The organism is Amycolatopsis sp. NPDC043885, assembly GCF_056435685.1.
Genome location: NZ_JBWKEA010000014.1, coordinates 56,537 through 167,901 on the forward strand (window position 1 = coordinate 56,537; position 111,365 = coordinate 167,901).

Annotated in this window: 110 protein-coding genes and 2 pseudogenes (2 of these 112 running past the window's edge); 43 read left to right on the forward strand and 69 right to left on the reverse strand. The window is 69.5% G+C overall.

The annotated features are described in order from the left end of the window. Window positions 1-727: the 5' end (the start) of an isoleucine--tRNA ligase gene (gene ileS / locus AC069I_RS31445; RefSeq protein WP_478267053.1), read on the reverse strand. 2,435 nt of this gene lie to the left of the window's left edge; the window shows 727 of its 3,162 coding nt (coding positions 1-727); its start codon is at window positions 725-727; its stop codon lies off the left edge, out of view. A 402-nt stretch (window positions 728-1,129) separates the two neighbouring features. Between ileS and AC069I_RS31450 the strand changes: the two genes are divergently transcribed. Beyond that, entirely contained in the window at window positions 1,130-1,342 is a 213-nt protein-coding gene (locus AC069I_RS31450) for a hypothetical protein (RefSeq protein WP_478227158.1), read from the forward strand. 249 nt (window positions 1,343-1,591) lie between these two features. Beyond that, complete coding sequence (locus AC069I_RS31455) at window positions 1,592-3,400, forward strand: FUSC family protein (protein WP_478267054.1); 1,809 nt, start codon at window positions 1,592-1,594, stop codon at window positions 3,398-3,400. Here the strand turns inward: AC069I_RS31455 and AC069I_RS31460 are convergent. The 11 genes from AC069I_RS31460 to AC069I_RS31510 all read right to left on the reverse strand — a co-directional run bounded on the left by AC069I_RS31460 (window position 3,397) and on the right by AC069I_RS31510 (window position 12,690). Further along, window positions 3,397-3,954 carry a hypothetical protein gene (locus AC069I_RS31460; RefSeq protein ID WP_478267055.1) on the reverse strand — a complete coding sequence of 186 codons (558 nt, stop codon included), beginning with the start codon at window positions 3,952-3,954 and terminating at the stop codon, window positions 3,397-3,399. The genes AC069I_RS31455 and AC069I_RS31460 overlap by 4 nt on opposite strands. Window positions 3,955-4,051: 97 nt before the next feature. After that, window positions 4,052-4,909 carry a DivIVA-like cell division protein Wag31 gene (gene wag31, locus AC069I_RS31465; protein ID WP_478227161.1) on the reverse strand — a complete coding sequence of 286 codons (858 nt, stop codon included), beginning with the start codon at window positions 4,907-4,909 and terminating at the stop codon, window positions 4,052-4,054. 54 nt (window positions 4,910-4,963) lie between these two features. Next, window positions 4,964-5,239 carry a YggT family protein gene (locus AC069I_RS31470; RefSeq protein WP_005155180.1) on the reverse strand — a complete coding sequence of 92 codons (276 nt, stop codon included), beginning with the start codon at window positions 5,237-5,239 and terminating at the stop codon, window positions 4,964-4,966. A 114-nt stretch (window positions 5,240-5,353) separates the two neighbouring features. Then, window positions 5,354-5,968, reverse strand: a complete 615-nt coding sequence (locus tag AC069I_RS31475; protein ID WP_478227162.1) for a cell division protein SepF — start codon at window positions 5,966-5,968, stop codon at window positions 5,354-5,356. 82 nt (window positions 5,969-6,050) lie between these two features. Then, on the reverse strand, window positions 6,051-6,782 hold the full coding sequence (locus AC069I_RS31480; protein WP_478227163.1) for a YggS family pyridoxal phosphate-dependent enzyme: 732 nt from the start codon (window positions 6,780-6,782) through the stop codon (window positions 6,051-6,053). After that, on the reverse strand, window positions 6,779-7,486 hold the full coding sequence (gene pgeF, locus AC069I_RS31485) for a peptidoglycan editing factor PgeF (RefSeq protein WP_478234644.1): 708 nt from the start codon (window positions 7,484-7,486) through the stop codon (window positions 6,779-6,781). The genes AC069I_RS31480 and pgeF overlap by 4 nt, the downstream gene beginning before the upstream one ends. A gap of 76 nt (window positions 7,487-7,562) precedes the next feature. Beyond that, the gene (ftsZ, locus tag AC069I_RS31490) at window positions 7,563-8,885 is read right to left on the reverse strand and encodes a cell division protein FtsZ (RefSeq protein ID WP_126733686.1); all 1,323 of its coding nucleotides are present in this window, start codon (window positions 8,883-8,885) and stop codon (window positions 7,563-7,565) included. 425 nt (window positions 8,886-9,310) lie between these two features. Then, on the reverse strand, window positions 9,311-10,081 hold the full coding sequence (locus AC069I_RS31495; protein ID WP_478227165.1) for an anti-sigma factor: 771 nt from the start codon (window positions 10,079-10,081) through the stop codon (window positions 9,311-9,313). Continuing rightward, window positions 10,078-10,659, reverse strand: coding sequence for an ECF RNA polymerase sigma factor SigK (gene sigK / locus AC069I_RS31500; RefSeq protein WP_478227283.1), 582 nt, complete (start codon window positions 10,657-10,659; stop codon window positions 10,078-10,080). The genes AC069I_RS31495 and sigK overlap by 4 nt, the downstream gene beginning before the upstream one ends. A 19-nt stretch (window positions 10,660-10,678) precedes the next feature. Then, on the reverse strand, window positions 10,679-11,407 hold the full coding sequence (locus AC069I_RS31505; RefSeq protein WP_478227284.1) for a DUF1365 domain-containing protein: 729 nt from the start codon (window positions 11,405-11,407) through the stop codon (window positions 10,679-10,681). Between the two features lie 5 nt (window positions 11,408-11,412). After that, the gene (locus AC069I_RS31510; RefSeq protein WP_478267056.1) at window positions 11,413-12,690 is read right to left on the reverse strand and encodes an NAD(P)/FAD-dependent oxidoreductase; all 1,278 of its coding nucleotides are present in this window, start codon (window positions 12,688-12,690) and stop codon (window positions 11,413-11,415) included. A gap of 87 nt (window positions 12,691-12,777) precedes the next feature. Here AC069I_RS31510 and AC069I_RS31515 point away from each other — a divergent pair, with 87 nt between their 5' ends. Together AC069I_RS31515 and AC069I_RS31520 are read left to right on the forward strand one after the other, a co-directional pair. After that, entirely contained in the window at window positions 12,778-14,049 is a 1,272-nt protein-coding gene (locus tag AC069I_RS31515; protein ID WP_478234734.1) for a class I SAM-dependent methyltransferase, read from the forward strand. Continuing rightward, a complete protein-coding gene (locus tag AC069I_RS31520; RefSeq protein WP_478227168.1) occupies window positions 14,049-14,834 on the forward strand; it encodes a DUF1295 domain-containing protein in 786 nt (261 codons plus the stop codon). The genes AC069I_RS31515 and AC069I_RS31520 overlap by 1 nt, the downstream gene beginning before the upstream one ends. A gap of 158 nt (window positions 14,835-14,992) precedes the next feature. Here the strand turns inward: AC069I_RS31520 and AC069I_RS31525 are convergent, their stop codons facing one another. Next, entirely contained in the window at window positions 14,993-15,502 is a 510-nt protein-coding gene (locus tag AC069I_RS31525; protein ID WP_340687703.1) for a DinB family protein, read from the reverse strand. Window positions 15,503-15,724: 222 nt separating this feature from the next. Here AC069I_RS31525 and AC069I_RS31530 point away from each other — a divergent pair, with 222 nt between their 5' ends. Continuing rightward, window positions 15,725-17,029 carry a wax ester/triacylglycerol synthase family O-acyltransferase gene (locus AC069I_RS31530; RefSeq protein ID WP_478234646.1) on the forward strand — a complete coding sequence of 435 codons (1,305 nt, stop codon included), beginning with the start codon at window positions 15,725-15,727 and terminating at the stop codon, window positions 17,027-17,029. A gap of 75 nt (window positions 17,030-17,104) precedes the next feature. Here the strand turns inward: AC069I_RS31530 and AC069I_RS31535 are convergent, their stop codons facing one another. Beyond that, window positions 17,105-18,496, reverse strand: coding sequence for a class II 3-deoxy-7-phosphoheptulonate synthase (locus AC069I_RS31535; RefSeq protein ID WP_478227170.1), 1,392 nt, complete (start codon window positions 18,494-18,496; stop codon window positions 17,105-17,107). A 78-nt stretch (window positions 18,497-18,574) separates the two neighbouring features. Then, window positions 18,575-19,507: a trypsin-like serine peptidase gene (locus AC069I_RS31540; protein WP_478227171.1), complete on the reverse strand. Its 933-nt coding sequence runs from the start codon at window positions 19,505-19,507 to the stop codon at window positions 18,575-18,577. Between the two features lie 176 nt (window positions 19,508-19,683). On the opposite strand from AC069I_RS31540, the gene AC069I_RS31545 reads away from it, so the two are divergent. Then, the gene (locus tag AC069I_RS31545; RefSeq protein ID WP_478267057.1) at window positions 19,684-20,088 is read left to right on the forward strand and encodes a hypothetical protein; all 405 of its coding nucleotides are present in this window, start codon (window positions 19,684-19,686) and stop codon (window positions 20,086-20,088) included. On the opposite strand, the pseudogene AC069I_RS31550 reads toward AC069I_RS31545, so the two are convergent. The 3 genes and pseudogenes from AC069I_RS31550 to gltB all read right to left on the reverse strand — a co-directional run. Next, a pseudogene (locus AC069I_RS31550) lies at window positions 20,089-20,682 on the reverse strand (alpha/beta hydrolase); the annotation flags it as partial. A gap of 73 nt (window positions 20,683-20,755) precedes the next feature. Continuing rightward, on the reverse strand, window positions 20,756-22,264 hold the full coding sequence (locus AC069I_RS31555; protein ID WP_478267058.1) for a glutamate synthase subunit beta: 1,509 nt from the start codon (window positions 22,262-22,264) through the stop codon (window positions 20,756-20,758). Further along, window positions 22,257-26,825: a glutamate synthase large subunit gene (gene gltB, locus AC069I_RS31560; RefSeq protein ID WP_478234649.1), complete on the reverse strand. Its 4,569-nt coding sequence runs from the start codon at window positions 26,823-26,825 to the stop codon at window positions 22,257-22,259. Before gltB ends, AC069I_RS31555 begins: the two co-directional genes overlap by 8 nt. 392 nt (window positions 26,826-27,217) lie before the next feature. Between gltB and AC069I_RS31565 the strand changes: the two genes are divergently transcribed. The 3 genes from AC069I_RS31565 (at window position 27,218) to AC069I_RS31575 (ending at window position 31,071) form a co-directional block, all read left to right on the forward strand. Next, the gene (locus AC069I_RS31565; protein WP_478227176.1) at window positions 27,218-28,966 is read left to right on the forward strand and encodes a hypothetical protein; all 1,749 of its coding nucleotides are present in this window, start codon (window positions 27,218-27,220) and stop codon (window positions 28,964-28,966) included. A gap of 65 nt (window positions 28,967-29,031) precedes the next feature. Then, the gene (locus AC069I_RS31570; RefSeq protein WP_478227177.1) at window positions 29,032-29,817 is read left to right on the forward strand and encodes an SDR family oxidoreductase; all 786 of its coding nucleotides are present in this window, start codon (window positions 29,032-29,034) and stop codon (window positions 29,815-29,817) included. Window positions 29,818-30,006: 189 nt separating this feature from the next. Beyond that, a complete protein-coding gene (locus AC069I_RS31575; protein ID WP_478227178.1) occupies window positions 30,007-31,071 on the forward strand; it encodes an NAD(P)H-dependent amine dehydrogenase family protein in 1,065 nt (354 codons plus the stop codon). 72 nt (window positions 31,072-31,143) lie between these two features. Here the strand turns inward: AC069I_RS31575 and lgt are convergent, their stop codons facing one another. From lgt to AC069I_RS31590, 3 genes are read right to left on the reverse strand one after another with little or no spacing between them, the layout of a single operon-like run. After that, the gene (gene lgt / locus AC069I_RS31580; RefSeq protein ID WP_478267059.1) at window positions 31,144-32,184 is read right to left on the reverse strand and encodes a prolipoprotein diacylglyceryl transferase; all 1,041 of its coding nucleotides are present in this window, start codon (window positions 32,182-32,184) and stop codon (window positions 31,144-31,146) included. Between the two features lie 29 nt (window positions 32,185-32,213). Beyond that, on the reverse strand, window positions 32,214-33,383 hold the full coding sequence (locus AC069I_RS31585; RefSeq protein WP_478267060.1) for a M20 metallopeptidase family protein: 1,170 nt from the start codon (window positions 33,381-33,383) through the stop codon (window positions 32,214-32,216). Next, window positions 33,380-34,522 carry an amidohydrolase family protein gene (locus tag AC069I_RS31590; RefSeq protein ID WP_478267061.1) on the reverse strand — a complete coding sequence of 381 codons (1,143 nt, stop codon included), beginning with the start codon at window positions 34,520-34,522 and terminating at the stop codon, window positions 33,380-33,382. Before AC069I_RS31590 ends, AC069I_RS31585 begins: the two co-directional genes overlap by 4 nt. 96 nt (window positions 34,523-34,618) lie before the next feature. On the opposite strand from AC069I_RS31590, the gene AC069I_RS31595 reads away from it, so the two are divergent. After that, a complete protein-coding gene (locus AC069I_RS31595) occupies window positions 34,619-35,992 on the forward strand; it encodes a type I glutamate--ammonia ligase (RefSeq protein ID WP_478267062.1) in 1,374 nt (457 codons plus the stop codon). 73 nt (window positions 35,993-36,065) lie between these two features. On the opposite strand, the gene trpA is transcribed toward AC069I_RS31595, so the two are convergent. The 5 genes from trpA to AC069I_RS31620 form a co-directional block, all read right to left on the reverse strand. Continuing rightward, a complete protein-coding gene (gene trpA, locus AC069I_RS31600) occupies window positions 36,066-36,857 on the reverse strand; it encodes a tryptophan synthase subunit alpha (RefSeq protein ID WP_478267063.1) in 792 nt (263 codons plus the stop codon). Beyond that, the gene (trpB, locus tag AC069I_RS31605; RefSeq protein WP_478267100.1) at window positions 36,854-38,101 is read right to left on the reverse strand and encodes a tryptophan synthase subunit beta; all 1,248 of its coding nucleotides are present in this window, start codon (window positions 38,099-38,101) and stop codon (window positions 36,854-36,856) included. The genes trpA and trpB overlap by 4 nt, the downstream gene beginning before the upstream one ends. Next, window positions 38,080-38,889, reverse strand: a complete 810-nt coding sequence (gene trpC, locus AC069I_RS31610; protein ID WP_340687687.1) for an indole-3-glycerol phosphate synthase TrpC — start codon at window positions 38,887-38,889, stop codon at window positions 38,080-38,082. Before trpC ends, trpB begins: the two co-directional genes overlap by 22 nt. A gap of 192 nt (window positions 38,890-39,081) precedes the next feature. Then, a complete protein-coding gene (locus AC069I_RS31615) occupies window positions 39,082-39,639 on the reverse strand; it encodes a Trp biosynthesis-associated membrane protein (RefSeq protein WP_478267064.1) in 558 nt (185 codons plus the stop codon). Further along, complete coding sequence (locus AC069I_RS31620; protein WP_478227185.1) at window positions 39,632-41,194, reverse strand: anthranilate synthase component I; 1,563 nt, start codon at window positions 41,192-41,194, stop codon at window positions 39,632-39,634. The genes AC069I_RS31615 and AC069I_RS31620 overlap by 8 nt, the downstream gene beginning before the upstream one ends. A gap of 95 nt (window positions 41,195-41,289) precedes the next feature. On the opposite strand from AC069I_RS31620, the gene AC069I_RS31625 reads away from it, so the two are divergent. Next, entirely contained in the window at window positions 41,290-41,895 is a 606-nt protein-coding gene (locus AC069I_RS31625; RefSeq protein ID WP_478227186.1) for a TetR/AcrR family transcriptional regulator, read from the forward strand. A gap of 202 nt (window positions 41,896-42,097) precedes the next feature. On the opposite strand, the gene AC069I_RS31630 is transcribed toward AC069I_RS31625, so the two are convergent. From AC069I_RS31630 to hisF, 5 genes are all read right to left on the reverse strand, one after another. Continuing rightward, a complete protein-coding gene (locus AC069I_RS31630) occupies window positions 42,098-42,409 on the reverse strand; it encodes a hypothetical protein (protein WP_478227187.1) in 312 nt (103 codons plus the stop codon). A gap of 296 nt (window positions 42,410-42,705) precedes the next feature. Then, complete coding sequence (locus tag AC069I_RS31635) at window positions 42,706-43,068, reverse strand: DUF1304 domain-containing protein (protein ID WP_478227188.1); 363 nt, start codon at window positions 43,066-43,068, stop codon at window positions 42,706-42,708. Further along, entirely contained in the window at window positions 43,065-43,427 is a 363-nt protein-coding gene (gene hisI, locus AC069I_RS31640) for a phosphoribosyl-AMP cyclohydrolase (protein ID WP_340687681.1), read from the reverse strand. Before hisI ends, AC069I_RS31635 begins: the two co-directional genes overlap by 4 nt. Next, window positions 43,417-43,806 carry a hypothetical protein gene (locus AC069I_RS31645; RefSeq protein WP_478227189.1) on the reverse strand — a complete coding sequence of 130 codons (390 nt, stop codon included), beginning with the start codon at window positions 43,804-43,806 and terminating at the stop codon, window positions 43,417-43,419. Before AC069I_RS31645 ends, hisI begins: the two co-directional genes overlap by 11 nt. Then, the gene (gene hisF, locus AC069I_RS31650) at window positions 43,803-44,576 is read right to left on the reverse strand and encodes an imidazole glycerol phosphate synthase subunit HisF (protein ID WP_340687679.1); all 774 of its coding nucleotides are present in this window, start codon (window positions 44,574-44,576) and stop codon (window positions 43,803-43,805) included. The genes AC069I_RS31645 and hisF overlap by 4 nt, the downstream gene beginning before the upstream one ends. 39 nt (window positions 44,577-44,615) lie before the next feature. Between hisF and AC069I_RS31655 the strand changes: the two genes are divergently transcribed. The 8 genes from AC069I_RS31655 to AC069I_RS31690 are packed head-to-tail and all read left to right on the forward strand — an operon-like array spanning window position 44,616 to window position 50,183. Further along, entirely contained in the window at window positions 44,616-45,242 is a 627-nt protein-coding gene (locus AC069I_RS31655; protein ID WP_478227190.1) for a TetR/AcrR family transcriptional regulator, read from the forward strand. Window positions 45,243-45,270: 28 nt separating this feature from the next. Beyond that, complete coding sequence (locus AC069I_RS31660; RefSeq protein ID WP_340687677.1) at window positions 45,271-45,780, forward strand: RNA polymerase sigma factor; 510 nt, start codon at window positions 45,271-45,273, stop codon at window positions 45,778-45,780. After that, window positions 45,777-46,775 carry a hypothetical protein gene (locus tag AC069I_RS31665; protein ID WP_478227191.1) on the forward strand — a complete coding sequence of 333 codons (999 nt, stop codon included), beginning with the start codon at window positions 45,777-45,779 and terminating at the stop codon, window positions 46,773-46,775. The genes AC069I_RS31660 and AC069I_RS31665 overlap by 4 nt, the downstream gene beginning before the upstream one ends. Window positions 46,776-46,803: 28 nt before the next feature. Then, window positions 46,804-47,727: an NADP-dependent oxidoreductase gene (locus AC069I_RS31670; protein ID WP_478267065.1), complete on the forward strand. Its 924-nt coding sequence runs from the start codon at window positions 46,804-46,806 to the stop codon at window positions 47,725-47,727. Next, entirely contained in the window at window positions 47,724-48,284 is a 561-nt protein-coding gene (locus AC069I_RS31675; protein WP_478227193.1) for a putative glycolipid-binding domain-containing protein, read from the forward strand. Before AC069I_RS31670 ends, AC069I_RS31675 begins: the two co-directional genes overlap by 4 nt. 49 nt (window positions 48,285-48,333) lie before the next feature. Then, the gene (locus AC069I_RS31680) at window positions 48,334-49,056 is read left to right on the forward strand and encodes an ABC transporter ATP-binding protein (RefSeq protein WP_478227194.1); all 723 of its coding nucleotides are present in this window, start codon (window positions 48,334-48,336) and stop codon (window positions 49,054-49,056) included. After that, on the forward strand, window positions 49,053-49,787 hold the full coding sequence (locus AC069I_RS31685) for an ABC transporter permease (RefSeq protein ID WP_478227195.1): 735 nt from the start codon (window positions 49,053-49,055) through the stop codon (window positions 49,785-49,787). The genes AC069I_RS31680 and AC069I_RS31685 overlap by 4 nt, the downstream gene beginning before the upstream one ends. Before the next feature lie 9 nt (window positions 49,788-49,796). Further along, on the forward strand, window positions 49,797-50,183 hold the full coding sequence (locus tag AC069I_RS31690; protein WP_340687671.1) for a PPOX class F420-dependent oxidoreductase: 387 nt from the start codon (window positions 49,797-49,799) through the stop codon (window positions 50,181-50,183). Window positions 50,184-50,230: 47 nt separating this feature from the next. On the opposite strand, the gene AC069I_RS31695 is transcribed toward AC069I_RS31690, so the two are convergent. The 3 genes from AC069I_RS31695 to hisH all read right to left on the reverse strand — a co-directional run bounded on the left by AC069I_RS31695 (window position 50,231) and on the right by hisH (window position 52,029). Further along, window positions 50,231-50,578, reverse strand: a complete 348-nt coding sequence (locus AC069I_RS31695) for a DUF1330 domain-containing protein (protein ID WP_219150319.1) — start codon at window positions 50,576-50,578, stop codon at window positions 50,231-50,233. Between the two features lie 80 nt (window positions 50,579-50,658). Continuing rightward, window positions 50,659-51,396, reverse strand: coding sequence for a bifunctional 1-(5-phosphoribosyl)-5-((5-phosphoribosylamino)methylideneamino)imidazole-4-carboxamide isomerase/phosphoribosylanthranilate isomerase PriA (priA, locus tag AC069I_RS31700; RefSeq protein WP_007029948.1), 738 nt, complete (start codon window positions 51,394-51,396; stop codon window positions 50,659-50,661). 9 nt (window positions 51,397-51,405) lie between these two features. Continuing rightward, complete coding sequence (hisH, locus tag AC069I_RS31705) at window positions 51,406-52,029, reverse strand: imidazole glycerol phosphate synthase subunit HisH (RefSeq protein WP_478227286.1); 624 nt, start codon at window positions 52,027-52,029, stop codon at window positions 51,406-51,408. A 136-nt stretch (window positions 52,030-52,165) separates the two neighbouring features. On the opposite strand from hisH, the gene AC069I_RS31710 reads away from it, so the two are divergent. From AC069I_RS31710 to AC069I_RS31720, 3 genes are all read left to right on the forward strand, one after another. After that, window positions 52,166-52,345 carry a hypothetical protein gene (locus AC069I_RS31710; RefSeq protein ID WP_478227196.1) on the forward strand — a complete coding sequence of 60 codons (180 nt, stop codon included), beginning with the start codon at window positions 52,166-52,168 and terminating at the stop codon, window positions 52,343-52,345. Between the two features lie 72 nt (window positions 52,346-52,417). Continuing rightward, on the forward strand, window positions 52,418-53,590 hold the full coding sequence (locus AC069I_RS31715) for an acyl-CoA dehydrogenase family protein (RefSeq protein WP_478227197.1): 1,173 nt from the start codon (window positions 52,418-52,420) through the stop codon (window positions 53,588-53,590). Window positions 53,591-53,630: 40 nt separating this feature from the next. Beyond that, entirely contained in the window at window positions 53,631-54,299 is a 669-nt protein-coding gene (locus tag AC069I_RS31720) for an NIPSNAP family protein (RefSeq protein WP_478227198.1), read from the forward strand. Here the strand turns inward: AC069I_RS31720 and AC069I_RS31725 are convergent. The 3 genes from AC069I_RS31725 to AC069I_RS31735 are packed head-to-tail and all read right to left on the reverse strand — an operon-like array spanning window position 54,285 to window position 56,311. Then, entirely contained in the window at window positions 54,285-54,713 is a 429-nt protein-coding gene (locus AC069I_RS31725) for an NUDIX hydrolase (RefSeq protein WP_478227199.1), read from the reverse strand. The genes AC069I_RS31720 and AC069I_RS31725 overlap by 15 nt on opposite strands. A gap of 10 nt (window positions 54,714-54,723) precedes the next feature. Further along, the gene (locus tag AC069I_RS31730; protein ID WP_478267066.1) at window positions 54,724-55,614 is read right to left on the reverse strand and encodes a transketolase family protein; all 891 of its coding nucleotides are present in this window, start codon (window positions 55,612-55,614) and stop codon (window positions 54,724-54,726) included. Window positions 55,615-55,618: 4 nt separating this feature from the next. Next, complete coding sequence (locus AC069I_RS31735; protein WP_478227201.1) at window positions 55,619-56,311, reverse strand: transketolase; 693 nt, start codon at window positions 56,309-56,311, stop codon at window positions 55,619-55,621. Window positions 56,312-56,363: 52 nt separating this feature from the next. Between AC069I_RS31735 and soxR the strand changes: the two genes are divergently transcribed. Further along, entirely contained in the window at window positions 56,364-56,825 is a 462-nt protein-coding gene (soxR, locus tag AC069I_RS31740) for a redox-sensitive transcriptional activator SoxR (protein ID WP_016335982.1), read from the forward strand. Between the two features lie 46 nt (window positions 56,826-56,871). Beyond that, window positions 56,872-57,420, forward strand: a complete 549-nt coding sequence (locus AC069I_RS31745) for an RNA 2'-phosphotransferase (RefSeq protein WP_478227202.1) — start codon at window positions 56,872-56,874, stop codon at window positions 57,418-57,420. Here the strand turns inward: AC069I_RS31745 and AC069I_RS31750 are convergent. Both AC069I_RS31750 and AC069I_RS31755 read right to left on the reverse strand, forming a co-directional pair. Further along, a pseudogene (locus tag AC069I_RS31750) lies at window positions 57,417-58,281 on the reverse strand (hypothetical protein). The gene AC069I_RS31745 and the pseudogene AC069I_RS31750 overlap by 4 nt on opposite strands. Window positions 58,282-58,327: 46 nt before the next feature. Further along, entirely contained in the window at window positions 58,328-58,897 is a 570-nt protein-coding gene (locus tag AC069I_RS31755; RefSeq protein WP_478227204.1) for a TetR/AcrR family transcriptional regulator, read from the reverse strand. 160 nt (window positions 58,898-59,057) lie between these two features. Here AC069I_RS31755 and AC069I_RS31760 point away from each other — a divergent pair, with 160 nt between their 5' ends. Continuing rightward, window positions 59,058-61,238 carry an MMPL family transporter gene (locus tag AC069I_RS31760; RefSeq protein WP_478267067.1) on the forward strand — a complete coding sequence of 727 codons (2,181 nt, stop codon included), beginning with the start codon at window positions 59,058-59,060 and terminating at the stop codon, window positions 61,236-61,238. Window positions 61,239-61,880: 642 nt separating this feature from the next. Here AC069I_RS31760 and AC069I_RS31765 read toward each other — a convergent pair. Next, a complete protein-coding gene (locus tag AC069I_RS31765; RefSeq protein ID WP_016335988.1) occupies window positions 61,881-62,036 on the reverse strand; it encodes a hypothetical protein in 156 nt (51 codons plus the stop codon). 88 nt (window positions 62,037-62,124) lie between these two features. On the opposite strand from AC069I_RS31765, the gene AC069I_RS31770 reads away from it, so the two are divergent. From AC069I_RS31770 to AC069I_RS31780, 3 genes are read left to right on the forward strand one after another with little or no spacing between them, the layout of a single operon-like run. Further along, the gene (locus tag AC069I_RS31770; RefSeq protein WP_478227206.1) at window positions 62,125-62,463 is read left to right on the forward strand and encodes an ArsR/SmtB family transcription factor; all 339 of its coding nucleotides are present in this window, start codon (window positions 62,125-62,127) and stop codon (window positions 62,461-62,463) included. Window positions 62,464-62,465: 2 nt separating this feature from the next. After that, window positions 62,466-62,936 (forward strand): SRPBCC family protein, encoded by a 471-nt coding sequence (locus tag AC069I_RS31775; RefSeq protein ID WP_478267068.1) that lies wholly within the window; start codon window positions 62,466-62,468, stop codon window positions 62,934-62,936. Beyond that, complete coding sequence (locus AC069I_RS31780; RefSeq protein WP_478267069.1) at window positions 62,936-63,508, forward strand: dihydrofolate reductase family protein; 573 nt, start codon at window positions 62,936-62,938, stop codon at window positions 63,506-63,508. The genes AC069I_RS31775 and AC069I_RS31780 overlap by 1 nt, the downstream gene beginning before the upstream one ends. Before the next feature lie 58 nt (window positions 63,509-63,566). On the opposite strand, the gene hisB is transcribed toward AC069I_RS31780, so the two are convergent. Genes hisB through hisD form a run of 3 tightly spaced genes read right to left on the reverse strand, consistent with a single transcriptional unit; the run spans window position 63,567 to window position 66,585 of the window. Further along, a complete protein-coding gene (hisB, locus tag AC069I_RS31785; protein ID WP_007029930.1) occupies window positions 63,567-64,166 on the reverse strand; it encodes an imidazoleglycerol-phosphate dehydratase HisB in 600 nt (199 codons plus the stop codon). Then, window positions 64,163-65,263, reverse strand: coding sequence for a histidinol-phosphate transaminase (locus AC069I_RS31790; RefSeq protein ID WP_478227209.1), 1,101 nt, complete (start codon window positions 65,261-65,263; stop codon window positions 64,163-64,165). The genes hisB and AC069I_RS31790 overlap by 4 nt, the downstream gene beginning before the upstream one ends. After that, complete coding sequence (hisD, locus tag AC069I_RS31795; RefSeq protein ID WP_478267070.1) at window positions 65,260-66,585, reverse strand: histidinol dehydrogenase; 1,326 nt, start codon at window positions 66,583-66,585, stop codon at window positions 65,260-65,262. Before hisD ends, AC069I_RS31790 begins: the two co-directional genes overlap by 4 nt. An 84-nt stretch (window positions 66,586-66,669) precedes the next feature. Here hisD and AC069I_RS31800 point away from each other — a divergent pair, with 84 nt between their 5' ends. Next, the gene (locus AC069I_RS31800) at window positions 66,670-67,464 is read left to right on the forward strand and encodes a carbon-nitrogen hydrolase family protein (protein ID WP_478227211.1); all 795 of its coding nucleotides are present in this window, start codon (window positions 66,670-66,672) and stop codon (window positions 67,462-67,464) included. Here AC069I_RS31800 and AC069I_RS31805 read toward each other — a convergent pair. After that, the gene (locus tag AC069I_RS31805) at window positions 67,412-67,900 is read right to left on the reverse strand and encodes an Lrp/AsnC family transcriptional regulator (RefSeq protein WP_478227212.1); all 489 of its coding nucleotides are present in this window, start codon (window positions 67,898-67,900) and stop codon (window positions 67,412-67,414) included. The two genes, AC069I_RS31800 and AC069I_RS31805, sit on opposite strands and share 53 nt — an antisense overlap. A 68-nt stretch (window positions 67,901-67,968) precedes the next feature. Here AC069I_RS31805 and AC069I_RS31810 point away from each other — a divergent pair, with 68 nt between their 5' ends. Next, on the forward strand, window positions 67,969-68,865 hold the full coding sequence (locus AC069I_RS31810) for an SMP-30/gluconolactonase/LRE family protein (protein ID WP_478227213.1): 897 nt from the start codon (window positions 67,969-67,971) through the stop codon (window positions 68,863-68,865). Between the two features lie 61 nt (window positions 68,866-68,926). Here the strand turns inward: AC069I_RS31810 and AC069I_RS31815 are convergent, their stop codons facing one another. From AC069I_RS31815 to eccB, 3 genes are read right to left on the reverse strand one after another with little or no spacing between them, the layout of a single operon-like run. Continuing rightward, window positions 68,927-69,583: a response regulator gene (locus AC069I_RS31815; protein ID WP_034319368.1), complete on the reverse strand. Its 657-nt coding sequence runs from the start codon at window positions 69,581-69,583 to the stop codon at window positions 68,927-68,929. Continuing rightward, on the reverse strand, window positions 69,580-70,320 hold the full coding sequence (locus AC069I_RS31820; protein ID WP_478227214.1) for a response regulator transcription factor: 741 nt from the start codon (window positions 70,318-70,320) through the stop codon (window positions 69,580-69,582). The genes AC069I_RS31815 and AC069I_RS31820 overlap by 4 nt, the downstream gene beginning before the upstream one ends. Continuing rightward, window positions 70,317-71,792, reverse strand: a complete 1,476-nt coding sequence (eccB, locus tag AC069I_RS31825; RefSeq protein WP_478227215.1) for a type VII secretion protein EccB — start codon at window positions 71,790-71,792, stop codon at window positions 70,317-70,319. Before eccB ends, AC069I_RS31820 begins: the two co-directional genes overlap by 4 nt. Window positions 71,793-71,892: 100 nt before the next feature. On the opposite strand from eccB, the gene AC069I_RS31830 reads away from it, so the two are divergent. Beyond that, entirely contained in the window at window positions 71,893-72,966 is a 1,074-nt protein-coding gene (locus AC069I_RS31830; protein ID WP_478267071.1) for a type VII secretion protein EccE, read from the forward strand. 142 nt (window positions 72,967-73,108) lie between these two features. Here the strand turns inward: AC069I_RS31830 and eccD are convergent, their stop codons facing one another. The 6 genes from eccD to AC069I_RS31860 are packed head-to-tail and all read right to left on the reverse strand — an operon-like array spanning window position 73,109 to window position 78,543. Further along, a complete protein-coding gene (eccD, locus tag AC069I_RS31835) occupies window positions 73,109-74,485 on the reverse strand; it encodes a type VII secretion integral membrane protein EccD (RefSeq protein ID WP_478227217.1) in 1,377 nt (458 codons plus the stop codon). Continuing rightward, window positions 74,482-74,811, reverse strand: coding sequence for a YbaB/EbfC family nucleoid-associated protein (locus AC069I_RS31840; protein ID WP_016336001.1), 330 nt, complete (start codon window positions 74,809-74,811; stop codon window positions 74,482-74,484). The genes eccD and AC069I_RS31840 overlap by 4 nt, the downstream gene beginning before the upstream one ends. Further along, on the reverse strand, window positions 74,808-75,326 hold the full coding sequence (locus AC069I_RS31845; RefSeq protein WP_340687529.1) for a hypothetical protein: 519 nt from the start codon (window positions 75,324-75,326) through the stop codon (window positions 74,808-74,810). The genes AC069I_RS31840 and AC069I_RS31845 overlap by 4 nt, the downstream gene beginning before the upstream one ends. A 5-nt stretch (window positions 75,327-75,331) precedes the next feature. Further along, a complete protein-coding gene (locus AC069I_RS31850; RefSeq protein ID WP_478234682.1) occupies window positions 75,332-76,681 on the reverse strand; it encodes a WXG100 family type VII secretion target in 1,350 nt (449 codons plus the stop codon). A gap of 17 nt (window positions 76,682-76,698) precedes the next feature. Then, the gene (locus tag AC069I_RS31855) at window positions 76,699-77,742 is read right to left on the reverse strand and encodes a hypothetical protein (RefSeq protein ID WP_478227220.1); all 1,044 of its coding nucleotides are present in this window, start codon (window positions 77,740-77,742) and stop codon (window positions 76,699-76,701) included. A gap of 21 nt (window positions 77,743-77,763) precedes the next feature. Then, window positions 77,764-78,543 carry a WXG100 family type VII secretion target gene (locus AC069I_RS31860; RefSeq protein ID WP_340687526.1) on the reverse strand — a complete coding sequence of 260 codons (780 nt, stop codon included), beginning with the start codon at window positions 78,541-78,543 and terminating at the stop codon, window positions 77,764-77,766. Window positions 78,544-78,696: 153 nt separating this feature from the next. Between AC069I_RS31860 and eccCa the strand changes: the two genes are divergently transcribed. The 3 genes from eccCa (at window position 78,697) to AC069I_RS31875 (ending at window position 85,028) form a co-directional block, all read left to right on the forward strand. Continuing rightward, entirely contained in the window at window positions 78,697-82,638 is a 3,942-nt protein-coding gene (eccCa, locus tag AC069I_RS31865) for a type VII secretion protein EccCa (RefSeq protein WP_478227221.1), read from the forward strand. A 179-nt stretch (window positions 82,639-82,817) separates the two neighbouring features. Further along, window positions 82,818-83,567 carry a serine hydrolase domain-containing protein gene (locus AC069I_RS31870; protein ID WP_478267072.1) on the forward strand — a complete coding sequence of 250 codons (750 nt, stop codon included), beginning with the start codon at window positions 82,818-82,820 and terminating at the stop codon, window positions 83,565-83,567. Between the two features lie 426 nt (window positions 83,568-83,993). Continuing rightward, window positions 83,994-85,028, forward strand: a complete 1,035-nt coding sequence (locus AC069I_RS31875; protein WP_478267101.1) for an HNH endonuclease signature motif containing protein — start codon at window positions 83,994-83,996, stop codon at window positions 85,026-85,028. A 638-nt stretch (window positions 85,029-85,666) separates the two neighbouring features. On the opposite strand, the gene AC069I_RS31880 is transcribed toward AC069I_RS31875, so the two are convergent. Together AC069I_RS31880 and cpt are read right to left on the reverse strand one after the other, a co-directional pair. Then, on the reverse strand, window positions 85,667-86,464 hold the full coding sequence (locus AC069I_RS31880; protein ID WP_478267073.1) for an inositol monophosphatase family protein: 798 nt from the start codon (window positions 86,462-86,464) through the stop codon (window positions 85,667-85,669). Between the two features lie 46 nt (window positions 86,465-86,510). Further along, window positions 86,511-87,032: a chloramphenicol phosphotransferase CPT gene (cpt, locus tag AC069I_RS31885; RefSeq protein ID WP_478267074.1), complete on the reverse strand. Its 522-nt coding sequence runs from the start codon at window positions 87,030-87,032 to the stop codon at window positions 86,511-86,513. 225 nt (window positions 87,033-87,257) lie between these two features. Here cpt and AC069I_RS31890 point away from each other — a divergent pair, with 225 nt between their 5' ends. Next, window positions 87,258-87,956 carry a S1 family peptidase gene (locus AC069I_RS31890; protein ID WP_478267102.1) on the forward strand — a complete coding sequence of 233 codons (699 nt, stop codon included), beginning with the start codon at window positions 87,258-87,260 and terminating at the stop codon, window positions 87,954-87,956. A 52-nt stretch (window positions 87,957-88,008) separates the two neighbouring features. Here the strand turns inward: AC069I_RS31890 and AC069I_RS31895 are convergent, their stop codons facing one another. Next, window positions 88,009-88,962: a hypothetical protein gene (locus tag AC069I_RS31895; RefSeq protein ID WP_478227289.1), complete on the reverse strand. Its 954-nt coding sequence runs from the start codon at window positions 88,960-88,962 to the stop codon at window positions 88,009-88,011. Window positions 88,963-89,192: 230 nt separating this feature from the next. On the opposite strand from AC069I_RS31895, the gene AC069I_RS31900 reads away from it, so the two are divergent. The 6 genes from AC069I_RS31900 to AC069I_RS31925 all read left to right on the forward strand — a co-directional run bounded on the left by AC069I_RS31900 (window position 89,193) and on the right by AC069I_RS31925 (window position 93,441). After that, window positions 89,193-89,534 (forward strand): WXG100 family type VII secretion target, encoded by a 342-nt coding sequence (locus AC069I_RS31900; protein WP_125684394.1) that lies wholly within the window; start codon window positions 89,193-89,195, stop codon window positions 89,532-89,534. 21 nt (window positions 89,535-89,555) lie between these two features. After that, window positions 89,556-89,858: a hypothetical protein gene (locus AC069I_RS31905; protein WP_005155348.1), complete on the forward strand. Its 303-nt coding sequence runs from the start codon at window positions 89,556-89,558 to the stop codon at window positions 89,856-89,858. A gap of 111 nt (window positions 89,859-89,969) precedes the next feature. Further along, window positions 89,970-90,374, forward strand: a complete 405-nt coding sequence (locus tag AC069I_RS31910) for a hypothetical protein (protein WP_125684396.1) — start codon at window positions 89,970-89,972, stop codon at window positions 90,372-90,374. Next, window positions 90,371-91,675, forward strand: a complete 1,305-nt coding sequence (locus tag AC069I_RS31915) for a WXG100 family type VII secretion target (protein ID WP_478267075.1) — start codon at window positions 90,371-90,373, stop codon at window positions 91,673-91,675. Before AC069I_RS31910 ends, AC069I_RS31915 begins: the two co-directional genes overlap by 4 nt. Window positions 91,676-91,706: 31 nt before the next feature. Further along, window positions 91,707-93,053 (forward strand): alpha/beta hydrolase, encoded by a 1,347-nt coding sequence (locus tag AC069I_RS31920; RefSeq protein ID WP_478227290.1) that lies wholly within the window; start codon window positions 91,707-91,709, stop codon window positions 93,051-93,053. A 10-nt stretch (window positions 93,054-93,063) separates the two neighbouring features. Then, window positions 93,064-93,441, forward strand: coding sequence for a hypothetical protein (locus AC069I_RS31925; RefSeq protein ID WP_478267076.1), 378 nt, complete (start codon window positions 93,064-93,066; stop codon window positions 93,439-93,441). Between the two features lie 63 nt (window positions 93,442-93,504). On the opposite strand, the gene AC069I_RS31930 is transcribed toward AC069I_RS31925, so the two are convergent. The 4 genes from AC069I_RS31930 to nadA are packed head-to-tail and all read right to left on the reverse strand — an operon-like array spanning window position 93,505 to window position 98,270. Further along, a complete protein-coding gene (locus AC069I_RS31930; RefSeq protein WP_478267077.1) occupies window positions 93,505-94,674 on the reverse strand; it encodes a S8 family serine peptidase in 1,170 nt (389 codons plus the stop codon). A 46-nt stretch (window positions 94,675-94,720) separates the two neighbouring features. Beyond that, a complete protein-coding gene (gene nadC / locus AC069I_RS31935) occupies window positions 94,721-95,611 on the reverse strand; it encodes a carboxylating nicotinate-nucleotide diphosphorylase (RefSeq protein ID WP_478267078.1) in 891 nt (296 codons plus the stop codon). Next, window positions 95,608-97,263 carry an L-aspartate oxidase gene (locus AC069I_RS31940; RefSeq protein ID WP_478267079.1) on the reverse strand — a complete coding sequence of 552 codons (1,656 nt, stop codon included), beginning with the start codon at window positions 97,261-97,263 and terminating at the stop codon, window positions 95,608-95,610. The genes nadC and AC069I_RS31940 overlap by 4 nt, the downstream gene beginning before the upstream one ends. Then, window positions 97,260-98,270, reverse strand: coding sequence for a quinolinate synthase NadA (gene nadA / locus AC069I_RS31945; RefSeq protein ID WP_037344779.1), 1,011 nt, complete (start codon window positions 98,268-98,270; stop codon window positions 97,260-97,262). The genes AC069I_RS31940 and nadA overlap by 4 nt, the downstream gene beginning before the upstream one ends. A 115-nt stretch (window positions 98,271-98,385) precedes the next feature. Here nadA and AC069I_RS31950 point away from each other — a divergent pair, with 115 nt between their 5' ends. Both AC069I_RS31950 and AC069I_RS31955 read left to right on the forward strand, forming a co-directional pair. Beyond that, window positions 98,386-99,021: an NUDIX hydrolase gene (locus AC069I_RS31950; RefSeq protein ID WP_478267080.1), complete on the forward strand. Its 636-nt coding sequence runs from the start codon at window positions 98,386-98,388 to the stop codon at window positions 99,019-99,021. 40 nt (window positions 99,022-99,061) lie between these two features. Continuing rightward, window positions 99,062-99,778, forward strand: coding sequence for an LON peptidase substrate-binding domain-containing protein (locus AC069I_RS31955; protein WP_478234694.1), 717 nt, complete (start codon window positions 99,062-99,064; stop codon window positions 99,776-99,778). 57 nt (window positions 99,779-99,835) lie between these two features. On the opposite strand, the gene AC069I_RS31960 is transcribed toward AC069I_RS31955, so the two are convergent. The 9 genes from AC069I_RS31960 to AC069I_RS32000 all read right to left on the reverse strand — a co-directional run. After that, window positions 99,836-100,876, reverse strand: a complete 1,041-nt coding sequence (locus tag AC069I_RS31960) for a M48 family metallopeptidase (RefSeq protein ID WP_219150237.1) — start codon at window positions 100,874-100,876, stop codon at window positions 99,836-99,838. 44 nt (window positions 100,877-100,920) lie between these two features. Beyond that, window positions 100,921-101,526: a DUF2567 domain-containing protein gene (locus AC069I_RS31965; RefSeq protein WP_478234695.1), complete on the reverse strand. Its 606-nt coding sequence runs from the start codon at window positions 101,524-101,526 to the stop codon at window positions 100,921-100,923. A gap of 139 nt (window positions 101,527-101,665) precedes the next feature. Continuing rightward, complete coding sequence (bsaP, locus tag AC069I_RS31970; protein ID WP_125684417.1) at window positions 101,666-101,869, reverse strand: biotin synthase auxiliary protein BsaP; 204 nt, start codon at window positions 101,867-101,869, stop codon at window positions 101,666-101,668. Further along, window positions 101,856-102,872, reverse strand: coding sequence for a biotin synthase BioB (bioB, locus tag AC069I_RS31975; protein WP_400562928.1), 1,017 nt, complete (start codon window positions 102,870-102,872; stop codon window positions 101,856-101,858). Before bioB ends, bsaP begins: the two co-directional genes overlap by 14 nt. A gap of 84 nt (window positions 102,873-102,956) precedes the next feature. Beyond that, entirely contained in the window at window positions 102,957-103,679 is a 723-nt protein-coding gene (gene bioD, locus AC069I_RS31980) for a dethiobiotin synthase (RefSeq protein ID WP_478234696.1), read from the reverse strand. A 48-nt stretch (window positions 103,680-103,727) separates the two neighbouring features. Then, the gene (locus tag AC069I_RS31985) at window positions 103,728-105,935 is read right to left on the reverse strand and encodes a SulP family inorganic anion transporter (RefSeq protein ID WP_478267103.1); all 2,208 of its coding nucleotides are present in this window, start codon (window positions 105,933-105,935) and stop codon (window positions 103,728-103,730) included. A 551-nt stretch (window positions 105,936-106,486) separates the two neighbouring features. Then, window positions 106,487-108,745 (reverse strand): bifunctional SulP family inorganic anion transporter/carbonic anhydrase, encoded by a 2,259-nt coding sequence (locus AC069I_RS31990; protein WP_478227234.1) that lies wholly within the window; start codon window positions 108,743-108,745, stop codon window positions 106,487-106,489. Window positions 108,746-108,983: 238 nt separating this feature from the next. Next, complete coding sequence (locus tag AC069I_RS31995) at window positions 108,984-110,264, reverse strand: adenosylmethionine--8-amino-7-oxononanoate transaminase (protein ID WP_478267081.1); 1,281 nt, start codon at window positions 110,262-110,264, stop codon at window positions 108,984-108,986. A gap of 25 nt (window positions 110,265-110,289) precedes the next feature. Further along, a protein-coding gene (locus tag AC069I_RS32000) for a cytochrome P450 family protein (RefSeq protein ID WP_478267082.1) crosses the window boundary here: on the reverse strand, window positions 110,290-111,365 show its 3' portion. Its footprint extends 133 nt past the window's final position; only the last 1,076 of its 1,209 coding nucleotides appear in the window; its start codon lies off the right edge, out of view — the gene reads right to left on this strand; its stop codon occupies window positions 110,290-110,292.

Genomic DNA, 111,365 nt, shown 5'->3' on the forward strand with positions numbered 1-111,365 from the left:
TCCAGATCAGGAGGTAGGTGCCGTCGAGCTCGTTGTCATTGCCCTCCAAGCGGAAACCGACCGTGACGGCCGGGTCCTGGCGGCTGGCGTAGACGTCGTCGTCCATGCGGAGCTCGTGGTTGGACAGCGGGGTCTCGTCGCGCCAGCAGTAGGGCAGGACGCGGTAGCCCTCGTAGACCAGGCCCTTGTCCCACAGCTGCTTGAACGCCCAGATGACCGACTCCATGTAGGACAGGTCGAGCGTCTTGTAGTCGTTGCCGAAGTCGACCCAGCGGGCCTGGCGGGTGACGTAGTCCTGCCATTCGCCGGTGTAGCGCAGCACGGACTCGCGGCACGCCTCGTTGAAGACGTCGATACCCATCGCGTCGATCTCGGACTTCTCGGTGATCCCGAGCTGGCGCATGGCCTCGAGTTCGGCGGGCAGGCCGTGGGTGTCCCAGCCGAAGCGGCGCTCGACGCGCTTGCCCTTCATGGTCTGGTAACGGGGAACCAGGTCCTTCACGTACCCGGTGAGCAGGTGACCGTAGTGCGGGAGACCGTTGGCGAACGGCGGGCCGTCGTAGAAGACGTACTCGTTCGAACCGTTGACGCCGGGGTCGCGGGCGTCGATCGAAGCCTGGAAGGTCCGATCGGCTTCCCAGTACGCGAGGACGCGCTTTTCCGACTCGGGGAACGAAGGCTGGGACGGGACGCCGGTCTCGCCGTCCATCTGTGCCTTGGGATACATCTTCGGTGCTCCTCGCGGTTCGTCTCTCTCGTACGGGCTCGCGCCCACACGGGGACGAGACGGCCGTTTCCGGCGCGTTCCGCGGTACCACCCCGCTTGCCCGGCCGGTGGTGTTCCGGCTGGGCCGCTCATTCGACGGCTGTGACGGGCCGTACCCGTCCGGTTCTACTGAGGGCTCGTCTGTTGAGGACACGGGCCCTGTTCTTCCGGAGGCTCCCCGGTGATGGCCGGATCGGTGCCAGTTGATTCAAGGGTAGCGCGCGGGGGCAAGCGGGTTGTCCGGGGCCCGGATCGCGAAGCGCCCGTTCTCGATCTCGACGTACTCCTGCTCCGCCTCAGCGCCATACTGCGGACATGGGGCGAGCCGAGTGGTTGACCCGGCAGTCGGGGAGTTCAACGGCGTTGACCGGTGAACACATCGAGGCCTGGGTCGGCGTGGAAATGGCTCTGCGGGAGGACGTGGCGGGAACCAGCCCGCAGTTCGCCGACCCCGACATTCCTTGCCTCCAGCTGTACTGGCTTCAAGCTTGGCCGGCCGACGGCGGCGCGATGGGGATCGGCACTTACCAGGACGACGACGGATTCGGCCTCCGCAGCAGCTCATCGAGCAGGTGACCGTCCTCCGGCACGAAGAAATCCTGTCCGGATCCCTTGGCGCGCGGGCGTGCAGGTCGTTATACAGGCGCCGTTGATGAAGGAATCGGGACGTTGAGTGTCCCGATTCCTTCATCAACGCACGGTCATCCGCTCTCGGACCTTGATCAAGGCGCGCCACTGCAACCACCGAGCAGTCCCGCAGAAGGCCCGACTTGCCGTCCCCGCCACCGCATCTAGGTTGACGGGTATGTCGTTCTGCGAGGCCCGGTGAAAGGGCCCGGACTCCTCATCGTCCTGCTGGTGGTCCTCGGCGGTGTCAGCGGGCTCGGGTTCGCCCTGGGACTGGGCAACGCGGCCGTCCTGGCGGCCCTCACCGCGCTCTTCTGTCTCCTGGCGGCGGTGGGCGGGCCGCTTTGGGCAGATCTGCGGTTGCTGGCGTGGTTCGCGCCCGCGCTGATCCTCGCGGTCGGGGTGCCGCGGTTGCTGGGCGAGGTGTCGCAGTGGGCGGCGATCGGGCTGCTGGTGGCGATCGTGGTCGTCGCCGGGCTGTTGCCCGTGCTCGGAGCACGGTTCGTCACGGTCGGGCTGGGGCTCGGGATGGCGTCACTGTTCGGGTACGGCTTCCAGCTGACGGGGACGGCGTCGGCGGGGCAGATCCTGGGCGCGCCCACGCTCGCGGCGGGCGTCGTGATCCTGTTGCGGGCGTTGATGGGCGCGAAGGATCCGGCCAAGCCGACCCGTGAGGCGCTGGCCGACGCGCTCGCGGCGGGCTCGTCGGAAACGCAGGAGCGCGCGGCGAGGCTTTGGCTCGCGGACCGGCCTCGTCGCTGGACCGGCCAGGTCCTCGGCGGCATGTTCCGCTATCGCGCGGCCACCGGGTTGCTGGAGATCCGCCGGAGACGACTGAACAGCGAAGAAATCGTCCAAACGCTCGACGCCGCCAAGGAAGAAGCCGCCAGGCTCGCCGACGCCGTTCGGGGCCCGGCGGCACCGGACGAAGTCGAACCGGTGCGGCGCAAGGAACCCACCGGACTTCCCGGTGCCACGGCGAGGCTCGTCACCGCGCTCTGGGAGGCTCTCGAATCCATCCGGACCGCAGCGGCCGAACGGGACGAGTCGCGTGTGGACGTGCCGAAAGGACTCCGCAAGGAACTGCGCCGGATCGAGTTGAGCGGCGCGTTTTCCTGGCGGTCGGCACAGTTCCGGCACGCGCTCCGCTGCGGGCTCGGCGTCGGGGTGGCGCTGGTGGTCGCGAGTTTCCGGCCCGGCGACCCGCTCACCGTGTCGTTCCTGCTCGGCACTTTCGCCATCATGCAACCGGAATGGCGGGACAGCCTCAGCAAGGCCTGGCAGCGGATCGGCGGCTCACTCGGCGGCGCCGTCGTGCTCACTCTCGTTCTTTGGCTTCTGCCAAAAGGGTTTCTGCTTCCGATCGGGCTCGTCGCGCTGCTCGGCGGGTTCTCGTTCATGCGGACGCGTCCGTCGATCTTCAACGGCTGCATGGTGCTGATGTCGGTCGGCATGAACGCGACCACCCGACATCTCGACCCGCGCTACGTACTCGTCGAGTACCTGCTCCTGATGGTCCTCGCCGGCGCCATCGCCCTGCTGTTCGGTTTCGCCGCGATCCCCGGCGTGCCGAAACCCGGCCCTGCGGAACGGTTCGAAAGCGCCGTCGGCGCCACCCGCGCACTGCTCGGTTCGGTGGCGCGGAAACTACGCGGCGAGGACGTCGACCCGCGGACGCTCGGCCGCGAGTTCCGTACCGCCGCGGTCGCGCACCACGGCCTGCTCGCCGCGGAGCCGGGTACCAAGGAACCCGCGCCCGGCCAGCGGGACGCGCTGGAGAACGCGGCCGAAGCCTTGCGAGGTCTGTCCGTCACGGCGTCGTCGCTCTTGCTGCGGCCTGGTTCGGCCGGAGCGGCGGACGCCGTCGCCGAGGCGGCGCGCACGCTCGGGACCGAGGAGGCGGCGGAGATCCCCGCGCCACACGACGCGGACGAGGAGCTGCGCCTGGTGCTCGACACGATCGCCGCCGACGTCGTGGCTGTCGGCGAAGCGGCCCAGAAACTCTAGGCCTTCTCGCGGTGTTGTCCGGCGATCTCGGCGTCGGGCGTGCACAGCGCGCACGGCGTGAAGCCGAGCTGCCGCGCCTCGCCGATGCCGAGCGGGATCGTGTCCCGGGTTTCGAGCCACTCGCACGATGTCACGTGATAGCGCGGGTACTCGTCGACGACGACGACCTCGATCTCGAGTTCGGAGACGACCGCCACATCCGCGGGGTCGCTCTTCTCCTCGCCGGGGTCGCCCCCACGCTGAGGCTCCGGGGTGTCTTCCGCGTCGCCCAGTTCACCGGCGGCGGGCATCAAGACGGTCTGCTCGACGTCCTCGGGTTTCTTTTCCTCACCCTCGGCGGACTCGTCGTCGGAAGCGTCTTCGGCCGAATCATCCGCCTCTTCTTCCGCGGGAGCGCGCTTCTTCCGGCGGCGCAGCAGGTCGAAGAGGAGCAGCAACCCCGCGACGACGGAGACGCCGATGGAGATCCAAGCCCACAGGGAGTTCGCGGTGATGAGCGCCGCGACGAGCAGCCCCAGAGCCGCCAGTACCAGTACCAGGACGATGTAGAGCACGGTGAATTACAACACGAGGGCCAAGCGAAACGGCCCCGACCCTCCGGAGAGTGCCGAGGCCGTTCCACTGTGTAGAAACAAACCGGGTGGAACCGGATCAGCCCGCTTCGGCCCGCGGGCCGAACGAGTAACCCTGTCCGCTACCGGAGGACGAGGACTGCCCCGAGGTCGACGAAGACGCCGACGCGGGAGCGGCCGAACCACGGTCGTCGAGCTCACGCAGCTGGGACTCGAGGAACCCGCGCAGCCTCGTGCGGTACTCCCGCTCGATCGTGCGCAGCTCCTCGATCTTCTTGCCCAGCGAGCCCTTCTCCGCGTTCATGTTGTTCATGGTCTCGGTGTACTTGCGCTGAGCCTCGCGCTCCATGGTCGTCGCCTTGTCGCGCGCCTGGCGCTCCAAGGTCTCGGCACGGGTTCGCGCGTCGTTCAGCATCGTCTCGGCGCGCGTGCGCGCCTCGTTCACCATCGAGTCCGACTTGGACCGCGCGTCCGACAACAGCTGCTCGGACTTGGTCCGGGCTTCGGCGAGCATGCCGTCCGACTCGGTCTTGGCCTCGGCGGTGAGCCGGTCGGCCATTTCCTGCGCCAGCCCGAGCACCTTAGCGGCCTGGACGTTGGGCTCCCCGTTGTCCGGCACCATCGAGTGGGCCTGGGTCTGCTCCATCGCCGACTGCGGCGGCACCGGCGCCAGGCGGCGCGACGGCTCGTCGCGTACCTGCGGCGGCGGGCCGACGGCGCCGGCCTTGGCGTTCTCGAGCTCACCACGGGTGGTCTCGAGCTCGTTGTCGAGCTGTTCGACCTGCTGCCGCAGCTCGTTGTTGTCCTCGATCAACCGGGCAAGCTCGGTCTCCACCAGGTCGAGGAACGCGTCCACCTCGTCCTCGTTGTAGCCCCTTTTGCCAATGGGCGGCTTGCTGAACGCGACGTTATGCACGTCAGCGGGGGTCAACGACATCAGATCACCTCACGCACTCCATGGCCTGCAGGTCCACCGGGGCTTCCCCGAAAATCACCCTGGCGTTGCCAGCTGCATCGCGAAGAACACAACCAACAGCAGCACCATAATCGATAAGTCCAGTCCGACGCCGCCGATTCGTACGGTCGGGATGATTCGTCTGAACAGACGAACCGGTGGGTCGGTCACTGTGTAGATGGTCTCGAGCGTTACCGCAACCCCTCCGGCAGGACGCCACTCGCGAGCGAAAGCACGCACGAGCTCGACGACGATCCGTGCCGTCAGCAGGAGCCAGAAAGCGAACAGCACGTACCAGACGACCAGCAACACAGCATTCACGTAACCACTCTGCCATGCCTCGCGTCAAAAGACGCAGTTGACGGGCCGCGGATGGCGATGAGTCGACAAAATCACATCCGGCTGCGCTCAGCGGTCACCGGGTGATCAGCCGCGCAGGAACAATCCGCCTTCGGCAATCCGTCGGCGGTCCTCCGCGGTGACATCCACATCGGGCGGTGAGAGAAGGAACACCTTGTTGGTGACCTTGTCCATCGATCCGCGCAACGCGAACGCGAGCCCCGCGGCGAAGTCGACGAGACGTTTCGCGTCCGCGTTCTCCATCTCCGTGAGGTTCATGATCACCGGGATGCCTTCCCGGTAGTGCTCCCCGATCGCCCGCGCTTCCGCGTAGCTCGTCGGGTGCAGCGTCGTGATCCGGCTCAACGGGTCGCGGACCGCCGGACGGACCGGCTCCGTGACCGGCCGCAGCCGCGCGACCGGCTCCGGCTGACGGTCCATCGCCAGCGCTCCGTGGACGGCAGGCTCCGGACTGGCCACGGAGCGTGACCGAGGCCGCGGCGCGGGCTCGTCATAAGTGTCATCGACATCCCGGTAACGTCCCCCCCGTGACCGGGCCGGTGGCTCGTCGTCGTAGTCGTACTCGTCGTCGGCATATTCCTTTGGGGCGTAGCCTCGCCGGTAGTCATCCTCGACGTCATAGCCGTCTTCGTCCGCGGGCACCATCCCGAAGTAGGCCTTCAGCTTCTGCAGCGCGCTCATGCCTCTCCCTAGCCTTAGCCGCGTCCCGCACCGTACTCCCCCGCCCTCGCCACCACTCCCCGTAACGACGAGACGGTATTCCCTAGGGCGAGGCTAAACCGCGCCCACCGAGCAACGCGGTTCCGACACGCACACAGGTCGAGCCGTGCGTGATCGCCTGCTCGAGATCATTGCTCATTCCGGCGGAGATCTCACGGGCATTTGGGTGTTCTTCCCGTAGACGCTCCGACGCGCGAGCGAGTTTCCCGAACGCCTCCGCGGGATCAGTACCCAACGGCGCCACCGCCATAAGCCCTCGGAGGCGAATATCACCCACATGGGCTATCCGCGCCGCCAAATGGCTCACTTCGCTCAACCGAATGCCCCCGCGCTTCGGATCGTCATCGAGACTTACTTGAATGAGGACGTCCAGCGGGTGCTCGCGTTGCCCGGAATCCAGCGCCGACTTGGTCGCCTTCGCGAGCGCGTCGGCGAGCCGCTCGGAGTCGACGGACTGGACCTCGTCCGCCCAGCGCACGACCGATTTGGCCTTGTTCCGCTGCAGGCTGCCGACCATATGCCAGCGGATCCGGGCGTCCGGGCGGAGAGCGGCGACCTCTTCGGCCTTCGCGCCCGCCTCCTGATCGCGGTTCTCGGCGAGGTCGAGCGCGCCGAGGTCGGCGAGCAGCGCGGCGTCGAGCGCCGGAAAGGTCTTGGTGACCGCGAGCAATTTGACCTCGTCGCGGGCCCGGCCGGCGGCCTTGCACGCGGCGGCGATCCGCTCTTCCACTTCGGCGAGGGACGCGGCCAATTCCTCCCGGCGGGTGTCACTCACGACGCGTCCAGCCACGTGATGCCCGCGATCCGGCCGGTGGTGCCGTCGCGGCGGAAGCTGAAGAGAGTCTTGTCTTCGTTGGTACAGCGCGGATCGACGCCGATCTTGCCGACGCCGAGGTCGGCCAGCTGCCGCCAGAGCCCGGCGCGCAGGTCGAGCCCCGGCGTGCCCTTGCGGGTTTTGCAGGCGCTGCCCGGTACGTGCTTTTCGACGTCGGCGGCCATGTCGGCGGGGACTTCGTAACAGTCGCCGCAGATCGCGGGACCGAGCAGCGCTTCGGTACGGGCCGGTTCGGCGCCGACCGAACGCATCGCCTCGATCGCCGCGGGGACGACGCCGACCCTGGCGCCGACCCGGCCCGCGTGGACGGCGGCGACGACACCGGCTTCGGCGTCTGCCAGCAGAAGCGGGACGCAGTCGGCGACGAGCACCACGAGCGCGAGGCCGGGCTCCGCGGTCACGAGCGCGTCGGTCGCTTCGGCGGCGGAGGTCTCCGAACCGTCGACGACGGTGGCGGTCCGGCCGTGGACCTGCTCCATCCACGCCAGCCTGTCCTCGGCGAGGCCGAGTTCGGTGGCGAGGCGTTTGCGGTTGGCGTAGACGTCGCCCGCGTCGTCACCGACGTGATCACCGAGGTTGAAGGTGTCGTAAGGCGGCCGGGAAGCCCCGCCCGCCCTTGTCGTGACAACCCGCCGTACCCGCACGCGTTTCCTCCTAGACCTGAGTGAAGGCCCCCTCGACTGTAGTCAAGGAGGCCTTCACGGAACGTACTGGCGAGTGCTATCGACGCATGAACGGGGGAACGTCGACCTCGTCGTCCGACGGGTCGTCGTGCACCGGGGTGGCGCGGCCGGGCAGGCTGCCGTGGTTCGAGTTCGACCCGATCGGCGAGTAGCCGCGCGAGCCGCCGCCGGGCTGCGGGAGCCCGCCGGTCATCGAGCCGTTGCCCTCGTTACGGGCGGACGGCATGGGCGTGTGCGTACGCGGCGGCGCGACCGGGTAGCCGTTCGAACCGGTCGACGGCACCGGCGTGGCACCCGAAGGCGGGCTCTGCACCGGGGTCGCCCCGCCGCCGTTGACCTGACCGGCCTGTGCGGACGCGGTCGAGTTCGACCGGGAGCCGAACGCCGGCGGGTCGAGCTTCTTGTGGGTCGGGGTGCCGGCGTCGAAACCGGCCGCGATCACGGTGACCCGGACCTCGTCGCCGAGCGAGTCGTCGATGATCGTCCCGAAGATGATGTTGGCGTCGGGGTGCGCGGATTCCTGCACCAGCGACGCGGCCTCGTTGATCTCGAACAGGCCGAGGTCCGACCCGCCCGCGATCGACAGCAGCGCGCCGTGCGCCCCGTCCATCGACGCTTCCAGCAGCGGCGAGTTGATCGCCTTCTCCGCCGCCTGGATCGCCCGGCCCTCGCCGCGCGCCGAGCCGATGCCCATCAGCGCGGAGCCCGCGCCGGACATGACGCTCTTGACGTCGGCGAAGTCCAGGTTGATCAGACCCGGCGTGGTGATCAGGTCGGTGATGCCCTGGACACCCGAAAGGAGGACCTCGTCCGCCGAGCGGAAGGCGTCCATCAGCGAGACGCCGATGTCGCCCAGCTGCAGCAGCCGGTCGTTCGGGATGACGATGAGGGTGTCGCATTCGTTGCGCAGCTGCTGGATGCCCTCTTCGGCCTGCTTGCTGCGGCGCTTGCCCTCGAAGGTGAACGGGCGGGTGACGACGCCGATGGTCAGCGCGCCGAGCTTGCGGGCGATCTGGGCGACGACCGGCGCGCCACCGGTGCCGGTGCCACCGCCCTCACCCGCGGTCACGAACACCATGTCGGCGCCCTTGATGACCTCTTCGATCTCTTCGCGGTGGTCCTCGGCGGCCTTCTGCCCCACCTCGGGGGCGGCGCCGGCACCGAGGCCGCGGGTCAGTTCCCGGCCGATGTCGAGCTTGACATCGGCGTCGGACATGAGCAGTGCCTGAGCGTCGGTGTTCACCGCGATGAACTCGACACCCTTGAGGCCGACCTCGATCATGCGGTTCACGGCGTTCACTCCGCCGCCGCCGATACCGACGACCTTGATCACCGCAAGGTAGTTGTGCGGGGGCGTCATCGGAGCCGCCTTCCTGATCGTGTGTGCTCGTGCTGCCCGCCGGTCGCTGAGCCTGGGCCGAACCCTCGAGCTGAAGTTCAGATTGAGAGTTATGTCAACTGCCGACGTTGAAGCAGGACGGTATGCACCAGGCTGGCTTGAATCCAGTAGCCACGCCGTGTGTCGCAAAGGTGTTTTGCCACAACATGTTCGCTGGCGCAAGAGCGAGACCCGGTCGCGGCGGCGAACGGCGGCCTGGTAAGGAGGCCATTGGCGGAGCTGAGGACGTACTGTGAAATGGGCATAACGCGTGAACCCGCCCGCCGAAGGCCCCGCTATCGCGGTGGCAGGGCGCCTTACCCACAGACGTGAGAGGTTCGACCAAGCAGCGCCCTGCCGACGTCGATCGCGGACGCGGGTTCACTGACAGACGGTAAGGGCGGAGATCAGGTGGGCATGGACATGACCATGACGACGTCCTTCGACGGCGATCCCGTCGGCGATCCGCCCGCCTGTTCGACGCTGAGCGCGAACTTCTCGGCCCCGCCGAGACCGTCGGCGACCAGCAGTGCACCGTCCTGACCACCGGAAATGAGCCCGGCGGGTTTGGGCGCGGTGCCCGGGTACATCAGCCAGGCCTGGTAGATCCGGCCCGGTTCGTTCTTCGGCAGCTGCGCCGCCATGAACACCAGCCGGTCCTTCGCGCGCGACATCATCACAGTCCCGCCGCCGCCCGCCGAGGTCTCGGCGTGCCCGGTCCGGAGGTCGACGGCCGAAAGGACGTCGGCGACCGGGGCGTACCGGTTCGCGTACTCCGCCGCCCGCTCCCGCGCGGCGGTCAGCTGCGAGTGGTTGTCGTAGGCGATCCCGCCGAACACGGCGGTGCCCGCCAGCCCGACGACCGCCGCCGCGACCGCGGCGATCGCCCAGCGCGGGGCGCGCCGCCGGTCCTTGACGCGCTCCCCGGCGGCTAACCGCGTCTTCGGCGGCTGCTGCCTGGTCGCCATCGCCTCGGCGAGCACGCGGCGCTTGAGCTCGGGCGGCGGGTCCTCGGCCAGCGCGGCACCGAGCCGGGTCGCGGTCATCTGCAGTTCGAGGACCTCTTGTGCGCACGACGCGCACTCGGCGAGGTGCCGCTGGAACTGGGCACGCTCCACTTCGGACAGCGCGTCGACGGCGTAGGCGCCGGTGAGCGTGTGCATCTCGGGCATGGTCATGCCGTCACCCCCAAACAGTCCCGGAGCCTGATCAGGCCGTCCCGGAGCCGGGTCTTGATGGTTCCGTGCGGGGTCTGCAGCACCTCTGAGACCTCGCGATAGGTATAGCCCTGGTAGTACGCGAGCAACACGGATTCCCGTTGCAGCTCGGTCAAGGTCGTGAGACAGCGGCGCACCTGCGACTGTTCCCAGCGGGCCGCGACGGCCTCGGCCACCTCGTCGAAGGGCCGGGCGCGGGCGGCCTCGAAGGTCGCCTTGACCTCGCGATCCGAACTGGCGCGCGCCGAGCGGACGCGGTCGACCGCACGGCGATGCGCGAGCGTCATGGCCCAGTTCAGCGCGCTCCCCCGCTCCGGGGAGTAGCGCGTGGCCGTGCGCCACAGCTCCACCATGACCTCCTGGGTGACCTCTTCGGACTGCGCGGCGTCACGGAGGATCCGCCGCACCAGGCCGAGGACCGGGCCGGCGAGCCGGTCGTACAGGGCGTCGAAAGCGCGCTCGTCGCCCTTCGCGACCCGGACGAGCAGATCCTCGGCCGTCGGTCCGGCCGGTTCGCCGTCACCGGGTACGGGCGCCATCCGGCGCGGACGTGCCGTTTCATCGATCAAGTCTGCCTCCGGCCGTCTGCGGCGTCCGCGTGGTCATCGGCGCCTTCTTCAACCACAGTTTGACCCCATGCCGCCGGATCAGCGCGGAGACCCGGTGCGGCATGAGCGGGCGGGTGATCAGCATGTGCGCCAGCCATTTCGTAGTGGCGGGCCGCCGCACGCCGCGCAGCGACGCGGTCAGCGGCGTCCGCCCGTCCCGGCGGAGGGCGATCTTGACCGAGAGCAGCGACTCCGGCCTTGGCACCTCCATCCGGTACTCGCCGTCCATCGACTGGAACGGCGAAACGTAGAACTCCTTGTCCGCGAAGGCGTTCCCGTCCGCGTCGGGCCGCAGGAGGTACGCGTGCCTGCCGCCGTAGGTGTTGTGGACCTCGGCGACGACGCATTCGAGTATCCCGTCGGGCCGGTAGCACCAGTACAGGGTGATCGGGTTGAAGTTGTGGCCCAGCATCCGCGCGCCGGCCAGCATCAGCACCCGCCCGCCGCGGAGGTCGACGCCGCGCGCCGCGAGCCAGCGGTCCAATTTGGACCTGATGCTGGAAGTGTCCTCGGGCGCGAAGTGGTCTCGCGGGTCGAAGCGCGCGAAAGGGCGCAGCCACCACGGCAGCTTCGGCGGCACGTCGAGGTCGACGAACCACAGGTAGATCCGGTGGGCGAACGAGATCGGCGGGGCGTCGCGCCGGACATGAGCCACCGTGGAGTCGTAGAGCACGGCCATGACGGTCACCAGCGCACCCCGAAGTTCTCGGCCGCGCGGACACCGGACGCGCAGCCGTCCTCGTGGAACCCCCAGCCGTGGTACGCGCCGGCGAAGGCGACCGTGTCGTCGTTCAATTCGGGCAGACGACGCTGGGCGGCCACGGATTCCGGGGTGTAGACGGGGTGTTCGTAGGTCATCTTGGCCAGGACCGAACCGGCGTCGGGCGCGGTGCCGGGGTTGAGCGTGACGACGTAGCCGGTCGGTTCGTCGAGCCGCATCAGGCGGTTCATGTCGTAGGACACCTGGACCGCGCCTTGGCCGGCACCGCAGGACGGCGTGGCGTAGTTCCAGCCCGCCCGCGCCGATTCCGCCGTCGGGAGCACGCCGGTGTCGGTGTGGAGCCACGCCTCGTTGCTGGAGTACCGGAACGAGCCGAGAACCTCGCGCTCGGCCTCGGTCGGTGAAGCGAGCAGCTTCAGCGCCTGGTCCGCGTGCGTGGCCAGGACGACCTTGTCGAGCCGGTGGCGCGTGTCGGCGTCGTCGCGGACCTCGATCCCTCGCGCGGTGCGCTTGACCGAGCGGACCGGCGTCGACAGATGCACGGCGGTCAGCTGCTTGGCGGCCAGTTCGACGTATTCGCGCGAGCCCCCGACGACGGTGCGCCACCTCGGGGATCCGCCGACCGACAGCATCCCGTGGTTGCGCAGGAACTCGAACAGGTACCGCGCGGGGTACTTCAGGGTGTCGGTGCGGTCCGCGGACCAGACGGTCGAGACGACCGGGAGCATGAAGTGGTCGACGAAGTACTTCGTGTACCCGCCGATCGCGAGGAAGGCGCCGAGGGTGACGTCTCCGGCCTCGGGCGCTTCGAGCACGCGCTTCGCGTGCCGGTGGAAGCGCTTGACGTCGGCGAGCATCCGCAGATAGCTGCCGCGCGCGACGTTGCGTGGCTGGGCGAACAGGCCCTTCAGGCCCTTGGCACCGGCGTACTCGAGACCGCAGCCGTCGCAGCGGATGCTCATCGACATCTCGGTGTCACGGGTGGCGACGCCCAGTTCGGCGAACAGGCGGAGCAGATTCGGGTAGGTACGCTCGTTGTGCACGATGAACCCGGAGTCGACGCCGACGGTGCCACCGTGCGCGCTCGGGACGTCGTGGGTGTGCGCGTGGCCTCCCAGCCTGTCGTCGGCTTCGAACAGCAGTACCTCGTAACGGCGTTGCAGCAGGTATGCCGCCGTGAGGCCGGCGACGCCGCTGCCGATGACTCCGATGCGTTGACCCTTGGTGTGCACATGAGTCATTCGGAGCCGGATCGGGCGAGGATTGGATCTCGTGAACCGGCTGAGCATCCGACCCATCCCTTTCCGGTCCGGGAGCGAATGACGACTATGCCGAACAGTCCCGCGTCCCGCCTAGTCCCGTTCGCCGAGCGGCTCCTCGGCGGCTCCCTGCCGGTCGGTCTGCGTACCTGGGATGGCGTACGTGCCGGTCCGCCGGATGCGCCGACCGTGGTACTCCGCAACCGGCGTGCCCTGCGCCGTCTCCTCTACGCCCCCGGTGAATTGGGCCTGGCCAGGGCCTACGTCTCCGGTGATCTCGATGTCGAAGGCGACCTCGCCGACGGATTCCGCCGGATCTGGGCGCTGACCCGATCGGGTGCCGTGCGTGGTGCGAAGCTCGGTCCGCGCGAATGGGCGGAGGCGCTGCGGATCGCGGTGGGTCTCGGCGTCGTCGGGCCGCCGCCCAAACCGCCCGCCGAAGAGGCCCGGCTGTCCGGGAAGCTGCACACACTGCTCCGCGACAAGTCGGCCATCGCGCACCACTACGACCTGAGCAATGCCTTCTACCAGCTGCTTCTCGACGAATCGATGGCCTACTCGTCCGGCTACTGGACCTCCGACGAGGACGGGTACGGCGTAGAGCAGGCACAGTGGGACAAACTCGAGCTGATCTGCCGGAAGCTCGGCCTGCGGCCGGGGATGCGGCTGCTCGACGTCGGCTGCGGCTGGGGCTCGCTGCTGGTGCACGCCGCGAAGCACCACGGCGTCCAGGCCATCGGGATCACGCTGTCGGCGCAGCAGCAGCAACACATCCGCGGCCGCCTCGTCCAGCACGACCTGGAGGAACGGGTCGAGGTCCGGCGGCAGGACTATCGCGAGCTGACCGACGAGCCGTTCGACGCGGTCGCCTCCATCGAGATGGGTGAACACGTCGGCGAGGAGAACTACCCCGAGTACACGCGGACGCTGTACCGGATGCTCAAGCCCACCGGACGGCTGGTCCTGCAGCAGATGTCCCGCGGCGCGGTGGCCCCCGGCGGCGGCGCGTTCATCGAGCGCTACATCGCCCCCGACATGACGATGCGGCCGCTGAGCCGCACGCTCGGGCATCTGGAGAGCGCCGGGTTCGAGATCCGCGACGTCCACGCGCTGCGCGAGCACTACGTGCGTACGGTCAGGGCATGGGAGCGGACGCTCGAGGACAACTGGGACGACGTCGTGGCGCTGATCGGTGAATCCGGCGCGCGGGTCTGGCGGCTGTACCTGGTCGGTGGGGCCCTCGCGTTCGAGGAGAACCGGATGGGCGTGGACCAGATCCTCGCGGTCCGTTCGTCGGACGAGGGCTTGAGCGCGATGCCCGCCACCCGGGAGTGGTCCTGATGCCCCTTGGCGGGACACTCGCGGTCACGGCGGGCGCGACGCTGCTCGCCTTCGTCGTCACCTTCGGGATCGCGCGGTGGCGCAAGCGCTATGACACCGTCGACACGCTGTGGGGGCCGGGCTTCGCGCTCGTCGCGCTGGTCGCGGCCCCGCTCGGGGACGGGTCGGTCGCGCTGCGCGTGGTCACCGCGCTGCTGACCACGATCTGGGGTGTGCGCCTCGGCGTCCACCTCCACCTGCGCAACCACAAGCTGCCCGAAGACCCGCGCTACGTGCGAATGGCGGAGAACGCCGGGGAGAATCCGGCGCTCAAGCTCTTCGTCCGTGTGTACCTGGTCCAGGCGGTGGTGCTCTGGTTCGTCTCGCTGCCGGTCCAGTTCGCGATGTACGGCGACACCTTCGGGGTGACGGCGTGGCTCGGTGTCGCGCTGTGGCTGGTCGGCTTCGGATTCGAGACGATCGGCGACGAACAGCTGCGGCGTTTCAAGGCCGACCCGGCCACCAAGGGGAAGGTCCTCGACAGCGGGCTGTGGCGCTACACCCGGCATCCGAACTACTTCGGCGACGCGTGCGTGTGGTGGGGCCTGTACCTGCTGGCGTGTACGAGCTGGGTGGGGGCGGCGACGATCCTGTCACCGATCGCGATGACGTACACGCTGGCCAAGGGAACCGGAAAACCTTTGCTGGAGAAGGGTTTGCGGCGTTCCCGGCCGGGATACGCGGCGTACGTCGAGCGGACCAGCGGGTTCTTCCCGCTGCCCCCTCGCCGAGGGGGTGCCTCCTGAACCGAGGCCGGCCACTCGAGGGGACGCGCGCGCGTTTCTTGTCGGCCGGAGGCCTCGGATTCGCGGAGGCGGGCCGCTGAAAGGCTGGAGTAAGTGACCAGCCGTGCCGCGGCCCGGCCACGGAAATCCGAAAACGCGCCTTGAACGACGCAGCCGTGCTACTCCCCGGTGAGACCGTCGGTCAGCTCACGCAACAGGTCGAGGTGGCCGGCGTGCCTGCCGGTCTCCTCGATCATATGCGTGACCACGAACCGGACGTTGACCTTGCGATCGCCGCGGAAGGGGACCTCGTCGTCCAGCCCCATCGCGGCGACGATCTTGCGGCTCCGCTCGCACTCGGCCTCGTAGGCGGCGATCAGCTGCTCGATCGGGGTCTGCATGGCGACCCGGAACTCGGCGTCCGGATCGGCCTCCAGCGCCTCCTTCCAGACGTCCTCCTGCCCGTTGAGCACGACGTTGAACCAGTACTGCTCGACGAGGGTCAGATGCCCGAGCAGGCCGGCGACGGTGGTCAGTTCGCTGGGCACGAGCGGACGGCGGGCCTGCTCGTCGGTGAGGCCGGAGCACTTCCACACGACAGTGGCGCGGAGGAAGTCGAGGAAGCCGTTCAGCTGCGTGCGCTCGTCGCCGGTGAGCGGCGGTTCGGGGCGCTTCGGTTCGTCGGTCATGGTGGTGCAGTCTGCCGGTTTCCTCGGATGATCCGCTAACGAGTTACCCCAGGACGCACTGTCCACCATCTGCCGCACAGCCGTGGTCCATGTCCGAACGTGATCCCATCGTTCGAGTGAAACCAGCGGTAGTTAGCGCCCCTGAAACATGACGACCACCCGCTCGTCATGTCAGGCTGGTGCAGTTGTGCCCATCGCCGCCGGTTCCGAGAAAGGTCACTGATGTCAGGCCCCCAGCTGAGCGCACTCGATGTCGCTTTCCTTTGCCTGGAAAGCGAAACGACGCCCATGCACATGGGCGCGGTGGTCACCTTCCGGCCGCACGGGCAGGTGCACGCGCGTAAGCTGACCGCGCTGCTGGCCGAGCGGGCCGCACGGCTCCCGAAGCTGCGTCAGCGCCCCCGCACCGCGCTGTTCCCGCCCGGCGCCGCCATCTGGGCCGAGGACCCGGATTTCGTTGCCAGTGAACATATTTCACATCATCACCTGAGTTCCCTGTACGAACCGGACCCGCTCTCCGCCTACGCCTCGCGCTGGATGGGGCGGCCACTCGACACCGGAAAACCCTTGTGGGACTTGCATCTCGTCACCGGCCTGCCGGACGGCGAGTTCGCGTTGCTGCTGAAACTGCACCACGCGCTCACCGACGGGGCGGGCGCGTACGCCGTCGCCGTGGGCCTGCTCGACGAACTCCCCCGCGCGCCGAGGCGTCCGCACGGCGGGTCCGGGCCGCCCGCACCTCGGTCCCCTGTGGACGCTGTCAAGGAAGCCGTCGGCTCGACGCTGACCCAGGCCGGGATCGCGTCTTCGGTCGTCCGCGCGACCCGTTCGCCGCTGTCGCCGATCAGCGCGCCGCCGTCGACCGAACGACGGCTCGGCCTCGTCCGGCTGGACACCGCCGAGATCCGGCGGATCCGCCGGGCCCACGGCGGGACCGCCAACGACGTCGTGCTGGCGATCCTCAGCGGCGCGCTGCGCGACTGGATGATCAACCGCGGCCAGCGCGCCGACGACCGGACGCTGCGGGCGCTCATCCCGGTCAGCGTGCGCGGACGCTCCGCCGAGCAACTCGGCGGGAACAAGCTGTCCGGCTATCTCTGCGACCTGCCGATCGGCCTCGACGATCCGGTGGAGCGGCTGCTGGCCGTCCAACGCGAAATGAGCCGGAACAAGGCGGCGGGCCCGGCACGGGGCGCGGGCGCGTTCCCGCTGCTCGCCGACCGGATGCCGCCGATGCTGCACCGGCTCGGTTCGAAGGCCGCCGGCCTGGCCGCGCCGCTGCTGTTCGACCTCGTCATCACCACGGTGCCGGTGCCGCCCAACCGGCTCACCCTCGACGGGACGAAGGTCGTCGGCGTGTACCCGTTCGTGCCGCTGGCGCCGCGGCAGGCGGTCGGGATCGCGGTGGCGACCTATCGCGACTCGGTCCACATCGGACTTCAGGCGAACGGGGCGGCGGTCTCGGACATGGGTTCGCTGCGAGACGGGGTACTCAAGTCGGCAGCGCGACTGCTGGACACCGCCTAGCGAACGCTATGAAAGGTCCTTTCCTTGCAAAATTTGCAAGGAAAGGACCTTTCATAGCGCGCGTAAGGGGGCAGGTCAGCCGCGCAGCATCTCCGCGACCAGGAACGCCAGCTCCAGCGACTGCTGCGTGTTCAGGCGCGGGTCGCACGCGGTCTCGTAGCGGCCCGAAAGGTCCAGATCCGAGATCTCCTGCGCGCCGCCGAGGCATTCGGTGACGTCCTCGCCCGTCAGCTCGACGTGGATGCCGCCCGGGTACGTGCCGAGTTTGCGGTGCACCTCGAAGAAGCCCTGCACCTCGTCCACGATCCGGTCGAAGTGCCGGGTCTTGTAGCCCGTCGACGACTCGTGCGTGTTGCCGTGCATCGGGTCGCACTGCCAGATGACCTTGTGCCCGGACGCCTCGACCTTCTCGACGATCGCGGGCAGCACCTCGCGGACCTTGCCGTTGCCCATCCGGGCGATCAGCGTCAGGCGGCCGGGCTCGTTGCGCGGGTCGAGACGGCGGACGTACTCGACGGCCTGCTCCGGCGTGGTCGTCGGGCCGATCTTGAGCCCGATCGGGTTGGCCAGCAGTTCGGCGAAGGCGATGTGCGCGCCGTCGAGCTGCCTGGTCCGCTCGCCCACCCACAGGAAGTGCGACGACAGGTTGTACAGCTTGGGGTTCGCCGCGTCCGCGCGGTCCATCCGCAGCATCGAGCGCTCGTAGTCCAGCAGCAGCGCCTCGTGGCTGGCGAAGATCTCGGTGGACTGGAGCGAGGCGTCCGTGACGCCGCAGGCCGACATGAACCGCAGGCCGCGGTCGATCTCCGAGGCCAGCGCCTCGTAGCGCTCGCTGGCGGGCGAGGACTTCACGAAGTCCTTGTTCCAGTCGTGCACCTGGTGCAGGTCCGCCATGCCGGCGCCGGTGAGCGCGCGGACGAGGTTCATCGCGGCGCCCGCGTTCGCGTAGGCGCGGATCATCCGGCCCGGGTCGGGCACGCGGAGTTCGGGCTTGGCGACGAGCGAGTTGATGATGTCGCCGCGGTACACCGGCAGGCCGAGCGCGTCGGTGGACGCCGAACGCGGCTTCGCGTACTGGCCCGCGATCCGGCCGACCTTCACCACCGGCAGGCTGGCGCCGTACGTGAGGACGACGGCCATCTGCAGCAGGGTGCGCAGGTTGGCGCGGATGTGCGGTTCGGTGTTCGATTCGAACGTCTCCGCGCAGTCACCGCCCTGGAGCAGGAACGCCTCGCCGCGGGCGACCATGGCGAGCCGGTCGGAGAGGCGGTCGATCTCGGCGGGAACCGTGATCGGCGGCACGCTCTCCAGCACGCCACGCACACGCTTCGTCAGCTCGGCGTCCGGCCATTCGGGCTGCTGCGCCGCGGGCCGGGAAAGCGCGTCGTCGAGCCGATCACGCAGCTCGGGAGGCAGAGGAGGCAGTTCGGGGAGCGTGTCGACGGGAACGTCCACTGTCCAGTTCACCGGACCAGGATATGCCGCGCCGAAAGCCGCCCGCCCACCGGGACGAAAGTCCCAAAAGGTGGACGGGCGGCGGGCTGATCAGGCGGCCTGCGCCTTGGTGTAGAGGTTCTGCGCGTCCGTGCCGAAGTACGGGCCGAACATGTAACCCGGCAGGAAGTTGTAGCCGAAGCTGTTCACCGAGGCCTGGACACCCGCGCCGGTCGCCTCACTGAAGTTGAGGAACCACGGGCCGCCGCTCGAACCACCGGTCATGTTGCAGTTCATCCCGTGGTCCTTGGTGAGCAGGAAGTCGGTGATCGTGCTCCCGCTGCAGTAGATCAGCTTCGAGCCGTCGTACGGCGCCGCCGCCGGATACCCGAACGTGTACATCGACTGGTTGCGCGCCTGGTTGAACGCGATCCCCTGCGCGCCGACGACGTCGGTCAGCTTCTGCCCGTTGAGCGGGTTGACCACGGCCGCGCCGATGTCGTAGTTCATGTCCTCGCTCGCTTCCCACTGCGGAGTGGTCAGCGTGCTCTTCGCGGCCCAGGTGCCGTAGGGCGTGTTGCCGTTGTTGTAGCCGGGCGCGAAGGTCCAGTTCGTGTGCCAGGCGCCCTGGTACTTCACGCAGTGCCCGGCGGTGATCACGACACTGCCGTTCGTGCTGGTGACCGCGTCACCGGAGCACGACGCGTTCCGCCCACCCATGGTGAAGAACACCCGGCCCGCGGTCTGGACGACCTTGCCCGCCCCGGTCCACGCGCCGCCACCGTTGGGAATGCTCTGGATGACCGTGCTCTTGCCCTTCGCGACGTCCTTCGGGGTGAAGGCGGGCGCCTGGACCAGCTGTTCGATCGGCACCGCCGATCGCATCCGCTCGGGCGTCCAGTAGGCCGCCACCGCCTGTGCGTCGGTCGCTGCCTGATGCTGGACCGGTCCAGCGTGAGCGGGACTCGCGACGGCTGTCAGCCCCGTCACCGCCAGCCCGACGAGCGCCGCCAGGATCCCCGTCCGGGAAGCCGTCCTCTTCATGGCGTACCACCTTTCGCCACCGGTGAATTGCCGTATGACTTGCACGACATTTCGAAAGTATTTGTCCTGCTGCCGGGCGTACAAGCGGCCGTTCGGCCGCATCCGAGGTGGCGTATGGGCCGTTCGGCCCAGATACGGCGAAACGGGGCGGGTTAGCCTTGCTCGTGGGGATATCCGTGAACGGCTTCGCCCGGCTGGGCACGCACCTGGTGGCTCCGATCGCCTGGACCCTTCTGGCACCGATCACGATCGTCCTCGGCGACAACGGTGGCCTGACCTGGCCGTCACTGCTGGCACTGGCCGGATCGGTGCTCGTGACCCTCGCCGTGGGATGGATGATCAAGCACGGATCCGGCTTCAGGATTTCGCCGCGCACCTCACCCGAATCCGCCGCGGTCACCGTGCTGGTGTTCATTTTCGGGCCGGTGATGCTGCCCGGCTGCCTGCTGGTGGCCTGGGTGTGCTGGGCACGCGAGAGGCTGGGCGAAGACACCTTCGCCGAAGCCGCCGCCGGGGTCCTGCTGGGGATCCTGGTCGGCGGCCTCGGCTGGATCGGTTTGATCGTCTTCCTGTTCTCCTGATCAAGCCGGGCAGTGCGTATCGGCGGCCGGACGGACGCCGTCCCGCAGATACCGCACGACAGCGTCGTTCCCGCAGGCGTTCCCCATGGTGAAGACGCCATGTCCGCCGGCGTCCACGGTGACGAACTTCGCCCGCGCGCCCAGTGCCGATCGCATTTCGCGGGCGCCGACGAGCGGAGTCGCCGGGTCGCGGAGGTTCTGCACCAGCAGGATGTTCGACGGTCCGCGGTCGTGGATCCGCACGGGCGGTTCGCGGCGCTCGACCGGCCAGAACGCGCAGGGGGTGATGTTGGCGGCGGCCTGGCCGAAAATCGGGTGCGTCACGAGGGCAGGCTCGACCGCCTTCTGGCAGTAGCGCACGCTTTCCGGCCAGTCGGAGTCGTTGCAGAGCACCTGGAGCCGGAGCGCGGCGTGATTGTCGGCGTCGAGCGGCCCACCCTGTGCCTTCGTTGCCGGAGCCGACCATAGCTCGGCGAGACCGGGGAAGCTCGCGTCGTCGTAAAGGGCTCCCCAGGTGGCGGTCCGGATTTCCCGCGCCGACGCCCAAGCCGTGAAGTCGCCGAAGCGGTCATCGAAGCCGTCCGCGAAACGTTGGTCTTGGGCCTCGTGAGTGGTGAGGACGGTTCTAACCGTCCTCACCACTCACGAGGCGCTACGCTGTCCGGGCTCAGACCACCGCGAGCGGCAGCGCCGTCGGGTGCACCGGAGCGGGCAGGTCCGAAGCACCGGTCAGGTACGCGTCCACCGCGCTCGCCACCGAGCGTCCCTCGGCGATCGCCCAGACCACCAGCGACGCACCGCGGTGCGCGTCACCGCAGACGAACACGCCGGGCGACTCCGTCTGCCAGTCCGCGCCGCACGAGAGCGTGCCGCGTTTGGTGAGGGAGAGCCCGAGCCCGTCCAGCAGCGGCATGTGCTCGACACCCTCGAAGCCGATCGCGAGCAGCACGAGGTCGGCGGGCAGTTCCTCGACCTCGTCGTTGACCGGGGTCACCATGCGCTTGCCGGTCTCCGGGTCCTTGACCACGCGGACCTGACGGAGCTCGACCGCGCGCACGTTGCCCTCGTCGTCACCGATGAACCGCGTGACCGCGACGGCGAACTTGCGCTCGCCCGCCTCTTCGTGCGCGGGATAGGTGCGCAGGATGTACGGCCAGGTCGGCCACGGCGACCGCTCGTCGTCCCTTGTGGACGGTGGCGTCGGGTACTGGTCCAACTGGGTCACCGAAAGCGCGCCCTGACGGGTCGCGGTGCCATAGGAGTCGGCCCCGGTGTCGCCGCCGCCGATGATGACGACGTGCTTGCCCGCCGCGTCCACCGCCGACGGGCCGTCGCCCTCGACGTACTTGTTGGCCGGGACCAGATGTTCCATCGCCAGGTGGATCCCGGCCAGCTCACGTCCGGGCGTGGTCTTGTCGTCGCGGCCGCGCAGCGCGCCCACGGCGAGGACCAGCGCGTCGTAGCCCGCCCGCAGTTCCTCGACGGTGAGGTCGACGCCGACCTCGCAGCCGGTGACGAACTTCGTGCCCTCCTTGCGGAGTTGCGCGAGCCGCCGGTCGAGGACCTTCTTCTCCATTTTGAACTCGGGGATGCCGTACCGCAGCAGGCCACCGAGGCGATCGTCCCGTTCGTAGACGGTCACTTCGTGGCCGGCGCGGGTCAGCTGCTGCGCGGCGGCGAGCCCGGCGGGGCCGGAGCCGACGACCGCGACCCGCTGCCCCGACGAAACGGCCGAGACCTGCGGCTGCACGTAGCCCGCTTCCCAGGACTGGTCGGCGATCGTCTGCTCGACCCGCTTGATCGCCACCGGGCCGCCGGACAGCGGCGAGACCGACAGGACACAGCCCGCCTCGCACGGCGCGGGGCACAGCTTCCCGGTGAATTCGGGGAAGTTGTTGGTGGCGTGGAGCCGGTCGCTCGCCGCGGCCCAGTCGCCGCGGCGCACGAGGTCGTTCCACTCCGGGATCAGGTTGCCCAGCGGGCAGCCGGAACCACTGGAATGGCAGAACGGGATGCCGCAGTCCATGCACCGCGAAGCCTGCTTGCGCACCTGTTTGTTGCGCTCGGCGGGCTCCACGTCGGCGTACACCTCGCCCCAGGTGGCGAGACGGTCCTCTTTGGACTTCTTCTTCGGCTCTTCACGGTCGTACTTCAGGAAACCCGTCGGATCAGCCACGAGCGGCCTCCATGATCGCTTCGTCGACGTCGCGGCCCGCGGCACGCGCCGCCTTCGCCGCGTCAAGGACACGCTGGTAGTCGCGGGGCATCACCTTGGTGAACGCCGCCGAGCGACGCGGCCAGTCGCCGAGCAGCGACGCGGCCACGGCCGAACGCGTGAGGTCGTAATGCTTCTGCACGGTCTTCTTGAGCCAGGCGAGGTCTTCCGAGGACGGAGCCAGGAGGTTGACCATCTCCTCGTTGACCTTGCCCCGATCGAGGTCGAGCACATAGGCCTCGCCGCCGGACATGCCCGCCGCGAGGTTGCGCCCGGTCGGGCCGAGCACCACGGCCTGCCCGCCGGTCATGTACTCGAAAGCGTGGTCGCCGACGCCCTCGGCGACGACCACCGCGCCGGAGTTCCGCACGCAGAACCGTTCGCCGACCTGGCCGCGCAGGAACATCTCGCCACCGGTGGCGCCGTAGGCGAGCGTGTTCCCGGCGATGGTCTGGCCTTCCGCGGCGAATTTCGCGTCCGGATGGGGGCGCACGATGATCCGCCCGCCCGAAAGGCCCTTGCCGACGTAGTCGTTCGCGTCGCCGACCATGTCGAGCGTGATGCCGCGCGGCAGGAACGCCCCGAGCGACTGCCCGGCGGAACCGGTCAGCAGCACGTGGATCGTGTCCTCCGGCAGCCCCTCACCGCCGTAGCGGCGAGTGATCTCGGAACCGAGCAGCGTGCCGACGGTCCGGTTCACGTTCCGCACCGGCAGTTCGAGCCGGACCGGATGCGCGTCCTCCAGCGCCGCCTCGGCGAGCTGGATCAGCGTCCGGTCGAGCGCGTGCTCCAGGCCGTGGTCCTGGTTCCGGGTGCGCCGCTTCGCCCCGCCGTAAGGAGTCTCGGCCGGCATCTCGAAGATCGGCGCGAGGTCGAGGCCGGAGGCCTTCCAGTGCTCGACCGCCTCGTCGGTGTTCAGCATCTCGGCGTGCCCGATGGCCTCGTCGAGGGTGCGGAAACCGAGCGCCGCCAACGTTTCCCGGACCTCTTCGGCGACGAACCGGAAGTAGTTCACGACGTGGTCGGCCTGGCCGGTGTACCGCTTGCGCAGATCCGGGCTCTGGGTCGCGACGCCGACCGGGCAGGTGTCGAGGTGGCAGACGCGCATCATGACGCAGCCCTCGACGATCAGCGGCGCCGTCGCGAAGCCGTACTCCTCCGCGCCGAGCAGCGCGGCGATGACGACGTCCTTGCCGGTCTTCATCGCGCCGTCGACCTGCACGGTGATCCGGTCGCGCAAACCGTTGAGCAGCAACGTCTGCTGCGTTTCGGCGAGCCCGATCTCCCACGGGGTGCCCGCGTGCTTGAGCGAGTTCATCGGGGAGGCGCCGGTGCCGCCGTCGTGGCCGGAGATCAGGACGACGTCGGCGTGCGCCTTGGACACGCCCGCCGCCACCGTGCCGACGCCGAGCGAGGACACCAGCTTCACGTGGATGCGGGCGTTCTCGTTGGCGTTCTTGAGGTCGTGGATCAGCTGCGCCAGATCCTCGATCGAGTAGATGTCGTGGTGCGGCGGCGGCGAGATCAGCCCGACGCCGGGCGTCGAATGCCGCGTGCGCGCGATCCACGGGTAGACCTTGTTCGGCGGCAGCTGCCCGCCCTCGCCCGGCTTCGCGCCCTGCGCCATCTTGATCTGGATGTCGTCGGCGTTGACCAGGTATTCGCTCGTGACCCCGAACCGGCCACTCGCGACCTGCTTGATCGCGCTGCGGCGCGCCGGGTCGTAGAGCCGCTCGGGGTCTTCCCCGCCTTCACCGGTGTTGGACCGGCCGCCGATGCGGTTCATCGCGATGGCGAGCGTTTCGTGCGCCTCGGCCGAAATCGAGCCGTAGGACATCGCGCCGGTGTTGAAGCGCTTGAAGATCGCCTCCACGGGCTCGACCTCGTCCAGCGGGACGGGCTCACGCGCGCCCTCACGGAAGGAGAACAGCCCGCGCAGCGCGCCGCCCTGCCGGTACAGGCGGTGCACCTCGTCGGAGTACTTCTTGTACACCTCTTCCCGGCCGGTCTTCGTCGCGTGCTGCAACAGGAAGACGGTCTCCGGGGTGAACAGGTGCAGTTCGCCCTCGCGGCGGTACGCGTATTCGCCGCCGGTCTCGAGTCCACGGTGGACCCGGTCGGTCGGGTTGTCCGGGTACGCCCGGCGGTGGCGCGTGGCGACCTCTTCGGCGAGCACGCCCAGCCCGACGCCGCCGAGCTTCGACGACGTCCCGGTGAAGTACTCGTCGAGCAGGTCCTGGCTCAACCCGAAGGACTCGAAGACCTGCGCCGCGGTGTACGCGCCGACGGTCGAGATGCCCATCTTCGACATGATCTTCAGGACGCCCTTCACGAGCGCCTTGACGTAGTTGCGGATCGCCTTGGCGGGTTCGATGCCGGTGACGGCACCGGTCGAGATCATGTCTTCGATGGTCTCGAAGGCCAGGTACGGGTTCACCGCCGCGGCGCCGTAGCCGAGCAGCAGCGCGATGTGGTGGACCTCGCGGGCGTCACCGGTCTCGACGACCAGCGCGACGCGGAGCCTTTCTTTGGTACGCACCAGATGGTGGTGCACCGCGGAAACGAGCAGCAGCGACGGGATCGGCGCCATGCGGTGGTCGGAGTCGCGATCGGACAGCACGAGCGTGCGCGCGCCGGCCGCGATCGCCTCGGAGGCCTCGCGCCGGACCCGCTCGATCGCGGACGCCAGTGCCTCGGCTCCACCGTCCACTTCGTACAGTCCGGAAAGGACACTGCACGCGAAGCCGGGAAGGTCGCCGTCGTCGTTGATGTGGATCAGCTTGGCGAGTTCGTCGTTGTCGATCACCGGATACGGCAGCTGCACGTGGCGGCAGGAGGCCGGGCCGGGGGCGAGCAGATTGCGCTCGGGGCCCATGATCCGGCTCATCGACGTGACGAGCTCTTCGCGGATCGCGTCCAGCGGCGGATTGGTGACCTGCGCGAAGTTCTGCTTGAAGTAGTCGTAGAGCAGCCGGGAACGCTGCGACAGCACGGCGGGCGGGGTGTCGGAACCCATCGAACCGATCGGCTCGGCGGCCTTGACCGCCATCGGCGCGAGGAGGATCTTCAGCTCTTCTTCGGTGTAGCCGAAGGAAAGCTGGCGCCGCAGCACGGAATCGTGACTCTGCACGATGTGGTCGCGGTCCGGGAGGTCGGCGATCTGCAGGAGACCGGCGTGCAGCCAGCCCTCGTACGGGAGTTGCTTCGCCAGCTCCGACTTGACCTCTTCGTCGTCGACGATCCGGCCCGCCTCGGTGTCCACCAGGAACATGCGGCCGGGCTTGAGGCGCCCCTTGGCCACGACGTCCGCGGGGGCGACGTCGAGCACGCCCGCCTCGCTGGCCAGCACGACACGGTCGTCGGCGGTGCGCCACCAGCGGGCGGGGCGCAGGCCGTTCCGGTCCAGCACCGCGCCGACGAGGGTGCCGTCGGTGAAGGTGACACAGGCCGGGCCGTCCCACGGCTCCATGAGGCTGGCGTGGAACTGGTAGAACGCACGACGCTGTGCGTCCATCCCGGCGTGGTTCTCCCACGCTTCGGGGATCATCATCAGCACCGCGTGCGGCAGCGACCGGCCGCCGAGGTGCAGCAGCTCCAGCACCTCGTCGAAGGAGGCGGAGTCCGACGCGTCGGCCGAGCAGATCGGGTACAGGCGGGTCAGGTCGCCGGGGATGAGGTCCGATTCGAGCAGCGCCTCACGGGCGCGCATCCGGTTGCGGTTGCCCCGGATGGTGTTGATCTCGCCGTTGTGCGCGACGAACCGGAACGGATGCGCCAGCGGCCACGACGGGAAGGTGTTGGTGGAGAACCGGGAGTGCACGAGCGCGATGGCGCTGGTGAGCCGGGTGTCGGTCAGGTCGGCGAAGAAGAGCGGGAGCTGCTCGGGGGTCAGCATTCCCTTGTAGACGATGGTCCGCGAGGACAGTGACGGGAAGTAGGTGCCGCAGCCCGCGGTCACGCTCTCGTTCTCGACGCGTTTGCGGAGACAGAAGGCAAGGCGGTCCAGCTCGAGCCCGGAGGGACATCGTCCGTCGGCCTCGGCGCCCGCGACGAACAGCATCGCGAAATGCGGCATCACCGAACGCGCCGTCGGGCCGATGTCGGCGCGGTCGGCGTCGACCGGGACCTCACGCCAGCCGAGGACGTCGAGGCCCTCTTCACCGGCGATCCGCTCGATCAGGGCGATGGCCTTGGTCCGCTCCTCGATGTCCGAGGGCAGGAAACCGATCCCGGTCGCGTAGGTCTGCCGGCCGCCGGCGTCCGCCTCGGGCAGAGTGAAGTCCACTTCGGCCCGCAGCAGCTCGTCCGGGAGCTGCAGCAGGATGCCCGCACCGTCACCACTGGTCGGCTCCGCGCCGGCGGCGCCGCGGTGGTCGAGGTTCGTCAGCGCGGACAGGCCGTCGGTGACGATGCCGTGCGAACGCCGCCCGCGGACGTCGGCCACCATGGCCACACCGCAGGAGTCCTGTTCGGATTCGGGATCGTAGAGACCCTGTTTGCCTGGAATGGCGGAGAAGATCATGAAGGGACCTCCTTCGTCGTCTGTGCTCAGCGGCCGGGCGGGGCCGGCCGGGGGGAATGCGCACGGGACGACGATGGCCCGTTCGTTAGCGCGACTTTAACACCTGTGAAACACGTCGGCATCAGTTCGGCGGTCGCGAAAGCCCGCCGATGGGTAACGATCTGGACGCCCGGAACGACACAGTTCCTGATGAGGGCACAGTACTTCGTTCCGCTAAGTATATGTCCCGTTCCGGGATGTCACGAGACGCGGTGAGGCGACCCTAGTCACTCCGGGCGCCCGGCGCGAACCCTGGGCCGATTAGGCCGTCCGGCCCAATCCTGCGCTTCACGGCAACCTGACACCGCTCTAGATCGACCTAGAGGTGAAATCACCTCACCTCTGGGGGCTTGATGCTCAAGTTGATCCGAAGAACCGCTGTGCTCGGCGCGGCCGCGCTCACGTTCTCCGCCCTGCTCTCGGCCACGCCCGCGCTGGCCACCTCCGAGACGGCCACTTCGGCGCCGGCCGTCTACATCGACCTCAAGGCGCCGACGAAGTCCTTCACCACCGGGAATGACGTTCCGGTCGGCGCCTGGACCGACCGCGGGTTCCACGCTTCGAAGGCGTACTTCACCTTCGACCTGCGCCCCTATCGTGGGGCCACGATCGGCTACGCCGAGGCGTACGCGACCGAAACCGCCGCCAACGACTGCACCAAGCCGCGTGCGACCGAACTGTGGGTCACCGACCCGGCGACGGCGCCGACCTGGCTGCGTCAGCCGAAGGAGCGAACCAAGCTTCCCGGCCCGGGCGCCCAGGGCGGCTGCCTGTGGAACCGCGTCGAATGGGACGCGGGACAGGCGATCACGGCCGCGCTCGCCGCGGGCAAGGAGTCTGTGACCTTCGCGCTGCGGATGCCGGACGACCGGCAGTTCGACCCGGCCTACGGCAGGCGCGTCGAGAACCGCCTGCATCTCTACGTCGACTACAACCGGCCGCCGACCGTGCCGACCGACCTGCACGTCGGGCTCAAGCCGTGCGGCGCGGATCCGGTGTACACGGCGGACAATCCCGTCGAGGTCACCGGCCGGGTCGACGACCCCGACCGGTCCGCGGTCTCCGCCAAGGTGACGGTCTGGGCGGCCGACGACCCCGCGAAGCGGCTGGAACTGGGCCCTGATTACTTCTCCGCCGCGCCGCGTCACGTGCGCTACTGGTTACCGTCCGAGTTCACCACCCACGGCCGCGAGTACCGGTGGACGATGCAGGGGGTCGAAGAGGGACTGGCCGGACCGGTCAGCGCGCCGTGTTCCTTCATCATCGACCGGGTGGCACCGACCACCGCGCCGGTCGTGACGTCGGCGGACTACCCGAACGACCGCGAGCGGCACGGCGCCATCGGCATCCCGGGCACCTTCACGATCGATGCCAAGGGTGATCAGGACATCATCGGCTTCAACACCGGCAACGGTTACGCACCCGCGGACCGCCCCGGCGGTGTCGCGACCGTCCAGTACACGCCGAAGACGGAGTTCGACACCTTCAGCGCCTGGGGCAGGGACAAGGCGGGCAACAGCGGTCCCGGCACGCACTACGGGTTCACCGCCACACCGTCGGAGCCGGGTGTCACCTTCGATGCCCAGGCCGTCGCCGTGGGCAAGCCGCTGCGCCTCGACTTCACTCCCGGCGCGATGCCGGGGGTCGTCGAGTACGTCTACGACTTCGGCTGGACCGGTGAGGTCGTGGTCCCGGCCGGGCCGGACGGCATGGCGACGACCACGGTGACCCCGCGGGAGCCGATGACCTACCTGGTCGTGTCGAGCCGTACCAAGGAAGGCTGGACATCCCAGCGCTGGGAGGATCGGATCGAGCAGAACACCGCCCCGGTCGTCACCAGTTCCACCTATCCGGCCGGCCAGCCGGGCGGCGGGGTCGGCGTACCGGGCGAGTTCGTCTTCTCCTCGGCGGTCCCCGGTGTCACCGATTTCCTCTACACCGTGGACAACGGAGCGCCCCAGTGGGTCGCGGCGACCGGTGGGACGGCGACGATCACGGTCACCCCGGCCAGTGCCGGACCACACCAGCTCGAAGTCCAGGCGATCCTGGCCGACGGCAATTTCGGTGATCCGCGGTACTACTCGTTCATCGTGAACGGCTAGCCGGAGCCGGTCCCGCTCCGCGCGAGCGGGACCGGCAACCACTAGAACGTGTTACAGTTCCGCGCATGATCCTGGACCGTTTCCGGCTCACCGACCAGGTCGCCGTGGTCACCGGCGCCGGACGCGGGATCGGCGCGGCGACGGCCGTGGCGCTCGCCGAGGCCGGTGCCGACGTGATGATCTCGTCCCGCACCGAAACCCAGCTCGACGACGTGGCGGCCCTGGTCGCCGCCACCGGCCGGCGCGCGCACGTGGTGCCCGCCGACCTGAGCGACCCGGCCGCCGCGGGCGAGCTGGCTCGGATCGCGACGGCGGAATTCGGGCGGCTGGACCTGGTGGTCAACAACGTCGGCGGAACCTATCCCCGGCCGCTGCTGGAAACCACCGCCGAATTCCTCGAAGAAGCCTTTCGTTTCAACGTCTCCACCGCACACGCACTGACCGTCGCGGCGGCCCCGTCCCTGCTGGAGACGGGCGGATCGGTCGTCAACATCTCGTCGGTCATGGGCCGCGTGACCGGCCGTGGCTTCGCCGCGTACGGGACGGCGAAGGCCGCGCTGGCGCACTACACCCGGCTCGCGGCGGCTGATCTCGCGCCTAAGGTGCGGGTGAACGCGATCTCGGTCGGCTCGGTGGCGACTTCCGCGCTCGAAGTGGTGGTGGGCAACGATGAACTGCGCGGCCGGATGGAGGCCGCCACTCCCCTGCGCCGGATCGGCGAGGCCGAGGACATCGCGGCCACCGTCGTGTTCCTGGCGTCGGGCGCGGGCCGGTACGTCACCGGCAAGATCATCGAAGTCGACGGTGGATTGCAGGCCCCGAACCTCGAGCTGGGCCTGCCCGATCTGTAGGAGACTGTCGGCGGAGCTGAGAGATATCGGGAAAATGACCATACGCGTGAACCCGCCCTGGCCGAAGGCCCCGCTATCGCGGTGGCAGGACGCCCTGCTCGTCAACCGTGACGTGGTCTCCCAGGCAGCGTCCTGCCGACGTCGATCGCGGACGCGGGTTCACCAACCAGACATCAGGAGGCGAACGCCGTGCGCGTGGTCCAGTGGAGTACCGGGAACGTCGGCCGCCACGCGCTGGCGGGGATAGCCGCGCGGCCGGATCTCGAACTCGCCGGAGTCTGGGTTTCGAGCGACGCCAAGGTGGGCGTGGACGCTGGGGATCTGGCCGGGCTCGGTCGCCCGCTGGGTGTCACCGCGACGACCGACGCGGACGCACTCATCGCTCTGAAGCCCGATTGCGTGCTCTACACGGCGATGGCCGACGACCGGCTGCCCGAGGCCGTCGAAGACCTGAAACGCTTCCTGCGCGCGGGGATCAACGTGGTGTCCAGCAGCCCGGTGTTCCTCCAGTATCCCGAAGGCGTCGTCCCGCCGGAGATGATCGAGCCGATCCGGGAGGCCGCTCGCGAAGGCGGTGCTTCGCTGTGGGTCAACGGTGTCGACCCCGGCTTCGCCAACGACTGGCTGCCACTGGTGCTCACCGGCGTGTGCGAACGGATCGACGAGGTGCGCTGCCTGGAGATCCTCGACTATTCGACGTACGACAACGGCAAGGTGCTGTTCGAGATCATGGGCTTCGGCCGGGAGATGGACGATCTGCCCTTGCTGTTGCAGCCCGGTGTGCTGTCGCTGGCCTGGGGCAGCGTCGTGCGGCAGCTCGCGGCCGGGCTGGACGTCGAACTCGATGCCGTCGAGGAGGTCTACGAACGGCTTCCGGCTCCCGAGACGTTCGAGATCGCGTCGGGGACGATCAACGAGGGCACGGCCGCGGCGCTGCGGTTCGAGGTGCGCGGCATGCGCGGCGGGCGGGCGGTGTGCGTGCTGGAGCACATCACGCGCCTGCGCGGCGACCTCGGGCCGGACTGGCCGCAGCCGACCGGGCAGGGCTGCTACCGCGTCCAGGTGACCGGGGAGCCCGACTACGTGCTGGACCTGCGTCTGGTCGGCAGCGACGGTGACCACAACACGGCCGGGCTGAAGGCGACCGCGATGCGGCTGGTGAACGCGATCCCGGCGGTGGTGGCGGCTCCGCCGGGGCTGCTGACGGCGCTGGACCTGCCCTTGGTGACGGGGCGAGGCCTGGTCTCTCGCTGACGCCGCGACGTCCGTGAAGGCCTCCTTGCCTACCCTCAAGGTAGGCAAGGAGGCCTTCACGGACTTGCGGCGCTACTTCTCGGGGTCCGGCTTCGGGTCCTCGGTCGCCTTGTCCGCGGCCGAGTCCCGGACGGTGTCCGGAGCCGCCGCGACGTCCGCGTGCGTCTCCTCATCGGACGGCCCGGAGGAGGAAGAGGTACCGGAGTCCTCTCGCGGCACGTCCTTGCTCCACAACGTTTCCGGCGCTTCCCGCGGTCCACGCTTGGCGGCGAGGACGAAGTACGCGATCGCCGCGGCGAACAGCAGGATCGAGGTCCACACGTTGACCCGCAGGCCGAGGATGTGGTTCGCGGTGTCGGTCCGCATCATCTCGATCCAGAACCGGCCCGCGGTGTACCCGGCGACGTACAGCGCGAACACGCGGCCGTGGCCGAGGCGGAACTTCTTGTCCGCCCAGATGACCAGCAGCGCGACACCGAGGTTCCAGATCAGCTCGTAGAGGAACGTCGGGTGCACCGGGCTGTCCGGCAGCGGGACGTGCCCGAGCGCGACGCCGTTCAGGAAGTCGTCCGGGTTGGTCGGGTTGTAGCGCTGGTAGATCTCCAGGCCCCACGGCAGGTCGGTGTGCGCGCCGTAGAGTTCCTGGTTGAAGTAGTTGCCGAGCCGCCCGATCGCCTGCGCGATCACGATCCCCGGCGCGAGCGCGTCCGCCATCGCGGGCAGCGGGATCCCCCGCCGGCGGCAGGCGATCAGCGCGCCGACCGCGCCGAGCGCGATCGCGCCCCAGATACCGAGCCCGCCGTCCCAGATCTTCAGCGCGTTGAGCGGGTTCTTGCCCTCGCCGAAGTACAGCTGGTTGTCGGTGATGACGTGGTACAACCGCCCGCCGACCAGGCCGAACGGCACCGCGAAGACCGCGACGTCGATGACCGTGCCCTTCGTGCCGCCGCGGTTGACCCAGCGCCGCTCGCCCAGCCAGATCGCCACGATGATGCCGGCGATGATGCAGAGCGCGTAGGCCCGGATCGGGACCGGCCCGATATGCCAGACGCCCTGGTCGGGGCTGGGGATGGTCGCGAGGAACGCTGCCGAGGCGGTATTCACGTCGGCCACCGTAGCGCTTCGTCCACTTCTTGGGGGCGTCAGCCCTCGACGGCGGCCAAATAGCCCGCGATCAGCGCGGACGCGACGTGCCCGATGGCGGCGTCGGGCGGCAGGAACACCTCGTCGTGGAGGCTGGGCGCGCCGGCGGTGTCGCCGAGGCCGACGAACATCATCAGCCCGCGGGTCATCCCGCAGTAGTGCGCGAAGTCGTCGGCGCCGAACGACCGGAAGTCGGTGTCCACGACTGCCCCCGTCCGGACGAGTCGCCGGTGCGCGCGCTGGGTGAGCCCGGCGTCGTTGTGCAGCACCGGTTCGCACGGGCTGATCTCCAGTTCCGCCCGGCAGCCGTGCGCCTGTGCGGTGCCGTGGACGACCTCGGCGAGCCCCTCCAGGGCGAGGTCGCGGTCTTCGGCGCGCATCAGCCGCAGCGAGCCCGACAGGCGGGCCTCGTTCGGCACGACGTTCGCCGTCGTCCCGGCTTCGATCCGCCCGACCGAGCAGACCGCGCCGAACACCGGGTCGACCCGGCGGCTCGCGAGCTGCTGCAGGCTCACCACGATCTGGCTGAGCGCGAGGATCGGGTCCCGCAGCAGATGCGGGTAGCCGGCGTGCCCGCCCTGACCGCGGACGACGACGTCGAACTCGTCGGTGGAGGCGTTGACCGGTCCCGGCACCGCCGAAACCACCCCCGCGGCGAGCCTGGGCTGCACGTGAGCGCCGATGACCGACTCGACGCCGTACTCGGTGAGCACGCCGGAGTCGACGATGTCCAGCGCGCCGGACGGCGACGTCTCCTCCCGCGGCTGCAGGAGCGCGAGGAGCGGCCGGGGCACCCCGACGACGGCGGCGGCGCGGCAGGTGGCGACGAGCGCGGCCATGTGGACGTCGTGCCCGCAGGCGTGCATCAGCGGCGTCTCCGAGGCCCACGGGACGCCGGTGCGTTCGGTGACCGGCAGCGCGTCCAGCTCGGTGCGCAGTGCCACGGCCGGGCCCGGCGCGGTACCCGGGAGCAGCACGGCGCGCCCGGTCTTGGCGACCCGGACCCCTTCGTCGATTCCCAGCGCCTCGACGACGACCCGTGCGGTGTCCTCTTCGTCTCCCGACGCGCGCGGATCGGCGTGCACCCGGTGCCGCAGTTCGATCGCCGACGGCAGTTCCGCCTCGACGGCGGCCTCCCACCGGTCCTGCAGGTCGTCCAGTTCCGTCATGTCCCCTCCAGCCCGTACACCCGTTCGGCGTTGCGGTGCCCCACCAGCGCCGCTATCCGATGCGCGTCCACTTCGGACAGTACGTCCGAAGTGAGCCCCGCGTACAGGAAGTCGGACAGTCCTTGCCGGAACAGCGCCGTACCGAGGTGGTACAGCTCGGCCAGCCCGAACGCGTCCGTGGAGAACAGCAGCTTCCCGAACGGCACGATCTCCATTGTCTCCGCGATGATCGCGGGCGCACGATGACCGGCGTTGTGCGTCGCGAGTCCCACGTCGATGAACACGTGCTCGAAGACCTGCGCCAGATACGCGGCGTTCCGGTGGAAGGGATAGTTGTGCAACAGCATGATCGGCACCCCGTGTGACCGGGTGGCCCGCAGCAGCCCGGTGAGCAGCAGCGGATCGCAGCGGTGCAGGTCGACGTCGGAATCGCCGAAGCCGACGTGGAACTGGATCGGCAGGGCCAGGTCGATCCCGGTCCAGATCAGGAACCGGTGCAGCACCTCGTCCGCGAGCCGGACGGGTTCGCCCGCCTCGATCCGCGCGAGCCAGCGGCCCGCCGCTTCGGTGACTTCGGTGTCCGTCGGCCGCTCCCCCGCCAGGTCGAGGCCGACCCGGTAGGCGGCGATGGACTTGAACCCGACCGCGGTCGTGGCGCGTCTCGCCAGTTCCGTGGCGAAGTCCGCCGCGAATCCGGCCGCGGTGGTGGAGCCGATCACCGTTTCGGCGACCTGTTCGAGCCGGACGATGTCCCGCGCACGGGCGCCGGACAGGGCCGCGAACTGCTCGGTCGTGGTCAGCGTGTCCGGCAGGAAGCCGCCGTCGAGCAGGAATTCGGTCGTGCCGGTGGCGCGCAGGAACCGCGCGTTGACCTCGGTGGCGCCCAGTTCGGCGCGGCGGGCCAGATAGTCCTCGGCCGGGACGTGCGGCGGCAGGTCGAGCACCGGGGCGCAGCGGGCCCGCACCGCGAGCCCGATCAGCGAGTCGAACAGGGTCGTGCCCAGTGACGAGACGGTGTCGGCCTCGGTGAGCAGCTGTTCGAACTCGATCCGGCCCAGATCACCGGTGACGACGCCGTGGCAGTGGTGGTCCACGAGCCTCGTCCGTGCGACGAACGGCAGGATCTGGGTTCCCGGCATGAGCGCGTCCCTTCTCGTGGTCGACGAGTGCGGCCTCACCCTATGACCGGATCCAGGCGTGGCAAGGGACTCCGATCGAGGCCAGGATGAGGAACCATGGTGAACCGGGAAGCACTGACCGCCCGCGCGACCGCCCTCACCGGGGAACTCCGGGCCCGGGGTGTCGAGCTTGTGGCGCTGACCTTCGTGGACAACGCCGGGATCGCGCGGGTCAAGGCGGTACCGCTGCGGAAGTTGCCGTCCGCGGCCGCTTGGGGTGTCGGCGCTTCGAAGTCCTTCGACTTCTTCGGCTCGGACGACGTCATCAGCGGCGGCGAGTATTCCCTCGGCCCGGTCGGTGACCTGCGGCTGCATCCGGACCTCGACGCGTTGACCGTGCTCGCCGGGCAGCCTGGCTGGGCCTGGGCTCCGGCGACGAAACTCGACCAGGAGGGCGAGCCGCACCCGCAGGACGCGCGGGCCCTGCTGGCGACGGCGGTGGACCGGCTCGCCGCGCGCGGTCACCGGGCGCGGATGAGTTTCGAAATCGAATGGGTGATCACCGGCGCCGACGCGCCGGACGATCCGACCTCGGCCACCGCGGGCCCGGCGTACGGCTACGCGAGACTTTCCGAGCACGCGGACTATCTCCGCGCCCTGGTGTCCACTTTGGACCAACAGGGGGTCGGCGTGGAACAGATCCACCCCGAGTACGCCGACGGCCAGTTCGAGCTGTCGGTCGCGGCGGCGGACCCGGTGCGCGCGGCCGACATCGCCGTCCTGACGAAGGAGACGATCCGCGCGCTCAGCCACCGGCACGGGCTGAAGGCGTCCTTCACCCCGAAGTTCGCGCCCGCCGGCGTCGGCAACGGCGGGCATGTGCATCTGAGTGTCTGTGACGGCGCGCGGAACCTTTTCTTCGGCGGGGAAAGGGTTTTCGGGCTGACGCCGGTCGCGGAGTCGTTCAGCGCGGGCATCCTGCGGCGGCTGCCCGCGCTGCTCGCGATCGGGGCACCGTCGGTGGTCAGCTATCTGCGACTGGAGCCGCACCACTGGGCGGGCGTGTACGCCGCGTGGGGGCTGGAGAACCGGGAGACGCCGCTGCGGCTGGTACGCGGCGTCGCCGGGAACCGTGACTCGGCGGCGAACCTCGAGGTCAAATGCTTCGACCTGACCGCGAATCCGTATCTGCTGGCGGCCGCCCTGCTGTTCGCCGGGATGGCCGGAACCGACGAGGAGGCGGTGCTGCCGGAGCCGCTCGACGTCGACCCCGGGATCTTGACCGACGAGGCGCGCGCCGCCCGCGGGATCGAGCGGCTGCCGCTGCGGTTGGAGGACGCCGTCGCGGCGTTCGAGGCGGACAAGGCCCTCACTGCCGCGTTCGGCGCTCCGCTGGCGACGACGATCGTGGGCCTGCGGCGGGCGGAGATCGAGCGGTTCGCGCTCGCGACCCCGGAGGAGATCACCGAAGCGCAGCGGTGGCGGCACTGAGCGGCCGGTCCAGCTGGTCGTGAGTGGCGATTCGGGTTAGAACCCGAATCGCCACTCACGACCAGCGTGAGGATCAAGCGGGGGCGACGGTCTTCCGCACACCCGCGGCCAGCTCGGCCGAAAGCTCCCGAACCGCGTCCAGTCCGCTCGTGGCGGCGGTCACCAGCGCGGAGCCGACGATGACACCGTCCGCGAAACCGGCGACCTGCGCCGCCTGCTCGCCGGACCGGACGCCGAGCCCGACGCCGATCGGCAGGTCCGTATGCGCGCGGGTGCGCGCGACCAGATCCTCGGCGTGCACGCCGACCTGGTCACGAGCGCCTGTCACGCCCATCACCGCGGTGGCGTACACGAAACCGGATGCGGCCTCGACGGTCTTCGCGATCCGCTCCTCCGAGGAGGACGGCGCGACCAGGAAGATCCGGTCCAGACCATGCTGCTCGGAGGCGGCCATCCACTCGTCGGCCTCGTCCGGGATCAGGTCCGGGGTGATCATGCCGAGCCCGCCCGCGGCGGCGAGGTCCCGCGCGAAGCGGTCGACGCCGTAGCGGTGCACCGGGTTCCAGTAGGTCATCACGACGGCCTTGCCGCCGCGCGACGACACCGACTCGACGACCTCGAACAGGTGCTTGAGCCTGAAGCCGCCGGAAAGCGCGCTCACCGACGCGGCCTGGATGGTCGGGCCGTCCATGACCGGGTCCGAGTAGGGCACGCCCACCTCGACCAGGTCGGCGCCGCCGTCGACCACCGCGGCCAGCAGGTCCTTCGACCCGTCGACCGTCGGGAAACCTGCCGGGAGATACCCGATCAGCGCTCCACGCCCCTCCGCGCGCGTCGCCGCGAAGAGCTCCTTCAACCCGCTCATGCGTTCTCCACCAGGCCGAAGTACTTCGCGGCCGTGTCCATGTCCTTGTCGCCACGACCGGACAGGTTCACGATGATCAGCCCCTCGGGACCGAGTTCGCGGCCGAGCACCAGCGCGCCCGCCAGCGCGTGCGCCGACTCGATCGCCGGGATGATGCCCTCGGTGCGCGAAAGCAGCTTGAACGCGTCCATCGCCTCGGCGTCGGTCACCGGCCGGTACTCGGCGCGGCCGCTGTCCTTGAGCCACGAGTGCTCCGGGCCGACACCCGGGTAGTCGAGGCCCGCGGAGATCGAGTGCGACTCGACGGTCTGGCCGTCCTCGTCCTGCAGCAGGTACGTCATCGCGCCGTGCAGGTTGCCCGGTGTGCCCTTGGTCAGCGTGGCGCCGTGGCGGTTGCCCTCGATGCCCTCGCCGCCCGGCTCGAGACCGACGAGACGGACTTCCGGGTCGTCGATGAAGCCGTGGAAGATGCCGATCGCGTTCGACCCGCCGCCGACGCAGGCCGCGACGGCGTCCGGCAGGCGCCCGGCCTGCTCCAGGATCTGGACGCGGGCCTCCTCGCCGATGATCTTGTGGAAGTTCCGCACCATCATCGGGAACGGGTACGGGCCCGCCGCCGTGCCGAACAGGTAGTGCGTGGTGTCGGCGTTGGTGACCCAGTCGCGCAGGGCCTCGTTGATCGCGTCCTTGAGCGTGCGCGAACCGGTCTTCACCGGGACGACCTCGGCGCCGAGCAGCTTCATGCGCGCCACGTTCAGCGCCTGCCGCTCGGTGTCGACCTCACCCATGTAGACGATGCATTCCAGGTCCAGCAGCGCGCAGGCGGTGGCGGTGGCCACGCCGTGCTGCCCGGCCCCGGTCTCGGCGATGACCCGCTTCTTGCCCATCCGTTTGGTGAGCAACGCCTGTCCCAGCACGTTGTTGATCTTGTGCGAACCGGTGTGGTTCAGATCCTCGCGCTTGAGGAAGATCCGGGCGCCGCCGGCGTGCTCACCGAAGCGCTTGGCCTCGGTGAGCAGCGACGGGCGACCGGCGTAGTCACGCAGCAGACGCCGGAACTCGTTGACGAAGTCCGGGTCGTTCCGCGCCTTGTCGTACTCGGCCGCGACCTCGTCGACGACGCCGATCAGGGCCTCCGGCATGAACCGGCCGCCGTACGGGCCGTAGTAGCCCCGGTCGTCCGGATCGTGCTTGCCGTGGGTTTCTTCGTGGTACTCAATGGTCATCGGGAAGGCCTCGGGCAGGCAGGGTGCGATCCGGCGGTGACGAGCTTGACCAGCGCACCCTTGGGGTCGCCCGAAGCTACGAGCCCTTCGCCCACCAGGACGGCGTCGGCACCGTGACCCGCGTAAGACATCAGGTCGCCGGGGCCGCGCACACCGGACTCGGCGATCTTGAAGACGTCCATCGGCAGACCGGGGGCCAGCCGCGAGAAGACGTCCCGGTCGACCTCGAGGGTGTGCAGGTTGCGGGCGTTGACGCCGATCACCTTCGCGCCGGCTTCGAGGGCCTTGTCGGCCTCTTCGGCGTTGTGGATCTCGACCAGCGCGGTCATCCCGAGGGATTCGACCCGGTCCAGCAACGCGATCAGGGCGTTCTGCTCCAGGGCCGCCACGATCAGCAGGACCATGTCCGCGCCGTGCAGCCGCGCCTCGTGGACCTGGTACGGGCTGACGATGAAGTCCTTGCGCAGCACCGGGATGTCGACAGCCGCGCGGACCGCGTCGAGGTCGGCGAGCGAACCGCCGAACCGGCGCTGCTCGGTCAGCACGCTGATCACCCTGGCGCCGCCGTCGGCGTAGTCCTTCGCCAGCGCGGCCGGATCGGGGATCTCGGCCAGGTCACCCTTGGAGGGGCTGCGCCGCTTCACCTCGGCGATGACGCCGATACCGGACTCACGCAGGGCCGCGAGCACGTCACGTGGGGGCGCGACCTGGGTCGCGCGCTTCTTCAGTTCGTCGAACGGCAGAACCGCCTCGCGCTCGGCGAGATCGGCACGGACGCCGGCGACGATGTCATCGAGCACGCTCACCGGAGTTCCTCACCGGCCGTCGTACTCACGGATTCCTTCGCAAGGTCGCTCACAAAAACCTTCCCCTTCCCGCCGAAACGATGCTAACCCCCGCACGGATACGGCCTGGTTCCGGGTATGTCCGTTACTCCGAATGCCAACCGTGTCATCTTTCGCGGCGTAGATCTCGAAAACGCGCGTTTTCCGCGGCCATCACCGGGTCGCGGTGGGATCTTCGCCTTCGGACAGCGCCTCCCACAGCTCGGTTTCCAGATCCTTGGCGGCCTTCTTCTTCGCCCCCGGCGCCGAGTACTTCGCGCCGAGACGAGGCATCCGGCCCGCACCCTTGATGGCTGCCAACCCACCCGCCGTCACGAGAATTCCCCCGAGGATCGCGAGACCGCGGGCTCCCACCAGCTGAGCGACGGGCAGACCGTCGGCGAAGCCACTCAACGAGCCGCCCGCCACGCCGATCCACACCGCGGCGACACCGGCCACGGCGAGTACCACGCCGAGCACCCGGCGTGGCCAGCCGCCGGTGGCGATCAGCCCGGCCGTGCCGGCGAGCGCCAGCAACGCGAGCGGAATCAGCGCGACCGCACGCTGTGAACCGGTTTCCGTGTACAGCACCGTGCCGCGCACACCGCCGTCGCGGAACTCCGCGAACCACACGAGCTGCGAAGAACCCCACAGCGCGACCGCCCCCAGCAGCAGCCCCACCACGGCGATCCACAGTGGACGCTTGGCCTTCTTCGCCGGGGCCTCAGACACGAGTGCGGTCACCCGCCGGGTCGAGTTCGTCCGCCGCGATCATCGTCTGCGCCGCCGCCACGGCGGACAGCACGGTGCGGGCCTTGTTGAGCGACTCGTTGTCCTCGTAGTCGGCCACCGAATCGGCGACGACTCCCCCGCCCGCCTGGACGTACGCGGTGCCGTCCTTCATCAGCGCGGTGCGGATCGCGATCGCGGTGTCGGCGTCCCCGGCGAAGTCGAGATATCCGACGACGCCGCCGTAGAGCGCCCTGCGGGTCGGCTCCAGCTCCTCGATCAGCTGCATCGCGCGGACCTTCGGCGCGCCGGAGAGCGTCCCCGCCGGGAAGCAGGCGGCGACGGCGTCGAAAGCCGTTTTGTCGTCGAGGAGTTCGCCGGTGACCGTGGAGACGATGTGCATGACGTGGCTGTAGCGCTCGACGTCGAAGAAGTCGACGACGCGCACGGTGCCGGGCTTGCAGACCTTGCCGAGGTCGTTGCGGCCGAGGTCGACGAGCATCAGGTGCTCCGCGCGTTCCTTCTCGTCCGCCAGCAGGTCCTTGGCCAGCTGCGCGTCCTCCTCCGGGTCGGCGCCGCGCCAGCGGGTACCCGCGATCGGATGCGTGGTCGCGCGGCCGTCCCGCACGGTGACCAGCGACTCCGGGCTGGACCCGACGATGTCGAAGCCGTCCAGGCGCAGCAGGTACATGTACGGGCTCGGATTGGACGTGCGCAGGACACGGTAGACGTCCAGCGCGTCGGCCTGGGTCTCGATCTCGAATCGTTGCGACGGCACGATTTGGAACGCTTCGCCCGCCTTGATCGCCTCGACCGCCTTCTCGACGGCCGCATGGAAGTCCGGCTTGGAGCGGCGGCGGGTGAATTCGGGCGCGGGACGGTCGAAGACGGCGGCCGTGGCCGGGGCCGCGACGTGCAGCTGCTTGGTCATCGCGTTCAAACGCGCGACGGCGTCGTCGTACGCCGCGTCGACGCGCTCGGCCGAGTCGTCCCAGTTGACCGCGTTGGCGATCAGCGTGACGGTGCCCTCGTGGTGGTCGAAGGCGGCCAGGTCGGTCGCCAGGAGCATGGTGAGCTCGGGGATGTCGAGGTCGCGTTCGGCGAGTTCGGGGAGCCGTTCGAGCCAGCGGACGGCGTCGTAGCCGATGTAGCCGACCATGCCGCCGGTGAGCGGCGGCATCCCGGGCAGCTGCTCGGTGTGGAGCGCGGCGACGGTCTCACGCAGCACGGTGAGCGGGTCGCCTTCGGTCGGCAGGCCGACCGGCGGGGTGCCGGTCCAGACAGCCTGGCCGTCACGCACGGTCAGCGCGGCGGGGCTGTCCACGCCGATGAACGACCATCGGCTCCAGGAAGCGCCGTTCTCCGCCGATTCGAAGAGGAACGTCCCCGGCCGGTCGGCGGCGAGCTTGCGGTAGACCCCGATGGGGGTCTCACCGTCGGCGAGCACGCGGCGGACAACGGGGATGACGCGACGGCCCTCGGCGAGCGCGCGGAACTCGTCGCGCGAAGGGCTGACCGAGCCGAGCCCCGACGGGCTGGCGTTTGCGGCGCTGACCATGTCGCTCATTGTGCTGCAACGCCCGTGGGAGGCGGGACGCGGGGATGAATTCAAGGAATGTTGAATTTCGGGCCGGGTCCGTCCATGATGACGCCATGGCTGGTGAAGACACTACCGCTCGGCGCCGGGGACGGCGGCCCGGCGGACAGGACACCCGCACCGCGCTGCTCGAGGCGGCCCGCGCGGTGTTCGGCGAGAGCGGCTTCGACGGCGCGACGGTGCGCGCGATCGCGACGCGCGCCGGGGTCGACGCGGCGATGGTGAACCACTGGTTCGGCAGCAAGGAAGGGCTGTTCGCCCAGGCCGTGCTGAAACTGCCGTTCGAGCCGCACGAACTCCTCGCGGAACTTCGGGACGGGCCAGACGAGGAGTTCGGCCGCCGGATCGTGCGCACCTTCCTCACCCGGTGGGACGGCGCGGGCGGTGACGTGTTCCAGGCGCTCGTCCGCAGCGTCGCCGGGCACGAGCAGGCCGCGCTGGTGCTGCGCGGGTTCTTCCAGAGCTTCTTCACGAAGGTCATCGGTGAGCTGGGCTCGGACCGAGTCGAACTGCGGACGACCCTGTGCGCGTCACAGCTGGTCGGGATGGGGATGATCCGGTACGTCGCGAGGTTCGAGCCGATGGCTTCGAGCGAGATCGAGCCGCTGGTGACCGCGATCGCGCCGACGATGCAGCGGTATCTGACCGGAAAGGTCGACTGAGCCCGGCCGTGAAGGCCTCCTTGCCTACCCTGAAGGTAGCGAAGGAGGCCTTCACTACCCGCCGGGCGAATGGCGACGAATCCTGTGAGGCGGACGACACGCGTGCTTGGAGGCGCGACACGCGTGACCAGAGGCGCGACTCGCGTGCTTGGAGGCGGAACTCGCGGGCCGAGTGTCATCCGGCCCGATCGGTGTCGTCGGATCAGGCCGTGTCCGGCTCGATCTCCTTGACGGGAACGGTGCGGAGCCGGTCCTTGAAGAACCGTCCGCGCGGGAAGATCACGATCATGTCCGTTTCCTCGCCGCCGACGAAGACGGGGACTTTCTCGAGTCCCTCGAAGCGAGGAGCGATCCGCAGCGACCGTCGCGTCTGAAGCAGCTTGTAACCGCGCTCGGGATAGACGTCGATCCCAGGGAACAACCAGCCGGGCCCACCGTCGCCGTGGCCTCGCGCAAGCCGGTCTTCAAGGCCGAGCGATACCGGCCCCGCCAGATCCAGGCGGCGTACAGGCACGCCGGGAAGCCGAAGAAGCCCGCCGTGGACAACGGAATCAGCAACTCGTATCCGGTCCCGTCGGCGACTATCCGGCAGGAGATGAAGAAGACCATCCAGAACACCGACAACGCCAGCGCGCGCACCTTGAAACGCGTCAGGTTCTCGATCAGGGGGACGGCCACATCGTCATGGATCGTCAGCGGGGCAATGCCTTCGACGGCATCACCATCCGAAGTGGACCGAGGTCGCCCGGCGACGCGCGGTCGTCGTCTCGGACGGTCACGCTCGGCCGGTCTTCGCCTTCCCACCGCCGGTCAGCCCGCGGCCAGCACCGCGATCAGCGCCAGCGTGCCGGGGACCACCTGCACGAAGAAGATCTTCTTGCTCGCCGTCGCCGTCCCGTAGAGCCCCGCCACGATCACGCAGGCGAGGCCGAAGATCTTGAACTGCCAGGCGGTGCTGCCGGTCGCGATCAGGCCCCAGATCAGCGCGGCGGCCAGGAAACCGTTGTACAGCCCCTGATTGGCCGCCAGCGTCGTGGTCTCCTTCGCGAACTCCTCGGTCGTGCCGAAGGAGGCGCGGGCGCGCGGGGTGGTCCACAGGAACATCTCCAGCACGACGATGTACAGGTGGATCAGGGCGACGATGCCGACCAGCACGTTGGCGACGATATTCACGGGTTCTCGCTCTCGTCGGCCAGCAGCAGCCGTTCGTCGGTGTCGAAACAGGTGTGCGTGCCGGTGTGACAGGCCGGGCCGGTCTGGTCGACGCGCAGGAGGACGGTATCGCCGTCGCAGTCGATCCGCACCTCGCGCACGTGCTGGACATGGCCGGATGTCTCGCCCTTGACCCACAGTTCCTTGCGGCTGCGCGAATAATAGGTGCCGCGCCGCGTCGTGAGGGTGCGTTCGAGCGCCTCGTCGTCCATCCACGCCATCATCAGGACGTCCGATGTGGAGTGTTCGACGACGACGGCGGCGATCAGCCCGTCGGCGTTGCGCTTCAAGCGATCCGAGAGGGCGGGGTCAAGCGTCATTCGTGGCTCCGAGAAGGTGCCGTTTCACCGGCATCGAGTTGAGCAGGACCGCCGTGTAGATGTACCCGGCGAACAGCAGCCCGGAGACGATCTTCACCCAGAAGAGTTCCGCCGCCAGCATGGACAACGCGTGCAGCAACCCGAACAGGAAGCTGACGCCGAAACCGGCGAACCGCGCCGAAGACATCTTCAGCACCAATCCCGCCACGACGAGTCCGCCGAGGACCAGCGACGTCCCCGGCAGCAGGAACGTCCGCGCGGTGGAGTACGGCGCGAACATGAGGATCGCGGCCATCGCGAGGTAGGCGAGGGCGAGCCCGAGCAGCAGCGCGCAGACGACCTTGACCTCGGTGGAGGCCTTCCATTTGGCCAGGATCACCGGACCACGACTCCCCCGGCGCGCAGCGCGCTCTTGACCTCGCCGATCTTCAACTGTCCGAAGTGGAACACACTGGCCGCGAGCACCGCGTCCGCGCCCGCCTCGACGGCGGGCAGGAAGTGCTCGAGCGCGCCGGCGCCACCGCTGGCGATCACCGGGACCCGGACCGCCGCCCGCACCTGGCTCAGGAGTTCGAGGTCGAAGCCGTTCTTGGTGCCGTCGGCGTCCATCGAGTTGAGCAGGATCTCGCCGACGCCCAGTTCCTCGCCGCGCGCGGCCCACTCGACGGCGTCGATCCCGGTGCCGCGGCGCCCGCCGTGCGTGGTCACCTCGAAACCGGACGGGGTCGGTTCGGTCCCCTCGGGGACCCGGCGCGCGTCCACCGACAGGACGACGCACTGCGCGCCGAACCGGCGGGACGCCTCGCGCAGGAACTCCGGCCGCGCGATGGCGGCGGTGTTGATGCTCACCTTGTCCGCGCCGGTGCGCAGCAACCGGTTGACGTCGTCGTTCGTGCGCACGCCGCCGCCGACGGTGAGCGGGATGAACACCTGTTCCGCGGTCCGGCGGACGACGTCGAAGGTGGTCTCACGGTCCCCGGAGGACGCCGTGACGTCGAGGAACGTGAGCTCGTCCGCGCCCTCGGCGTCGTACAGCCTGGCGAGTTCGACGGGGTCGCCGGCGTCGCGCAGGTCGGCGAAGTTGACGCCCTTCACCACACGGCCCGCGTCGACGTCGAGACACGGGATGACCCTGACTGCGACTGACATGGGGACAAGCGTAGTCAAGACCCGTTCTAAGCTCGCGGGATGGCACAGGCGGGGCGGCGGCCGGGGCAGACCGAGACGCGGGAGGAGATCCTCGACGCGGCGAGGCGCAGGTTCGCCGAACAGGGCTACGACGGGGCGACCGTCCGCGCCATCGCGGCCGACGCCGGGGTCAACGCGGCCCTGCTGCACCATTTCTTCGGCACCAAGCAACGGCTCTTCGCCGCGTCGATGAATCTGCCGGTGGACCCTGGCGAGCTGGTCCCCCGGATCCTCGAAGGCCCCGAAGAAGAGATCGGCGAGCGCCTCGTCCGCGCGTTCCTCGGCCTCTGGCAGGCCCCGGACGGCCGCGCGCCGTTCCTGGCGATGATCCGCTCCGCGACCACCAACGAGCAGGTCGCGACCATGATGCGGCAGTTCCTGGAGCGGGCGGTACTGGCGCGGGTCGCCGAAGCGCGCGGCGTGCCGAAGGTGCGGGTGGCCGGGATCGCCGCGCAGATGATCGGGTTCGCGCTGCTGCGCTACGTCATCGGGCTCCCGCCGCTGGTCAACGCCTCGGAGGAGGAGATCGTCGCGATGCTGGCCCCGGTCGCGCAGTACTACCTGACCCCCGGCGCCGAGAAAGTTCGGCTCCCGATGCATCAGCGGGGTGGTCTCGCGCGTCACTAGTAGCGAGACCACCGGCTGAGGGGGACACGTGCCTGCGACCTTCGACGAGTTCGTCGCGGATCGCCTGGACGGCCTCCTGCGCTACGCGACCGTCCTGACCGACGATCCGTACCTGGCGCAGGACATCGTCCAGGAGGTGCTGCTGCGTGCTCAGGAACGCTGGCCGAAGATCGACTCGCCGCCGACGTACGTCCGCCGGATGGTGACCAACGAGTACCTCTCGTGGCGGAGGCGGCTGGCGGTCCGCCGGGTGACGCCGTCGTCACCGGAAGCGCTCGACCTGATGAGCCCGCCGGTCTCCGATCACGCCATCGAGTACGACGAACGCGACGCGATGCTGGACCGGCTCGCGAAGCTCCCGCGCAAACAACGCGCCGCGATCGTGCTCCGCTACTACGAGAACTACTCCGACGAGGAGATCGGCGCGGTACTCCGCTGCGCGACGTCGACCGTGCGCAGCCAGATTTCGCGCGCGCTCGCGACGCTGCGGGAAACCGGGCCGTCCCCGTCCGTGCAGCCCACGGGAGCCCGCAAATGACCCGACTGAGTGACGAGCACACCGAGGACCTGATCCGGGAGAGCCTCGAACACCTGGCGACGCGGGCGCCCGACGGGGCCGAGGTCCGCGACGCGCTGGCCCAACGGTCGCGCAGCCGTCCGAAGATGGCTTTGGCGCTGGTCGCGGCGGCGGTCGCGATCATCGCGCTCGGCGTGCCACTCGGCCTGCGGGCCTACACAACGGTCACGCCCGCCTCGCCGCGCGACGCGGACTGGGCGGTGCTGCCGTACAAACCGGGCTGGCTTCCCGACGGTTTCAAGGAGATGAGCCGCTCCGCGAAGCCTTATCCGGCGCCTCAGACCAGGACGTGGAGTGGCGGCGAGGCGGGCCAGGTCCAGCTGACCACCACTCCGCTGGACGAGCGGCGCGGGCCGTGGACGATCGCGCCCGCCCCGAACCAGATCATCGTGCACGGCAGGGTCGGCATGGTCTCGGAGGTCTACGGCGACGCGACGATGCTGACCTGGTCACCCGACGACGCGTACGTGCTGAACTTGACCCTGCACGGTGTGCGCGACGCGCGCGGCGTGGGTCAGCGGATCGCGGACGAGATGGTCGGGGACGGCCGTGCCCGGGTGTCGGGCGAACTGCGGTTCGGCAGGTTGCCCGCCGGCCTGGAGCCGTCCGGGGTGAACCTGGCCATGATGGTCGACGGGGGCACGACCGAGCTCGAAGCCACCCGTGCCGGGCAGCCCAGCGCGGCGGCGGTGGTCACGGCGAGGCTCGGCGGCCAACCGCCGGACGCGGGCGATGCCGCGCCCGTGCCGCTCAAGATCAGGGGCCTCGACGGTTTCGCCCTCCCCGCGCGGAACGGGCGGGGAGGGAAGCTGGACGAAACGGTCGCCGTCCAGGTCGAAGGCGGGCGCTGGCTCACCGTGTCGGGCAAACGGGACCGGGCCACGCTGGCCGACATCGCCGAGGGCCTGCAGATCATCCCCGGTGACTACAGCTGGTTCGGGAAGCCGCCGGAATAGTGACGGGCGGGCGGCGGTTGTCGACGGCATGACGGACACCTACCGCTCCATCGCGTTCACCGAGTACGGCGACTCCGGGGTCCTGCGCGTCCTCGAACGTGAGCTTCCCGCGCCGGGACCCGGCCAGGTCCGGGTCGCCGTCCGGGCCGCGGGCGTGAACCCGATCGACTGGAAGATCCGGTCCGGGCTGATGGCGGAGGTGTACCCCGCGAAGTTCCCCGCCGTGCCCGGTGGGGACATCTCGGGCGTGATCGACGCGGTCGGCGAGGGAGTGTCCGGGTTCGCGGCCGGCGACGAGGTCCTGGGGTCCGGCATCGGCGGGTACGCGGAATACGTCCTCGCGGATCCGGCGAACCTGATCCGCAAGCCCGGGGCACTCTCCTGGGAGCTGGCCGCGGCGCTGCCGGCGGTCGTCAACACCGCCTACCGCGCCCTCGCCCTCCTGGATCTCCAGAAGGGCGAGACGCTGCTCATCGACGGCGCGGCGGGCGGCGGCGGCACCATCGCCGTCCAGCTCGCCGTCGCGCGCGGGCTCACCGTCGTGGGCACCGCGAGCGAAGCGAACCACGATTACCTGCGCTCGCTGGGTGCCGTCCCAGTGCAGTACGGCGAAGGCCTCGCCGAGCGCGTACGCGACGTCGCGCCGCAGGGCGTCGACGCGTCCTTCGACGCCTCCGGACGCGGCTCGCTCGCCACCCTCGTCGAGCTGACCGGTGGCCCGAAGCGGGTCATCACCATCGCCGCGCCGGACGCGGCAGACCACGGCGTCCGCTTCACGTCGGGTTCTCCGGCCGAGCAGGTCCCCGGCTCGCTGGCCGAAGGCGCCGCGCTCGCCGCCGAAGGCAAGCTCGACCTGCCGATCGCCCGCGTGTACCCGCTCGCCGAAGCGGCCGCGGCCCAGGGCGAAAGCGAAGGCGGCCACGTCCGGGGCAAGCTCGTCCTGGTCCCGTGAGCCTTCCCGCGACGGCGAGCTGGCTGCATCGGGACGCGAGGACCGGCCTGGAGGTCGCGTTCTTCGAAGAACACGAAGGCGGCTGGAGGATCAGCGGGGCAACGACAGCGGTCGAGGACGGCGAATCCTGGTTCGTCGAGTACGCGATCACCGTCGACGCCGCCTGGCATACGAGGTCGGCGGAGATCTCCGGCCGGTCGGCGAGCGGCGCCCGGCGCACGGTGCTCGAATCCGGCGGTGACGGACGATGGCGGGTGGACGGGGTCGCGGATCCGCGGCTCGACGGCTGTTTCGACGTGGACCTCGAGTCGTCGTCGATGACGAACACGCTGCCAGTGCACCGGCTCGGCCTCGCTCCGGGCGCCGCCGCCGAGGCGCCCGCCGTGTACGTCCGTGCGGGCGACCTCGCCGTGGAGCGGCTCGAGCAGCGCTACGAGCGGATCGGTGACCGCGATTTCGCCTACGCGGCACCGGTCTTCGACTTCTCCTGCGTACTGCGCTACGACCGGCACCTGCTGGTGCACGACTACCCGGGCATCGCCGTCCGGCTGTCCTGAAACACGCACCCCTTGACTCACGCTTCTCAACGAGCGCAGAATTAAACACATGGCTAATTCGGCGATCTCCGTGACAGGACTGAGGGTCGTCCGCGGCGGTCGCGAGGTCGTCAAGGACATCGCGTTCCGGACGCCGCGCGGGCGCGTCACCGGCCTGCTCGGGCCGAGCGGCTGCGGCAAGACGACGCTGATGCGTTCGATCGTCGGCGTGCAGATCGTCGCCGCGGGCGAGGTCACCGTGCTCGGCCATCCCGCGGGCAGCCCGCCGCTGCGGCGCCTGATCGGCTACGCCACCCAGAACCCGGCCATCTACGCCGACCTCACCATCACGGAAGCGTTGCGCTACTTCGCCTCCGTCCTCCGCGCGCCGATGTCCGATGTGGACAGGGTGATCGCCGAAGTCGGGCTGACCGACCACGCGGGCAAGCTGGTCGGCTCCTTGTCGGGCGGACAGCACAGCCGCGCCAACCTCGCCGTCGCACTGCTCGGAAAACCCGAACTGCTCGTCCTCGACGAACCGACCGTCGGCCTCGATCCCCTACTCCGCGACGAACTCTGGGCGCTGTTCCGCCGCCTCGCCGAGGGCGGGACGACGCTGCTCGTGTCCAGCCACGTCATGGACGAGGCAGCGCGATGCGACCGGCTGCTGCTCATGCGCGAAGGCCGCGTCCTCGCCGACGACACCCCGGCCGGGCTTCGCGAACGCACCGGCACGACCGATCTGGAACAGGCGTTCCTGCGGCTCGTCCGGGAGACGGAGATGACCTCGTGAACCCCACGCTGACACTCGCCACGGCCCGCCGCATCCTCCTTCAGCTACGGCACGATCCGCGCACCGTCGCGATGCTGATCGTCGTCCCGTCGCTGCTGATGGTGCTGCTGCGCTTCGTCTTCAACTCCGAAGCGGTGTTCAGCCGGGTCGCTCCGGCGCTGCTCGGCGTCTTCCCGTTCCTGATCATGTTCCTGATCACCTCGATCACCACGCTGCGCGAGCGCACCACGGCGACACTGGAAAGACTGATGACCCTGCCGATCGGCAGGATGGACCTGCTCTTCGGCTACGCGATCGCGTTCGGTTCGATCGCGATCGTGCAGGTCGGCGTCGCCGCCGGGATTTCGCTCGCCTGGCTGGGCCTCGACATCGCGGGCTCGATCGGGATGCTGCTGCTCATCGCCGTCCTCGACGCCCTCCTCGGGATGGCGCTCGGCCTGTTCGTGAGCGCGTTCGCGCGGACGGAGTTCCAGGCGGTGCAGTTCATGCCGCTGTTCGTGCTGCCGCAGATCCTGCTGTGCGGGCTGTTCGTGCCGCGCGGGGAAATGGGCTGGCTCCTGAACTGGCTTTCGAACGTGATGCCGCTTTCGTACGCCGTCGAAGCGCTCACGCGGGTCACCACGTCGGGCACCGTGGACGCGACACTCCTCTGGAACCTGATCATCGTCGGGGCGTGCGCACTGGCCGCGCTGGTGCTCGGCGCGGCGACCTTGCGCAGGCGGACAGCCTAGACTTTCCACATGGGATCGGAGTTCGAGCGGATCGCCGCCGAGAAGTACGTCGTCCTGACCACCTTCCGCAAGAACGGCACCCCGGTGCCGACCCCGGTCTGGGCGGCGGGCGACGGCGGCGAGCTGGTGCTCTGGTCCGAGCGGAAGGCGGGCAAGGTCAAGCGCATCCGCAACAGCGGCCGGGTCGAGGTCCAGGCCTGCGACTTCCGCGGTGCCAAGACCCATGGCGACGTCGTCGCGGGTGAGGCTCGGCTGCTGGACCTCGACGAGACCGAACGGGTGCGCAAGGTGATCGCGCGGAAGTACGGGATCACCGGGCGGGTCACGATGTTCTTCAGCAGGCTGCGGGGGCCGAAGGACCGGACCGTGGGCATCGCGATCAAGCTGGCGGAGTAGCCCTGGGTCTCGTGAGTGGTGAGGACGGTTAGAACCGTCCTCACCACTCACGAGGCCTGCAGCGCCCGCAGCGAGGCCGCCAGCGCCGCCGAGTCGTGGTCCGGCCCGCATCCCTCCACCAGGATCAGATCGCCGGGGATGTGGTCGGCCCGCAGCGGCAGGATCTCCCGGTACGCGGGCGAGTCGTACCACTCCCGCGCGGCGTCGAGGCTCGGGAACTCGATGAGCACGAGCGCCCCCGGCCACTCCCCCTCGACGACGTGGACCCCGGCTCCGTGCACGAGGAACCTGCCGCCGAAGGGATCGAGCGTGGCCTGGATCCGTTCCATGTACTCGAAGACCTCTTCGGCCAGCACAGCGGCGGGGCGAAGGTGGGCGAGTCCGTAGGCGGTCATGATGTCCCTCCAGGTTTCGTTGTCTTGGAAGGAATCCTGACCGAGCCGGCGCGTGGCGTCGATTACCCGGGAGGTAAAGCTCAGAACTCCGCGACGGCCGCGAGCGCCTCGGGCAGGGTGAACGCGCCGGCGTAGAGCGCCTTGCCGACGATGGATCCCTCGACACCGTCGCGGGCCAGCGCGGCCAGCGCGCGGAGATCGTCCACACTGGACACACCACCGGAGGCGATGACCGGCGCGTCGGTGCGGGCGGCGACCTCGCGGAGCAGGTCGATGTTCGGCCCCTGGAGGGTGCCGTCCTTGCTCACGTCGGTGACGACGTAGCGCTGCGCGCCGTCGCGGTCGAGCCGGTCGAGGACCTCCCAGAGGTCACCGCCGTCCTGCGTCCAGCCGCGGGCGGACAGCCGGTGCCCGGCCTCGGTGATCCGCACGTCCAGCCCGATGGCGACGCGGTCGCCGTAGGAGGAGACGACCTTCGCGGTCCACTCCGGGTCCTCCAGCGCCGCGGTACCGAGGTTGACGCGGCGGGCGCCGGTGGCCAGCGCGGCCTCCAGCGAGGCGTCGTCGCGGATGCCACCGGACAGCTCCACCTGGACGTCGAGCTTGGCCACGACGTCGGCGAGCAGTTCGCGGTTGGAACCCTTGCCGAACGCGGCGTCGAGGTCCACCAGATGGATCCACTCCGCACCGTCGCGCTGCCAGGCGAGCGCCGCCTCCAGCGGGCTGCCATAGGAGGTTTCGGTGCCGGCCTCGCCCTGGACGAGTCGCACGGCCTGGCCATCGGCCACATCAACGGCGGGAAGGAGCGTGAAAGTCACGCGCCCACTCTAAGACAGGGTGTTCAGCCAGTTGCGCAGCAGGTGCGCCCCGGCGTCCCCGGACTTCTCGGGGTGGAACTGGGTCGCCCAGAGCGGCCCGTTCTCGACGGCGGCGACGAAGTCCTGGCCGTGGTTCGCCCAGGTCACCTTGGGTTGCTGTCCGGCGAGGCCGGAGTCCAGTTCCCAGGTCCGCGCGGCGTAGGAGTGCACGAAGTAGAACCGCGTGTCCGCGTCCAGACCGGCGAACAACTGTGAGTCCTCGGGGGCGCGGACGGTGTTCCAACCCATGTGGGGCAGGACGTCGGCCTCCAGCTTGTCGACCGTGCCCGGCCACTCACCGGCGCCCTCGGCCTCCACGCCGTGCTCGACACCGCGTTCGAACAGGATCTGCATGCCGACGCAGATGCCCAGCACCGGACGGCCGCCGGCGAGGCGTTTGCCGATGATCTTCTCCCCCGACACCGACCGCAGCCCCTCCATACAGGCGGAGAAGGCGCCGACACCGGGGACGACCAGGCCGTCGGCCTCGAGGGCGGCATGCGGGTCGGCGGTGACCTCGACGTCGGCGCCGGCGCGCTGAACAGCGCGTTCGGCGGACCGGAGGTTGCCGGACCCGTAGTCCAGGATCACCACGCGAGGAGTAGCCACGCGTCCCAGGTTAGCGGACCGGATTTTCTCCGGATTTCCTGTTTCGACGTTCACTCTTCTGGGTAATAACGCCTCCAAGTGAAAGGCCGGCGCAGGACCGCCCTGCACTTTTGGAGGAACGATGCAGGACGCCGACGACCTGACCCGCCTGCTCAGCGCCTGGCGCGAAGACATCGACAGCGTGCCTTTCCCTACCTTCGCGGAGCTGCTGATCCCGGCGCAGAAGCGGCGCTCCGCCCCGGCTCGGACGGCCACGGCATCGGTTCAGGTGACGAAGACCACCGGAGGGCGGGATCGCTGACACTCGACTCCGGTCGCGTGTGTGGTTTTCTTCATAGGAAGACGCCCCACCGAGCCGACCAGGAGTGACCGCATGAGCAGCAGTCCGGATCCGCGCGACTTCCTCGATCTCGACGCCGAGCTCACCGCCGAGGACCGGGCCATGCGTGACGCAGTGCGCTCCTACGCCCAGGACCAGCTCCTGCCGAACGTCGCCGAGTGGTACGAGTCGGGCGCTCTGCCCGCCGCCGAGCTCGCCAAGGGGTTCGGGCGGCTCGGACTGCTCGGCATGCACCTGGAGGGTTACGGCTGCGCCGGGACCAGCGCCGTCGCCTACGGCATCGCCTGCCGCGAGCTGGAGGCCGTCGACTCCGGGTTGCGCAGCTTCGTCTCGGTGCAGGGCTCGCTGGCGATGTACGCGATCCACAAATGGGGCACCGAGGAGCAGAAACAGGAGTGGCTGCCCCGGATGGCCGCCGGTGAGGCGCTCGGCTGTTTCGGCCTGACCGAACCGGACGCCGGCAGCGACCCCGGCAGCATGCGGACCCGCGCGGTGCGCGACGGCTCGGACTGGGTGCTGAGCGGCACGAAGATGTGGATCACCAACGGAACCGTGGCCGACGTCGCGGTCGTCTGGGCGCGGACCGACGAAGGTGTGCGCGGTTTCGTCGTCCCCACGAACACGCCGGGCTTCACCGCGAACGAGGTCAAGCACAAGCTGTCACTGCGCGCCTCGCTGACCGCGGAACTCGTGCTCGACGGCGTCCGCCTGCCGGATTCCGCCGCGTTCCCCGAGGTCAGGGGCCTGCGCGGGCCGCTGTCCTGCCTGAACGAAGCGCGCTACGGGATCCTGTTCGGCGTCGTCGGCGCCGCTCGCTCCTGCTACGAATCCGCGCTGGAGTACACGCTGAGCCGGGAACAGTTCGGCAAACCGCTGGCCGGGTTCCAGCTCACCCAGCGCAAGCTCGCCGATCTCGTCGTCGAGGTCAACCGCGCCGGTCTGGTCGCGCTGCGGATCGGGCGGCTCAAGGACGCCGGGACGCTGCACCACAACCACGTCAGCTTCGGCAAGCTCGCCAACGTCCGCTCTGCGCTGGAGGTCGCCAGGACCGCGCGCGCCATGCTCGGCGCCAACGGGATTTCGCTGGAATACCCGGTGATGCGGCATATGTCGAACCTGGAAACCGTGCTGACCTACGAAGGCACCGAAGAGATGCACGCGCTCTCGCTCGGCCAGTCGGTCACCGGTCTGGCCGCCTTCCGCTGAGCCGCCGGAAACTGTCGGTGCGGACCTCTATGGTCCGCGTATGACCGTTTCCCCCGAGTTCCAGTCCGTCGTCGAACTGCGCCGGTACACGCTGCACCCCGGCCGCCGGGACGGGCTGATCGAGCTCTTCGAGCGCGAGTTCGTGGAGAGCCAGGAAGCCTGCGGCATGCGCCTGTTCGGCCTCTTCCGCGAGCCTGCGGAGCCGGACAAGTTCGTGTGGCTGCGCGGTTTCCGGGACATGGAGACCAGGCGTGCCGCGCTCGAATCGTTCTACCACGGGCCCGTGTGGCGAGAGCACGGCCCGGCGGCGAACGAGACGATGATCGACGCATCGGACGTCCTGTTGCTGCGCCCGTCCGGGCCGGGGTTCCCCGCTCCGGGCGGCGCTGGGGATTCCCGGATTCTGGTGACGGTGTGCCATCCTGCCGTCCCGGTCAAGGAGTTCTCCGAGTACTTCGCGGACAACGTGGCGCCCGCCTTGCGGGAATCAGGCGTGGACACGTTCGGCCACTTCGAAACAGAGCCCGCGGAGAACACCTTTCCCCGTCTTCCCGTGCGGGAGAACGAGACGGTGTTCGTCTGGTTCTCCAAGTTCACGGAAGAACACCGCGAACTCCTGGACCGGACAGGCACCGAACTCGCGGGCAAACTCGAACGCCCTTGGCAACAACGGGAACTGGCGCCGACCGCGCGGTCAGTCCTGCGCTGAAAGGAGGTCCGCGAGTCCGTCCGGGTACAGGATCGCCTTGCCGCTCGACACGTCGGCCATCGGCAGCCAGTGCACGCGCGCGCCGTCGTCGAGCACCACGCCGACCTCGTCGCGCTCGTAGAACGCCTTGTCCGTCAGGTCCGCGGTGAACAGGAACACGATCTCGTGCCCCGGCCTGCCTTCGTAGGTGTACACGTTCTCCAGTACGGCGATCTGCTCGACCGAGGTCAGCTCCGCCGCGAGTTCCTCCTGGAATTCGCGGTGCAGCGCCTCGGCGGCGGTCTCCCCGAACTCGATCCCGCCGCCGAGCGGGCGATGGTAGGTCACGCCCTTGGTGTGGTCGCGGCCTTCGAACACGAGAAGGTCTTCACCGCGGCGGATGACCCCGAGCGAGAGCGGGCGGATCTTCGTCATCCTGGTGACGCTAGCGGAGGAATTCCTTGACGGACAAGGTGATCGAACCGGCGTCGAGGCCGTGCGCGAGGTCGTGATCGGCCATTTCGCCGTAGATCCGCACTTCCGCGTCACGCCGGACGCCGAGGGAGAGCAGCCGGTGCGGCATTTCGGACAAAGCGTCCGTCACCGCGTGCGCCGACGTCCCCGCGAGGTACGGCTCGATCAGCACGACGTCGGTGGCCCCGGTGGCGTCGACGGCCGCGCGCAGCCCGGCGGCGTCGAACGGCCGGATGGTCGAGGTGTAGAGCACGGTCACGTCGAGATCGGCGGTCGCCTCCAGCGTCCGGTCGAGCATCGGCCCGACGGCCACCACCACACTTCGCCTGCCTTGGCGCAGCGTTTGCAGACCCGCCCCCAGATGGGCTTTCGCGTTCTCCTGCGCGGAAAGCCGGAGATAGACGCGCCCGTCGCCGGGGATGGACTCGAGCAGCAGCCGTCGTGCCTCTTCGGGATGCCCCGGCACGTGCACGGTCCAGCCCGGCAGCGTGTCGATGAGGGCGACGTCTCCGGGCGCCTGGTGGGTCCGCCCGGCGGTCGGCATGTCGTAGGACGCGCCCGAGGACACCAGCACGGCCCCGACGTCCTGGTGTCCGAGGTCGAGTTTGACCTGCTCGAACGCCCGCTCCACGAGGAACGACGAGAAGGTGTGGACGATCGGCCGCATGCCGGCCAGCGCGAGTCCGCCCGCGGTGCTCATCATCAGCTGTTCGCGGATGCCGACGTTGAGCACCCGGTCGGGATGTTTCCGCGCGGCGAAGGCGAGTTGTGCCGCGGAGATGTCGGCGAGCACGACGGCGACGTTCGGGTCGGCGTCGAGCGCTTCGGCGGCGGCTTCGAGGAACGTTTCACGCATGTTCACGGGCTCAGGCCTTTCGCTCGACGGTCGCGACCACGGCGAGCGGCCGGTCCGGATGAGGTGTGGTGAAGGCTTCGTGGAGCGCGTCGTGATCGCGGCCGTCGACGGTGCGGGTCGTCCAGCCTTCGACCTCGAACCGGCGCGCGATCCCGCCGGGCCAGCCGTGTGTGGCCGAGGAGTTGTCGATGACGACGGCGGTCAGCTGCGGCATGCCGATCCGGCCCGCGACCGCGATGGCCTCTTGGTTGGAGCCCTCGTCGAGCTCCGCGTCACCGATGAGGGTGACGACCTTGGCGTCGCGGAATCCCTTGGCGCGCAGGCCGAACACGGTACCGATGGCCAGCGGGAGCCCGTGCCCGAGCGAACCGCTGGAGATCTCGGCCCCGGGAAGCCTCGCCCGGTCGGGATGGTGACCGAGGCGGGACTCGGCCGAAGTCCAGTCGGCGAGTTCTTCCTCGTGGAGGAAGCCCTTCTTCGCCAGCACCGCGTAGTAGGCCATCGGACCGTGCCCCTTCGACAGCAGGAAACGGTCGCGGCCCGGATCGCGGACGTTCTCCGGGGTGATGTCGAGCACACGGTCGTAGAGCACCCACAGGACGTCCACAGTGGACTCCGCGGCCGCCTGGTGTTTCTCGTCCCCGGTCATCAACGAGATCAGCCTCGGCAGATCCTCGTAGCCGGTCTTGGTGTCGGTGGTCATGAACCGAGGTTGCAACCTCGACTTAGGTCGAAGTCAAGGCTAATCTGGCGACGTGACGAGACTGGCTGAACACCTGAGCATCGGGCAGGTCGCCGACCGCAGCGGCGTGCCCCATACGGCTTTGCGTTTCTACGAGGACAAGGGACTGATCAGCTCCGAGCGCTCGGCGGGCAACCAGCGCCGGTACTCGCGCTCGGTGCTGCGCCGGATCGCCTTCATCCGCGCCGCGCAGCGGGTCGGGCTCAGCCTGGACGACATCAGCTCGGCACTGGAGACCCTACCCAAGGACCACGCGCCCACCAAGGCCGACTGGGCCCGCCTTTCGCGGGGCTGGCAGGACGAGCTCGACGCGCGGATCGACGCGTTGCAGCGCCTGCGCGACAGGCTGACCGGATGCGTCGGCTGCGGTTGCCTCTCCCTGCGCAGCTGCGGGCTCTACAACGCCGACGACCAGATGTCCCGCTTCGGCCCCGGCGCGGGGAAACTGCGCCCGGCTTCCGAGGGCGGCATCTGAATTCCCTTGCCACGCGGGGGCCGGATGTGCGTCACTGTGACTCGAAATGGACAAGAAGAACCTCATCCGAGTCTCGAAACGGCTCTCCCGGCACCTGCGGCACGCACCCGGCGACATCGGGATCACCCTCACCCCTGACGGCTGGGTCGACGTCGACACGCTCTTGGCGGCCTTGCGGCGCAACGGTTTGCCGCTCACCCGCACCCAACTCGACGAAGTGGTCGAGGGCAACGACAAACGGCGCTTCGCCTTCGACGAGGCCGGGCTGCGGATCCGTGCCAGCCAGGGCCACAGTGTCGACGTCGACCTCGCACTGCCCGCCGCGATCCCGCCGGAGGTGCTCTACCACGGCACGGTCTCCCGGTTCCTCGACGCGATCCTGCACGAGGGACTCCGGCCGATGAAGCGGCATGCCGTGCATCTCTCGGCGACCGTGGACACCGCGCGGGCCGTCGGGGCGCGGCGCGGCGTCCCGGTGCTGCTCGCCGTGGACGCCCGGGAGATGTCCGCCGCCGGTCACGAATTCCAGGTGAGCGCGAACGGCGTCTGGCTCACCGCCGCCGTCCCGCCGGAGTTCCTCCGCAGACTTCCTTAGACCAAGCCGTTGTTCCGCAGGAGCGACAACGTGTTCACGGTGAACATCCCGTTCCACTCCAGCGCGGCGGCCGGCGAATAGCTCGTGTAGTCGACCCGCCAGCCGCCGTCGTCGTGCTGCCCGCCCGCCACCCGCCGCAGATCCGCTTCGACGATCTCCGGCCGGAAGAGCTTCCGTGCCGGGCCACCGGGTTCCGGCGCGAAGTCGAGCGGGCGCATGGCCTCGCCCTCGATCCCGCCGCCGACGGCGACCACACCGTCGTCCGGGACGAACCGGCCGAGCTTCTCGACCAGGCGCGTGTCGCCGAGCGCGTCCACCAGCTTCATCGCGAAAGCGAGCACGAGCGCGTGCGGCGCCTCGTCGAGCTTCTCGATCTCATCTAGGCAGTAGCGCGTTGCCTTCGCGAGCCAGGGATGCGCGGCGACCGCCGGATCGTGTGCCGCGACGCGATGCGCGGTCACCGCGACGATCGCGGTGATCTGCAGTGAGGAGACCGCCGGATCCGCGCTCGTCCAGAACGGCGCGCCGCCCTCCGGATCCGGCATCGGCAGCGCGAACGGGATCCCGCCGTCGGGCAAGGAGATCGAGGCGAGCCAGTCACAGAGTTCGGCCGCGCGCGGACTTGCCGACGTCGGCGAAGACCTCGAAAGCGTGCAGCGCACCGGCGGGCTGACTGGTCACCGAGCGGCAGTCCGGTTCGAGTCCGTGGCCGTAGCCGCCGTCGGGATTGCGGTACGCCTCGAGCGCGGCGAGCGCCGCGGCCGGGTCATCGGAGCGGAAGAGGACTTCGAAGCGCCGCCTGTCGAGCAGCCGGGCCTGGGTGGCCATGAACGTGGCCGCCGCCTTCAGATCGATGTTCATGCCGACAGGGTCGCGCGGATCGCGGCGCCTGTCTTGAACACATCGGTCACGAACGGCGGCGCGGGCGGTTGTAGAGCTTGCGACCGACGCTGAGGAGCGTTTCGCGCAGCGTCTCGTCGTCGAGCGACGCGACCTCGGGCGAACCGCCGGCGATGGCGATGCCCGCCAGAAGTACCTGCGCGGTCACGATCGCGGTGAGATCCGGATCGGGGCCGACGAGGATCTCCAGCAGCCGGTTCTTGAAGCTGTCCGAGCTGTGCACGGACTTCTCGATCGCGCGGGCGATGCCGGGGTCGCTGGAGAACAGGGCGACCAGCGCGCGGTGCCGCACCACGAGATCGACGAAACCGTCGAGCAGGTGGTCGATCTGCGCGCCCCGGGTGCGCTGGGCGCGGGCGTCGTCGACGATGCCTTCGAGCTCTCGCAGCACGGGTTCGGCGACGGATTCGGTGATCTCCGCCTTCGTCTTGAAGTGGTAGTAGACGGCGGCCTTGGTGACGCCGAGGGCGTCCGCGATCATCTGCAGCGAGGTGCCTTCCACGCCGTGTTCGGTGAACAGCCGCAACGCCGTGCCCAGTAGTCGCGTGCGGGTGTCCTCCGCGTGGACGACGTCCATGTTCCCTCCTCGTTCAGCCGTCGGAGATTACGTCAAGCGTGGCCGCCTGGCCAAACGAGTACTAGCCGTGCGGCTAGTCACACACTTGCCGATCGGCTTGTAGCGCCCTAGCCGATCGGCTAGCTTGAAATGAACCTGAACGAGTGAACGGGAGACTTTCGTGGCCAGCTTCCTGTACCGCCTGGGCCGGTTCTCGTTCCGGCGCCGGGCACTGGTGACGGCGGTGTGGGCCGCCGTCCTGGTGGCCCTCGGCGCGGGCGCGCTGACCCTGTCCGGCCAGCTTTCGAACTCGGTGACCATCCCCGGCACCGAGTCGCAGAAGGCGATCGACCAGCTCGCCGACCGGTTCCCGGAAGCCGCCGCCGGTGGCGCGACGGCGCGCGTCGTCATCTCGACGTCCGGTGACATCACCGACGCCGGTGGGCAGGCGGCGATCGCCCGTCTCGTCACCGGGCTCAAGGACGCGCCGAAGGTCGCCGGCGTGGTCGACCCGCTGCAGGCGCAGGCGATTTCGCCCGACAAGCACGTCGCGCTGGCGCAGGTCAGCTACCGCGTCCCGGGCTTCGAGCTCACCGACGCCGACCGCGACGGCCTGATGGCCGCCGCGGATTCCGCCAAGGCCGCCGGGTACACCGTGGAATTCGGCGGTGACGCCGTCCAGGCGATGCCCGCCACGAACGCCACCGAAGGCCTCGGTGTGGCCGTCGCCGCGGTCGTCCTGATCATCACCTTCGGCTCGCTGCTCGCAGCCGGGATCCCGCTGCTGACCGCGCTCATCGGCGTCGGCATCGGCATGGCGGGGATCACGACGGCGTCCGGTTTCCTCGAACTGAACACGAACACGCCGGTGCTCGCACTGATGATCGGCCTCGCCGTCGGCATCGACTACGCGCTCTTCATTGTTTCCCGCTATCGGCACGAACTCACGATCGGCCGCGATCCGGAGGAAGCCGCCGGACGGGCCACCGGCACCGCGGGCTCAGCCGTGGTGTTCGCCGGGCTGACCGTCATCATCGCGCTGGCCGGCCTGACCGTCGTCGGCATCCCGTTCCTCGGCGAGATGGGGATCGCCGCGGCGATCACCGTCGCCATCGCGGTCGTCATCGCGCTCACCCTGCTGCCCGCCGTCCTCGGCTTCGCGGGCGGCAAACTGGCGGGCGGCAAGATCCGCTTGCGCCGCAAGGAAAACGCGACGACACACGGCGAGCGCTGGGCACGTTTCGTGGCCCGCCGCCGGATCCCGGTGCTGATCGCCGCGATCGCCGGCCTCGCGATCGTCGCCATCCCGGCCGCGAGCATGCAGCTCGGCCTGCCGAACGACAGCACCGCCGCGCCGGACACCACCCAGCGCAAGGCCTACGACACCGTCGCCCGCAGCTTCGGCGAGGGCGCCAACGGGCCGCTGGTGATCGTCGTCGACCTGAGCGCCAGCACCGACCGGCAGGCCGCGCTCCAGCAGGCGGCCGCGGGGATCGGCGGGCTCCCCGAACGCCCGATCGTCACGCCGCCGAAGACCAACCGGGACGGTGACCTGGCGCTGCTGACCGTCATCCCGAAGAGCGGCCCCAGCAGCACCGCGACCGAAGACCTGGTCAGCGACATCCGCGGCCTGAACGCGGGGCTGGGCACGGCCACCGGCGCGTCGCTGGCGGTGACCGGCCAGACCGCGGCCAACATCGACGTCTCGGAGAAACTCGCCGACGCGATGCTGCCCTATCTCGCGCTGATCGTCGGGCTCGCGTTCCTGCTGCTGATGCTGGTGTTCCGCTCGATCGTGGTCCCGCTGAAGGCGACGCTGGGCTTCCTCGGCTCCGTGGTCGCGACGTTCGGCGCCGTGGTGGCGGTGTTCCAGTGGGGCTGGCTCACCGACCTGCTCGGGGTGAAGACGACCGGGCCGATCATGAGCATGCTGCCGATCCTGCTGATCGGTGTGCTGTTCGGGCTCGCGATGGACTACCAGGTGTTCCTGGTGACCCGGATGCGGGAGGAATACGTCCACGGCGCCGACCCGCAGCAGGCGATGGTGACTGGCTTCCGGCACGGCTCCCGCGTCGTGGTCGCCGCCGCGCTGATCATGATCAGCGTGTTCGCCGGGTTCGTCCTCGCGGAATCGTCGCTGATCCAGTCGATCGGGTTCGCGCTGGCCTTCGGGGTGCTGGTGGACGCGTTCGTGATCCGGATGACCATCGTGCCGGCGCTGATGTCGCTACTCGGACGCGGTGCCTGGTGGCTGCCGAAGTGGCTGGATCGCGTGCTGCCCGATGTGGACGTCGAAGGCGAGAAGCTCGCGAAGCAGCTGGACGCTCCTGACGAGCGGGAGCTGGTCGACGCCTCGAAGTAGGTACTGGTCGCGGGTTTCTTCGGCCCGGGCCCGGTGCGACACGCCCGCTTCGCTTAGTCCTCGATAGGTACGCGAAGGCCCCGTGCAGGTCGTTTGGTGCGGGTTGGTCGTGAGTGGCGATTCGGGTTCTAACCCGAATCGCCACTCACGACCCCGGTGACCCACTCGGCACCGGTGCCCGTGCCCGCCTGAGGGTAGTGAAGGCCTCCTTCACTACCCTCAGGGTAGGCAAGGAGGCCTTCACGGACACATGATCAGCCCCAGCCAAATCCAGTAGGCACCCAAGACGCTCTCGGCCCTGACCCGAATCGCCACTCACGACCCCGGTGACCCACTCGGTACCGGTGCCCTGCCGGCCCCGAAGTACATGAAGGCCCCCTTCGCTACGTCTAGCGCGGCGAAGGGGGCCTTCACGCGCAGCGGTTTGGCCTCGCGCGGATGGCGCGCCCTCGGCGTCGTCGCACAGGACCGCTTTCCGCCACATCATGGAGCGCTCGGCCGTCGGGAAGTTTCGCCCCGGTGGTGAACCGGGCGGGCCACCGCTGCCTGAAGCACTCCGGCCCGATCGCGCCGTCACGCCGATTTCAGAAGAAGAGGAACTTGACGCGGCTCCCGGCGCGCAGCCGATTCACCGGACGGCGCTCAGGCCAGCCAGGCGATGGCGCCGCCGATGGCCAGCAGCGCGCCGATCCCCAGCACGACGGCCATGAACTTGACGCTCTTCCAGGTCGCGTAGACGCCGCCGATCAGGAAGCCGCCGAGCGCGAACAGCAGCACAGCGATGGTCGTGTTACTCACGACCGCCACCCTGCCACACGTCCCCCATCACGACCGCGCCGGGCCCGGGCCTTGCCCGCGCGACCGGGCACGGCTAACGTACAACCACATGGTTGTACTTCGAGGGGAGGGCGAGGAGTCGCTCAACCAGCTCTTCCGCGCCTTGGCCGACGGCACCCGCCGCGACATCCTGGCGCGGGCGATCGCGGAAGCACCGTCGGTGTCCGAACTCGCCGCGCGCTACGAGATGAGCTTCGCCGCCGTGCAGAAACACGTCGCCGTGCTCCAGCGCGCGGGCCTGATCCGGAAACGTGCCAGCGGACGCGAACAACTGGTCTCGACTGACCGCGAGCGGCTCCAGCGCGCCAGCGAGCTTCTCGACTCCTACGAAGCCCTTTGGCGCCAACGTGTGGCGCAGCTCGACGATGTCCTGCGAGAAGGGGAATGACGATGCCGATCACCTCCGTCACCAAGAAGCCCGAAGAGCTCAGCATCACCGTCGTGGCGGACTTTCCCGTTCCGCGGAAACGCCTTTGGGACGCCTGGGCCGATCCACGACAACTCGAACGCTTCTGGGGGCCGCCCTTCGCACCCGCCACGTTCACCCATCACGATTTCCGGACCAGCGGCCGCGCCGAGTACTACCTGTCCGGGCCGAACGGCGAAAAGTGGGCCGACTCCTGGAAGTTCACCGCGGTGAACCCCATCGACTCGTTCGAGGTGCACGACGGCGAGGACAACGCCGACGACGAGAACATGCCGTCCTCGATGACATTCACCTTCGAGTCGACGCCGACGGGATCACGCCTGATCCACGTGACCCGGTTTTCCAGTATCGAAGCCATGGAGAAGACGATCCCGGGGATGGAAGAGGGCTTCCGCGCCGCGATGCCCCAACTCGACGCGTTGCTGGAGACGTGATGAGGAAGCTCAAGATCATCGAGCACATCTCGCTCGACGGCGTGATCCAGCACTCCGAGGACGAGAACGGCTTCCCGTACAGCGGCTGGAACATGCCGTACCGGACCCCCGCCGGCCGGGAGGCCATCATGGCCGCGCACCCCGAAAGGTTCGACCTGCTGCTCGGCCGTCGCACCTACGACCTCTGGTCGGAATACTGGCCGGACGCGCCAAGCGACCCGTTCGCGGACCGGCTCAAGGCGGCGACGAAATACGTCGTCACCCATCGTCCGGAAAGCCTGAAATGGGGCCCGTTCGAAGGTGCCGGCCCGGACCTCGTCGAAGGCGTCCGCCACATCAAGGCGCAGGACGGCCCGGACCTCATCCTCTCGGGCAGCTCCACGCTGACCTCGGCGCTGCTCGAAAACGGGCTCGCGGACGAGGTTCTGCTGGCCGTCTACCCGCTCCTTTTGGGTACAGGCAAGCGTTTCTTCGCCGAAGGAACCCCGGCATGCTCCTTGGAGTTCGCCGGCACCACCGCGACCCCGTCCGGCGTGCTCCTCACCACCTACCAGCCCACCGGACGCATTTAGTCCTCTGGATGCGGTAGTTGCACGCGCAAGGAACGCATCCAGAGGACTAAACGCGGGGTTAGAGGACGCCCTTCGTCGACGGGATGCCGCCCGCCCGCGGGTCCGGCTCGGTGGCGGCGCGCAGCGCCCGCGCGACGGCCTTGTACTCGGCCTCCGCGATGTGGTGCGGGTCGCGGCCGTGCAGCACCCGCACGTGCAGCGCGATCTGCGCGTGGAACGACAGCGAGTCGAACACGTGCCGCGTCAGCACGAACGGGTAGTTCCCGCCGATGGTGAAGCTGTTGAACTGCTCCGGCTCGCCCAGGTGCACGCAGTACGGGCGCCCGGAGACGTCGATCGCGGCGTGCGCGAGGGTTTCGTCCATCGGGATCCACGCGTCGCCGAAGCGGCGGATACCGCTCTTGTCGCCGAGTGCCTGCCGCAGCGCCTGGCCGAGCACGATCGCGGTGTCCTCGACGGTGTGGTGCGCGTCGATGTGCACGTCACCGGTCGCCTGCACCTTGAGGTCGAGCGAGCCGTGCACGCCGAACGCGGTGAGCATGTGGTCGTAGAACGGGACACCGGTGTCGATCTCCACCTGTCCCGTGCCGTCCAGGTCGAGCTGGACCGAAATGGACGATTCCTTGGTGGTGCGATCCACCTTGCCGACGCGACTCATCGCGGCACCTCCTTGCTGGCCTCGAGAAAGGCGTCGTTCTCTTCCGGCGTCCCGATGGTCACCCGCAGGTGCCCCTCGATGCCGACGTCCCTGATCAGCACGCCGTTGTCCAAATAGGACTGCCAGGTCGCGGGCGCGTCCGCGAACCGTCCGAAGAGGACGAAGTTCGCGTCGCTCGGGACCGGCGTGAATCCCAAGCCCAGCAACGCTTCCACCACGCGGTCGCGTTCGGCCGCGAGTTTGGCGACCGAGGCGAGGGTGGCGTCCGCGTGCCGTAGCGCGGCGCGCGCGGCGGCCTGCGTGAGCTTCGAGAGGTGATACGGCAGCCGCACCAGCTGCAGCGCGTCGACGATCGCCGGCGCGGCCGCGAGATACCCGAGCCGCCCGCCCGCGAAGGCGAACGCCTTGCTCATCGTGCGCGACACGATCAGCTTCGCCGGGTACTCCTCGAGAAGCTCGACGGCACTCGGCTGCGACGAGAACTCCGCGTACGCCTCGTCGACCACCACGATGCCCGGCGCCGCTTCGAGCAGCCCGCGCAGCTCGTCGAACGGGATCGACCCGCCGGTCGGGTTGTTCGGGCTGGTCACGAACACGATGTCCGGACGGCGTTCGCGCACCAGCGCGGCCGCCTTCTCGGTGTCGAGCGTGAAATCGTCGCGGCGCGGCACCGGCAGCCAGTCGGTGCGGGTGCCCGCCGAGATGATCGGGTGCATCGAGTACGACGGCTCGAAGCCCAGCGCCGAGCGGCCGGGGCCGCCGAAGGCCTGCAAAATCTGCTGCAGGATCTCGTTGGACCCGTTGGCGGCCCACACGTTCGACTCCGACACGAGTACGCCGGTGGACACCGCGAGGTAGTCCGCGAGGTCCTGGCGCAGCGCGACGGCGTCGCGATCCGGGTAGCGATGCAGCGAAGCGGCCTCGGCGCGGACGGCCTCGGCGACGTCGGCCACCAGCGCGTCCGGCGGCGGGTACGGGTTTTCGTTGGTGTTGAGCCGGATCGGCACGTCGAGCTGCGGTGCGCCGTACGGGGTCTTGCCCCGCAGGTCGTCCCGCAGCGGGAGCGAGCCGAGCGTGACCTCCTCGCCGATGCTCATGCCCGCTCCCCCTCGAACCGCGCCGTGATGGCCTCGCCGTGGGCGGGCAGGTCTTCGGCGTTCGCCAGCGCGACGACGCGGCCGGCGATCTCGCGCAGCGCGTCCTGGCTGTAGTCGACGACGTGCACGCCCTTGAGGAAGCTCTGCACCGAAAGCCCGGACGAGTGCCGCGCGAATCCGCCGGTGGGCAGGACATGGTTCGACCCGGCGCAGTAGTCGCCGAGCGAGACCGGCGCGTACGCCCCGACGAAGATCGCGCCGGCGTTGCGCACGCGGGCCGCCACCGTCGGCGCGTCCGCGGTCTGGATCTCCAGGTGTTCCGCGGCGTACGCGTCCACGACGCGGATCCCGTCGTCCACAGTGGATACCAGGATGATGCCGGACTGCTTGCCGCCCAGGGCCTCCGTCACTCGCTCGGAGTGCTTGGTCGCGGCGACCCGGCCGGTCAGCTCCTTGTCGACGGCGTCCGCGAGCTCCTCGGACGTGGTGACCAGGACGCTCGCGGCGAGCGGGTCGTGCTCGGCCTGGCTGATCAGGTCGGCGGCGACGTGCACCGGGTCGGCGGTCTCGTCGGCGAGGATGGCGATCTCGGTCGGGCCCGCCTCGGAGTCGATGCCGATGATCCCGCGCAGCAGCCGCTTGGCCGCGGTGAGATAGATATTGCCGGGACCGGTGACGACGTCGACCGGCTCCAGCGTCCTGCCGTCGGTGTCGGTGCCACCGTACGCGAGCAGCGCGACGGCCTGCGCCCCGCCGACGGCCCAGACCTCGTCGACGCCGAGCAGTTCGGCGGCGGCCAGGATCGTCGGGTGCGGGAGCCCGCCGAACGTGGCCTGCGGCGGCGAGCACAGCACGAGCGTGCCGACGCCGGCGATCTGCGCCGGGACGACGTTCATCACCACGGTCGAGGGGTACACCGCGAGCCCGCCCGGCGCGTACAGCCCGACACGGTCCACCGGGATCCAGCGCTCGGTGACGGTGCCGCCGTCGACGACCTCGGTCGTGACGTCCTGACGGCGCTGGTCGCCGTGGACCTTCCGGGCGCGGACGATGGACTCCTCCAGCGCCTCGCGGACGGCCGGATCCAGGTTCTCGAGCGCGTTGGTGAGCTCCGCGGCGGCCACACGGACGCCGCCGGGACGGACCTTGTCGAACTTCTCGGTGAACTCGAGAACCGCCTCGACGCCGCGATCGCGGACCGCCTCGACCACCGGCCGAACGTGATGCAGCGCCGCGTCCACGTCGTACTCGGCACGCGGGAGCGTGCGCCTGAGCTCGGCAACGGACGGGACCTGTCCACGCAGGTCGGTACGGTTCAGCATGGGTCAAGGGTACGAGGTGGCCGGATCGCCCCGAGCAGGCACACTGGGGTGGTGACCAGCGATCCCACGATGAGGGAGGCCTCCGTGCCGCGAATCGGGTTGTGCCAGCTCACGGCCGCCGAGGATCCCGAGACGAACCTGAAGCTGATTCGCGAGGGCGTGACGGCCGCGGCGGGCGAAGGCGCCCGGGTCGTCGTGTTCCCGGAGGCGGCGATGGCGCGCTTCGGCATCCCGCTCGGGCCCGTCGCGCAACCTTTGGACGGGCCGTGGGCGTCCACTGTGGCCGCGCTCGCCGAGGAACACGGCGTCGTGGTCGTCGCGGGCATGTTCACGCCGTCACCCGACGGGCGGGTGAGCAACACCCTGCTCGTCACCGGCGCGGGGCATCACTTCGGCTACGACAAGATCCATCTGTACGACGCGTTCGGGTTCGCGGAGTCCGACACGGTCGCGCCCGGTACCGCGCCTGCCACCTTCGAGGTCGACGAGATCACGTTCGGCGTCGCGACCTGCTACGACATCCGCTTCCCCGAACTGTTCCGGAAGCTGGCCGACGACGGCGCCGACATCGTCCTCGTGCCGACGTCCTGGGGTGCGGGCGAGGGTAAACGCGAGCAGTGGGAGGTACTGGTGCGTGCCCGCGCGCTCGACTCCGGCTGCTGGGTCCTCGGCTGCGGGCAGGCCGATCCGGCCACGACCTCGACCCCGGTGAACCCGAAGGCGCCCACCGGGATCGGCTACTCCACGGTGTCCGACGGTTTCGGCCGCGTCCACACCCAGCTGGGCGCCGGGCCGGAGCTGGTGGTCGTCGACGTGGACCCCGCGGTCAGCGGGAAGGCGCGGGCGGCGACGGGCGTTCTGGCGAACCGCCGGCTGTAGCGTCCACGGATCGCTCGAAGAAGGATTCGAGCACCACGATCGTCTGCGTCCCGGTGACGCCCTCGATCGCGTACAGCCTGCGCAGTGACGCCTGCAGTTCCTCGGTGGTCGGCGTGCGCAGCTTCACCAGCAGCGAGGCCGGGCCCGCGATGATATGCGCCTCGACGACCTCCGGCAGCGCCTCCAGCGCGGCCTTGGTCGGCGCGTCGCCCATCCACGAGCCCGCCTCGACCAGCACGAACGCCATCACTCCCCGGCCGACCGCCGCCGGGTCGACGTCGACGGTCGTGCGCCGGATGACGCCCTGTTCGCGTAGTTTGCGGACCCGTTCGTGTGCGGCGCCCGCGGACAGGCCGACCGCCTTGCCGAGCGCGGCGTACGCCTGGGTCGCGTCCTGCTGCAACGCGGTGAGCAACATGCGATCCACGTCATCCATGGGTTGACCATATCAAGTTCGACGTTTCATGATGATCGCAATATTTCATTCGGAACACTGGGGTTCTCATGGACATGGTCAAGGCACATTTCGAGATGCTCGACGAGCGGTTCGCCCGCGTCAACGGGGACGAGTGGATGCAGCGCCTGCACACCGGCTGCCGGTGGACCGAGGGGCCCGCCTACTTCCCGGCAGGCCGGTACCTGGTGTTCAGCGACATCCCGAACGACCGGGTCCTGCGCTGGGACGAGACCACCGGCGCGGTCGGCGTGTTCCGCGAACCCGCCGGATTCCACAACGGGCACACCGTCGACCGTCAGGGCAGGCTCGTCAGCTGCGAGCAGGGCGGCCGCCGGGTGACGCGCACCGAACACGACGGCACGACCACCGTCCTCGCGGACACCTATCAGGGCAAGAGGTTCAACAGCCCCAACGACGTCGTCGAGTCCTCGGACGGCGCGATCTGGTTCACCGACCCGAGTTACGGCATCGACAGCGACTACGAAGGTCATCAGGCGGAAAGCGAGATCGGCGCCTGCCACGTCTACCGGGTCGATCCGGTGGACGGTGCGGTGCGGATCGTCGCGGACGATTTCTCGCGCCCGAACGGGCTCGCGTTCTCGGTGGACGAATCGCTGCTCTACATCGCGGACACGCGGCAGAAACCCAGCCACATCAGGGTTTTCTCGGTGGGCAACGGGCGGCTTTCCGGCGGCGGAATCTTCGCCACCTGCGACGCCGGCGGTTTCGACGGCGTGCGCGTGGACGCCGCGGGCCGGGTCTGGGCCGCCGCACACGACGGCCTGCACTGCTTCGCGCCCGACGGCACGCGGATCGGGAAGCTGCGGGTGCCGGAGGTCTGTTCCAACCTGACCTTCGGCGGGCCGCGGCGGAACGATCTGTTCATCACGGCGAGCAGTTCGGTCTACACGCTGCGGGTGAACTTCTCGGCCCCCCGCGTTTAGTCCTCTGAATGCGGTCTTTGCGCTTGGCAAGTACCGCATTCAGAGGACTAAATGCGGGGGTCTAGCGCAGCAGGCCTTCCCGGATCGCGACGCGCACGAATCCGGCCCGCCGCCGTTCCCCGGTCTTGTCCCGGATCCGGTCGAGATAGGACCGCACGGTCCGCACGCTGATGTTCAGGATCTCCGCCACGTCGACGTCCCGTTCGCCCGCCGCGACCAGCCGCAGGACCTGCTTCTCCCGCTCGGACAGGACGATCTTGGGCCCGGCGTGGCGGTCTTCGCTGTCCTGGATGATCATCCCGGCCAGCGTCGGCGACACGTACGCGTTGTCCTCGGCGATGGTGCGGATGGCGCGCAGGAGTTCGTCCCCGTCGACGTCCTTGGACAGGAAGCCCTTCGCCCCGGCCTGCATGGCGCCCAGTACCTCGGGCTGCTCGGCGTGCGCGGACACCACGAGCACCTTGTGCCCCATCTGCCCCACTTCGAGCACGGCGGCGGCGTCCTGGACGCCGCGCAGCTTGAGGTCGAGGACGACGACGCTGCCGGGCGGCTGCTCCTGGACGGCGAACCGCGCGACGGAGTCGGCGACGGCGCCCAGCGCGATGTCGGGCGCTTCGGTGAGGACACGCGCGACGGCGTCCCGGTACAGCGGATGATCTTCGATCACCCCGACGTTGATCGGCGTGGTGCGTTTCGGCTGCTGCTCGTCTGCGTTCACCGGCGTCCTTCGAATCCGCCCGCGTCGGCGCGGGGCGCGACCGGCCGAGACGGGCCGGGCACCTCCGGCGGAGACGCGAGCCCGAACTGGATGGCCTTGCGGACCAGACCGGCCCGCCTTCTCTCTCCGAGTTTGTCACGGATCCGGTCCAGATAACCGCGGACCGTCCGAACTCCGATGCCCAGGCTGCGGGCGATGTCGACGTCGCGTTCGCCCGCCGCGACGAGCCGCAGGACCTGTTTCTCCCGCGCGGAGAGCGCGACGTCCGGAGCGGGCGCGGGACGGTCGGCGTTGTCCTTGATGATCATCCCGGCCACCACCGCGGAAACGTAGGCCCTGCCCCGCGCGACCGTCCTGATCGCGGTCAGCAGCTCGTCGACGTCGACGTCCTTGGACAGGAAACCCTTGGCGCCGGCGGCGATCGCGCCGAGCACCTGCTCGGGCTCGGCCTGCGCGGACACGACGAGCACGTGATGTCCCAGTTCGGCCACCTGCAGCACGGCGGCCGACCCGGCGATCCCCGGCAGGCCGAGGTCGAGCAGCACCACGCTGCCGGGCGGCTGCGGATGGACGTGGAACCGGGCGACCGAATCGACCACGGCGCCCAGCTCGATCCCTTCGGCCTCGGTGAGGACCCGCACCACGGCGTGCCGGTACAGCGGATGGTCCTCGATCACCGCGACGTCGATCCGGTCGGTCTCCGGCCTGTCTTCGGTCCTCTGCACGTTCCCGATCACCCCGTCCCACCCACCGCCGCGGACACCGCACGGCCTGCCTGCGCCGGATCCAGCGCGGGCCCGCGCGGCACCAGCGCCAGCAATCCATTCGGAACCGGTTGCCGTTCGGCCTGGCCGTACCCGAGGGAAGCGAGTGCCTCAGTGCTCGCCACCGGGTACTTCAGGCCCGTGTCGGTGACGACGTAGACCGTGCCGGAACCGGATTCCGCCACCACCGCGCCTCCCGACGGAGGCACGAAGACGGCGTCGGCGACCAGCGCGTCCGTGCGCGCCGTCACCGGGATCGCCTTCGCACCTTGCGGCAACGGGACCTGTGCGGAGATAACGATTCGAGAACCCTGTGCGCATAAGGTCACGGACTGTCCGGTAACGGGCGCTTTTCGCGGGATTCGGTCCGGATACTCCGCGGGATCGGCCCCGCCCGTCCTCGCCTTGGCGACCTTCGGCACCGCGGCCACGTCGGCCGCGCGCACCGCGACGGGCGCCGGGACGCCGGTGTAGGCGTCCGCGTTCTCCGGCGTGTTGATCAGCAGGCTCGCCTCGGTCTGGCCGATCGGTTCGAGCCCTTCGGCACGGACGAGGTAGTAGGACGTCGCGTCGCTGGGCGACGCCATCGCGTCGATGACGCCGAGCACCGAACCGACCTTCGTCGCGGCGCCGCCGACCTTCGGGCCGGGCCGCCCGGCGTCTTCGACCGCGCGGTAGGCCAGATCGCGTCCGGCGGCGACGGTACCGATCCACCGGGAGGACACCGCGATCACCGGGTAGGTGTCGAACTGCAGCGCCGTGGCGGCCTCCGGGGTGAGCTTGTAGCGGCGTCCCGCCGTGACGAGGTAGCGCTCGCCGTCGGGGACACGGACCACGACGGCCTGGTCCCTCGGCAGGTCGACCCCGGCGGCGGGCGCGCCGAGGAGCACCGTCGTCTCCGGTTCGGCCGACGCGGGCGCGTCCTGGGTCGTCCGCGAGCAGCTCGTCCACGGCGTGTTCACCAGCGCGGCCGCCGCGGGCAGCGAATCGGGGGCGCCGGGAATGCCGATCTGCGAACCCCGCGGCGCCTTTGCGAGCTTGTCCGACGGGACGGTGACGGTGGCCTCACCGTTGCCGCCCGCCATCAGCCGTGCGGAGGCGTAGTTGAGCACGGGGTGCAGCGCGCCGTCCTGGCCGAGGATGTAGCGCGCGCCCGTGCCCTCTTCGACGATCACCTTGCCGCCCGCCAGCCAGTCCTTGCCGCCGGAGGGGTTCAGCAGGCCGATCACGCCGAAGACCGCGGTGACCAGCAGCGCCACGCCGAGCCCGCACAGAGTCCCGATGACGAGCCTGCGGCTCGGGGCGACCGGATGGTTGGCGTCAGCCGAGACCAGTGCCGAAACCAGTCTCCTGCGGAGGAATTGGTAGGCCTGGATCTGGTCCCGCTGCGTCCACACGCTCCCCGTCCCCCGCCGTTCGAGCCCACCCGTTTCGAGGGTGCTCACGTTAGGTTCCGGCCAGGTTCGCGGTGAGGGTATTTTTTACGCCCCTCCCCCGCGCGGGGCGGGGCTACCGTCGTGCGCGTGCACGGAGGAGGGGAATTCCTTGTCGGTTGAAGCCCCGGCCCGCCCGGTCCCGGAACAGGCGCCCGCGCGCGGGATCGCGGGCGCGGCGCCGCTGCCCTGGCTGCTGCCGATCCGTCCGCTGCAGGCGGCGCTCTGGGAGATCGCCGGGATCGCGATCCTGCTGGCCCTCACCGTCGACGGGATCCCGCAGGCCGCGTGGATCGGCATCGTCGCCGTCGCCGGCGTCCTCGTGCTGACGACTTCGGTCCGCTTCGCCGGACACCACGCCGCCGGCTGGGCGCTCACCTGGGCCGCGTATCGACTGAGGGGCCGCGACAAACACGAAGTCCCCGATCCGCTGCACCGGCTCGCCGGTCCTGTCCGGGTGCGCCAGCACGTCGACCGCGCGGGCAACCGCTTCGGGGTCGCCGAGGTCAGCGACGGGTGGAGCGCCATCGTCCGGCTCACCCCCGGCGCCGTGGCACCCGCGCCGGACACGCTCGTCGGCATCCTGCGCGAGGCGTACACGAGCACCGGGATCCCTTTGTCCAGCGCGCAACTGCTGACCTGGACCGTCCCCAATGGACAGTCCTTGCTGCGCGTCCGCTGGCTCACCGTCCGGTACCGTCCCGAGGACGCGCCGATCGCCGCGCTCGCCAGAGGCGGCGGAGAACTCGGCGCGCTGCGTAGCACCGCCTGCGCGGCGCTCTCCCTGATGGGCGCGCTCGCCGAAGCCGGGTTCGAGAGCACCGTGCTCGAAGCCGGTGAGGTGACGGAAAACCTGCGCGTCGCGCTCGGCAGCGGCCAGGACGCGCCGGTGGACGGCTGGCGTTCCTGGGACTGGGGCGGGGCGTCGCAGGTCTGCTACCGGCCCCGGTCGGAGCGGGATCTCGCGCGGACACTGGATCTTCACGTCCCTGGCTCGGCGTTCACCGCGACTTCGTACACGCTGTACCGCTCGCCCGGCGGACGCGAGAAGTCCGAGGTGGCCATCCGGGTCGGCGGACGACCGGGAGCGGAACCGGTGCGGCCGAGCGGGATCGCGGTGACCCCGCTGCACGGACGGCACGCGGCGGCGGTCCGGCGGACCCTGCCGCTGGCGCTGGAGAACTGAGGGGACGGTCCGTGAAGGACTCCTTTCTTCTCTGAGGGTAGGGAAGGAGTCCTTCACGGACGTGACGCATTTAGTCCTCTGAATGCGGTAGTTGCGTGACGCAAGTACCGCATTCAGAGGACTAAATGCGTGAAGAGAGGGGTCAGCCCCGCACGGCCTCGTAGACCCCGGCGATCATGCCGACGAACGGGATCAGCGAGAGCAGCACCAGGAACTCGACGATATCGAGAGTCCTTGCCCAATAAGGAGAACGACGTCCCTTCACGACACGCGTCGCGTAGGTGAGACAGACGCCCGCCGCGACGACGACGGCGCAGCCCGCGGCGAAGACGAACGAACGCGGACCGCTCGCGGCGAGCCAGAATCCGGCCGCCGCCAGGGCCGCCGCGCCGAAACCGATGAGCACGACCCGCTGCGAGCGGCCTGCGAAGGCGCGCGAGCGCAGCATCAGCGCCAGCCCCAGCAGCGCGCACAAGCCCGCTTCCCAAGCCCCGCCGGAGGACGACAGGACCACCGACGCCGAAACCACGACGAGCCCGAGCGCGACGAGCAGCCCGGTCAGCAACGCCTGCGCGTACGTCGTGCCGCCGACCATGTCCTCGCCGAGCGAAGGGTTCTCGTCGGCACGGAACGAGTCCATGTCGTCGGGCACCCGGGGCAGCGGCAGCCTGCCGAGCCGCAGCGCCATCATCGGCGCGACCGCGGCCAGCGCCGTCGCCACGACGGCGACCACGGCGGCCGCCGAAACCGGGCGGACATCGGCCAGCAGGACGATGGCGGTGGTGATCGCGCCGAGCCCGGCCGACACGGTCACCGCGACGAACCACGGCAACCGGTCCGCCACCGAAACGGCCGCGATCACGCCATAGACGGTCACGATCGCGAGCCCGGCGGCGAGCGGTCCGGCCGACAGTGAGAACAGCGGATGCGGCGGCAGGATCGACATCCCCGCCAAAAGCGCCGCGCCGACCCCGGCGAGCGCGCCGGCGGCACCGGCCTCCGCGTCGCCGTACGCGCGGCTCAGCGCGCCGCCGCCCAGCACCAGGACTAGCGCGAGCAGCCCGGTCCCGATCGGCGCCAGCACACTGCCGGACGCGGCGGCCTGCACCAGCAGCCCACCGACGAGCAGCAGCACCACCGACGCGACGATGCCCGCCTTGCGCGCCACCGGCGGCCCCCACCGCCCGGTGCCCGACTCGGCGACGCTGGCGATCGAGTCGACGACGTCGTCGAACAGCAGCGGACCCCGCGGGCGTTCCCGCGGGGTCAGATGGAGGACTTCGCCGTCGCGCACCTGTGCCGCGGCGACCGTGAGCCCGAGCGCGAGCGGAGCGCCGCCGAGCCGGGACAGCACCCAGCCGGGATGCTCGGCCGACGCCTGCCCCGACGCGCCCGCGAGCCGCACGAGCTGCGGGACGAGTTCGGCGAACGTGCTCTGCTGCGGCAGGGCCACATCGACGCGCGCCCGCGGTGTCACCACCGTGACGCGCCGGGTGGAGCCCGCGATCGCGGCCGTCATGCTTCGATCGACTTGGCGGACTCGATGACCGGGGCGAACTTGGCGCTGCTGGCCTCGGCCAGTTTCTGCAGCCCGTTGTTGACCGCCTCCAGCACGATCTCCGAGAGGTTGCGCGCGTCGTACTGACGCACCGCGCGCGGGTCGATGTCGATCGAGGTGAACCGGCCGTCACCACGCAGCACGACGGTGACCTCGTTCTGCCGCGAGTGCGCCTTGACCTCCATCGCCTCGACCGAACGCTGGATGCGCTGCACCTCTTCGGTCTGCTTGCGGACCTGGTCCAGCAACTCGTCCATGTCCGGCATGGCGTAGGGGTCGGTGGTCACGAGTCTTCTCCTTCATCTGCGGTGAAATCCCGCCGGACGTGGACACTGCCCACGAACCGCCGGAAGTCGTCACCGAGGCCACGGGCCGCCTCGGGCGTTGCGGTACAAGCGATTTCGAGGATCAGCCGCTCGGCCGGGGTCGCCCCCGGCACGGTCAGCAGCACCTGCGTCTGTACGAGATCCTGTCCTTCGCCGGTGCGGATGCGCAGCACCTGCGTCACCCCTGGCGCGATCCCGGTGCCGATCACCTTGCGCCGCACCACTTCGAGCGCGGCCATGGACCGGCCGAGACGTTCGACGGCCTCGTCGGCGATGCCGGTGATCTCCGCCGGGTCGGGCCGTTGCCCGATGCTCAGGGTGATGTTCGGGGTGAACTCCGCGTACGTCCCGGAGTGCACCGCCACGAAGACCGCGCCCTCGGCACCGACGGACGCCGGCTCGACCGGCACCCAGCCCTCGGGGATGTCGAATCCGAGCGGGAGGGAGACCCGGTCCTGCGTCATCGTTTCGCTCATCCCCGTCACCACGTGCCCACGTAGGTGATCGCGTCGTCCCACGCCTCGCCGACGGCGTCCGCCGCCTGGCCCGCCGCGCCGCTCACCGCGTCGACGGCCGCGCCGCCGTATTCGCCGACGGTGTCCGCGATCTTCGGCAGATCGATGTCGATCTTCGCGCCGATCCCGGCACCGAGGCCGAGCGCGACACCCGCCTTGAAGTTGACCTTGATATGCCCGGCGTCGTAGACGGCTTGGCCGTCGAGCTGCGCGCCGAGTCCATATTGGAGGGTTCCGCTCGCGCCGACGCCGACGCCGGCCACGTCCGCCGCGACTTCGCCTTCGATCTTGCCGCCGACGAAGGCGTTGGCGTGCACACCGACCCCGTGCGCGCCCGCCTGCAGCGATCCGTTCACCTCACCGCCGACGAACGCGGTTCCCTTGGCGCTGCCCGAAGCGACGCCCCACTCGCCCTTGCGTTCGAGTTCTTCCTTGAAGGCGGCCAGTTCCGCGTGCCCGGACGCCTTGACGTCCCAGCCCTGCGAGGAGATCTTGGCGTCCCAACCCGGGGTGAAGCCGTCCTGCTCCTGCTTCCACTTGGCGTAGGTGATCTCGGTGTTGCCCCAGGCCTTGTCGCGCAGGCCTTCCGGCTTCGGCCTGCCGAACGGGGTGTCACCCGCGCGCGGGGCGCGCGTGCCTTCGAGACCGTCCCAGGTGAGCTTCTTCCAGCCCGAGTTGCCGAACCAGGAAGGATGCGAGCGCGGACGTTTGCGGCCGTCGAGGGCTTCACCGTTGAGCCAGTACAACGGGCCGCGGCCCCATTTGCCGAGCTCGTGCTCGATCCGGCCGGCGCCCTCCGGCGGGAACAGCCGCGCGAGTTCTTCGCTCAGCTCGTCGGCGATCTCCTGCGCCGCCTGCGCGGCACGCTCACCGAGTTGCCGGGCGGCGGAGATGAACGCGTTGACCGCGTTCGCGTTCGCCGTCCGCGCCTGGCTGATGAGCTGCGCGGCGTACTGGTCGAACTGGGCGAGGATCGAGTCCACACAGGACTTCGCACCCTGCAGGGCCTGCGCGCCCGCCCGCAGCCGGCTCGACTGGTCGCTCAGTTTCGCGCCGAGCTCCCCGAGTTCCTGGCTCAGTTTCGCGGCGGAGGTGGAGAACGCCGTGTAGGCGTCGCCCTCCCAAGACGCGTTGAGCGCCTTCGCCGCCTTGCCGATCTCGTCCGCCCGGCCCGAAACCGTCGACGCTCGATCGCCGCACCGCTGGCCCGCCGCGGTCAGCGCCGAAGGATCACCGGTGACCCGCCGCTGGTATTCGACCACGAGTCGCCGGTAATTCGACAGGATCGAACTGACGACGCCCGACGCGTCGACCACACCGCTCCCCCACACGGCTACCTGCCCTTCGCCGGTGAGTCAGCTCCCGCATCGATATCGATGTGCTGCTCGAAGTGCTTGCCGCCGTAGTTCATGTCGATGTCGATATCGATGTCCTGCCCACCCGGCGCCTGCACGGTGGACTTCCCGGTGCTCAGGTCGGTGGTGATGGTGACCGTGTTCCCGTTGCCCGCGCTGGGCAGCGCTCCACCGGTGGATCCGGAACCCGCACCGCCACCCGAGGGTCTGTCCACCGGGATCCAGGCGTCGGCGCCGCCGGGCCAGTTGCCCTGGGAGCCGTTCCCGCCCAGCGCGGGCGGCCGGTACTGGGTGAACGGTGGCGTCTCGCCCGGCGTCGAACCACCGCCCGCACCGCCACCGGAACCGCCGATGGCGGCCTGTCCCGAACCGCTGGCGACCGAGCCCGGCGCCTGCGGGTTGGTGACCGGGGTGCCCGAGACCGCCGAGTTGCCCGCCGCGCCGTTGTCACCGGCGTCGTTGTGCCCGAACAGTTTCTGGACCTCGCCGATGATGGTGGCGATCTGGGTGATCTGGTTGGCGAGGTCGACCACGCCGAGCGCCTTCAGCAGCGCGCCGATCGCGGTGATGAACGCGCGCAGCGAAGCACTGGTGGCGGTGGAAAGCGCGACGGCGGCGCCGTAGGTCCACGGATTCGACATCAGGCCCGCGACCGTCGGGTTCACCGCCGAGACCACCGCCTTGTAGGCGGTCTGCGCGGTCTTGATCAGCGTCCCGGCGATGCCGAGCAGTTCGGCGCCCTTCTGCACGACCTGGATGATCTTGGTCAGCGAGTTCAGGGAGTCGGTGATCTTCTTCAACGCGGAATCCGACGCGGCGCCGGACCAGATCTTGCCCAGCTGCTCGGCGGCCTTCGTCACCTCGTTGTACATGGTGAGGAACTCGTTGGCCTTCTTGAGCACTTCGAGGACGTGTTTCGCGATCTGCTCCGGCTGACCGGTGAGGATCTGCGGCAGGATCGTGATCGGTCCGCCCGAGGACGCCGTGGCGTCCATCGCGCTGGAATTGGGGTAAGTCAGCATGGTCGCTCCTCAGGCCGGAAGTCAGACGGAAGCCGGGCGGTAGACACTGACCTTCGCCAGGCCGTTGATGTCCGCGTCGACGATTCCGTGGTTGTAGAGCAGCCCGCCCTCTCCGGCGATGGCGATGATCGGCTTGCTGTCGGAGAACAGGAGCGGTTCGACCACGACGACGTCGCCGCTGTGCACCCCGCCCGGCACGTCGCCGAAGTTGCGCGCCGTACCGGCGTAGACCTCGATGACCCCGACCCGCGCCTGGTTGTCGGCGTCACCGGCCAGCCAGTCGTTGAAATCCGAGACGCCGTGGAACCGCGTGTCGGTGATCGGGTGGTCGCCGAGCTGCCCCAGCCGCGCGTCCCCCAGGTAGCGCAGCACGTTGCCGACCGACGACGGCTCGCCCTCGCCGCCGGCGCTGTCGTTGATGGCCAGCGTCGCCAGTTCGGAGGCGTGCGAGTTGCCCCAGATCGACGACGACGTCGATCCCGCGCCGCCGCCCGGACGGCCGCCGTATCCGCCCGCGACCGCCTCGTCGGCGGCCTGGTAGGCGTCGGCACTGCTCTTGATGAAGCCGTTGATCTGCTGCAGCAGTTGCAGGAGCGTCCGGACCGCGACCACCTGCTGGCTCTGCATGGCCGTGTTGGCCGCCGCCACCGCGCTGCCGAACGTGGCGAACGACATCGGCTGGAGGACGGTGCGTTCGAGGTCGGCGACGACGTTGATGCCCTGCATGATGATGCCGCCCAGGTTCCCGACCGCCGAGCGCATGGCCTCGGGCTCCGCCCGGTACTCGCCCGTGCCGACCATGGCTCTCCTTACTCTCTTCCCCCACGTCTGCGTTGACCAGCAGCGTAAGTTCGCCACCAGACGTGAGCGGACGGCAAAAGTACCCACCAAGAGGGCGGCACGAGTGGCCAGAATGATCGGCAGGATTACCCACAAGCGGCCAGAAAGACCCTGATGAGCGCCACTCGCGACCGCCTGCCGGCCCTGGGCGAGCAGCCCGGTGAAATCGTCCTGCAGTCCCCGCCGATGCTGCCGAAGGGCTCCTCCGGCGGAGCCATGCAGTTGCTGATGTTCATGCCGATGATGCTGGGCATGGGAGCCATGTCGTTCGTCTACATCGGACGCGACGGTGGCGTGATGACGTACATCTTCGGCGCGTTGTTCCTCACCGCGATGGTGGGCATGGTCGTGATGTCGCTCGGCCGCGGCGGCGCACAGAAGAAGGCTCAGATCAACGAGGAACGCCGGGACTACCAGCGGTATCTGACCGGTTTGCGCGGCCAGGTCCGGGACATCGCGGACAACCAGCGAGCGGCGATGGCGGCGCTGCAACCCGACCCGGCGGATCTGTGGGCCTACGTCGAGACGGGCAGGCTGTGGGATCGCCGACGGTCCGACGCCCAGTTCGGGCAGGTGCGGATCGGAACAGGGCCGCAGCGGCTGGCGACACCGTTGAAGGCACCGCAGACCGTCCCGCTGGAAGACCTCGATCCGGTGTGTTCGACGAACCTCAAGCACTTCATCCGCACCTATTCGACGGTCGACGGGCTCCCGGTCGCGGTCTCGCTGCGGTCGTTCGCGCAGGTCGTCCTGTCCGGCCGCCGCCCGGACACGCTCGGGACCGCACGGGCGCTGCTGACCCAGCTGGCGACGTTCCACTCGCCCGGCGATCTGCGGATCGCGTTGTGTGTCAAGGACGACCGGCTGCACGACTGGGAATGGGCGAAGTGGCTGCCGCACGTCGCCTCCACCGCCGCCGACGCCGCCGGTCCGCGGCGGCTCGTCGACGCCGGCTCCGGGAAGCTCGCCGACCTGCTCGGCCCCGACCTCGGCGACCGGCCCGCGTTCACCCGGCGGCCGGACGCCCGGCTGGACCTGCCCCAGATCGTCGTGATCGTGGACGGCGGGCACACCCACGGCGACACGCGCCTCGTCGCCGAGGAGGGCAGGCTCGGTGTCACCGTGATCGAGATCGGCGCGGAGCAGCCGCGGTCGGTCTCGTCGGAACGGCTGCTGAGCCTGCACATGAGCCCGGAGCAGCTCGGGATGGTCGTCGGTGACGGTACGGAGCAACGGCTCGGTTTCCTCGGCAAGCCGGACACCTTGGACCGCGGCGCCGCCGAAGCGCTGTCCCGGATGCTGACGCCGCTGTTCCAGGGCACGGCGGTGGTCAGCGAGGCGCCGATGTCGGCGACGTTCGGGCTGGCCGGGCTGCTCGGCATCGGCGATCCGCGCGACACCGACACCGAAGTCACCTGGGCGCCGCGGTCCGCGCGGGACCGGCTGCGCATCCCGCTGGGCGTGAACCCCGAAGGCAGGCCGGTCGAACTCGACCTGAAGGAATCGGCCGAAGGCGGGATGGGGCCACACGGGCTGGTCATCGGCGCGACCGGATCCGGCAAGAGCGAGCTGCTGCGGACGCTGGTCACCGCGCTCGCCGTCACGCATTCGTCGGAGAAGCTGAACCTCGCGCTGATCGACTTCAAGGGTGGCGCGACGTTCGCCGGGATGACCGGGCTGCCGCACACCTGCGCCGTCATCACCAACCTTTCCGACGATCTCGCGCTGGTCGACCGCATGGCGGACGCGCTGAACGGCGAACTGCTGCGGCGTCAGGAACTCCTGCACGCGGCCGGGAACTACGCGTCCGTGCGGGACTACGAGAAGGCCAGGGAATCGGGCGCCAACCTGCGGCCGTTGCCGTCCTTGCTGGTGATCATCGACGAATTCAGCGAGCTGCTGTCCTCGCGGCCGGAGTTCATCGACCTGTTCGTCGCGATCGGGCGGCTGGGGCGGAGTCTCGGGATCCACCTGCTGCTGGCCTCGCAGCGGCTGGAGGAGGGACGGCTGCGCGGGCTGGATTCGCACCTGTCCTACCGGATCGGCCTGCGGACGTTCTCCGCGTCGGAGAGCCGCGCGGTGCTCGGTGTCGCCGACGCCTACCAGCTGCCGCCCGTGCCGGGTTCGGCGTATCTGAAGTCCGACAACGACACCCTCATCCGGCTCAAGGCCGCGTACGTCTCGGGGGAACTGCCGCCGCGCAGCAAGATCGTGCGCAAGGACGGGCAGAGTCTCGGGCTGATGCCGTTCACACTGGCACCGGTCGAGATCCCGGTGACCGTCGAGGCCGAGGCGCCGGTCGAAAAGGGCACCGGCGAGACCATCATCGGCGCGATGATCTCGCGGATCGAAGGCAAAGGCCCGGAAGCGCACCAGATCTGGCTTCCGCCGCTGGCCGAACCGCCGACGCTGGACCAGCTGCTGCCTCCGCTCGGCGAAGACCCGGTGCGCGGCTTGTGCCCGCTGGGCTGGGGTGGCAACGGCAAGCTGATGATCCCGGTCGCCCTGGTGGACAAGCCCTTCGAACAGCGGCGCGACATGCTGTGGGCCGATTTCTCCGGTGCCGCCGGGCACGCGCTGATCGTCGGGGCGCCACAGAGCGGCAAGAGCACGCTGATGCGCGACATCGCCGCGATGCTCGCGCTCACCCACACGCCGGAAGAGGTCCAGCTGTTCGTGCTGGACATGGGCGGTGGCGCGCTGGCGCCGATCGCCGGGCTGCCCCACGTGTCCGGCTACGCGACCCGGCGCGACGCCCAGCGCTGCCGCCGGGTGGTGGCGGAACTGACGACCCTGCTCGAACAGCGCGAGGAGTTCTTCTCCGCCAACGGGATCGAGTCGATCACGGCGTTCCGCCAGCGGCGTTCGGAGTTCCGGGAGAGCACGGAAGGCCGCGAGTTCGGCGACGTCTTCCTGTTCGTGGACAACTGGACCACGATCCGCCAGGAATACGAACAGCTGGAGGAACAGATCACCAGCCTGGCCTCGCGCGGGCTCGGTTTCGGCATCCACGTCGTCGTCTCGATCAACCAGTGGATGGGCATGCGGGCGACGCTGCGCGACGCCATCGGCACCAAGTTCGAACTGCGGCTCGGTGAACCGGCGGACTCGCTCATCGACCGCAAGATCGCGCAGAACGTCCCGGCGGACCGGCCGGGCCGAGGGCTGACCGCCGACAAGCTGCACTTCCTCGCGGCGCTCCCGCGTATCGACTCGGACCAGCGCCCGGACACCGTCGGCGCCGGTGGCCTGGACCTGAACCGCCGGATTTCCGCCGCCTGGAAGGGGAATCCCGCGCCCGCCGTCCGTCTGCTGCCCGCCGAAGTGCCGCTGGACTCGCTGGAAGCCGGTCCGCGCAAGCAGGTCACGCTCGGTATCGCGGAATCGAATCTGCGGCCGGTGCACCTCGACTTCGCCACCGAACCGCATTTCCTGGCCTTCGGTGACGTGGAATCCGGCAAGAGCTCGCTCCTTCGCGCCATCGCGCAAGGCATCGTGTCGAAGTATTCGGCGGAAGAAGCCGCGATCGTCGTCGCCGACTATCGGCGGGGGATGCTGGGCGCGGTGCCGGATTCGCATCTGCTCGGCTACGCGGGTTCCGAAACCGTGCTGACCGGGCTGATCGACCAATGCCAGCAGGCCATGCGGAACCGGCTCCCCGGCGCGGACGTCACGCCGGACCAGCTGCGGAACCGGTCGTGGTGGCGAGGGCCGGAGCTGTTCGTGCTCGTCGACGACTACGAAATGGTCGCGACCGTCGGCCGGAACCCGTTGCAGCCGCTGCTGGAATTCCTGCCCCAGGCGCGGGACATCGGGCTCCACCTCGTCATCGCGCGCGGGAGCGGCGGTGCCGGGCGTTCCCTGTTCGAACCTGTGCTGCAACGGATCCGGGAGCTGGGCTCCCCTGGCCTCGTGATGTCCGGGTCGCGGGACGAAGGGGCACTGCTCGGGGACGTGAAGCCCGGGCCTCAGCCCGCGGGACGGGGCGTGCTGGTGTCGCGGCGGCATGGGACCGGGCTCGTTCAGGTTGCCTGGACGAAGCCTGTGGAGGACTAGGCACTGGATCTGTCCGCTGTTCAGGCCGCCGTGGCGGCACAGGCCGAGCGCGTCACGCCGGGCATCGAGGACATGAGCGCGTACCTGGCGAGCCAAGTGAAGGAACGTTCCCACCGTGAGGTGCTGGGGCCGCTGCGGCCGGCGTCCGGAACCAGCGGGGTGATCCCGATACGCCGGAAATGGCTTTCAGCGTCACGAAAAGCGTCGTGTCGATCGTCGCCGGGGTCGCGTTCGACCGGGGCCTGCTCCCCGACCCGCACCGGCCCGTGGCGGACACTCTCGACCTGCCGGAGCTGGCCGGGACCTCGGTCACCTGGCATCACCTGTTGCAGCAGATCAGCGAATGGGACGGGTACCTCTGGGGCAAACCGTCCTGGCTGGACGGCCCTCGCCGGGACGGCACGCCGGGCTCGGCCTGGGAGTACAACGACGTTCGGGTCAACCTCCTTTGCCTGGCCCTCACCCACCTTTTCGGCCGGGCACTGCCTTCGGTGCTGGACGAACACGTCCTCGGCCCGCTCGGCGCGTCCGGCACGTGGTCCTGGCACGGCTACCGGAACTCGCCGACCACCATCGACGGCGAGACCGTCCCGGTGGTCAGCGGTGGCGCCCACTGGGGAGGCGGGCTCTGGATCTCCGCCGCCGACCTCTCCCTGCTCGGGCTGCTCTTTCTCCACAACGGGTTGCTCAGCAAGAGCTGGATCGAGCGCAGTTGGACGCCCTGTCCCCGGAACCCCGACTATGGCTATCTCTGGTGGCTCAACGGGTTCCCGTCCGCGCCGCCGACCGGCCGGTTCGCGCGTGGCAGCGCGGATCAGCACTTGTTGTGGATCGATCCCGATCGTGATCTCGTCATCGTTTCCCGGTGGGGGCAGGGTGTCGAGGAACTCGTTCGTGCTGTTTCGGACGCTGTTCCGGTCGTGAGGTGACCCCCTTTGGCTTTCTGCTTTTATCGAGGAACCGGAGATGCGCAGTTCAGCATTGGACGCTCGCAGCAAAGGAGGACAGCGTAGCACCCAAACCGGGACGTGCCGACCTGAAATAGCCCCCTTTCGGACAGCCGATAATGCGCCAGGAATCTTTGGTGAACCCACTCCCGCTACCGGCCCTGTCGTGCCACATTTCCTTATCCTCCAAGGAAATCTCACGCAGTTGACTGCAACCCGCCGAGCCAGTGGCGATCGAACTCCTGTTCGAGTATAATCTTGGTCATGATCACATCTCTTGCTTTTAATCCGAAAGCCGCTCGTCTTCTGGATGCCGCTTACGACGAGGAAGTCGTGCTCCGGCAGGCGCAGGGGCGGCAGGTGCGTTCGATAGCGGGGTTCGCCGGGGTGGGTGGGTCGCGAAGATCGGTGACCGAGGAGGTCGCGTTGGCGTTCTCGGTCTCCCGTAATCAGGCGTATCTGCTGGTCGAAACCTCGTCCGCCCTGGTGGCCCGGTTGCCGAACACGTTGGCGGCGCTGGAGAACGGTGATATCGATCTGTACAAGGCGTCGAAAGTGTCCCAGCTGACCCGCGAGGTGTCCGATGAGGTCGCCGCGCGGGTGGACGCCTGGATGGCGAAGCGTCTCGCCGGGCGTGATCCGGGGGCGATCCGGAAATCGGTGGATCACGCGGTGCAGAAGTTCGATCCCGGCGGCTACCGGGAACGCGCCGCGGCCAAACGCGCGTTACGGCATGTGTCGCTGGAACACGAGGACGAGACCATGTCGAAGCTGTCGGGCTGGCTCCCCGCCGAGGTCGCCAGTTCGATCTACGCGTCCCTGAGCCACGCCGCCAAGAAACGCCGCAAGGCCGACACATCCCGCACCCTCGACCAGCACCGGGCGGACATCTTCGCCGAACGACTGCTGGCCGAGGACGGCCACGGGACACCGCGGGCGCATGTCCATGTCTATGTCGACTTGCTGACCCTGACCGGCGCCCGGGAAGATCCCGCCACCCTCGCCGGCTACGGACCCATTCCTGGCTGGCTCGTGCGAGAGATCGCCGCCGACCCCGGCTCGACGTGGTCCCGGCTGATCACCGACCCCACTACCGGGCAACTTCTCGAAGCCAGTCCCGGCACCTACCGGTCCCCGGCCTCACTCGCCCGCCTGATCAGAGCCCGGGATCGGGAATGTACCCACCCTGGCTGCCACCGCCCGGCGGAGTTCTCCGAGATCGACCACATCACCACCTGGGCCCGCCACGGCACCACCGATCACCACAACTGCCACGCCGCCTGCAAGATCCACAACCTCCTCAAAGAAGAACCCGGCTGGGCCGCGGAACCCACCGGCAACGGCGGCATGACCATCACCACCCCCACCGGCCACACCTACACCGCAACACCCGAACCACTCCACGACCCACGCCCCCAACCAGAAGACACCTCACCCTTCTGAGGGCCGTGTGCGGGCTATAGACCACGCCTTTCGCGACTACGCCAGCAGGATTAAGGCCGCCCACTCCCCGGGCAGAGCGAGAAAGGCGACATGCCCCCTTCCGGCGACTGACAACTCACGAGTCCGAATCACCCACGCAGCGTTCACTTGGCCGTGAAGGCCTCCCTGTCGTCCCTGCCTACCCTGTGGGTACTGCAGGAGCCCTTCGCCACTCGCCGATCTGATCCCTGGTGATACCGGGACGACCATGACACCAGTGCCCCGGTCCGAAGTCCGGACTCGCCCGACATCCCCGTACCAAGGCACGATGGACACATCGAGGAATCGCAATTCCATCGGCAGCCGGACGTTCACAAAGGGCGGCTCGGCATACCGCGCAACGATGCGAAACGTGTTCACCTGAGCTGAGGCAGCCGCATATCCTCAATGCGAAGCTGCCCTAGGCGTGCCTACACGGTAAGGGTGTGTCCGCAGCGGAGAGGGAGGCTGCCCGTTCGAGCCGGGTCAGGTCCAAAGGGGGCCCCTGCGTTCGCGTAAGGCCCCCTATCTCGTTCGCGAGCAAGGTAAACTCGCCGTGTCCTGACTCACGATGCACGCTCATCCCCGCCGGACCCGCGCTTCGATCATGGCCGGTTTGTTCAGTCGTCACGGTGGCGTGCCACGAGGTCGATCAAGTCTTGGTGTGTCGCCGGATCAGCGGCCACGACCAATCCTTGGATGCCGGTGTGGACCGCTTGCCCGGCAAGGTTGGTCACCACACAGCCGGCGGCTTGGCATAACGCGATACCGCTGGTGAAGTGCACGCTGTCCCGCAAGTGCCCATCGGTGACGTAGGCGGCCCGCCGTCCGGCCGCGACCCAGGCCAACGCCAGCGTCGTGGACAAGACGCGGGGACGGAAGCGTCCGGTAAAGGCGTCGTCCGACAGCATCCGGACCGCGCGGAAGGAGGCCGCGTTGGGGAACGGCGGGTCGAGATTGACGTCCACGAGTCCATCGCCCGCCGCGGGCGTCAGAGGCTCGTCGCGGCCGTCGCGGCGCAGGACGGCTCCACCGTCGCCTGCCCAGAACACCTCGCCGGACAAGGGATCCGCCGACACCGCCACGGTCACGTCGTTCCCGACACGCAGGGCGATGTTCACCGCCACCAGTGGGGTATGCGCCGCGTAGTTCAACGTCCCACACAACGGGTCGACCAGCCAGGTCCGGGCCCCGTCCCCCTCGTCCGCGCCGTACTCTTCACCGAGGATCACATCGCGCGGATACGCTTTCCGCAAACTCCTCCGGATCACGCCCTCCGCGGCGAGATCCACCCCGGTGGCGAAATCTCCGCCGCCCTTCCCTAATCGCTCGACCGCGCCACCGTAAGCACGCCGGATCACCTCACACGCGGCGTTTACAGCCCGGAGCGCCACCTCCACGTCAGAGCCGGCCCTCATCGTCGTGACCACAGGGCACCACTCGTCTCCAGCCCACCCAGCGAACTCATTCCACCCGTGCGGCGATCTCCCGCGCGCAGGCCAAGGCTTCGTTCACCCCCGTGTCCACTTCGAGGTCGTAAACCACACCTCGATGCACGATTTCGGCCTGTGCCTCCGCCATCCCCGCGACCCTGTCCCCACGCGCCGTCTCCCTCCCGGCGGCCACGACGCCGTCGCACCGGACCCCGACCCACAGCACCTCGAGTCCGTCCAGTGCGGCACGCCACCGCTGCTGCGACGCGGCCCCACCGAGGAACGCGTCGTCGATGATGACCCGGGCCCCGGCCCGGACCATCGCCGCGACACCGGCCATCCACGCGTTCTCGAGCCGCCGGAAACCGGAGCCGACACTCACTCCACCGTCCGCCGCGAAGTCGATCCCGTCGTCCACAGTGGACGGCATGGCGTCGATCAAGGTGTCCACGCCGAGGGTGAGCCAGGGTTCCGGCAACACCGCTTGCAGGCACCTGGCGATCCCCGACTTACCCGAACTGGAGCCGCCGTTGAGCACGATAACTGTCGTCACGCGAACACCCTAGACGCCGGCAGGCAAGCCACAGCCAGCGAACCGGATACAACGGACGTCCACGGCAAAGGGCAGCATCGATCCCATTCCGGAATTCGCACAGGACGGACCAATCGTCTACCGACTTCGGCAGGTTACCAAAACCCTTACCGCCACCTAACTTGGTGAGACCGTTTCAACTCGATACTGAATCCCCGACGCAGGCCGAAGGGCGTATTCATGCGTATGTCCAAAATCATCGCAGCGGTGGCCGGTGCCGCCGCGGCGCTGCCCCTTGCCGCCACCCCCACCGCGAACGCGGGCCAGGACATCATCGGCGGCGGCACCGTGAGTTCCGCACCGTGGGGCGCCCAGATCTACTGGGACGACGCCACCGCGTTCGGCGGTTTCAACTGCTCCGGCACGATCATCGCTCCGCAGTGGGTCCTCACCGCGAAGCACTGCCTCAACGAACCCGGCATGCACGTCAAGGTCGGCAAGGTCAACCTGAACCAGGGCACCGAGGCCGACGTCGACCAGCAGAAGGCCGCCCCGAGCGGCGACATCGCCCTCCTGCACCTCACGACCGCGGTCAACACGACGTACATGAAGCTCGGCACCGCGAACCCGGCCAACGGCACCACCAACCAGATCTACGGCTGGGGCCGCACGCAGGGCAACAACCCGCCTTCGAGCGTCCTGAAGACGGCCGACGTCCGCATCACCGGCACCAGCAGTGACGCGTACGGCGGCCAGGCCATCGCCAGCGTCGGCGTCAACGGTTCGGCCTGGCACGGCGACTCGGGCGGCCCGCAGCTTGCGAACGGCGTCCAGGTCGGTGTCTGCTCGACCGGCAGCAACTCCGGCACGAACCCGCAGGGCACCCAGAACTACGCCAGCGTCGCGGCGAGCCGCGACTGGATCCGCGCCACCGCGGGAGTCTGAGCCGAAAGGGAAAAGGGACCGTTCACCCCGAACGGTCCCTTTTCGCCTAGGCTCACGTCAAGTGATGCATCGGCCGCGAAGCCCGAAGCGAAAGTGCCGAACCGGCGGCCACGACGGCGATGATTCCCGCACCCGCGACCAGCGTCCAGAAATCAGGGTGCACGATGGACTGTCCTCGCTGAGCCTGCCAGGTGAGCAGCACGAGCACCCCCGCGAAGCCCGCCGAAGCGGTCCGCACCAGATTCCGCCGCACGAATTCCGATTCGAGCACCGGATACCGCCGGGCGAGCTTGAGCAGCCCGAAGGCGACCAGTGGCAGCACCTGGATCGCGTGGATGCCGAAGAAGTGCGGGATCCGCATGTCCCCGCCCACGGTGCTCCATCCCAGCACCGGCAATCCCGGGCCGCCGTCGGGTACACCGACCGCGTGGGCGCCGAGGATCGACGGCCGTTCGCCGGCGCGGAACTGGGCCATTTGCTGCTCGTTCGGCCCGAACATCAGCAACGCGACCCCGATTCCGGCGACCGACAATGCGGCACCCGCGCGTAACGCGGAGTTCATCGCCCGGTCGGGAAGACGTTGGAACAGCAGGAGAAGCGCGATGGCCGCCGTCGCTCCCCAGCCGGTGAAGGCGCCGTTCGCGACCATGTTGTTGATCCACTGGTCGGCGGGTGTCTCCCGGTTGAAGTGGAGTGTCCGGCCGCGGATGGCGATCTGCCAGAACAGCAACGCCATGTCCAGGCCGAGCCCGGCGGCGAACACCGTCCCGAGCCACCAGCCGAGCCGCTTACCCCGGGTCAGCTGCCCGATCAGCCAGGCCAGCGTCACCGCGTAGAGTCCCACGGAAATCGTGAACTTGAGCGGTTTGAGCCAAATGGGCGCGTTGACGAGGCTGCGGTCGTCGAAAACGAGACCGCCGAGCGCGATGACCCCGAGTACCGCCATCGCCGCCGCCAAGATCATCAACGGTCGATGCAGAACAACCCTGGTTCCCCTGTCCACCATGGGATCGAGCGTGCCGGGAAGCTCCGATCCGGACACTGGAGCGCTCCCCCTGATCGGGGGTGGGGAAGGCCCTACCACCGACCTGTGGGTAATAGTGCCGTCAGTGCGACCGGCAGTTGTGCCGTTTGACCGCACTCACCTCTTTTCTAGCGTGTCCTTCACAAGAGCAGACAGGGCGTCCCCTGGTGCTCACCGGGATTTCCAGCGAGATGAGAGGAGGTGGCCCATCAATGACCGGTACGGGATATCAGGCAGACGCAGCTGCGATGGCGCGCGCCGTCCAGGGGTTCGAGGAGACCGCGTCGAACGCCAAGACCACGATGGCCAGCTTGGAGAGCGAGCTGACCCAGACCCTGCACAACTACAAGGGTGACCAGGCGATCGCGTTCTGGGACCTGCAGCGTCGTCTGCAGGAGAAGATGACCATCGCCGTGAACGAGCTCAACACGATGTCGCGCCTCGTGCACGAGAGCAACCGGAACTACAACTCGGGTGACGAGCAGGTCCGGGAAAGCCTCACCGGGGTCAGCGGAGTCGTCGACCAGACCGTGATCCACCGGCTGAACCCCTGATCCGCGAGAGGACCACCAATCATGGCTGACGTCGTCGAAATCAACTTCGCCGCGCTGCAGCACAGCTCGGCCTCGCTGGCCGCCAAGGCCAAGGCGCTCACGTCCCAGCTCGAACAGCTGCACACGAACCTGCAGCCGATCACCCAGACCTGGTACGCCTCCGGCAGCTCCGCCGGTGAGGCCGCCCGTGCGTCTGAAACCCGCCTGCGCCAGGCCACCGCGGACATCGTGGCGATCATCGCGCAGTTCGGTGGCAAGGTCGGCGACGCCCACGATCTCCAGCACAGCCTGGAGAACCGTAACCAGGGCCTGTTCGCCGGCTGATCCCCATCCGTCGGCCGGCCGGTGCTTTCACCCCCCTCGGCACCGGCCGGCCGGCTTTGCGCGTAGTCGTCCCCCTTGTCGGCGTGGCCGTTCACGAGAGAGCCGGGATCAATGCAAGACCAGTCGTACTACGTCCATCTGGAATCACTGAAGGACTTCGTGCGGGAACTGGAGACCCAGATCCACGCGATGTCCAAGCCGAACGACTTCCTGCTGACCCTCGGCGAGCAGCCGCTGCTGTTCGGCGAGTTCGGGGAGGCGGGCTCACTCAACAAGGCGCACCAGGCGGCCGTCGCCGAGATGCAGGGCCTGCTGGACCAGGTCAAGGGCGCGATCACCTTCGCGCAGGACGTCACGACGACCGTCGCCGACGGCTACGCGGCGGCGGACGACTCGGTGGCGGGCGACATGCACCACTCGAGCCAGCAGACCGGGCTGCTCGATCCGTTGCTCAACGTCCTCGGGGGCGTGCTGGGCGGTAACAGCGGCTCGAACGGCGGGGGGAACAAGGGATGACCGAGACCGCGCACACGAACTTCGCCGCGTACTCGCACCAGCAGCTCTACGCGATGCTGCAGGCAGGCGACCCCAACACGGCGCGTCACGCGGCCCACAAATGGCAGTCCACCGGCACCGGGCTGTTCGAACAGGCCGAGAACCTGACCGGCGAGCTGAAGGACTTCTCCGGCAACTGGACCGGTGGCGCCGCGGACAAGTACCACACGATGATCAGCGACCTCGTCGGCGGAATCCGCAAGGTCGCCCAGACCGCGCACGCGATGAACAACCTCCTCGAGGACGCGGCGGACGCGCTGGTGAAGGCCAAGAAGGAGATGCCGCCGCCGGTCGCGGTGCCCGACGTCTCCCCCGCCGACCTCGCGCTGGCCGTCAATCCTCCGCTCCTGCCCCCGGATTCGTCGCCGTCGACGATCATCAGCGCCGCCCAGCAGCGGCAGCAGGCCATCGCGAACGTCGAAGCGCAGCAGCAGGCCGCGGGCGCGGCCAGCGCGGCGCACAGCAAGGCGATCGTGGTGATGACCCAGCTCGCGGGTGAGTACTCCTCCGTGGAGGAGTCCATTCCGGCCTCGCCGAACGCCGTCACCCCGCCGCCGGTCACCGGTGGCGGCACCGCCCCGGGTGGCTCGGTCGGCAACAACATCGGCGGAACGCCCGGCGTCGGGCTGGTTCCCGGCGACAACACACACCCGCTGCCCTCGGACGGCTCCACGCCGCCCACCACCGGGCAGCCGGGTCAGGTCCCCAAGTCGAATCCGCTGTTCGGCGACATGTTCACCGCCGGTCTCGCCGCGGCCTCGGCCGCCGCGTTCGGCCGGTTCGGTTCGATCATGCCGCGGGTGCCCCCGTGGGCCAGCGGCAAGAACGACGGCAAGGACAAGAACGGCGAACCCGCGGGCGGAGGCGCCGGTGCGGCGGGCGCGACCGCGGGCGGCGCCGGCGGCGGCATCCCGATCGGCGGTGGCGGAGCGCCGTCGCTGGACGGCGGTGCGATCGGCGCGGGCGGCGGCGGAGTCTCCGGTCCAGGTGAGGTCCCGGCCGCGTTCTCCGGCCTGGCGGGCGACGGTGGCTCGGGCAGCGCGATGAGCGGCCTGGCGGGCGGAGCGGCCGGTGCCGCGGGCGCGGCGGCGGCCAAGGGCGCGATGCCGATGATGCCCATGATGCCGATGGGCATGGGCGCGGGCGGCGACATGGGTTCCGGACGGCGTATCCCGCCGTGGCTCGTGGAGACCGAGAACGTCTGGGGTCAGTCGTCCCCGGTCGCTCCCGCCGTGCTCGGCGAAGAACCCGAACAGTACTGATTTTTTCCCGAACAGGAGAGGCGGCTCGGTGATGGCATCCAGTGCGGGCGGTTACCGAGTCGCCCCCGCCAGGCTCGAAGCGGCGGCGGCCGAACTCGAACAGCGCGCCGGTGTGCTCAAGACCGCGCAGACCGCGCTGGCGGGTGAGAACGTCCCGGCCACCGCGTTCGGCCAGGTTTCGGCTTCCAGCGCGGCTTCGGCGACGTACACCAAGACGATCAAGGACGTCGCCGGCAAACTCGACGGCCAGATCACCAAGGCGACGGTGATCCACCAAGGCCTCACCTCAGCGGGTGGCGGCTACCGGCGCACCGACGTCCAGATCGCCGCCGCGTACCGGTCGCTGATGCCGGAGAACCCGTTGCCCAAGGCCGGGAATCCGTCCGGCGTCGGCGGCGCGGCCGACACCGGCTCGTGGGCCACCGCGATCGCCGAAAACCGCACGAAGGTCACCGACGCGCTGACCGCCGAACGCGAACGGCTCGCGAACCTCCTTGCACACGGCGGAAAAGCCGACGACATCGCGAGCGCCCGCACCCGGATCGCGCTGTACGAGGACATCCTCGCCAACGACCGGCAGATCCTGCGGTTCGACCCGTCTGGCAACGGGCGCATCGTCGAACTGGTCGGCCGCATCGAGCCGGGCACGCGCAACGTCGGGTTGTTCGTCCCCGGCGTCAACACCTCGTTCGACAACTTCCAGAGCTACGCCGACCTCGGCAAGAGCCTGGTCGCCGCGGACGCCACCGGACGGACCGCGATGGTGGTCTGGGCCGACGGAGTCTTCCCGCAGAACGTCGTCACCGAAGGGCCGGCCGCGCACTACGCGCAGACGATGGCGCCCGATCTCAAGGCGTTCGGCGACGAACTGCGCGGCCAGATCGACAGCCACGCCGGGCCGGGCGTCGTGGTCACGGCGGTCGGGCACAGCTACGGCGGTGCGACCGTGGGGCTCGCCGAGCAGCTCGGGCTCAGGGCCGACCAGGTGCTGCACGTCGAGTCCGCGGGGATGGGACACGGGATCTGGAGCCCGGACGACCTCCCGGCCAGCCAGGCCGGTGTGCAGCGGTACTCCATGACGGCCCCCTTCGACCCGATCGTGGTGGCACAGGGCAACGCGGGGCTCTTCGAATGGCTCGGCGCCGGGCACGGAGCGGACCCCGACCGCTTCCCCGGCGTCGTCGAACTGGAAACCGGCCGCGACGCGAACGGCGATCTGCAGTGGGGCTTCGAGTCCCACAGCGGTGTGCTCAAGCCGGGTTCCGATTCGTGGAACAACATCTACGGTGTGATCACGGGCGGAGCGGTCACGCACGAGGGCTTCACCGGTGGCTCGCTGCGCGAGATGGTCATCGAAGGCGTCGGACGAGGCTTGTGAGGGGTTGGTCATGATCACCAGGAACACCGAGCTCGACCCGCTGGCCGAGGACCTGACGGCGGTCATCGACGGTGTCGCGGGCACCTTCGGCTCCGCCGCGGAGCGCACCGTGGAAGGCGAGCTGGATTGCGACCCGACCCAGCCGGGCCGGTTGCTCTGCTGGCAGTACGGCCTCCGGGTGGACGACGCGACCGACGCGATCCGCAAACTCGTCGACGTCGTCCTGCCGATGCTGGAAAGCCAGGGCTGGCGCTCACGCGACCGCAGCAACCCGCGTGAGCTGATCGCGCAGTTCAGCCGCGACGGCGCCGACTTCAACGTGCACGTCTCCCGTGCCGGCGACGGCGTGGCCATCGTGGGCTCGACGGCCTGCGCATCCGTCCCCTAAACCCCAGGGGTCGCGAAAAGACCTCGTGAGTGGCGGCGGTGTCCCCCAGTACACCGCTGCCGCTCACGAGGCACGGAATCGCGAAGGTTTCCAACCCCGGCGCCTGCCCCGCCGGACCGCGGCCACCACCACGCCCGCCGCGATGGCCGCGGCCACCCCGGAAATGGCGAGCACACCGGAAACCTTGTCCGCGTTGGCCCGCGCGGGCGCGGCGGCGGGGACGACGAAGGTGTCCGGGCCGGTACTCGGCGGCCCTCCAGGACCGGGTGTACCGGCCGGGATCGAGGCGGAAACGGCGGCGTAGGCGTCGATCGCGCCCCAGCCCCGCCGGGGATCGTGCCCGCCGCTCGGGCCGCGGTGCGCGGTCAGCGTCAGCCGCGTGACGACCTGCTCCGGCGACAGCTCCGGGTGATACGCGCGCACGAGCGCGGCGACACCCGCCACGTGCGCGGCGGCCAGGCTCGGATCGCTCACCGGCCACCGGTGCGCCACGGTCCCGCCCGCGCCCGCGGACGTGCTGACCAGTTCGGCGCCGGGCGCGGAGATCCCCACGTAGGAACCGGCTTCCGACTGCACCGCCTCACCGGCCTGATTGGTCGATCCCACGGCGAGCACGCCCGGTGTCGCGGTCGGGTAGGAAGTCTGGCCCTGCTGCGATCCCGCGGCGGGAGAGACGATCAGCGCGCCTTTCTCCCTGGCACGCGAGACGGCACCGGCCAGCGCGGGGCTGTCGGAAGCGGCCGGGACGGCGATCAGAATGATCCCGGCGCCGCGGTTCAGCGCGGTTTCGATGGCGGACGCGAGCTGCCCGGGGTCACCGCCGCCGTTCACCTGGGTGTAGCGGATCGGCAGGATCTTGGCGCCGGGCGCGATACCGGTGAACGTGGTGGACGGATCCGGTTGCGCGCCGACGATCCCGGCGGCGATGGTGCCCCGGCCGTCGCAGTCGTCGGCCTGGGTGCCCTGGCCGCCGAGGAGCTGACCGGGCGCGAACTGCCCGTTGCCGCCGTCGACCCCGGTGCCGATCACCGCGACCAGCTGGCCGGTGCCGCGGGACAGCGGCCAGATCCGCACGGGATCGATCAGCCGCTGTCCCCACGGGACCGCCGCGGTGTAGGTGCCCGTCGGGTTCGCGCACTGCTCGGCGACCGCCGTCGACGGGACTCCGATGCCGAGCGATGCCATGAAAGCCACGCATCCCGCGACGGCACTTTTACCGGCAAAGCCCACCATTCCTCCAGAATTCCCTTGTCACACAAGGGAATTCTAGTGCCGGAGGTCAGCGGAGGTCCATCCCGAGGTCCAGCGCGGGCGAGGAATGCGTGAGCGCTCCGACGGCGAGGAAATCCACACCGGACTCCGCGTACGCCCGCGCGACGTCCAGCCGCAGGCCGCCCGAGGATTCCAGCCTCGTCTTCGGCGAAACCTCGTCTCGCCGGTCGACGGCTTTCGCGCATTCGTCGGGGGTGAAGTTGTCCAGCAGCACCTCGTCGGCGCCCGCGGCGAGCGCCTCCTCCAGCTGGGCCAGGTCGTCGACCTCGACCTCGCAGTGCAGTTCCGGCGCGTGCTCGCGCGCGGCCGTGAGCGCGGCGGTCACCGAACCGGCGGCGACCACGTGGTTGTCCTTGATCAGCACCGCGTCGCCGAGCCCGAGCCGGTGGTTCACCCCGCCGCCCGCCCGCACGGCGTACTTCTCCAGCAACCGCAGCCCGGGCAGTGTCTTGCGGGAATCCCTGACCCGGCAACCCGTTCCCTCCAGGGCGCTCACCCAGGCGGCGGTCGCGGTGGCGATACCGGACAGGTGACAGAGCAGGTTCAGCGCGGTGCGTTCGGCGGTGAGCAGACCGCGCACCGGGCCGCGGAGCACCAGCGCGGGCTCGCCGGCGGTCAGCCGGTCGCCGTCGTCACGGGCGGCCAGGATCTCCAGGCCCGAGCCGAGCACGACGTCGAACACCGCCAGCGCCACCGGGATCCCGGCGACCACACCGGCCGTCCTCGGCGTGAGCTCGGCCAGCGCGCGGGCGGATTCGGGCACGGTGGCGTTCGTCGTCGCGTCGGGCCCGTACCGCAGATCCTCGGCCAGCGCCGTCGTGACGACACGGTGCACATCGGCGACGTCGAGACCGTGATCGGCCAGCGCCTTGGTGACCCACGGGGAGAATTCGCTCATGCCACACCCTCCAAAGCGATCGGATCGGCCAGTACCGGCTGCCCCGACGGACTGAGCCGGATGAGCTGGCCGCGTTGCCAGACGTTGTCGTCGCGTTCGGGGAAATCGGTCCGCACGTGGCAGCCGCGGGACTCCGTCCGGCGCGCCGCCGCCGCGACCAGTGCCTCCGCCACCAAGGTGAGCGCCGCGTCCTCCACGACCTGCGGAGTCCACAAAGGACTTTCGATGACCGAGAGATCCAGCACCGAACCCACGACCGAAAGACCTTCCGCGTCCCGGCCGATGGCGGCGTACCGGCTCATCGCCCGCTGCAACGCGTCACGATCGGCCACCGCGACCTTCGCCGGAGGCATGTGCACGCCGCGGCGCGGGTCGGCCAGCAAGCCGGCGGCGAGATCGATGGCGACCGCTTCCGCCACCCGCTGCCCGACGACCAGTCCTTCGAGCAAACTGTTGGAGGCCAGCCGATTCGCGCCGTGCAGACCGGTCCTGGCGACCTCGCCCGCCGCGTAGAGACCGCGGACGCCGGAGCGTCCGTCCACAGTGGTCACGACACCACCGCAGGCGAAATGCGCCGCGGGCGTGACCGGGATCGGCTCCTTCGCCGGGTCCAATCCGATCGCCGCGCACGCCGCGTGCACGGTCGGGAACCGCTTGGCGAACCCGGAGATCCCAGTCGCGTCAAGGAAAACGTGGTCGTCGATACCGCCGGGTGCCTGCACCATCCGGCGCGTGATCGCCGCCGACACGACGTCCCGTGGCGCGAGATCGCCGAGCGGATGGACTCCCCGCATCACCGAAGCGCCCGTCGCGTCGTGCAACGTCGCGCCCTCGCCCCGCACCGCCTCGGTGACCAGCGGGAGACGGCCGCGCGCGCCGGGCGTGAACAGGACCGTCGGGTGGAACTGGACGAACTCGACGTCCGCGACCTGCGCCCCCGCGCGCAACGCGAGCGCCAGCCCGTCCCCCGTGGCGATCTCCGGATTCGACGTCGCCTGGTAGAGCTGCCCCAGCCCGCCGCTGGCCAGCAGCACCGCCGGCGCCCGGACTGCCCCGGGCACGCCGTTGCGGTCCAGGACGGTCACGCCGGCGACCTCGCCCGCGGGCGTGCGGATCGCATCGACGGCGATGTGGTGCTCCAGTACCGGGATCCGCCGGTCACCGGCCGTCGCGACCAGCGTCCGCTCGACCTCCGCGCCGGTCGCGTCGCCACCGGCGTGGATGACGCGGAACGCGCTGTGCCCGCCTTCCCGCGTCCGGGCGAGCTCGGGCCGTCCTTCGGCCGCCGGGTCGAAACGAGCGCCCTCGGCGCGCAGCCTGGCCACCGCGGCGGGGCCACCGGCGATGATCGACCGCACGGCGTCCTCGTCGCAGAGCCCGGCACCGGCGGTGAGCGTGTCCGCGGCGTGCTTGCCGACCGAGTCGCCTCGCTCGTGCTCGTTCTCCAGCACGACCGCGACCCCGCCCTGCGCCCAGCGGGTGTTCCCGTCGGAGACCGCGGCCTTGGTGACCACCAGGACGTGCAGGCCGAGCTCCTGTGCGCGCAGCGCCGCGGTCAGCCCGGCCACGCCGCTGCCGATCACCACGAGATCGGCGGCGGCCTCCCAGACCGGGTGGGTTTTCGCCTGAAGAGCGGTAACCGAGTCGGTCATTCTCCGCCGCCAGGCTGCCCGATCTCGATCATGCGCTGCACGGAAGCGCGGGCACGGGCGGCGGTCTCGGCGTCGACGTGGACTTCGTCGGCTCCCTCGCGCAGCGACCGCAGCAGGGCCGCCGGCGTGATCATCTTCATGTACCGGCAGGAGGCCCGGTCGTTCACCGCGCGGAAGTCGATCTCCGGCGCGGCCTTCCGCAGCTGGTGGATCATCCCGATCTCGGTGGCCACGAGCACCGACTTCGCCTTGGTGTCGCGGGCGGCGTGGACCATGTCGCCGGTCGAGAGGATCTTGACCCGCTCGGGGGCGACGGCGCCCTCGCCGGCGAGGTACAGCGCCGAGGTCGCGCAGCCGCATTCCGGGTGGATGAACAGGTCGGCGTCCGGGTTCTCCGAGGCACGCTCGGCCAGTTCGGCGCCGTTGATCCCGGCGTGCACGTGGCACTCCCCGGCCCAGATGTGCATGTTCTCCCGGCCGGTCACGCGTTTGACGTGCGCGCCGAGGAACTGGTCCGGCAGGAAGAGAACCTCCTGGTCAGCGGGGATGGAGGCGACCACGTCGACGGCGTTCGACGAGGTGCAGCAGATGTCGGTCTCCGCCTTGACCTCGGCCGTGGTGTTCACGTACGACACGACGACCGCACCCGGGTGCTCGGCCTTCCAGGCACGCAGCTGGTCGCCGGTGATCGAGTCCGCGAGGGAGCAGCCCGCCCGTGCGTCCGGGATCAGGACCGTCTTCTCCGGCGCCAGGATCTTCGCCGTCTCGGCCATGAAGTGCACGCCACAGAAGACGATGGTGGACGCGTCGCTGCTCGCCGCGATGCGGCTGAGCGCGAGGGAGTCGCCGGTGAAGTCGGCGATGTCCTGGATCTCGGGGACCTGGTAGTTGTGCGCGAGCAGGACGGCGTCACGCTTGCGAGCGAGACTCCGCACCTCCTCCGCCCAAGCGGCGTCGGCGACAACTCCGCCGTACGGGGTCAGGTCGTTCTGCAGGGTGCTCGTCATCGTTCTGGCCCTCCTGGACCGATCTCCGGTTTTCGCCTTACAATCGAAAACCGTGCGAAGTCATCTTAACACCCAGACCCCCCTCGCCCACGAGGTTTTGGGAGCGGTCCTGCAAGTGCGCTCCGACACACTCCGGGTCCTGCTGTGGCGGCGCGCGCTCGATCCGCATCTGGGCCGCTGGTCCCTTCCCGGCGGCAGGCTTCGCCCGGATGAAGACGTCGAGGCGTCCATCCGGCGGCAGCTCGCGGAGAAGGTCGACGTACGCCAGTTGAAGCATGTGGAGCAACTGGCGGTCTTCAGCGCGCCGGACCGGGTGCCGGGACCCCGCGTGGTCGCGACGGCGTTCCTCGGCCTCGTACCGTCCGATGTGGACCCCGAGGTCCCCGAAGACACCGAGTGGCACGACGTTTCCGAGCTGCCGCGGACGGCGTTCGACCACGAGTCCATCGTGCTGCGCGCGCGGGACCGGCTGCGCTCGAAGCTCTGCTACACGAATCTCGGCTTCGCGCTCGCCCCGGAAGAGTTCACCGTATCGGCGTTGCGGGGCCTGTATTCGGCTGCGCTCGGTTACCGGGTGTCCGCGACGAACCTGCAGCGGGTGCTGTCCCGGCGCGGGCTGCTCGTCCCCACCGGGCGCACCGCCCCACCCGGGCGCAGCGGCGGACGTCCGGCGGCACTCTTCTCCTTCGCGGGCAAGGGGATGCAGATCACCGACCCGTTCGCGGTCTTCCGCCCGCCCACCGGGAAGTGACCGTCCTGCGAAGTCCTCCCGGTCCCCGTACCTTGAACGGGTGACCGAGCCGAGCGAGGAGTCCACCGGGAAGGCGATCTTGCCGCTGTTCCCGCTACAGACCGTGCTGCTGCCCGGAACACACCTTCCGTTGCACATCTTCGAACCACGGTACCGGCAGCTGATGGCCGACCTCGTCGGCGAGGTCGTCCCGGACCGCGAGTTCGGGGTCGTCGCCCTGCGTTCGGCGATGGTCAGGGAGGTCAGCGGGCCGGAGCACGTCCACGAGTTCGGCTGCAGCACGGTGCTGCGCGAGGCGAAACGGCTGCCGGACGGCAGATTCGACGTCGTCACCACCGCGCGGCGCCGGTTCCGCCTGCTCGAGATCGACCGCGTTTCCGCGCCGTACCTGATCGGCTCGGTCGAGTGGGTGCCCGACGACAAGGTCGCCACGGTGCACGGCGACACCGTGACCAGGCTCGCCGACGTCGCGAAGGCCGCGCACCGGCGCTACTGCGAATCCGCCTGGGACGCCGACGACTGGACGACGCCGCCCGACGACGGTGACATCGCGGCACTCGCGTACCGGCTCACCGCGGACTGCCTGCTCCCGCTGGAGGACCGGCAGCGTCTGCTGGAGGAGACCAACCCGCTGCGGCGGCTGCGGATCGCGTGCCGGCTGCTGACGCGGGAGGCCGGGTTCCTCAGCACGCTCGGCGCGGTCCCGATGCCGCCGGGGGAACTCGGCGAGTTCACGCGCCCCTCGAACCTGAACTGAGCGGACCTCGTGAGTGGTAAGGACGGTTCTAACCGTCCTTACCACTCACGAGACCCACTACTTACCGGACTCCGGCCCCTTCTCGGACCCGAACTTGCTCCACACCTTGCCCGCCGCCCCGGACACCGCCTCGCCGACGTCGCTGAAAACCTTGGTCAACGGGTCGGCCGAGCTGTTCCAGGAATCCTTGTACGACTTCGCGGCCGACTTCAGGTCGTCGGTCCAGTTGGACGAGGGCGCGTCCTCGTCGCGGCGCGGGTACTCGCCGGCCAGGATCCCCCGGTACTCCTCCGACGCGGCCCACTTCTGCAGTTGCGCGGCGCGCACGACGGCCAGCGGGTGCGACATCGTCTCGACGTAGCGCAGCTTCAGGTAGCTGTCCCGGATGTCCTCGACCGACTCGTATTCCGCCGCCTGCTGCAGGAAGGCCGGGATGTCGATCTTCGACGGGTCGATCCCGCCCGCGACCAGGATCTGCGAGCGCAGCGCCGCCGTCGGGTCCTGGGAGCACAGCAGCCCGGCGCGGTCGCAGGACAGTTCGGCCTTGCGATACCACTCGCGCAGCGCCGCGATGACGACGCGGATGCCGATCGCGCTCACCGGCGTCCACGACATCGACATCTGCAGGCCGATCAGCCGGATCATGATCGTGCGGTACACCGCGTGCCCGGAAAGCACATGCCCCATCTCGTGCCCGATCACGAACCGCAGCGACGCGAGGTCCATCGCCTCGACGGCCGCGGTGTTGAGCACGATGAACGGCTCGTCCATGCCGATCGTCTGCGCGTTGACCTCGGGGCTGCGGGCGACGAACAGGTTCGGCACGCGGTCGAGGTCGAGCGTTTCGGCGCATTCGTTGCGCAGCTTGTCCAGTTCCGGATACTGCTTCGGGCCGACCCTGATCGCGGACGCGAGCGCCATCAGCCGCTCCCCGCGTTCGGCGTAGAAGCCCGAAACCGCCTTCACGACCTGAGCGAACCCGGGAACGGCGCGCAGCGTGGCCAGTGCGCCGCGGTCGACGGGGTGTTCGTAGGCGCGCGGGCTGATACCCGGGAAGCGGACGGCGTTGTGCCGGGAAACCTCGATGTCGTCGGTCAAGAAGGCCCCCTAGAGAAGTTGCCGCCCACCCTAGAGGAAATTCGTCAGCCGAGGCGGCGGCCCAGGTCTTCCCGTCCGTTCCACGCGGTCAGCAACGTGTACGCCAGCGTGGTCATCAACGGCGCGGCGAGCATGATCCACGGGGATTCGATCTGCGGCGCCTTCGCGATGACGTCGCCGACGGCGGGCGCCGCGGCGATCTCGTAACGGCAGTTGGCGAACGCGACGCCCATCGTCGTCCCCAGCCAGCCCGCGAGGGTCGCGCCGCCGGTCGCGGCGATCAGCACGACCGGGCCGCGGCGCTCCCGAAGAAGCCAGGTCACGATGCCGATCAGCAGCCCGGCGCCGAGCGCGAGGAAACCGTAGACGGCCAGGTCGTCGAAGCGGTGCCAGCTTTCCAGTTCCAGCGGGGCGAGGGTGCCGCGGTCGTTGATCACGCGCATCCGCTGGGGCGGCGCGAGCCTCGACCACAGCCAGGCCAGCGGGAAGCCGAGCAGCCCCGCCGTGGACAGGACGCTGACCGCCGGCAGCAGATCGGCCTTGACGACGACCTTGGGGTACGGACGGCGCGGCCTCGGCAGCACGGGCACCGACCAGGGGTCGGGCACGCTGGAAGACAGGTGCGCCGGTTTACCGGTCGTCTCGCCCAACCCCGGACTCCTCCCTCGTGCTGCTTGTGCAGAGCGTAACCAATGAGGCCCCCAGCGCACGCGCCTCCACCGCGTTTCGTCCTCTGAATGCGGTGGTTGCGCGTGCAACCACCGCATTCAGAGGACGAAATGGGCGAAGTCAGCCGGCGAGTTCACCGTGACGGCTGCACCGGGCCGTCCAGCCGACCGGGGTGATCTGGACGACCATCCGCCGCGCGCAGTACGTGCAGTAGCGCGGCGGTTCGAGCGCCGTTCTCGGGTTGTGGCAGGCGGGATGTTCCGCGCCACCGTCGGACGGCTGTCCACAGTGGACACAGAACGCCGGTCGGTCAGAGGACGTCACTGATGGCCTTCACCGGCATCTTCAGCTCGTCGAGCATCGCCAGGTCCGCCGTGGCCGGGCGGCCGAGGTTGGTCAGGTAGTTGCCGACGATGATCGCGTTGATGCCGCCGAGCATCCCCTGCTTGGTGCCCAGGTCGCCGAAGGTCAGCTCACGGCCGCCGGAGAAGCGGAGCAGCGGGCGGGGCATCGCCAGCCGGAACGCGGCCACGGTGCGCAGCGCGTCCTTGCCCTCGACGACCTCGTATCCCTCGTACGGCGTACCCGGCTGCGGGATGAGGAAGTTCATCGTGCACTCGTCCGGGTTCAGCTCGGCCAGCTGCGCGGCGAACTCGGCGCGCTGCTCGATGCTCTCCCCCATGCCGATGATGCCGCCGCAGCAGACCTCCATGCCCGCCTCGCGGATCATGCGCAGGGTCTCCCAGCGCTCTTCCCACGTGTGCGTGGTGACGACGTTCGCGAAATGCGAGCGCGCGGTCTCCAGGTTGTGGTTGTAGCGGTGCACGCCCATCTCGACGAGCTCGTCGACCTGCTCCTGGGTGAGCATGCCGAGCGAGCAGGCGATCTGGATGTCGTTGCCGTCCTCGCGGATGGCCTTGATCCCCTCGCGGACCTGCGAGAGCAGCCGCTTGTCGGGGCCGCGGACGGCGGCGACGATGCAGAACTCGGTCGCGCCGGTCTCGGCGGTCTGGCGGGCGGCCTTGACCAGGCCGGGGATGTCCAGCCACGCCGACCGCACCGGCGTCGGGAAGCGGCCCGACTGCGAGCAGAAGTGGCAGTCCTCCGGGCAGCCGCCGGTCTTGAGGCTGATGATGCCCTCGACCTCGACCTCGGGGCCGCACCAGCGCATCCGGACCTCGTGGGCCAGGGCCAGCAGGTCGGTCAGGTGATCGTCGCCGAGCCGCAGGACCTCGAGGATCTGCTCTTCGCTGAGCCCGACACCACGCTCGAGGACCTGGTCACGCGCCACGGCGAGGATGTCGACGGTCTCCGGGGCAGTGGTCACGAGGCGGCTCCTGTTCGGGGTGGGGCGGTGAAGCAAAGGCACATCATCGTGCACGACCGGGGGCCTCGGCCACAGCGACGCAGGTCACTTCTGCGCCGACGCGCGGCCGACGAAGCATTCCGGGTCGAACTCCCCGCCGAACCACGGCGAGAGCCCGGCTTTGGCCCGGTCGGCGAACTCCTCGGGCCCGGCCGTGCCCAGCCCGGCGGGCAGCACGCCCAGCAGCGGGGCGCCGGCGGCGACCGGCAGGTCCCGCAGGTTCGACACCGCCGCCAGATCCGGCTCGTCCGGCCACGAACCGATGATCACCCCGGCCACGGTGAGACCGCGTTTGGTTGCGACCTCGGCGGTCAGCGCGGTCGCGTTGAGCGTGCCCAGCCCGGCCTCGGCGACGATGATGACCAGCGCGCCCAGCGACCACGCGACGTCGGCCAGCGTGGCCCCGTCGGCGTCGAAACGGACCAGCAGGCCGCCCGCGCCCTCGATGAGCGTGAGGTCGTGCTCGCCGTTGAGGTCGCTCGCCGCGGCGGCGATCTCGCTCGGGCCCAGCGTCGGCAGTCCCGAGAGCCTGGCCGCCGCCTCCGGCGACAGCGGATCCGGGTATCTCCGCAGCTCACGTGTGGTGACCGGACCGGCGAGCCGGAGCACGTCGGCGAGGTCGCCCGGTTCGTCCGGGCCCACTCCGGTCTGCGCCGGTTTCAGCACGGCGACACGCTGGCCCTGACCGGCGGCCAGAGCGGCGATGGCGGCGGTGGAGATCGTCTTGCCGACACCCGTACCGGTGCCGGTCATGACCAGCATGCTCACGTGCGTTGAATCTAGTGGGTCGGAGTGAAGGAACGCTGAACGGGACCGTCAGCTCCCCTGTTCGGGCACCGCCGCGACGGCACCGACCGGCGTGAACGCCGGGCTCTCGTCGTCGGACAGGTAGACCTGCGCCGCCCCGACGTCGAAGTACATCCCGGTCAGATGCAGTTCGCCGCGTGCCTCCGCCTCGGCGATCAGCGGGTAGTGGCGCAGGTGCTCCAGCTGCTGCAGCACGTTCTGCAGGGCCAGCCGGTTGACCTCGGATTCCGGGCGTTCGCCGTCGAGGGTCACCGCCACCTTGCGGTTCGCGCTCGGCTCGGCGTGCCGCAGCCACGAAGCCAGCATCGGCGCGCCGTCCGGGGCGCCGGTGGCCAGCGCCTGCATCGCGCCGCAGCCGGAATGCCCGCAGACCACGATCTCGCGCACCTTCAGCACCCCGACCGCGAACTCGACGGTGGCGCCCATCGACGGGTCGGCCCGGCGGGCGGGCACCAGGTTCCCGATGTTGCGGACGGTGAACAGATCGCCGGGACCGCTCGTGGTGATCATGTTCGGCACGATCCGCGCGTCACCGCAGGTGATGAACAGCGTGTGCGGCGACTGGCCACCCGCCAGTTTGCTGAGCGCGGGCTGCATGAGCGCGGCGGTGCGCCGCTGGAACTCGGTCGCCCCGCGCAGGGTGGGCCCGCCACGCTGGCCGGGCACCTCGATGTCCTTGGCCTGCCAGTCCGACCATGGCGCGAGGAACCGCGGTACCGAACGCATCGCGGCCGTCCTGGTCAGCGTGGGATCACCGGATTTGCCGTTGGCGAACCACGGATGCCCGATCTCGTCGACGGTCACCTGCCCGCCGGAGCGTTCGTGCGCCTGCTGCCAGTTCGACAGGCTTTCGAAGGCGGCGTGGTCGAGGTAGTCGACGACCAGCTCCAGGGTCACCTTCGCGCCGTCGGGCACGGTCGCGAGCACCCGGCTGAGCCTCGGCACCGAAAGGAACGTCAGGACGCCCTCGACGACGACGCGCCAATCGTCGCCGTCGCGTTCGGCGTGGATCCCGGACCACACCGTGCGGCGCAGCATCAGCAGTACCGAAAGCGCGATCCCGAGCAGGACGCCGGTGAGCAGGTCGAAGACGACGACCCCGGCGAGCGTCACGAGGTACAGCCCCAGGTCGCCGTGTTTGAGGACCTGCCTCATGTGTCCGGGGTTCACCAGTTTCGCGCCGACGTGGACGAGCAGGCCGGCCAGCGCGGCGAGCGGGATGTTCTGGATCAGCCCGGCGAACGCGGCGACGAACACCAGGATCCAGACGCCGTGCAGTATCGCGGACACGCGGGTGCGGGCGCCGGCGGCGACGTTCGTGGAGCTGCGGACGATCACGCCGGTGACCGGGAGGCCGCCCAGCGCGCCGGAAGTCATGTTCGCGGCGCCCTGCCCGATGAGCTCGCGGTCGAGGTTCGACCGCGGTCCGGTGTGCATCTTGTCGACGGCGACGGCCGACAGCAGGCTTTCCACGCTGGCGATCAGCGCGATGGTGATGACCGCGACGGCGAACGCGCCCCAGCCCGCGTCCGGGAATTCGGGGGCGAAGCGGATGTTGAGCAGGTCACCCGGGAGGTTGACGCGGGGCAGGGTCATCCCGGCGGCGACGGACAGCACGGTCACCAGCGCGATCGCGGCGAGCGGGCCGGGCACCTTGCGGACGGACTCGGGAAGCCGCGGCCACAGCAGCAGGACGCCGATGGTGAGCACGCCGATCAACGCGGCGGTGTCGTGGTGGCCGACGATCTGCGCGGGCAGTTCGGCGATGTTCTTGAGCGCCGAACTCTGGGCCGTTCCGCCCAGTACGACATGGAGCTGGCCGAGGACGATCGTGACCCCGATACCGGCGAGCATGCCGTGGACGATGGCGGGCGAGATCGCGAGCGCCGCGCGGGCGATGCGGCTCAGCCCGAGCAGGATCTGGAGCGCGCCGGCGGCGACGGTGATCGCGCACGTGGTCGCCCAGCCGAAGGTCGCGATGGTTTCGGCCATGATCACGGTCAGCCCGGCGGCCGGGCCGCTGACCTGAAGCGGTGAGCCGCCGAGGGCTCCGGCGACCACACCTCCCACCACGGCGGCGATCAACCCCGCGACGATCGGCGCCCCTGACGCGAGAGCGATCCCGAGTGACAGCGGGACGGCGACGAGGAACACCACCAACGAGGCGGGCAGGTCGTGCCGGAGCACGGCGAGGGGTTTTTTGATGATCACCATCATGATCACCAGGAAACTGGTGAATTGTCCGATATGCACCACCCTATCGAGTGAATATCACCCCACAGGAGAGTGGTGTGGCCCACTTTCGGCCCGTTTCGTTGCCCGGAGATGTCTCGCTCGTTGCGAAAAGCCTTACGGACTCCCGAATCCTGGGATGTATCGGTCGGCCGCCCGGCCAATGACCAAGCGCCGGACCGTGGTGGGTCGGGTTGGTCGTGAGTGGCGATTCGGGTTCTAACCCGAATCGCCACTCACGACCCCGGTGACCCACTCGGCACCGGCGCCCGTGCCCGCCCGAAGTACATGAAGGACCCCTTCCCTCGGCTGAATCGAGGGAAGGGGTCCTTCACGCGCGGCCGCCGTGCCCGCCGCGGTCACTGGCGTACCTGGGACGAGAGCGGCGACCCTGAAGGTCCGTGAAGGCCTCCTTCACTACCTTCAGGGTAAGCAAGGAGGCCTTCACGGACACATGATCAGCCCCAGCCAAATCCAGTAGGCACCCAAGACGCTCTCGGCCCTGACCCGAACCGCCACTCACGACCCCAGCAAGCTCAGGACTTCACCGGGCTCGCCGCCGAAGTGAACGACCGCAGCGCCTCGTCGAGCAGGTACACGTTCGCCTTCCCGACGTCGAAGTACATCCCCGTCAGCCGGAGTTCGCCACGCGCCAGCGCGGCTTCCACCACCGGGTACGAGCGCAGGTTTTCCAGTTGCTGCACCACGTTGTGCAACGCGAGCAGGTCCGCCTCGTAGCCGGGATGGACACCGTCGAGCAGCACCGGCCCTTCGCTTTCCCTTCGCCGCACCGTCGCCTCGCCGTGGCGCAGCCAGCCACCGAGGCGCGTGAGACCGGCGGGCGCGTCACCGAGCAGCGCCTTCATCGCCCCGCAGCCGGAATGCCCGCACACCACCACTTCCCGCACCCGCAACAGCCCGACGGCGTACTCGATCGCCGCCCCCACCGAGAAATCCGCTTCGGCGCCGGCGTGCGGGACGAGATTTCCGATGTTCCGCACGGTGAACAGGTCTCCCGGCCCGCTGGTGGTGATCAGGTTCGGCACGATCCGCGCGTCGCCACAGGTGACGAACAACGTGTGCGGCCGTTGCCCGTTCGCCAGTCCGTCCCACGTGCTCCGCAGCAGCGGCGCCGTCCGCCGCTGGAACTCCGAAGCGCCACGGCACAACGGAACGCTGCCGCCGCGCTGGCTCGGCAGTTCGAGATGTTCGGCCTGCCATTGCGACCACGGCGCGAGCCATCGCGGCACCACGCGAGAGGCGACGCCGCGGCGCACGGTCGGGACGCCCGCCTTCCCGCGCCCGAACCACGGATGCCCGATCTCGTCGACGATCACGGTTCCCCCTGCGCGTTCGTACGCGCGCTGCCAGCCGCGCAGGCAATCGAAAGCGGCGTGGTCGAGGTAGTCGACGAACAGTTCGAGCGTGACTTCCGAATCTTCGGGGACTTCGGCCAGGACGGTCGTAAGCCTTGGCACGGAAAGGAAAGTGAGCGCCCCTTCGATGACGACGCGGATCCGCGGGCCGTCCCGTTCGACGTGGATCCCGGAGAACAGCATCCGGCGCAGCATCAGCGCGAGCGCCACCACGATCCCCGCGGCGACACCGGTGAGCAGGTTGACCGCGACCGCGCCGAGCAGGGTCGCGAGGTAGACCGGCACGTCACCGTGGCGGCGGACCTCACGGAGGTTGGCGAGGTTGACCAGTTTGGCGCCGACGTAGACGAGGAGACCGGCGAGCGCGGCGAGCGGGATCAGCCGCAGCGCGCCCGCCAGGAACAGGCAGCAGCCGAGGATCCAGACGCTGTGCAGGATCGCCGACATCCGGGTGCGGGCGCCCGCTTCGAAGTTGGTCATGGTGCGCACGACGACGCCGGTGACCGGGAATCCGCCGAGCGACCCGGAAGCGGCGTTCGCCAGGCCTTGTCCGATCAGTTCACGGTTGAGGTCGGTGCGTGGCCCCTCGCGGAGTTTGTCGATGGCGACGGCGGAAAGCAGGCTCTCCAGGCTGGCGATGAGCGCGATGGAGAGGACGGCGGCGATGATCGCGGCCCAGGACCCGGACGGCGCCTCGGGGACGAAACCCAGCCCTGGCAAGCCGTTCGGGAGGTCGACGCGCGGCAGGTCCATCCCGGCCGCGACGGAAAGGCCGGTCGCCAGCGCGACGGCGGCGAGCGGGCCGGGGACGCGGCGCACCGAACGCGGCATCCGCGTCCAGGCCAGCAGAACACCGACGGTGACGACACCGATCAGCGCGGCCTGGTCGTGGTGCCCGACGATCCGGCCCGGCAGCGCGAGGACGTTCTCGATCGCGGAACTCCGCGGCGTGCCACCGAGCACGACGTGCAGCTGGCCGAGGACCAGGATCAGGCCGATCCCGGCGAGCAGGCCGTGCACGATGGCAGGTGAGATCACCAAGCTCGCCCGCGCGACGCGGCAGACGCCGAAGAGGATCTGGACCAGGCCCGCCCCGGCGGTGATCGCGCAGGTGGCGGCCCAGCCGAAGGTGGCGATGGTCTCCGCGATGACGATGGTCAACGCGGCGGAGGGACCGCTGACTTGCAGAACGGAGGCGCCGAAGAGGCTCGCGACGATTCCGCCGACGACGGCGGAGATGAGTCCGGCGAGCAAGGGTGCGCCGGCGGCGTGTGCGACGCCGAGGGAAAGCGGGACTGCCACGAGGAAGACGACGACCGAAGCCGGGAGGTCGTGGCGGAGGTTCTTCAGGAGGGTCGATGCGGGATTGCGGCGGCCCGGAGGTCCGGTGTCGTGCTCGTCACCAACGATGTCGATCATGGGGGCAGGAAACCCGATCGGCGCGCAAAAGTCCGCTACGCAAAGGTTTCTCAGGTTTGCTTGTGCGCCGGGGAACTAGGACATATCACGCTTTCACGACAAAGCACCCGAGTTGGACCTCGATCGGACTCGCCCGTTCGCTTGACCAAGATCAACTCGCGACCACGCTCTGTACCCAGCGTGGCCTCTCCGGTTTGCTGTGGCCGCAGTCACACTCTTTGGGTTGAATTTCGCCGTTTTACGCTTTTTGTGCGGCGGAGACCATTGCGGAGGTGATCGCGGCGAGGTCGTCCGCCTCGGAGATGTAAGGCGGCATCGTGTAGATCAGGTTCCGGAACGGGCGCAGCCAGACCCCGTTCGCGGTGAGGATCTCGGTCGCCACCGCCATGTCCACGGGATGGTCCAGCTCCACCACGCCGATGGCGCCGAGCACTCGCACGTCGGCGACCGCGGGCAGCTCGCGAGCCGGTTCGAGCCCGGCCTTCAGCGCCGCCTCGATCCGCGGGACGTCGGACTTCCAGCCGCCTTCGGCCAGGATCCCCAGCGAGGCGTTGGCGACGGCCGAGGACAACGGGTTCGCCATGAACGTCGGGCCGTGCGCCAGCACCGGCAGCTCACCGCGCGAGATCCCGTCGGCGATCTCCGGCGTGCACAACGCCGCCGCCATCGTGAGGTAACCACCGGTCAGCGCCTTGCCGAGGCACAGGACGTCCGGCGTGACGCCGGCGTGCTCGGCGGCGAACATCGTGCCGGTGCGGCCGAAACCGGTGGCGATCTCGTCGAAGACGAGCAGGACGTCGTTGGCCTCGGTGATCTCGCGCAGCGCGCGCAGGTACGCGGGCGGGTGGAACCGCATCCCGCCGGCGCCCTGCACGACCGGCTCGACGATGACCGCGGCCAGCTCGCCCGCGTGCCGCCCGATCTCGGTCGCGAGCAGTTCGAGGTACACCGGATCCGGCTCGTCGGCGAAACCGCCGGGCGGTTTGGGCAGGAACAGCTGGTCCGGCAGGATCCCGCGCCACAGCGAGTGCATCCCGCCCTCGGGATCGCAGACGCTCATCGGCGTGAACGTGTCGCCGTGGTAACCGCCGCGCCAGGTCATCAGGCGCCGCTTTTCCTTGCGCCCCACCGACTGCCAGTACTGCAGGCACATCTTGACGGCGACCTCGACCGACACCGACCCCGAGTCGCACAGGAAGACGTGCCGCAAGCCCTCCGGTGCGAGGTCGACCAGCGTCTTCGCCAGCCTGATCGCCGGTTCGTGGGTGAGCCCGCCGAACATCACGTGGCTCATCCGGCCCGCCTGCTCGGCCAGCGCCGCGTCCAGCACCGGGTTCCGGTAGCCGTGGATCGCCGCCCACCAGGACGACATGCCGTCGACCAGTTCACGGCCGTCGTCGAGGGTGAGCCGGACCCCGCTCGCCTCCCGCACGAGCAGGGAATCGATCGTGCTCGGCATCGGTCCGTACGGGTGCCAGACGTGTTCCGCGTCGAGCGCGAGGAGTTCGGCGGCGTCCATCCGGCGACCCTACGACACCCTCTCCTCAGCGCAGGTGCACAGGGAGGATTTCCAGCCCGTGGACGAGGGTGCTTTCCCGCCACCGCAAGGTTTCCGGCTCGGCGTCCAGGCTCAGCGCCGGGAACCGGTCCAGCAGCCCGCGCAACGCGATCTCGGCCTCCAACCGGGCCAGCGGGGCACCGACGCAGTAATGGATACCGTGTCCGAACGCGAGATGCCCCGTCGCCGACCGCGTGACGTCCAGCCGGTGCGGGTCTTCGAACCGCCCGGCGTCACGGTTCGCGCCGAGCAGGGAGACGAGCACGAATTCACCCGCCGGGATCTCGACGTCACCGACCGGGACGGGTTCACGGGTGAACCGGATGGTCGCCAGGTGGATCGCGCCGTCGTAGCGCAGGAACTCCTCGACCGCGCCGGGCAGCAGGGCGGGATCGGCACGTAGCGCGGCCAGCTGGTCCGGCTCGCGCAGCAGCGCGAAAACGCTGTTCGCGATCAGGTTGACCGTCGTCTCGAACCCCGCCACCAGCAGCAGGAACGCCATGGCCAGCAATTCCTCCGCGGAGAGCGAATCGCCTTCGTCGCTGGCGTGGATCAGGCCCGAAAGCAGGTCATCGGCGGGTTCGGCGCGCTTCTCCTCGATGAGGTCGACGAGATACGCGTGCATCTTCGCCGCCGCGGCTTGGAGCTCCTCCGGCTTCGACCAGGCGACCATCGTGTTCGACCACGTCGCGAACGCCGGCTGGTCGCCCGCGTGGACGCCGAGCAACTCGCAGATCACCCGGATCGGCAGCGGAACCGCGAAAGCGGGAAGCAGGTCGGCACGCTCCGCGTCGTCGATGCCGTCCAGCAGTTCCGCGGTGATCTGCTCGATCCTGGGCCGCAGCCGGGAAACGGTACGCGAAGTGAAGGCCTGGTTGACCAGTTTGCGCAGCCGGGTGTGGTCCGGCGGGTCCGAGTTGAGCATGTGCCCGCCGAGCGCGCGTACGGCGTTGTCGGCCGCGGATTCGAAGCCGTCCCGGTCGAAGAGCCGCCGGATGGCCGCCGGATCCTTGCCCACGCGGGAATCCGAAAGGAGCGCGCGGGCCTCGGCGTATCCGGTGA

What these genes read in the sequence shown, in the direction of transcription:
- wag31 (WP_478227161.1), bottom strand. Translation starts at nt 4,909, where the DNA reads ATGTCGTTGACCCCCGCTGACGTGCATAACGTCGCGTTCAGCAAGCCG.
- AC069I_RS31475 (WP_478227162.1), bottom strand. Translation starts at nt 5,968, where the DNA reads ATGAGCGCGCTGCAGAAGCTGAAGGCCTACTTCGGGATGGTGCCCGCG.
- ftsZ (WP_126733686.1), bottom strand. Translation starts at nt 8,885, where the DNA reads ATGACGCCCCCGCACAACTACCTTGCGGTGATCAAGGTCGTCGGTATC.
- AC069I_RS31495 (WP_478227165.1), bottom strand. Translation starts at nt 10,081, where the DNA reads ATGACCATGCCCGAGATGCACACGCTCACCGGCGCCTACGCCGTCGAC.
- sigK (WP_478227283.1), bottom strand. Translation starts at nt 10,659, where the DNA reads ATGGCGCCCGTACCCGGTGACGGCGAACCGGCCGGACCGACGGCCGAG.
- AC069I_RS31505 (WP_478227284.1), bottom strand. Translation starts at nt 11,407, where the DNA reads ATGGCCGTGCTCTACGACTCCACGGTGGCTCATGTCCGGCGCGACGCC.
- AC069I_RS31510 (WP_478267056.1), bottom strand. Translation starts at nt 12,690, where the DNA reads ATGACTCATGTGCACACCAAGGGTCAACGCATCGGAGTCATCGGCAGC.
- AC069I_RS31515 (WP_478234734.1), top strand. Translation starts at nt 12,778, where the DNA reads ATGCCGAACAGTCCCGCGTCCCGCCTAGTCCCGTTCGCCGAGCGGCTC.
- AC069I_RS31520 (WP_478227168.1), top strand. Translation starts at nt 14,049, where the DNA reads ATGCCCCTTGGCGGGACACTCGCGGTCACGGCGGGCGCGACGCTGCTC.
- AC069I_RS31525 (WP_340687703.1), bottom strand. Translation starts at nt 15,502, where the DNA reads ATGACCGACGAACCGAAGCGCCCCGAACCGCCGCTCACCGGCGACGAG.
- AC069I_RS31530 (WP_478234646.1), top strand. Translation starts at nt 15,725, where the DNA reads ATGTCAGGCCCCCAGCTGAGCGCACTCGATGTCGCTTTCCTTTGCCTG.
- AC069I_RS31540 (WP_478227171.1), bottom strand. Translation starts at nt 19,507, where the DNA reads ATGAAGAGGACGGCTTCCCGGACGGGGATCCTGGCGGCGCTCGTCGGG.
- gltB (WP_478234649.1), bottom strand. Translation starts at nt 26,825, where the DNA reads ATGATCTTCTCCGCCATTCCAGGCAAACAGGGTCTCTACGATCCCGAA.
- AC069I_RS31565 (WP_478227176.1), top strand. Translation starts at nt 27,218, where the DNA reads ATGCTCAAGTTGATCCGAAGAACCGCTGTGCTCGGCGCGGCCGCGCTC.
- AC069I_RS31570 (WP_478227177.1), top strand. Translation starts at nt 29,032, where the DNA reads ATGATCCTGGACCGTTTCCGGCTCACCGACCAGGTCGCCGTGGTCACC.
- AC069I_RS31585 (WP_478267060.1), bottom strand. Translation starts at nt 33,383, where the DNA reads ATGACGGAACTGGACGACCTGCAGGACCGGTGGGAGGCCGCCGTCGAG.
- AC069I_RS31590 (WP_478267061.1), bottom strand. Translation starts at nt 34,522, where the DNA reads ATGCCGGGAACCCAGATCCTGCCGTTCGTCGCACGGACGAGGCTCGTG.
- AC069I_RS31595 (WP_478267062.1), top strand. Translation starts at nt 34,619, where the DNA reads ATGGTGAACCGGGAAGCACTGACCGCCCGCGCGACCGCCCTCACCGGG.
- trpA (WP_478267063.1), bottom strand. Translation starts at nt 36,857, where the DNA reads ATGAGCGGGTTGAAGGAGCTCTTCGCGGCGACGCGCGCGGAGGGGCGT.
- AC069I_RS31620 (WP_478227185.1), bottom strand. Translation starts at nt 41,194, where the DNA reads ATGGTCAGCGCCGCAAACGCCAGCCCGTCGGGGCTCGGCTCGGTCAGC.
- AC069I_RS31625 (WP_478227186.1), top strand. Translation starts at nt 41,290, where the DNA reads ATGGCTGGTGAAGACACTACCGCTCGGCGCCGGGGACGGCGGCCCGGC.
- hisI (WP_340687681.1), bottom strand. Translation starts at nt 43,427, where the DNA reads ATGACGCTTGACCCCGCCCTCTCGGATCGCTTGAAGCGCAACGCCGAC.
- hisF (WP_340687679.1), bottom strand. Translation starts at nt 44,576, where the DNA reads ATGTCAGTCGCAGTCAGGGTCATCCCGTGTCTCGACGTCGACGCGGGC.
- AC069I_RS31655 (WP_478227190.1), top strand. Translation starts at nt 44,616, where the DNA reads ATGGCACAGGCGGGGCGGCGGCCGGGGCAGACCGAGACGCGGGAGGAG.
- AC069I_RS31665 (WP_478227191.1), top strand. Translation starts at nt 45,777, where the DNA reads ATGACCCGACTGAGTGACGAGCACACCGAGGACCTGATCCGGGAGAGC.
- AC069I_RS31670 (WP_478267065.1), top strand. Translation starts at nt 46,804, where the DNA reads ATGACGGACACCTACCGCTCCATCGCGTTCACCGAGTACGGCGACTCC.
- AC069I_RS31680 (WP_478227194.1), top strand. Translation starts at nt 48,334, where the DNA reads ATGGCTAATTCGGCGATCTCCGTGACAGGACTGAGGGTCGTCCGCGGC.
- AC069I_RS31690 (WP_340687671.1), top strand. Translation starts at nt 49,797, where the DNA reads ATGGGATCGGAGTTCGAGCGGATCGCCGCCGAGAAGTACGTCGTCCTG.
- AC069I_RS31695 (WP_219150319.1), bottom strand. Translation starts at nt 50,578, where the DNA reads ATGACCGCCTACGGACTCGCCCACCTTCGCCCCGCCGCTGTGCTGGCC.
- AC069I_RS31710 (WP_478227196.1), top strand. Translation starts at nt 52,166, where the DNA reads ATGCAGGACGCCGACGACCTGACCCGCCTGCTCAGCGCCTGGCGCGAA.
- AC069I_RS31715 (WP_478227197.1), top strand. Translation starts at nt 52,418, where the DNA reads ATGAGCAGCAGTCCGGATCCGCGCGACTTCCTCGATCTCGACGCCGAG.
- AC069I_RS31720 (WP_478227198.1), top strand. Translation starts at nt 53,631, where the DNA reads ATGACCGTTTCCCCCGAGTTCCAGTCCGTCGTCGAACTGCGCCGGTAC.
- AC069I_RS31725 (WP_478227199.1), bottom strand. Translation starts at nt 54,713, where the DNA reads ATGACGAAGATCCGCCCGCTCTCGCTCGGGGTCATCCGCCGCGGTGAA.
- AC069I_RS31735 (WP_478227201.1), bottom strand. Translation starts at nt 56,311, where the DNA reads ATGACCACCGACACCAAGACCGGCTACGAGGATCTGCCGAGGCTGATC.
- AC069I_RS31745 (WP_478227202.1), top strand. Translation starts at nt 56,872, where the DNA reads ATGGACAAGAAGAACCTCATCCGAGTCTCGAAACGGCTCTCCCGGCAC.
- AC069I_RS31755 (WP_478227204.1), bottom strand. Translation starts at nt 58,897, where the DNA reads ATGGACGTCGTCCACGCGGAGGACACCCGCACGCGACTACTGGGCACG.
- AC069I_RS31770 (WP_478227206.1), top strand. Translation starts at nt 62,125, where the DNA reads ATGGTTGTACTTCGAGGGGAGGGCGAGGAGTCGCTCAACCAGCTCTTC.
- AC069I_RS31775 (WP_478267068.1), top strand. Translation starts at nt 62,466, where the DNA reads ATGCCGATCACCTCCGTCACCAAGAAGCCCGAAGAGCTCAGCATCACC.
- AC069I_RS31780 (WP_478267069.1), top strand. Translation starts at nt 62,936, where the DNA reads ATGAGGAAGCTCAAGATCATCGAGCACATCTCGCTCGACGGCGTGATC.
- hisB (WP_007029930.1), bottom strand. Translation starts at nt 64,166, where the DNA reads ATGAGTCGCGTCGGCAAGGTGGATCGCACCACCAAGGAATCGTCCATT.
- AC069I_RS31790 (WP_478227209.1), bottom strand. Translation starts at nt 65,263, where the DNA reads ATGAGCATCGGCGAGGAGGTCACGCTCGGCTCGCTCCCGCTGCGGGAC.
- hisD (WP_478267070.1), bottom strand. Translation starts at nt 66,585, where the DNA reads ATGCTGAACCGTACCGACCTGCGTGGACAGGTCCCGTCCGTTGCCGAG.
- AC069I_RS31805 (WP_478227212.1), bottom strand. Translation starts at nt 67,900, where the DNA reads ATGGATGACGTGGATCGCATGTTGCTCACCGCGTTGCAGCAGGACGCG.
- AC069I_RS31810 (WP_478227213.1), top strand. Translation starts at nt 67,969, where the DNA reads ATGGACATGGTCAAGGCACATTTCGAGATGCTCGACGAGCGGTTCGCC.
- eccD (WP_478227217.1), bottom strand. Translation starts at nt 74,485, where the DNA reads ATGACGGCCGCGATCGCGGGCTCCACCCGGCGCGTCACGGTGGTGACA.
- AC069I_RS31845 (WP_340687529.1), bottom strand. Translation starts at nt 75,326, where the DNA reads ATGAGCGAAACGATGACGCAGGACCGGGTCTCCCTCCCGCTCGGATTC.
- AC069I_RS31855 (WP_478227220.1), bottom strand. Translation starts at nt 77,742, where the DNA reads ATGCTGACTTACCCCAATTCCAGCGCGATGGACGCCACGGCGTCCTCG.
- AC069I_RS31860 (WP_340687526.1), bottom strand. Translation starts at nt 78,543, where the DNA reads ATGGTCGGCACGGGCGAGTACCGGGCGGAGCCCGAGGCCATGCGCTCG.
- eccCa (WP_478227221.1), top strand. Translation starts at nt 78,697, where the DNA reads ATGAGCGCCACTCGCGACCGCCTGCCGGCCCTGGGCGAGCAGCCCGGT.
- AC069I_RS31870 (WP_478267072.1), top strand. Translation starts at nt 82,818, where the DNA reads ATGGCTTTCAGCGTCACGAAAAGCGTCGTGTCGATCGTCGCCGGGGTC.
- AC069I_RS31880 (WP_478267073.1), bottom strand. Translation starts at nt 86,464, where the DNA reads ATGAGGGCCGGCTCTGACGTGGAGGTGGCGCTCCGGGCTGTAAACGCC.
- AC069I_RS31890 (WP_478267102.1), top strand. Translation starts at nt 87,258, where the DNA reads ATGTCCAAAATCATCGCAGCGGTGGCCGGTGCCGCCGCGGCGCTGCCC.
- AC069I_RS31895 (WP_478227289.1), bottom strand. Translation starts at nt 88,962, where the DNA reads ATGGTGGACAGGGGAACCAGGGTTGTTCTGCATCGACCGTTGATGATC.
- AC069I_RS31900 (WP_125684394.1), top strand. Translation starts at nt 89,193, where the DNA reads ATGACCGGTACGGGATATCAGGCAGACGCAGCTGCGATGGCGCGCGCC.
- AC069I_RS31905 (WP_005155348.1), top strand. Translation starts at nt 89,556, where the DNA reads ATGGCTGACGTCGTCGAAATCAACTTCGCCGCGCTGCAGCACAGCTCG.
- AC069I_RS31910 (WP_125684396.1), top strand. Translation starts at nt 89,970, where the DNA reads ATGCAAGACCAGTCGTACTACGTCCATCTGGAATCACTGAAGGACTTC.
- AC069I_RS31915 (WP_478267075.1), top strand. Translation starts at nt 90,371, where the DNA reads ATGACCGAGACCGCGCACACGAACTTCGCCGCGTACTCGCACCAGCAG.
- AC069I_RS31920 (WP_478227290.1), top strand. Translation starts at nt 91,707, where the DNA reads ATGGCATCCAGTGCGGGCGGTTACCGAGTCGCCCCCGCCAGGCTCGAA.
- AC069I_RS31925 (WP_478267076.1), top strand. Translation starts at nt 93,064, where the DNA reads ATGATCACCAGGAACACCGAGCTCGACCCGCTGGCCGAGGACCTGACG.
- AC069I_RS31930 (WP_478267077.1), bottom strand. Translation starts at nt 94,674, where the DNA reads ATGGTGGGCTTTGCCGGTAAAAGTGCCGTCGCGGGATGCGTGGCTTTC.
- nadC (WP_478267078.1), bottom strand. Translation starts at nt 95,611, where the DNA reads ATGAGCGAATTCTCCCCGTGGGTCACCAAGGCGCTGGCCGATCACGGT.
- AC069I_RS31940 (WP_478267079.1), bottom strand. Translation starts at nt 97,263, where the DNA reads ATGACCGACTCGGTTACCGCTCTTCAGGCGAAAACCCACCCGGTCTGG.
- nadA (WP_037344779.1), bottom strand. Translation starts at nt 98,270, where the DNA reads ATGACGAGCACCCTGCAGAACGACCTGACCCCGTACGGCGGAGTTGTC.
- AC069I_RS31985 (WP_478267103.1), bottom strand. Translation starts at nt 105,935, where the DNA reads ATGATGGTGATCATCAAAAAACCCCTCGCCGTGCTCCGGCACGACCTG.
- AC069I_RS31990 (WP_478227234.1), bottom strand. Translation starts at nt 108,745, where the DNA reads ATGATCGACATCGTTGGTGACGAGCACGACACCGGACCTCCGGGCCGC.
- AC069I_RS31995 (WP_478267081.1), bottom strand. Translation starts at nt 110,264, where the DNA reads ATGGACGCCGCCGAACTCCTCGCGCTCGACGCGGAACACGTCTGGCAC.